This window comes from Campylobacter sp. US33a (genome assembly GCF_004378855.1).
GTDB lineage: Bacteria > Campylobacterota > Campylobacteria > Campylobacterales > Campylobacteraceae > Campylobacter_D.
The window spans coordinates 1-115,343 of sequence record NZ_RYYL01000006.1; the positions used below are offsets into that span (position 1 = coordinate 1).

Annotated in this window: 106 protein-coding genes, 1 tRNA gene and 2 pseudogenes (1 of these 109 running past the window's edge); 76 read left to right on the plus strand and 33 right to left on the minus strand. The window is 29.5% G+C overall.

Going from position 1 to position 115,343, the window contains the following annotated elements; genetic code table 11:
- Both ELQ16_RS05390 and ELQ16_RS05395 read left to right on the plus strand, forming a co-directional pair.
- Nucleotides 1-605, plus strand: a pseudogene (locus tag ELQ16_RS05390) (hypothetical protein); the annotation flags it as partial.
- A 790-nt stretch (nucleotides 606-1,395) separates the two neighbouring features.
- On the plus strand, nucleotides 1,396-2,238 hold the full coding sequence (locus ELQ16_RS05395) for a site-specific integrase (RefSeq protein ID WP_279586255.1): 843 nt from the start codon (nucleotides 1,396-1,398) through the stop codon (nucleotides 2,236-2,238).
- A 28-nt stretch (nucleotides 2,239-2,266) separates the two neighbouring features.
- Here ELQ16_RS05395 and ELQ16_RS05400 read toward each other — a convergent pair whose 3' ends face one another.
- The 3 genes from ELQ16_RS05400 to ELQ16_RS10175 are packed head-to-tail and all read right to left on the minus strand — an operon-like array spanning nucleotide 2,267 to nucleotide 3,476.
- Nucleotides 2,267-2,545, minus strand: coding sequence for a helix-turn-helix domain-containing protein (locus tag ELQ16_RS05400; RefSeq protein ID WP_167333027.1), 279 nt, complete (start codon nucleotides 2,543-2,545; stop codon nucleotides 2,267-2,269).
- On the minus strand, nucleotides 2,545-3,234 hold the full coding sequence (locus ELQ16_RS05405) for a hypothetical protein (RefSeq protein ID WP_208335068.1): 690 nt from the start codon (nucleotides 3,232-3,234) through the stop codon (nucleotides 2,545-2,547). Before ELQ16_RS05405 ends, ELQ16_RS05400 begins: the two co-directional genes overlap by 1 nt.
- Nucleotides 3,201-3,476 (minus strand): AAA family ATPase, encoded by a 276-nt coding sequence (locus ELQ16_RS10175; protein ID WP_208335069.1) that lies wholly within the window; start codon nucleotides 3,474-3,476, stop codon nucleotides 3,201-3,203. Before ELQ16_RS10175 ends, ELQ16_RS05405 begins: the two co-directional genes overlap by 34 nt.
- Nucleotides 3,477-3,607: 131 nt before the next feature.
- Between ELQ16_RS10175 and ELQ16_RS05410 the strand changes: the two genes are divergently transcribed.
- From ELQ16_RS05410 to ELQ16_RS05480, 15 genes are all read left to right on the plus strand, one after another.
- Entirely contained in the window at nucleotides 3,608-4,297 is a 690-nt protein-coding gene (locus ELQ16_RS05410; RefSeq protein WP_134238547.1) for a helix-turn-helix domain-containing protein, read from the plus strand.
- A gap of 871 nt (nucleotides 4,298-5,168) precedes the next feature.
- Nucleotides 5,169-5,852, plus strand: a complete 684-nt coding sequence (locus tag ELQ16_RS05415; protein WP_134238548.1) for a VWA domain-containing protein — start codon at nucleotides 5,169-5,171, stop codon at nucleotides 5,850-5,852.
- Between the two features lie 14 nt (nucleotides 5,853-5,866).
- The gene (locus ELQ16_RS05420) at nucleotides 5,867-6,136 is read left to right on the plus strand and encodes a WXG100 family type VII secretion target (protein ID WP_134238549.1); all 270 of its coding nucleotides are present in this window, start codon (nucleotides 5,867-5,869) and stop codon (nucleotides 6,134-6,136) included.
- The gene (locus ELQ16_RS05425; RefSeq protein ID WP_134238550.1) at nucleotides 6,136-7,104 is read left to right on the plus strand and encodes an HNH endonuclease; all 969 of its coding nucleotides are present in this window, start codon (nucleotides 6,136-6,138) and stop codon (nucleotides 7,102-7,104) included. The genes ELQ16_RS05420 and ELQ16_RS05425 overlap by 1 nt, the downstream gene beginning before the upstream one ends.
- Before the next feature lie 2 nt (nucleotides 7,105-7,106).
- Nucleotides 7,107-7,493, plus strand: a complete 387-nt coding sequence (locus ELQ16_RS05430; RefSeq protein WP_134238551.1) for an SMI1/KNR4 family protein — start codon at nucleotides 7,107-7,109, stop codon at nucleotides 7,491-7,493.
- Nucleotides 7,471-7,701, plus strand: coding sequence for a hypothetical protein (locus tag ELQ16_RS05435; protein ID WP_134238552.1), 231 nt, complete (start codon nucleotides 7,471-7,473; stop codon nucleotides 7,699-7,701). Before ELQ16_RS05430 ends, ELQ16_RS05435 begins: the two co-directional genes overlap by 23 nt.
- Nucleotides 7,695-10,130: an FtsK/SpoIIIE domain-containing protein gene (locus tag ELQ16_RS05440; protein ID WP_134238553.1), complete on the plus strand. Its 2,436-nt coding sequence runs from the start codon at nucleotides 7,695-7,697 to the stop codon at nucleotides 10,128-10,130. Before ELQ16_RS05435 ends, ELQ16_RS05440 begins: the two co-directional genes overlap by 7 nt.
- 1 nt (nucleotide 10,131) lies before the next feature.
- Nucleotides 10,132-10,512 (plus strand): hypothetical protein, encoded by a 381-nt coding sequence (locus tag ELQ16_RS05445; RefSeq protein WP_134238554.1) that lies wholly within the window; start codon nucleotides 10,132-10,134, stop codon nucleotides 10,510-10,512.
- Nucleotides 10,509-11,180 (plus strand): PP2C family serine/threonine-protein phosphatase, encoded by a 672-nt coding sequence (locus ELQ16_RS05450; protein ID WP_243832599.1) that lies wholly within the window; start codon nucleotides 10,509-10,511, stop codon nucleotides 11,178-11,180. The genes ELQ16_RS05445 and ELQ16_RS05450 overlap by 4 nt, the downstream gene beginning before the upstream one ends.
- Complete coding sequence (locus ELQ16_RS05455) at nucleotides 11,180-12,529, plus strand: protein kinase domain-containing protein (protein ID WP_134238556.1); 1,350 nt, start codon at nucleotides 11,180-11,182, stop codon at nucleotides 12,527-12,529. Before ELQ16_RS05450 ends, ELQ16_RS05455 begins: the two co-directional genes overlap by 1 nt.
- A complete protein-coding gene (locus tag ELQ16_RS05460) occupies nucleotides 12,519-15,779 on the plus strand; it encodes an AAA domain-containing protein (RefSeq protein ID WP_134238557.1) in 3,261 nt (1,086 codons plus the stop codon). Before ELQ16_RS05455 ends, ELQ16_RS05460 begins: the two co-directional genes overlap by 11 nt.
- On the plus strand, nucleotides 15,776-17,518 hold the full coding sequence (locus tag ELQ16_RS05465) for a hypothetical protein (protein WP_134238558.1): 1,743 nt from the start codon (nucleotides 15,776-15,778) through the stop codon (nucleotides 17,516-17,518). Before ELQ16_RS05460 ends, ELQ16_RS05465 begins: the two co-directional genes overlap by 4 nt.
- An 11-nt stretch (nucleotides 17,519-17,529) precedes the next feature.
- A complete protein-coding gene (locus tag ELQ16_RS05470) occupies nucleotides 17,530-19,830 on the plus strand; it encodes a translation initiation factor IF-2 (RefSeq protein ID WP_134238559.1) in 2,301 nt (766 codons plus the stop codon).
- 1 nt (nucleotide 19,831) lies between these two features.
- Entirely contained in the window at nucleotides 19,832-23,122 is a 3,291-nt protein-coding gene (locus ELQ16_RS05475) for a DUF2357 domain-containing protein (protein ID WP_134238560.1), read from the plus strand.
- Entirely contained in the window at nucleotides 23,112-24,863 is a 1,752-nt protein-coding gene (locus tag ELQ16_RS05480) for a DUF1887 family protein (protein WP_208335070.1), read from the plus strand. Before ELQ16_RS05475 ends, ELQ16_RS05480 begins: the two co-directional genes overlap by 11 nt.
- Nucleotides 24,864-26,525: 1,662 nt before the next feature.
- Here the strand turns inward: ELQ16_RS05480 and ELQ16_RS05485 are convergent.
- A complete protein-coding gene (locus ELQ16_RS05485; protein ID WP_134238562.1) occupies nucleotides 26,526-26,948 on the minus strand; it encodes a hypothetical protein in 423 nt (140 codons plus the stop codon).
- A gap of 697 nt (nucleotides 26,949-27,645) precedes the next feature.
- Between ELQ16_RS05485 and relB the strand changes: the two genes are divergently transcribed.
- From relB to ELQ16_RS05500, 3 genes are all read left to right on the plus strand, one after another.
- The gene (relB, locus tag ELQ16_RS05490) at nucleotides 27,646-27,864 is read left to right on the plus strand and encodes a type II toxin-antitoxin system RelB family antitoxin (protein WP_134238563.1); all 219 of its coding nucleotides are present in this window, start codon (nucleotides 27,646-27,648) and stop codon (nucleotides 27,862-27,864) included.
- A 90-nt stretch (nucleotides 27,865-27,954) separates the two neighbouring features.
- On the plus strand, nucleotides 27,955-28,131 hold the full coding sequence (locus ELQ16_RS10545; RefSeq protein WP_407919964.1) for a type II toxin-antitoxin system RelE family toxin: 177 nt from the start codon (nucleotides 27,955-27,957) through the stop codon (nucleotides 28,129-28,131).
- A gap of 1,082 nt (nucleotides 28,132-29,213) precedes the next feature.
- Nucleotides 29,214-29,411, plus strand: a complete 198-nt coding sequence (locus ELQ16_RS05500; RefSeq protein WP_134238564.1) for a hypothetical protein — start codon at nucleotides 29,214-29,216, stop codon at nucleotides 29,409-29,411.
- A 103-nt stretch (nucleotides 29,412-29,514) separates the two neighbouring features.
- Here the strand turns inward: ELQ16_RS05500 and ELQ16_RS05505 are convergent, their stop codons facing one another.
- The 3 genes from ELQ16_RS05505 to ELQ16_RS05510 are packed head-to-tail and all read right to left on the minus strand — an operon-like array spanning nucleotide 29,515 to nucleotide 31,250.
- Nucleotides 29,515-29,967 (minus strand): RloB domain-containing protein, encoded by a 453-nt coding sequence (locus tag ELQ16_RS05505; protein WP_208335075.1) that lies wholly within the window; start codon nucleotides 29,965-29,967, stop codon nucleotides 29,515-29,517.
- Between the two features lie 16 nt (nucleotides 29,968-29,983).
- Nucleotides 29,984-30,115, minus strand: coding sequence for a hypothetical protein (locus ELQ16_RS10400; protein WP_279586256.1), 132 nt, complete (start codon nucleotides 30,113-30,115; stop codon nucleotides 29,984-29,986).
- Nucleotides 30,108-31,250 carry an ATP/GTP-binding protein gene (locus ELQ16_RS05510; protein ID WP_134238565.1) on the minus strand — a complete coding sequence of 381 codons (1,143 nt, stop codon included), beginning with the start codon at nucleotides 31,248-31,250 and terminating at the stop codon, nucleotides 30,108-30,110. Before ELQ16_RS05510 ends, ELQ16_RS10400 begins: the two co-directional genes overlap by 8 nt.
- 556 nt (nucleotides 31,251-31,806) lie before the next feature.
- Between ELQ16_RS05510 and ELQ16_RS05515 the strand changes: the two genes are divergently transcribed.
- The 3 genes from ELQ16_RS05515 to drt3b are packed head-to-tail and all read left to right on the plus strand — an operon-like array spanning nucleotide 31,807 to nucleotide 40,322.
- Nucleotides 31,807-36,576 (plus strand): type ISP restriction/modification enzyme, encoded by a 4,770-nt coding sequence (locus ELQ16_RS05515; RefSeq protein ID WP_134238566.1) that lies wholly within the window; start codon nucleotides 31,807-31,809, stop codon nucleotides 36,574-36,576.
- Entirely contained in the window at nucleotides 36,548-37,945 is a 1,398-nt protein-coding gene (gene drt3a / locus ELQ16_RS05520) for an antiviral reverse transcriptase Drt3a (RefSeq protein ID WP_134238567.1), read from the plus strand. Before ELQ16_RS05515 ends, drt3a begins: the two co-directional genes overlap by 29 nt.
- A gap of 1 nt (nucleotide 37,946) precedes the next feature.
- A complete protein-coding gene (gene drt3b, locus ELQ16_RS05525) occupies nucleotides 37,947-40,322 on the plus strand; it encodes an antiviral reverse transcriptase Drt3b (RefSeq protein ID WP_134238568.1) in 2,376 nt (791 codons plus the stop codon).
- 1,808 nt (nucleotides 40,323-42,130) lie between these two features.
- On the opposite strand, the gene ELQ16_RS05530 is transcribed toward drt3b, so the two are convergent.
- Nucleotides 42,131-42,217, minus strand: a tRNA-Leu gene (locus tag ELQ16_RS05530).
- Nucleotides 42,218-42,360: 143 nt separating this feature from the next.
- On the opposite strand from ELQ16_RS05530, the gene flgL reads away from it, so the two are divergent.
- From flgL to ELQ16_RS05630, 21 genes and pseudogenes are all read left to right on the plus strand, one after another.
- Nucleotides 42,361-44,622: a flagellar hook-associated protein FlgL gene (flgL, locus tag ELQ16_RS05535; RefSeq protein WP_134238569.1), complete on the plus strand. Its 2,262-nt coding sequence runs from the start codon at nucleotides 42,361-42,363 to the stop codon at nucleotides 44,620-44,622.
- Nucleotides 44,623-45,463: 841 nt separating this feature from the next.
- A pseudogene (locus ELQ16_RS05540) lies at nucleotides 45,464-47,377 on the plus strand (DNA translocase FtsK); the annotation flags it as partial.
- Nucleotides 47,378-47,447: 70 nt separating this feature from the next.
- Nucleotides 47,448-48,296 carry a signal peptidase I gene (gene lepB / locus ELQ16_RS05545; protein WP_134238571.1) on the plus strand — a complete coding sequence of 283 codons (849 nt, stop codon included), beginning with the start codon at nucleotides 47,448-47,450 and terminating at the stop codon, nucleotides 48,294-48,296.
- A gap of 3 nt (nucleotides 48,297-48,299) precedes the next feature.
- Nucleotides 48,300-49,487 carry an MFS transporter gene (locus tag ELQ16_RS05550; RefSeq protein ID WP_134238572.1) on the plus strand — a complete coding sequence of 396 codons (1,188 nt, stop codon included), beginning with the start codon at nucleotides 48,300-48,302 and terminating at the stop codon, nucleotides 49,485-49,487.
- Between the two features lie 186 nt (nucleotides 49,488-49,673).
- Nucleotides 49,674-50,969 carry a UDP-N-acetylmuramate--L-alanine ligase gene (murC, locus tag ELQ16_RS05555; RefSeq protein WP_134238573.1) on the plus strand — a complete coding sequence of 432 codons (1,296 nt, stop codon included), beginning with the start codon at nucleotides 49,674-49,676 and terminating at the stop codon, nucleotides 50,967-50,969.
- Nucleotides 50,970-50,989: 20 nt separating this feature from the next.
- A complete protein-coding gene (locus ELQ16_RS05560; protein ID WP_134238574.1) occupies nucleotides 50,990-53,188 on the plus strand; it encodes an endonuclease MutS2 in 2,199 nt (732 codons plus the stop codon).
- Nucleotides 53,189-53,205: 17 nt separating this feature from the next.
- Nucleotides 53,206-54,330 carry an N-6 DNA methylase gene (locus ELQ16_RS10405; protein WP_279586257.1) on the plus strand — a complete coding sequence of 375 codons (1,125 nt, stop codon included), beginning with the start codon at nucleotides 53,206-53,208 and terminating at the stop codon, nucleotides 54,328-54,330.
- Nucleotides 54,321-55,139, plus strand: coding sequence for a class I SAM-dependent DNA methyltransferase (locus ELQ16_RS10290; RefSeq protein ID WP_279586258.1), 819 nt, complete (start codon nucleotides 54,321-54,323; stop codon nucleotides 55,137-55,139). The genes ELQ16_RS10405 and ELQ16_RS10290 overlap by 10 nt, the downstream gene beginning before the upstream one ends.
- Nucleotides 55,129-55,662, plus strand: a complete 534-nt coding sequence (locus tag ELQ16_RS05570; protein WP_166739661.1) for a restriction endonuclease subunit S — start codon at nucleotides 55,129-55,131, stop codon at nucleotides 55,660-55,662. The genes ELQ16_RS10290 and ELQ16_RS05570 overlap by 11 nt, the downstream gene beginning before the upstream one ends.
- A 46-nt stretch (nucleotides 55,663-55,708) precedes the next feature.
- Complete coding sequence (locus ELQ16_RS05575) at nucleotides 55,709-56,803, plus strand: restriction endonuclease subunit S (RefSeq protein WP_134238576.1); 1,095 nt, start codon at nucleotides 55,709-55,711, stop codon at nucleotides 56,801-56,803.
- Nucleotides 56,804-56,857: 54 nt separating this feature from the next.
- On the plus strand, nucleotides 56,858-57,559 hold the full coding sequence (locus ELQ16_RS05580) for an NAD-dependent deacetylase (protein WP_134238577.1): 702 nt from the start codon (nucleotides 56,858-56,860) through the stop codon (nucleotides 57,557-57,559).
- On the plus strand, nucleotides 57,552-58,151 hold the full coding sequence (locus ELQ16_RS05585; protein WP_134238578.1) for a LysE family transporter: 600 nt from the start codon (nucleotides 57,552-57,554) through the stop codon (nucleotides 58,149-58,151). Before ELQ16_RS05580 ends, ELQ16_RS05585 begins: the two co-directional genes overlap by 8 nt.
- Before the next feature lie 3 nt (nucleotides 58,152-58,154).
- The gene (gene dapE, locus ELQ16_RS05590; RefSeq protein ID WP_134238579.1) at nucleotides 58,155-59,252 is read left to right on the plus strand and encodes a succinyl-diaminopimelate desuccinylase; all 1,098 of its coding nucleotides are present in this window, start codon (nucleotides 58,155-58,157) and stop codon (nucleotides 59,250-59,252) included.
- Nucleotides 59,253-59,261: 9 nt separating this feature from the next.
- Complete coding sequence (gene thiS, locus ELQ16_RS05595; RefSeq protein WP_134238580.1) at nucleotides 59,262-59,453, plus strand: sulfur carrier protein ThiS; 192 nt, start codon at nucleotides 59,262-59,264, stop codon at nucleotides 59,451-59,453.
- Complete coding sequence (gene thiF, locus ELQ16_RS05600) at nucleotides 59,450-60,253, plus strand: thiamine biosynthesis protein ThiF (RefSeq protein ID WP_134238581.1); 804 nt, start codon at nucleotides 59,450-59,452, stop codon at nucleotides 60,251-60,253. The genes thiS and thiF overlap by 4 nt, the downstream gene beginning before the upstream one ends.
- A gap of 3 nt (nucleotides 60,254-60,256) precedes the next feature.
- Complete coding sequence (locus ELQ16_RS05605; RefSeq protein WP_134238582.1) at nucleotides 60,257-61,033, plus strand: thiazole synthase; 777 nt, start codon at nucleotides 60,257-60,259, stop codon at nucleotides 61,031-61,033.
- Between the two features lie 2 nt (nucleotides 61,034-61,035).
- Entirely contained in the window at nucleotides 61,036-62,181 is a 1,146-nt protein-coding gene (gene thiH / locus ELQ16_RS05610) for a 2-iminoacetate synthase ThiH (RefSeq protein ID WP_134238583.1), read from the plus strand.
- Nucleotides 62,171-62,776: a thiamine phosphate synthase gene (locus tag ELQ16_RS05615; RefSeq protein WP_134238697.1), complete on the plus strand. Its 606-nt coding sequence runs from the start codon at nucleotides 62,171-62,173 to the stop codon at nucleotides 62,774-62,776. The genes thiH and ELQ16_RS05615 overlap by 11 nt, the downstream gene beginning before the upstream one ends.
- A complete protein-coding gene (locus ELQ16_RS05620) occupies nucleotides 62,773-63,663 on the plus strand; it encodes an AraC family transcriptional regulator (protein ID WP_134238584.1) in 891 nt (296 codons plus the stop codon). Before ELQ16_RS05615 ends, ELQ16_RS05620 begins: the two co-directional genes overlap by 4 nt.
- Nucleotides 63,664-63,723: 60 nt before the next feature.
- Nucleotides 63,724-64,575, plus strand: coding sequence for a YncE family protein (locus ELQ16_RS05625; protein WP_134238585.1), 852 nt, complete (start codon nucleotides 63,724-63,726; stop codon nucleotides 64,573-64,575).
- Between the two features lie 7 nt (nucleotides 64,576-64,582).
- A complete protein-coding gene (locus ELQ16_RS05630; RefSeq protein WP_134238586.1) occupies nucleotides 64,583-65,749 on the plus strand; it encodes an MFS transporter in 1,167 nt (388 codons plus the stop codon).
- On the opposite strand, the gene ELQ16_RS05635 is transcribed toward ELQ16_RS05630, so the two are convergent.
- On the minus strand, nucleotides 65,746-67,530 hold the full coding sequence (locus tag ELQ16_RS05635) for an aminopeptidase P family protein (RefSeq protein ID WP_134238587.1): 1,785 nt from the start codon (nucleotides 67,528-67,530) through the stop codon (nucleotides 65,746-65,748). The two genes, ELQ16_RS05630 and ELQ16_RS05635, sit on opposite strands and share 4 nt — an antisense overlap.
- A 68-nt stretch (nucleotides 67,531-67,598) precedes the next feature.
- Here ELQ16_RS05635 and ELQ16_RS05640 point away from each other — a divergent pair, with 68 nt between their 5' ends.
- Complete coding sequence (locus ELQ16_RS05640) at nucleotides 67,599-68,252, plus strand: hypothetical protein (RefSeq protein WP_134238588.1); 654 nt, start codon at nucleotides 67,599-67,601, stop codon at nucleotides 68,250-68,252.
- Here ELQ16_RS05640 and ELQ16_RS05645 read toward each other — a convergent pair whose 3' ends face one another.
- The 3 genes from ELQ16_RS05645 to ribE are packed head-to-tail and all read right to left on the minus strand — an operon-like array spanning nucleotide 68,253 to nucleotide 69,724.
- Nucleotides 68,253-68,459: a hypothetical protein gene (locus ELQ16_RS05645; RefSeq protein ID WP_134238589.1), complete on the minus strand. Its 207-nt coding sequence runs from the start codon at nucleotides 68,457-68,459 to the stop codon at nucleotides 68,253-68,255.
- A 3-nt stretch (nucleotides 68,460-68,462) separates the two neighbouring features.
- A complete protein-coding gene (locus ELQ16_RS05650; protein ID WP_134238590.1) occupies nucleotides 68,463-69,143 on the minus strand; it encodes a polyphenol oxidase family protein in 681 nt (226 codons plus the stop codon).
- On the minus strand, nucleotides 69,107-69,724 hold the full coding sequence (gene ribE / locus ELQ16_RS05655) for a riboflavin synthase (RefSeq protein ID WP_134238591.1): 618 nt from the start codon (nucleotides 69,722-69,724) through the stop codon (nucleotides 69,107-69,109). Before ribE ends, ELQ16_RS05650 begins: the two co-directional genes overlap by 37 nt.
- Before the next feature lie 117 nt (nucleotides 69,725-69,841).
- Here ribE and mnmG point away from each other — a divergent pair, with 117 nt between their 5' ends.
- The 13 genes from mnmG (at nucleotide 69,842) to argS (ending at nucleotide 83,402) form a co-directional block, all read left to right on the plus strand.
- Nucleotides 69,842-71,701 (plus strand): tRNA uridine-5-carboxymethylaminomethyl(34) synthesis enzyme MnmG, encoded by a 1,860-nt coding sequence (gene mnmG, locus ELQ16_RS05660; protein WP_134238592.1) that lies wholly within the window; start codon nucleotides 69,842-69,844, stop codon nucleotides 71,699-71,701.
- A complete protein-coding gene (locus ELQ16_RS05665) occupies nucleotides 71,702-72,991 on the plus strand; it encodes an arsenic transporter (RefSeq protein WP_134238593.1) in 1,290 nt (429 codons plus the stop codon).
- A 149-nt stretch (nucleotides 72,992-73,140) separates the two neighbouring features.
- A complete protein-coding gene (gene petA, locus ELQ16_RS05670; protein WP_134238594.1) occupies nucleotides 73,141-73,644 on the plus strand; it encodes a ubiquinol-cytochrome c reductase iron-sulfur subunit in 504 nt (167 codons plus the stop codon).
- 1 nt (nucleotide 73,645) lies between these two features.
- The gene (locus tag ELQ16_RS05675; protein WP_134238595.1) at nucleotides 73,646-74,896 is read left to right on the plus strand and encodes a cytochrome bc complex cytochrome b subunit; all 1,251 of its coding nucleotides are present in this window, start codon (nucleotides 73,646-73,648) and stop codon (nucleotides 74,894-74,896) included.
- Entirely contained in the window at nucleotides 74,893-76,026 is a 1,134-nt protein-coding gene (locus ELQ16_RS05680; protein ID WP_134238596.1) for a c-type cytochrome, read from the plus strand. Before ELQ16_RS05675 ends, ELQ16_RS05680 begins: the two co-directional genes overlap by 4 nt.
- 160 nt (nucleotides 76,027-76,186) lie before the next feature.
- Nucleotides 76,187-76,975 (plus strand): 30S ribosomal protein S2, encoded by a 789-nt coding sequence (gene rpsB, locus ELQ16_RS05685; RefSeq protein WP_134238597.1) that lies wholly within the window; start codon nucleotides 76,187-76,189, stop codon nucleotides 76,973-76,975.
- Entirely contained in the window at nucleotides 76,975-78,054 is a 1,080-nt protein-coding gene (gene tsf, locus ELQ16_RS05690; protein ID WP_134238598.1) for a translation elongation factor Ts, read from the plus strand. The genes rpsB and tsf overlap by 1 nt, the downstream gene beginning before the upstream one ends.
- Nucleotides 78,054-78,689, plus strand: coding sequence for an ABC transporter ATP-binding protein (locus ELQ16_RS05695; RefSeq protein WP_134238599.1), 636 nt, complete (start codon nucleotides 78,054-78,056; stop codon nucleotides 78,687-78,689). The genes tsf and ELQ16_RS05695 overlap by 1 nt, the downstream gene beginning before the upstream one ends.
- Nucleotides 78,676-79,443 (plus strand): flagellar biosynthetic protein FliR, encoded by a 768-nt coding sequence (gene fliR, locus ELQ16_RS05700; protein WP_134238600.1) that lies wholly within the window; start codon nucleotides 78,676-78,678, stop codon nucleotides 79,441-79,443. Before ELQ16_RS05695 ends, fliR begins: the two co-directional genes overlap by 14 nt.
- Before the next feature lie 58 nt (nucleotides 79,444-79,501).
- Entirely contained in the window at nucleotides 79,502-80,941 is a 1,440-nt protein-coding gene (locus ELQ16_RS05705; protein ID WP_134238601.1) for a hypothetical protein, read from the plus strand.
- Entirely contained in the window at nucleotides 80,938-81,555 is a 618-nt protein-coding gene (gene gmk, locus ELQ16_RS05710; RefSeq protein ID WP_134238602.1) for a guanylate kinase, read from the plus strand. Before ELQ16_RS05705 ends, gmk begins: the two co-directional genes overlap by 4 nt.
- A 1-nt stretch (nucleotide 81,556) precedes the next feature.
- A complete protein-coding gene (locus tag ELQ16_RS05715; protein ID WP_134238603.1) occupies nucleotides 81,557-81,799 on the plus strand; it encodes a twin-arginine translocase TatA/TatE family subunit in 243 nt (80 codons plus the stop codon).
- Between the two features lie 10 nt (nucleotides 81,800-81,809).
- A complete protein-coding gene (argS, locus tag ELQ16_RS05720; protein WP_134238604.1) occupies nucleotides 81,810-83,402 on the plus strand; it encodes an arginine--tRNA ligase in 1,593 nt (530 codons plus the stop codon).
- A gap of 35 nt (nucleotides 83,403-83,437) precedes the next feature.
- Here the strand turns inward: argS and ELQ16_RS05725 are convergent, their stop codons facing one another.
- The 6 genes from ELQ16_RS05725 to ELQ16_RS05750 all read right to left on the minus strand — a co-directional run bounded on the left by ELQ16_RS05725 (nucleotide 83,438) and on the right by ELQ16_RS05750 (nucleotide 87,007).
- A complete protein-coding gene (locus ELQ16_RS05725) occupies nucleotides 83,438-83,704 on the minus strand; it encodes a zf-TFIIB domain-containing protein (protein WP_134238605.1) in 267 nt (88 codons plus the stop codon).
- A 60-nt stretch (nucleotides 83,705-83,764) separates the two neighbouring features.
- On the minus strand, nucleotides 83,765-84,271 hold the full coding sequence (locus tag ELQ16_RS05730; protein ID WP_134238606.1) for a threonine/serine exporter family protein: 507 nt from the start codon (nucleotides 84,269-84,271) through the stop codon (nucleotides 83,765-83,767).
- Nucleotides 84,268-85,047 carry a threonine/serine exporter ThrE family protein gene (locus tag ELQ16_RS05735; protein WP_134238607.1) on the minus strand — a complete coding sequence of 260 codons (780 nt, stop codon included), beginning with the start codon at nucleotides 85,045-85,047 and terminating at the stop codon, nucleotides 84,268-84,270. The genes ELQ16_RS05730 and ELQ16_RS05735 overlap by 4 nt, the downstream gene beginning before the upstream one ends.
- Nucleotides 85,044-85,652 carry a DedA family protein gene (locus tag ELQ16_RS05740; protein ID WP_134238608.1) on the minus strand — a complete coding sequence of 203 codons (609 nt, stop codon included), beginning with the start codon at nucleotides 85,650-85,652 and terminating at the stop codon, nucleotides 85,044-85,046. The genes ELQ16_RS05735 and ELQ16_RS05740 overlap by 4 nt, the downstream gene beginning before the upstream one ends.
- A gap of 157 nt (nucleotides 85,653-85,809) precedes the next feature.
- Nucleotides 85,810-86,292: a peptidylprolyl isomerase gene (locus tag ELQ16_RS05745; RefSeq protein ID WP_134238609.1), complete on the minus strand. Its 483-nt coding sequence runs from the start codon at nucleotides 86,290-86,292 to the stop codon at nucleotides 85,810-85,812.
- Between the two features lie 10 nt (nucleotides 86,293-86,302).
- Nucleotides 86,303-87,007: a YebC/PmpR family DNA-binding transcriptional regulator gene (locus tag ELQ16_RS05750; RefSeq protein ID WP_134238610.1), complete on the minus strand. Its 705-nt coding sequence runs from the start codon at nucleotides 87,005-87,007 to the stop codon at nucleotides 86,303-86,305.
- Nucleotides 87,008-87,126: 119 nt separating this feature from the next.
- Between ELQ16_RS05750 and ELQ16_RS05755 the strand changes: the two genes are divergently transcribed.
- A complete protein-coding gene (locus tag ELQ16_RS05755) occupies nucleotides 87,127-87,462 on the plus strand; it encodes a multidrug efflux SMR transporter (RefSeq protein WP_134238611.1) in 336 nt (111 codons plus the stop codon).
- A gap of 2 nt (nucleotides 87,463-87,464) precedes the next feature.
- A complete protein-coding gene (locus ELQ16_RS05760; RefSeq protein ID WP_407919965.1) occupies nucleotides 87,465-87,788 on the plus strand; it encodes a DMT family transporter in 324 nt (107 codons plus the stop codon).
- A 35-nt stretch (nucleotides 87,789-87,823) separates the two neighbouring features.
- Here the strand turns inward: ELQ16_RS05760 and ELQ16_RS05765 are convergent, their stop codons facing one another.
- The 5 genes from ELQ16_RS05765 to ileS form a co-directional block, all read right to left on the minus strand.
- On the minus strand, nucleotides 87,824-88,612 hold the full coding sequence (locus ELQ16_RS05765) for a carbon-nitrogen hydrolase family protein (protein ID WP_134238612.1): 789 nt from the start codon (nucleotides 88,610-88,612) through the stop codon (nucleotides 87,824-87,826).
- Nucleotides 88,605-88,778 (minus strand): exodeoxyribonuclease VII small subunit, encoded by a 174-nt coding sequence (gene xseB / locus ELQ16_RS05770; protein WP_134238613.1) that lies wholly within the window; start codon nucleotides 88,776-88,778, stop codon nucleotides 88,605-88,607. The genes ELQ16_RS05765 and xseB overlap by 8 nt, the downstream gene beginning before the upstream one ends.
- Entirely contained in the window at nucleotides 88,775-90,232 is a 1,458-nt protein-coding gene (gene guaB, locus ELQ16_RS05775) for an IMP dehydrogenase (RefSeq protein ID WP_134238614.1), read from the minus strand. Before guaB ends, xseB begins: the two co-directional genes overlap by 4 nt.
- Before the next feature lie 9 nt (nucleotides 90,233-90,241).
- The gene (gene gatA / locus ELQ16_RS05780) at nucleotides 90,242-91,609 is read right to left on the minus strand and encodes an Asp-tRNA(Asn)/Glu-tRNA(Gln) amidotransferase subunit GatA (protein WP_134238615.1); all 1,368 of its coding nucleotides are present in this window, start codon (nucleotides 91,607-91,609) and stop codon (nucleotides 90,242-90,244) included.
- 99 nt (nucleotides 91,610-91,708) lie between these two features.
- Complete coding sequence (ileS, locus tag ELQ16_RS05785) at nucleotides 91,709-94,465, minus strand: isoleucine--tRNA ligase (RefSeq protein ID WP_134238616.1); 2,757 nt, start codon at nucleotides 94,463-94,465, stop codon at nucleotides 91,709-91,711.
- Between the two features lie 97 nt (nucleotides 94,466-94,562).
- Between ileS and ELQ16_RS05790 the strand changes: the two genes are divergently transcribed.
- Nucleotides 94,563-95,651: a CinA family protein gene (locus ELQ16_RS05790; RefSeq protein ID WP_134238617.1), complete on the plus strand. Its 1,089-nt coding sequence runs from the start codon at nucleotides 94,563-94,565 to the stop codon at nucleotides 95,649-95,651.
- Here ELQ16_RS05790 and tpx read toward each other — a convergent pair.
- The gene (gene tpx / locus ELQ16_RS05795; protein ID WP_134238618.1) at nucleotides 95,648-96,175 is read right to left on the minus strand and encodes a thiol peroxidase; all 528 of its coding nucleotides are present in this window, start codon (nucleotides 96,173-96,175) and stop codon (nucleotides 95,648-95,650) included. The genes ELQ16_RS05790 and tpx overlap by 4 nt on opposite strands.
- A gap of 75 nt (nucleotides 96,176-96,250) precedes the next feature.
- Nucleotides 96,251-96,994: a flagellar type III secretion system pore protein FliP gene (gene fliP / locus ELQ16_RS05800; protein WP_134238619.1), complete on the minus strand. Its 744-nt coding sequence runs from the start codon at nucleotides 96,992-96,994 to the stop codon at nucleotides 96,251-96,253.
- 133 nt (nucleotides 96,995-97,127) lie between these two features.
- Between fliP and glmU the strand changes: the two genes are divergently transcribed.
- From glmU to truA, 7 genes are read left to right on the plus strand one after another with little or no spacing between them, the layout of a single operon-like run.
- Nucleotides 97,128-98,417: a bifunctional UDP-N-acetylglucosamine diphosphorylase/glucosamine-1-phosphate N-acetyltransferase GlmU gene (glmU, locus tag ELQ16_RS05805; protein ID WP_134238620.1), complete on the plus strand. Its 1,290-nt coding sequence runs from the start codon at nucleotides 97,128-97,130 to the stop codon at nucleotides 98,415-98,417.
- Nucleotides 98,414-99,571, plus strand: coding sequence for a bifunctional phosphopantothenoylcysteine decarboxylase/phosphopantothenate--cysteine ligase CoaBC (gene coaBC / locus ELQ16_RS05810; protein ID WP_134238621.1), 1,158 nt, complete (start codon nucleotides 98,414-98,416; stop codon nucleotides 99,569-99,571). The genes glmU and coaBC overlap by 4 nt, the downstream gene beginning before the upstream one ends.
- Nucleotides 99,571-100,188, plus strand: a complete 618-nt coding sequence (locus ELQ16_RS05815; protein WP_134238622.1) for a hypothetical protein — start codon at nucleotides 99,571-99,573, stop codon at nucleotides 100,186-100,188. Before coaBC ends, ELQ16_RS05815 begins: the two co-directional genes overlap by 1 nt.
- 2 nt (nucleotides 100,189-100,190) lie before the next feature.
- On the plus strand, nucleotides 100,191-100,859 hold the full coding sequence (uppS, locus tag ELQ16_RS05820; protein ID WP_134238623.1) for a polyprenyl diphosphate synthase: 669 nt from the start codon (nucleotides 100,191-100,193) through the stop codon (nucleotides 100,857-100,859).
- The gene (locus ELQ16_RS05825; RefSeq protein WP_134238699.1) at nucleotides 100,859-101,635 is read left to right on the plus strand and encodes an A24 family peptidase; all 777 of its coding nucleotides are present in this window, start codon (nucleotides 100,859-100,861) and stop codon (nucleotides 101,633-101,635) included. Before uppS ends, ELQ16_RS05825 begins: the two co-directional genes overlap by 1 nt.
- A complete protein-coding gene (locus ELQ16_RS05830; protein ID WP_134238624.1) occupies nucleotides 101,635-102,660 on the plus strand; it encodes an LptF/LptG family permease in 1,026 nt (341 codons plus the stop codon). The genes ELQ16_RS05825 and ELQ16_RS05830 overlap by 1 nt, the downstream gene beginning before the upstream one ends.
- Entirely contained in the window at nucleotides 102,660-103,382 is a 723-nt protein-coding gene (gene truA, locus ELQ16_RS05835; protein ID WP_134238625.1) for a tRNA pseudouridine(38-40) synthase TruA, read from the plus strand. Before ELQ16_RS05830 ends, truA begins: the two co-directional genes overlap by 1 nt.
- Here truA and queA read toward each other — a convergent pair.
- The 4 genes from queA to ELQ16_RS05855 are packed head-to-tail and all read right to left on the minus strand — an operon-like array spanning nucleotide 103,379 to nucleotide 106,166.
- Complete coding sequence (gene queA / locus ELQ16_RS05840) at nucleotides 103,379-104,404, minus strand: tRNA preQ1(34) S-adenosylmethionine ribosyltransferase-isomerase QueA (protein WP_134238700.1); 1,026 nt, start codon at nucleotides 104,402-104,404, stop codon at nucleotides 103,379-103,381. The two genes, truA and queA, sit on opposite strands and share 4 nt — an antisense overlap.
- A complete protein-coding gene (gene tatC / locus ELQ16_RS05845) occupies nucleotides 104,397-105,137 on the minus strand; it encodes a twin-arginine translocase subunit TatC (protein ID WP_134238626.1) in 741 nt (246 codons plus the stop codon). The genes queA and tatC overlap by 8 nt, the downstream gene beginning before the upstream one ends.
- Nucleotides 105,130-105,486: a Sec-independent protein translocase protein TatB gene (tatB, locus tag ELQ16_RS05850; protein WP_134238627.1), complete on the minus strand. Its 357-nt coding sequence runs from the start codon at nucleotides 105,484-105,486 to the stop codon at nucleotides 105,130-105,132. The genes tatC and tatB overlap by 8 nt, the downstream gene beginning before the upstream one ends.
- A 59-nt stretch (nucleotides 105,487-105,545) precedes the next feature.
- Nucleotides 105,546-106,166, minus strand: a complete 621-nt coding sequence (locus ELQ16_RS05855) for a trimeric intracellular cation channel family protein (protein WP_134238628.1) — start codon at nucleotides 106,164-106,166, stop codon at nucleotides 105,546-105,548.
- A gap of 113 nt (nucleotides 106,167-106,279) precedes the next feature.
- Between ELQ16_RS05855 and ELQ16_RS05860 the strand changes: the two genes are divergently transcribed.
- The 5 genes from ELQ16_RS05860 (at nucleotide 106,280) to ELQ16_RS05880 (ending at nucleotide 110,039) form a co-directional block, all read left to right on the plus strand.
- On the plus strand, nucleotides 106,280-106,879 hold the full coding sequence (locus tag ELQ16_RS05860; RefSeq protein WP_134238629.1) for a Crp/Fnr family transcriptional regulator: 600 nt from the start codon (nucleotides 106,280-106,282) through the stop codon (nucleotides 106,877-106,879).
- Between the two features lie 58 nt (nucleotides 106,880-106,937).
- A complete protein-coding gene (locus tag ELQ16_RS05865) occupies nucleotides 106,938-107,585 on the plus strand; it encodes an amino acid ABC transporter permease (RefSeq protein WP_134238630.1) in 648 nt (215 codons plus the stop codon).
- Nucleotides 107,578-108,246, plus strand: a complete 669-nt coding sequence (locus ELQ16_RS05870) for an amino acid ABC transporter permease (protein WP_134238631.1) — start codon at nucleotides 107,578-107,580, stop codon at nucleotides 108,244-108,246. The genes ELQ16_RS05865 and ELQ16_RS05870 overlap by 8 nt, the downstream gene beginning before the upstream one ends.
- A gap of 1 nt (nucleotide 108,247) precedes the next feature.
- Complete coding sequence (locus tag ELQ16_RS05875; RefSeq protein ID WP_134238632.1) at nucleotides 108,248-108,985, plus strand: amino acid ABC transporter ATP-binding protein; 738 nt, start codon at nucleotides 108,248-108,250, stop codon at nucleotides 108,983-108,985.
- 175 nt (nucleotides 108,986-109,160) lie between these two features.
- Entirely contained in the window at nucleotides 109,161-110,039 is an 879-nt protein-coding gene (locus tag ELQ16_RS05880) for a cysteine ABC transporter substrate-binding protein (RefSeq protein ID WP_134238633.1), read from the plus strand.
- Between the two features lie 23 nt (nucleotides 110,040-110,062).
- Here ELQ16_RS05880 and ELQ16_RS05885 read toward each other — a convergent pair whose 3' ends face one another.
- Entirely contained in the window at nucleotides 110,063-111,331 is a 1,269-nt protein-coding gene (locus tag ELQ16_RS05885; RefSeq protein ID WP_134238634.1) for a M20/M25/M40 family metallo-hydrolase, read from the minus strand.
- Nucleotides 111,332-111,378: 47 nt separating this feature from the next.
- Here ELQ16_RS05885 and ELQ16_RS05890 point away from each other — a divergent pair, with 47 nt between their 5' ends.
- Together ELQ16_RS05890 and ELQ16_RS05895 are read left to right on the plus strand one after the other, a co-directional pair.
- On the plus strand, nucleotides 111,379-111,912 hold the full coding sequence (locus ELQ16_RS05890; RefSeq protein ID WP_134238635.1) for a thermonuclease family protein: 534 nt from the start codon (nucleotides 111,379-111,381) through the stop codon (nucleotides 111,910-111,912).
- Nucleotide 111,913: 1 nt separating this feature from the next.
- Nucleotides 111,914-112,093 carry a hypothetical protein gene (locus tag ELQ16_RS05895; RefSeq protein ID WP_134238636.1) on the plus strand — a complete coding sequence of 60 codons (180 nt, stop codon included), beginning with the start codon at nucleotides 111,914-111,916 and terminating at the stop codon, nucleotides 112,091-112,093.
- Here ELQ16_RS05895 and ELQ16_RS05900 read toward each other — a convergent pair.
- Together ELQ16_RS05900 and cmoB are read right to left on the minus strand one after the other, a co-directional pair.
- Nucleotides 112,080-112,649, minus strand: a complete 570-nt coding sequence (locus ELQ16_RS05900) for a hypothetical protein (RefSeq protein WP_134238637.1) — start codon at nucleotides 112,647-112,649, stop codon at nucleotides 112,080-112,082. The genes ELQ16_RS05895 and ELQ16_RS05900 overlap by 14 nt on opposite strands.
- A 1-nt stretch (nucleotide 112,650) precedes the next feature.
- Nucleotides 112,651-113,520, minus strand: a complete 870-nt coding sequence (cmoB, locus tag ELQ16_RS05905) for a tRNA 5-methoxyuridine(34)/uridine 5-oxyacetic acid(34) synthase CmoB (RefSeq protein ID WP_134238638.1) — start codon at nucleotides 113,518-113,520, stop codon at nucleotides 112,651-112,653.
- Between the two features lie 158 nt (nucleotides 113,521-113,678).
- Between cmoB and gltS the strand changes: the two genes are divergently transcribed.
- The gene (gltS, locus tag ELQ16_RS05910; protein WP_134238639.1) at nucleotides 113,679-114,947 is read left to right on the plus strand and encodes a sodium/glutamate symporter; all 1,269 of its coding nucleotides are present in this window, start codon (nucleotides 113,679-113,681) and stop codon (nucleotides 114,945-114,947) included.
- 138 nt (nucleotides 114,948-115,085) lie between these two features.
- On the opposite strand, the gene nth is transcribed toward gltS, so the two are convergent.
- Nucleotides 115,086-115,343, minus strand: partial view of an endonuclease III gene (gene nth / locus ELQ16_RS05915; protein WP_134238640.1) — the 3' portion only. 369 nt of this gene lie beyond the right edge of the window; the window shows 258 of its 627 coding nt (coding positions 370-627); the start codon falls outside the window, past its right edge; the stop codon is at nucleotides 115,086-115,088.

Sequence of the window (115,343 nt, forward strand, 5' to 3'; positions counted from 1 at the left end):
ATGATTCTTATGCATATAGAGATTTAACAGATGGCATACACAAAAACCCTCTTAAAGCTCAAATGCTAAAAGACTTTTCTAAAAATCCTCCTTATGATGAATTTGGTATGTTACCTTTTCTAGATGAACTTATAGGGGTGGATTGGGTGATAGATCCAAATAGGTATCGATTTGCAGAAGACGAAAAAGGAAGAGTTAATGATGCTCTAAAAGATGATGTTGAAAAAGGAACACTCAAAGATCCAAGAGATATAGATTCCACTCCAGAGAGTAGATTGGAATTTGAATATGAATTAGATGCTTATAGAAATGGAATGAAAACTAGATTTGATGGAGATAATCCAAATCATTGGAGTAAAGAGCAAGTAGAGAGATTTAATGATACTTTGATTTTATGTGCCAAACTCGCAGCCCTAACTCCTCCTCAAGGCTATACTAATGCACCTTATTATTACTCTCCCGAAAGATTAGAGTTTATTTACAAAAATCATAATTTAGATAGGCTTCTTGATCCAAGAATCCCTGCTATACATAGATATAATTTCCCGAAAGAACTTAGAGCTAAAATTTTAAAATTTGGTGAAGATAGGGGTATTAGAGATTGATTTATAAATCAATCTTTGGGATGAGAGGGATATTAAAGATTAAGCATTATAGATTAGTTACAGAATTAATTCTAATGGTTTGTCTTTTTATGTCTAAATAGCTAAAATTCTAAACAAAACCATAGCTTTTTTTACTATTATTTTTTTATTGCCTGTGAGATTAAAGCAGATAAATAAAATTATTGTATATTTTATCGGTAGTCTTTAAATAGCCCTTGTTTAAGAATAGTAATTGAAATGGTGCCCAAGGTCGGACTCGAACCGACACAAGGTTGCCCTTACCAGATTTTGAGCCTAATGCGTTTTATTATCATATTTTATCAAAGTATTGAAAAATAGGTGTTTTGTTGTTTAAGTTTATCTTAAAAATAGTATTATTTTATACCATTTTGAGAAAAAAACCGCTACCAAAACCGCTACCACTAAAATCCATTTGAGATACCATTTTTAGTATATTTTTAATTTTATATTATGTAAAAAATAATAAAATTTTCTGCGTAAATTAAAAGCAAAAAAGGAATATCTTGAAAAATCTAGTAAAAATAAAAGAATACAAGGGTATATATTTTATAGACAAAGATAAGAAATTGGAGGATATAAAAGAAATTAGCTTAGTAGAATTATAAAGAAGATTAACTATACCATACGAATTAGCTATAAGATATTATGAAGGAAAAAAATCAAGTTATGAGATATTTCCTATTTTAAATAACACCCAGACTCTTAAAAAGAATTGTGAGTTAATTGCCTTGCAAAGAAATTTAAAATTAAAGAACCTAAACTAAATGAAGTGTTTGAAGAATGGATTAGTATGCGAAAAAATACTATTTCTAAAAAACATTATGAGGTAACCATATTTTCATATAATGCATATATAAAAGATGTTATAGGAAACATCAAAATAAAACAAGTCAAATTAAAAGATATGCAAAATATTGTCAATAAAATGATTGATCAAGGCAAATCTCCAAGAACAACAAAAACAATAAAAGATATACTTTCTCTAGTATTTGAATTTGCTATTAAAAATGATTATATAGAAAAAAATATAGCAAGAGAAATAGAGATACAAAAATTTGATAACAAAAGATATTTTACTATTGATGATGAGGATAGAAATGCTCTTTATAAAGCTATTATTAATTATGAAAATTTAATGATAAGAGCCATGTTTATATTTCTTTTACATGGAAGAAGAAAAAGTGAAGTTCTTACATTAAAATGGGACAATATTGACTTTGCTAATAAAATTTATTTTTTACCTTCAAACCAAAACAAATCAAGGAAAAACTTACAATTTCCGTTAAGTTCTTTACAAATAGAAACTTTAAAAAACATCGGAGTAAAAAATAAAGGATATATTTTTATCAAAGAAGATGGAAACCCTTATAAAGATATAAGATGGCATTGGGATAAAATAAATCAAAAATTAAAAACTCCTATTAGATTGCATGACTTAAGACATTTAATAGGATATATAGATATTAATATGGGTATATCTTTAGAAGCCATTGGAGAAACATTAGGACATTCAAGCATAGGAGTTACAAAAAGATATGCAAATATTAAAAATGAAACTATTAATAATACTCTAAATACTATTTTTAGTAATTTTAAAACTGAAAAACATTAATTTACAATGGTTTTTTAGTTAAGTGTGATTAAAATTTTAAACTATTTTTAGAGCTATTAAGTTTTAAATATTCATCAAGATCATCTTTTTTAAAAACAAGTTTTTTGCCAATTTTACAAAAAGGAACTTTTCCTAAATTACAATCCTTGTAAAGTTTTGAAGTGCTTATTTTTAAATAATTTGAAGCCTGTTGTACATTTAAATTTTCATCAGTTTTATTTTTAATTAATTCATTTTCTTTTAAAATTTTTTTAAAAATATCTTCAAGATCACTAGCTTTGCAAATTACTATATTATCCATATCCATTATTTTTCCTCATTTTTATTTTTTCTAAGATAATAATAAATAGAATTATTGTCACAAGATTCTTGTTTCATACACCATTTTCCTTTTTTTGCATATTCTTGCAAAAGTTTTCTTGCCTTTTCACGACCAACATATCTTTTGCAATTTCTTAAGACCAATTTAATCAATTCACTTTGATTAATTTTGCCCATTTTTAAAATTTCTAATGTTGTCTTAATAAATTCTAATTCATAGCAACTAAGTTCTGCTTCGTTAAATTCAATCTCTTCTGTTATTCTTAAATTTTTAACTCTAAAAGCTCTATTTTTAAAAAGAGGGTATCGTCCCATTTTCTCATACATTAGTAAAATAGACTCTTTTTCTTTGCTATAAACACATCTAATAGTATAATCAGAATAATCTATAATTTGCTGAGAATCAGCAAAAACTCCATTTTTGTTCAAATGATGTATAAAAAGCACAGTCCCACCTTTTTTTCGAATTATTTTCTCTTTTGAAAATAAATAATTTGGATCAATAAATCTTCCTATTTTTCTAGTGACACAATTTAAAGAATCAACAATTATAAATACCTTAAAAGTATCTTGCATACTCAAAATCTCATCGTATATTTTTTCAAGATAAATATATTTTTCATTACAACAAGTAAGATCAGCTACATAAAAACGATTTTCATACAGATCAAGCATTTCCTTAAAACCGTATTTTTGAGATTTGCAATACCCATGTCCGCATTAATATAAAATACTCTGGCATGGTTATTTTTTTCTAAAATTATTTTACACAAGTATAAAGAAATAGTTGTTTTTCCACTACCACTAGCACCATATAAAACACCTATAGACTCGCTAGGTATAGTAGAATTTAGCAACCACTCATCCTCATTTGAACTAAAATCACTTTTTTGTATAAATATTGTATTTAATAACATCATGTCTCTTTTATAATTTATTATGATATAATATATCATATTTTATTATTAAATTTCAATTAAGTGATAAAAAGATAATTTATATCATATTAAGTAATATTATTTTAAAATTATAAAAATGGAGTTGTAAAATGTTTGGAAGAAATCTAAAAAAAATAAGAAAAGCAAGTGGTTTAACTCAATTAGAACTATCAAAAATGCTAAATACAACACAAAGAACGATTAGTCTTTGGGAAACAGGAAATTTTGAGCCACCGCTTAATACAATTTTGCTTTTGTGTGATATTTTTAAAGTTACCCCAAATGATTTATTACTAGAGGGGTGCTATGATGATGATAATGAATATCTTGCACATCATATTGTAAGATTAACAAAAGAACTTAATTGCAGAACTTATACAAAAAGATTATTTAATCATATTTTACGTAGACTAGAGTTAGAAAAACTTACATCACATCTGCAAAAATTTAAAGGTGATTCTTTTGCTAAAAAATTAGCTCATTCTTGGACTGGGAAAGGTGAAAGAATGTTCTTGGTTTTTTATTATTTTATTGAATATTTAGAAAAACATAATATTAACGAAAACAATATTGATAAAAATCTTTTTTTGAAACTCTTAAATGATTTTAATCTATCTAAAGATAATACAAATACCATTCATTGTTTTATTTTAAAAGAAAAAGATAAGAGAAATCTTATAGAATGGGTTGAAAAAGAAATGCAAGAATTTGAAATAAAAGTTTTGGTGGCGATGTTAAAAGATGAAATTAAGACACTGATTAAAAAAGAAATAAATATGCTGAATAAATTACTAGTGTAGTATATTTTATAGCTTTGATTATAAGTTAATATGTAATTATTTCTATCGCTATTATATATCATATGATTGCAAGAAAAAAGGGGAGGGTGTAATTATCGCACTATGCAGGTGTAGATTCTAATGTAAATTCAAATGGATTGTTCGGATAAACAAAATACAATTATCATGATCCAAGAGGTGTTATGACTGATCACAATAAAGCTATAGATGATTTAAATTCTAGAATAAATGGCTTTAATTGAACAAGAAATGCACCTAATGATGCTAAATCAGAAGAATTATCTAGTGGAATTCAAAAAGTAGCAAGTGCAACTGAATTTAAAACAGGAACTGTTCTTGATGAAAGAAATAATAAGATTGATTATGCTAGTGTACAAAAAAGATATTAAAGATGAAAAAGATAGGAGTAGGGAATTAAGAGGTTTTTTAAATGGGGATAAAAATATGTGCATTCTCTCATAGCTTTTTGTATTTCTTTTTGGGGTAATTTTACCATAGTATTTTTCTTTTTTTATTGTTTAAATTTATTTGATTGTTATATTTTTCTGATGTAATAATTTAAAAAAATTAATTAGGATTTGTTAATGTATATTTTTACTAGTTTTTTAAAATATTTAATGAACATTATTGTTTAATTTATTATTACATGTATTTTATTATTTGTATTTTTAAACTTTAAAAGCTATATATATTAATCAGCAAATAAAATTATCTTTAATATGTATACTATTTTGTGATATTTTATTATATAAATATTTTTCACATATTCTTAACAAAAATAAAGACGGTAAATGCTTCTAAAATGTTTTTAAGAAAATGCAAAGTATAATAAATGATGTAAAATTAAACATAAAATTTCTAGGAGTATTAGATGTTTGATCCCTCCAAATTTGCCGTTAACTCCCCAAAATCCATTCCAGTGTTATTGTTACTTGATGTAAGTGCTTCCATGACAGAGTTTTGCGGAAATAATGATAATATACGCAAAATAAAAGCTCTAAATAACGCCTTAATAGAAATGATAGAGGGATTTAGGAAAGCCCAAACATTAGAGACTTTTATTAAAGTCGGTATTATTACTTTTGGTAGCAATGTATCTCTACATACACCACTTACTCCTATTGGTGATTTATCAGAGTTGCCATTATTATTTGCTGATGGCATGACGCCACTTGGTGGTGCTTTATCTATGGCAAAGGAAATAGTGGAAGACAAAAGTATTTTTTTGAGCAAAGATTACCGTCCTGTTATTATACTCTTAAGCGATGGGGAGCCAAATGATGAATGGGAAAGCCCTTTGCAACAATTTATAGGTAATGGACGAAGCTCTAAATGCGATCGTTTAGCAATAGCTTTTGGAAAAGATGCAAATAAAAATATGTTAAAGTATTTTATCGATGGATGTGAAAATGATTTGTTCTATGCTGAGGATGCATCTGCATTATATAAAGTATTTAAAAAAATTACTATGTCAGTTAGCACAAGGGTAACACAAAAAGATAAAAATCAGGTTTTCAAAATCGATGTAAATTTGGATGATCCAACTACTTATTAATGGAGGAATAAACTATGGCAATGGTACATAATAACCCGGATTCAATGGAAAGATTTGCTAATGACTTGAGACGATTTATTGATGAAATACAAAATGCTTTAAATTCGTTAAATGGTGCTTATGTTGCGCTTGGTGAAGATTGGCAAGATAATAAAAGAGTTGAGTTTGATGAAAATATGATAGGAATTTCTCATTCTATCAGTAGATTTAGCAATTATGCTGACGAATCCATTCATTACATTTTACGTAAAGCGACTGAATTGAGACAATATCAAGGTAGCTGATGGTATCCGTAAAAGATGTGTCAGCCTTACATGACACTTGTGTTAGGGCGGATGGTATAGTACAAGATATACACGAAGGCAGTAAAACACTTAAAAATACAATGCAAAACGTTACGAAAGCTAAACTTACCGCAGAGGAAATGCATTCCACTGCTTTGGTTGCTGATGCTATAACAAAAGTAGTTACTTTGAAAGCAGAGGTTGCAACATTAACAGCTGGATTACCTCAAACCGCCGGAGCACTTGCTGTTGCGCAGATACAATTACAAACAGCTTTAGAGAATTTAACCTTAATGGAACAAAGACTTTCTTTAGTATGTGAATTAAATAGTGAATTTATGATATTTTGCGAAGAAAATGTAGACAAGCTTGATATTTATATAGAGCATTTTAGTAGCATAGTGAATTTATTAAATGCTAGGATAAATCACGCTGTAGATGCTTTAGAGATCTATCTTTTTGATGCTAATATTAGACAAGACCATATTGAATTTATGAGGCAAAAATCACAATATTTTGAATACCAAAAGATGCTCTATACTATGAATAAGACAGGTATAAAGGATGTGGAGGATGCATATATAGAAAAGTTAAATGCCAAAAAAAATACTTTTATCACATCGAAAAATGCAAGCGAATTGGATGTAAAAATAAGCAAATATAATATGCCAGAATTTGAAGCTAACTTTGAGACAAAAGTTGCTATAAGTGATTTCAATAAAGAGCGATACGTTCATGATAAAATGGCTAACATGCGTTTAAAAGAAGCAATTACAAAGAATGATAGCCTGAAAAATAAATTTAGTCCAAGACAATTAGAACAAATAGAAAATGGTATAACACCTGATGGATATACATGGCATCACGATGGCAATCCACCACCCGGTCGTTTGCAGTTAGTAGACACTTCTTTACATAATGCTGTACGACATACAGGTGGATATAGTTTGTGGTGTGAGAGAGAATAAAGATGAGATTTTTGTTTGTAGAGCATTTTGAAATAAAAGATATATCAGATCTAAAACTAAAGCAGGAGATAATTGATTTTTTAATCAAAAATAACGCTGGGACCCCTAAAAATAGAGAGTTGCGTATCGATGGAAAAATATATATTTTTAATAATGTTTTAAATTTCAATCCAAATTCAAAATATGAAAATGTAAGAGATTATATAAAGAATTTAAAAGATATACTTGATAACGAGATACCTTTTGGCAGGGATGGCTTTGGTAATATTTATTTGGTAGATTTAAACTTGTGTTTAGTTAGATTCTATGAACATGAAAGTGGCAATAAAATCGAACTATTGCCATTTAATTCTTTTATAAAGTTGTTTGGGGTGGATGATGATATTTGAAGCAATTTTAAGCAATATTTATTCTCTAAATAATACATTTAATGACAATGTTAATGATGAATTTGGTGCAGATATACTTACAAATGAGATGGCGGATATGATACGAATAGGTACGGAATTATGTGAGACTGAAGCAAATATTTATAACAAAATCAGGGAAGTGGATTCCAGATTGCAAGAAATTCAATCTATGAGACCATTATGTTAAATATATTAGCAAAAATTAATGTTTTGATACGAAGCTATGAATTTAATAAGGAGTTAATAAATAGTGAAGGTGCAGATACAAAAAGACTAAAGAACATAAAGAAAAGATTTGATGAGCAAGCAAAGCAACTCTTTGATGATTTAAGCAAAGCAATCAAAAAAGAGCGTGGCAAGCAAGAACATTTTTCTAATATCACCTTGCGTAAAAATGGAATATTTGAAAAATATATTTTGCTAGGGCAAAATACAATTAATTGTAAAGAAATTGAATTATCTGACAATAAAATTCCTGTCCGCCATAATTTTTTATTTCCCAAAGGATTTTTTAGTAGCGATTTTGAAATTAGTGAGTATTTTACCACACTTTTATTGCTGAGATTACTAAGTATTACGCCGCTTAATAAATTACAACTTATTTTAATTGATACGAATAGCCTGGGGAAACGATTTAGGCGTTTAAGACTTATTCTAAATAATGATTTTGTTTATAATCAACGTATTTTAACCTACTCAAAAGAAATCACACAGGCACTTAGGGAGTTGGCTGATTATATGGAGAGCGTGTTGCAAAATCAATTAGCAAATTATGAGAGTTGGGAAGAATTTAATGAATATAACCCTAAGACTTTATTGCCACTGAAAGTGCTAGTTATCTTTGGCTTTGATGATGAATTTAATAATGAATCTACATTATATCTAAACCGCATTGTAAAATTTGGTATTGAATGTGGAATATTACCTATTGTTATAGGGCGTTGTGAGATAGAAGACGAAAGAGACAAAAACAAAGGGGAGCTGATTAATCAGTTAAAAGAGCTAAGCGATATTAAAATGTTTCTTGATAGCACCTATGATGGCCTAGAATCATTACACCTTGCTCCTCACAGAGAAAAATTACCAAGCGAACGGGATTTAAATAAATTTTTAGAATCTATAAACTCATTTTACAGAGAAGATTCACAAATCAAATACGATATTAGCGACTTATTAAATGAAAATGAATTTTGGAATAAAAAAAGTATAAATGGTGTTAAAATTCCCATAGCAAAGGATATGAATGAAAAAGTTATTTATTTTGAAATAGGAGCGATTGATTCAGAACATCACACATTAATAGGTGGTAGGAGTGGTAGTGGTAAATCAAATTTGCTTCACGCAATGATCATCTCATTGTGCTTTTACTATCCACCAGATGAGCTAGAGCTATTTTTACTGGATTATAAAGAAGGTGTGGAATTTAATATTTATACAAATCCTGTGCTTAATCACGCTTCGTTAGTGGCTACTCATAGTGATATACAATATGGTGTTAGCTTTTTAGAATATATTATTGAGGTAAAAAACAAAAGAGCAGATTTGTTTAAAAAAGCAGGTGTGAAAGACTTCAAAGAATACAGAGAAAAAACAAGGGAAAATCTCGCGAGGATGCTCATTATTATAGATGAATTCCAAGTGTTATTAAGCGATAAAAAAGCAATGTATATTCAAAAGCTTTTTGTAGAAATTCTGCGTAAAGGTAGAAGCTATGGGATACATTTGATTTTAAGCACACAAAGTTTGCGTGGAATGCAGGTAGATATAAACGAGATGAAAGGACAAATAGGCAATAGAATGGCTTTAGTGATGGGACTAGAAGATTCACATAATATACTAAATAGCAATAATGATGCGGCTGCAAATCTAAAAGGTAAGCCTTATGGTGTCTTTAACTTTTGTGCGGGAGTAAAAGAGGAGAATATCTTAGTCCGTATCCCTTTTGCTAGTGAGTCTGCATTAAAACAAGAGTTAGAAAAAATGGTTGCGAAAAACCAAAAAAATAATAATAAAGTCTATGATGGTGACAAAGAAATTTATATGCCACAAACCTTTAATAATCAACCCCACATTTTAACATTTGGCGTAATTAATAATTATGCTGAAGATAATTTGGAGATAAATCTAAATCGTGGGCGACATATCGCAATATGTACGAGAGAGAAAAAGTGTGATATGCTAAGAGTAGTCGCGCAAAATTTAAAAGATAGAAATGTGTATTTTGTAAAAAATTTAGAATTCTTTAAAGATTTAGATAATATACAAAATAATAGTTTTGTTGTGATCGAAAAGTATGATGATATAAAAGATTTTATACTGTCTGCGTATGAGTGTAACATGAATGAAAATACGAGGAACTTTAAAGCGTTTATGGAACAAAGTGAGAGTAAAAATATTTCTATAATATTATTTATAGAGAAAGTTCAAGTATTGAATGGTAATAAAATATATGATTTTATAGATCATTTTATAGCTTTAAATGCTGGAGCCGGTGTGAAGCATATATTAAAAGATGAAGGTGCTTTATCTATCGCACTTGATGCTTGGTATCATAAGGAGTTTTATTATAATAAATGCTATGGAGACATAGTAGAATTTAAACCTTTTAGGTGCTAAAATGCTTAATGTATATATTGATAATAGTGGCTCTATGTACGAGATGGATAAAATTGAGGTGGCTAAATATGTGGCATATGCTATTTCAAATGCTACTTTTTATCTCTTAAATGGTAATCAAATAAGATTAGATTTTATAGCTTTAGATAATGATAATAATCTATGCATTGAGGCAGAGGGGAGAAAGATTTTGCTTAGCGATGGATTATTTAATTGTGATGAAAAAAAATTTGACATAGCACTTGCTATAGGGCTTGATGCAGATATTGAAGCATTAAAAAAGATGGCAGATACAGTTTATACAATAGATAATATTATGTCGTTTTTAGACTCCGTAAATATGAATTTATCAACTGATGATGAGGATAACTCTTGGGAATGATGTTTAATGGCTTTGGTATAAGCGTCAAAGGCAAAAATAAGATTTTAAATCAAGATTATTGTTTATTACGTCATTTCAAAAATGCATGTCTAATGGTTGTGTGTGATGGGTTGGGCTCTAAGAAATTTTCACATATAGGGGCTAAATATTTAGCAAAAAGTCTTACTACCATATTAAGAAAAAAGCAATTTGATTTTGATGACTTGGTTAACAGCGAATCTATATTACTTAATCTTTGGCAAAAATATATTAACAAGCAAGGTTTAAACATAAAGGATTGTTCGACTACGCTTTTGTGTGCGATAATAAGCGAAAAATACGCATATTTTGGTAGAGTTGGTGATGGTATGATTGTAGTTTTTGCTGATACGACATATATTCTAGAAGATAATGGCGAGTTTAGCAATGTTACTACACCTTTTGGTTCTCAAAAAATGAAATGGTTGCAACTAGATTCATCTAATATTAAAGCTATAGGTTTATGTAGTGATGGCATTAGTGAAATCATAGATTCGCAACATACAAAAACATTTTTTAGTGAGTATATAAGCGAATATAAAAGAATGGATTCACACACAAGAAGAACAGAAATAAGAGCTTGGTTAAATAATTTTAATAATAAAGGTTTCTGTGATGATAAAAGTATCGTAGTGGCTTGGAGAATGTGATGAAAGTGCGAAATAAAAAAACACGAGACAAAACAGTGTTAGATATAAATAAATATCAGCATATCTACAATGAGGAAAAAGATTTATTAGGAGAGGGTGGACAAGGTGCTGTGTATAGGACAAGAGATGGTGACACAGCATTAAAAATAGACAATGGAAGCGAATCGTTAGAGGATTTTCAAGCCAAAATGGAGCGACTTATTTATAAGCCATTCTTACATTTAGATATTATCACCCCTCTTGTTTTACTTAAAGAACAAAAGGGCTATGTTATGAAGCTTTTAGATAATTTTAAGCCACTTATAACTCTTACTCCCAACGGTGTGAAACCAGATGATTTTAGAGAGGAGGAAATACCATTCTTTTTACAAGAAATGTTTAAATCCAACCGCATTTGGGCGTGTAAAATCACTCACTATAAAAATACCGGTGGACTTAGAATGCGTTTATTCATCCTAAAACACATAGCTTGTATCTTAAGCGATCTACACTTAAAAGGGATGGTGTATTGTGATTTATCGCCTAATAATATTTTTATAAGCGATAGTCAAATGCCATTAATAAAATTTATAGACGCAGATAACATAGAATATCAAAGCAAAGTTAAAAGTAGCGTTTATACCCCTAATTATGAAATACCAGAAATCGATAAAGGCGGTAATAACTCAGTGTATAGTGATATTTACGCCTTTGGTATTTTGGCTTTTTATCTTCTTAGTATGGTGTATCCATTTGTTAAAAATGAGAGTGATTGGGATAGTGATAATAATCAATCTAAAAAGATATGGGAAGAAGACTGGATAGACAGTGAGCACTTTAGCAGTGAATACACTGAAGGATTAAGAGGGATTTTAAGCATAGAGCCATTAAAAGATTTATTTAGTGCGACTTTTGAAGAAGCCAAATTAACACCACACAAAAGACCTATTATGCCATTATGGATAAAAGCGATAGAAAATGCACTCAATGATACACTTAAATGTCCTAAATGTGAAATGAGCTATTATGATAGCTATGTTGAAAGCTGTCCATATTGTGGTGAAGTTAAGCCCTTAAGAGTAATGATTGAAGCCAAAAAGGCAAGATTTGTACATGAGTTAGATTCACAAGTGGAAGTGCCTTTAAGTTTAATAGAAGCAATACAACTAAGTGGCAACACACAAGAGACACTATTTTCCATAAAAAAAGACAAAAATAACGTGATTATAGAAAAGAAATGTGACAAAAAAATGAGAATTAGCGATAGAGAGATTTTTAGGCAATATAAACGACCTATTGACGAATTTCATTATGTAACAATAGAAGTGGATGCTTACAGTATGACACTAAGGATAGGCAATGAAATTTGATGGGATAAAAACCGATAGAACGTTTATAAAACAAGTAGAGATAGATAACGATAAAGTAAAAGTAGAATTATTAGGAATCTTACATAGCGTGGATTCTATGGAGCTTGATGGAGTAAATGAAACAATAAAGTTCAGATACATAGACACATACAACGAAATAGAGTTAGAGTTTAAACGAAGCTCCAATGCAATAGTAAAAGTATTAAAAGTAAAAAATAAAATAGCAACCATCAAAATCATTATCTTTGCTATGCAATTAAGATGTATTTATGAAAAATTGTATATTAAACTAGATGAGAGGCTATTAAACAAACAATTGAAAGAAAATGATTTCTTAATCACAATTAATGCGCAAAATTATATCGCCGTTGCTAGTGGCAATAATGCAAAAGACACATTATTTTTATACGAGTCACAAAAGATTCAGAATGATATAAATAAATTACAACGAACCATAGAAAAAGATATAGAAAATAAAGTAGAGTTAGAACAAAAAATACAAGACTTAGAACACCAGAAACAAAATATACAAGTTGATGAGATTGCTTTTACATTATTAAGTGATACTAAACAATTAGCTATAGAACGATTAAATATGACAGACGATAGGATCATTTATAAAGCTACGAAACTTATGGAAAAAACACAAAAAGAGATAGCAGGGCTACGATTAATAAGGCTAAAAGAGCCGTTTGAGTTTAAAGATGGTAGTGTAAGGGCTAGTATAAAAGATGCGCTAGAAGATGGTGATTTGGTTTCTACTTATTTGGATATTTGGGATAAATATGCAATAAAAGAAGGAGATTTTTTACTAAAAAAAGCAAGAGATATAGGCGAGATAGAAATAAAAGAAGCAGATAGATTTAGGTTAAAAGTGGAGATTGATTTAAGAGGCAAGATGAGCGAGAATGATTTTATATGTATTATGGAAAATACACCACCATATCTCGAGAATAAAGAAATAGATTTTAAAACTTATATACAAGAAAACATCACGCAAGAAAAGCTGAAGGGAAAAAATGAATCTAATAAAATACAGACATATAAAATAGAGAGAATAACAAGTGAAAGTATAGAACTAGAAAAGCAAGACAACATGAATTTAGAAGATTTAAAAGGTAAGAAATTTAGCTTGAGTATTTTTGGCGACTTTGTAGCGTTGAAGAGAAAATATAAAGCAAGACAGAGAATGTTAGAAGGAAAAAGCGCCAATCCTATACTACCCATGATTTTTGCAAGTGAAGTGAGTGAAAATCTAAAACAAATACTAAATGAACAGCAAAAAAATACCTATCCACCATTAAGTGATAGTGTTGAACAAAAGATTTTTAAGACTAAGCCTACCGAAAATCAAATAGAAGCTATTAGGATGGCTATAAACACAAAAGATATAGCTATTATACAAGGACCGCCAGGCACAGGAAAAACCACTATACTAAATGCCATCATAGAAAGACTAAATGAGTTAATCGATATGGATTTGAATAAAAGGGGTAGTATTTTTATAGGTGGATTTCAACATACCGCAGTAGAAAATTTGATACAAAGGATGAATTTGAATGGAATCCCTACGCCAAAGTATGGCAAAAAAACAAATGAAATAGATAGTTTAGAGAATTATGATTATATAATGGAATGGAGTAGAAAAATAGCAAATAATATCATTGTTAAAGAAGATTCAAAATCTATTAAGGAATTTAAAGAATTGGCTGCAAATTATTGCAAAAGACCAAACCAAAGCAAACAAAAAGAAATTTTACAAAAAATTATTAACACAAAAGAATTAAAATTAAAAGAATGTAGAGATATAGCTAGATATTTATTAGATATAAATAACACAAACAAAATAGAGAATGATCTATCACTTATTTATGCTATCAGAAGTAATGAGTTGAGTTTTCAGGATGATGGTATTGATAGAAATTATGATTTGCTTGAAAGTGAATTTAGGGAGTTGTTAACAGATAAGGAAAAACAGATTCTCAAAAATAAATTTTTTTGCCAGGACTTAATAAAATTAAAAAATGATTTGATTAGGCGATTTACCCCTAAACCCAAGTTCGAAAAAGAAAAACCCAATAGCGAAGTATTGGATTTGATAGAAAAAGTAATAAACGTGTTTAATAATTTAAGCATAGAATCTAGAATTAATGTTGTTTTGGCAGAATTTAAACAAAAATTACAGAGCAATCCCTTTGCACTAAAGAATATGTTGAAAGATTATAGCATAGCTTTTAGTGCAACTATTGGACAAAGCTCAGGCAAGGAGGTTTTAGATGCAAAAGGTGTACAAGAAAACAATGAACAATATAGCTATGATACGGTTATTATTGATGAAGCCGCTATGGTTAATCCGCTAGATTTGTTTTTGGTTTTAGTTTTAGCAAAACATCGCATTATTCTCGTTGGTGATCACAGACAATTACCACATATGTTTCATGAACAGGTTTTAAAAGAGATGGAAGATGACACGAAAGAAGGTGATAGTATCGAATCTGAGTTGCTCAAAGAAAGTATGTTTGGTTTTTTAAAAGTAAGAGCTCAAGAGCTAGAGAAGATAGATGGGGTTAAGCGATTTATCACACTCAACAATCAATTCAGAACACATCCACTTTTAGGACATTTGGTAAGCAATATATTTTATAAAGAGCATAATGAAGGATATGAATCTCCACGCCCAGAAAGTGATTTTAGCCACAAACTCAAAGACATTGAAGATATTCCAGCAGTATGGATCAATTTATCAAAAGATATGGGTATAGATTCTAAAAACGGTACAAGTAGAATGCGAAAATGTGAAATTGATATGATAGAATCTAAACTTGTAGAATATATGAGCAGCGAAGCGGGGTCAGGATTAAGCTATGGAATTATTAGTTTTTATAGGGCTCAAACTGATGCAATTAAGGATAGAATAGAAAAGTTGAAACAAAATTTAAATTCTATCACGATAAAAGAAGCATTGGAAAAAGTTAAAATCGGTTCAGTAGATCAGTTCCAGGGTAATGAATTTGATATTGTTTTTCTATCGACTGTGCGTAGTGGAAATATTAATAATAATCTATCGCCGCAAAAAGCTTTTGGCTTTTTGGCAGTACCAAATAGACTATGTGTTGCTATGAGTAGACAAAAAAAATGTCTCATCGCAGTAGGAGATATGGCATATTTTAAAAGCAATTTAGCTAAGCAATATGTTAGGGGGATGTATGAATTTGCCTCACTTTGTGAAACTAAGGGGCGTGTATTATGAAAATTTTAAGCCGTGAGAATCATAGACAAGGGGGCAAACATGTATTGATCCCTTGCTATCTATATGAAATAGTTGCAAACAAATCTTATGATGGTAATAATATTTTAGAAGAAGCGGTAGCAAAAATCATAGAAATAGATCCATATTACAACAACAATATAGAAAAACTAGCGGAAATCTTGGGGCTAAAGAATAATAATGATATAGATTACAGGGCATTATTAAAATTAGTTCTCAATAAAATTAACAACCCAACAACACAAGAATTACGAGAAGAAATTGTGCAATACCAAATTTATCAGGAGAGAATAAGCGGTGAAGTATTGAACATTGTAACACAAGATGTGGATCGGTTTATTGAATCTAGTGGTGGCAATAAAAGTAAAAATGAGATTTTATTTGAAAGAGATGGAAAAAATTTTAAAGCAAGGGTTATATATCCACCTATATCTAGTGGTATATCTATACCCACACTAGATCAAGTGTTTAAGGCAGTTGCTATGCACAATAAAAATAATGATTTTAAAATAAGCGAAAATTTAGATCTGGAAATACCAAAACATAAGGAAGGGATCTATTTGCATTGTCAAATAGTATTAGATGAAAATCGTAAATTTAATATAACAAATGGGTTTAATGCAGCTTCTAGTTTGCAGCTAGAGAGTATATTAAATAATCATTGTGGAGATTTATTAAAAAACTTAAGAGCAGAAAATCATATAGATGAAAAGCAAGAGAATAATTACAAACAAAATTATGGGGATTTAAGAGATGTGGTAGCTTATAATTTACAGAGATTTGCTAAAGAGAATAAATGTCAATATCTATATAATGCTTATGAAAAATATTTTGCATATTTGGTGCAAAAAAATGACTATACAATGTATATCTCTCTAAACAAACCTGAATTCATAAAAGATTGTGCAGAGCAAATGGGCTTTACAATCAATCAAACGAGATTATTATTTATAAATGACAATGGAGATAATCTAAAATCATATTTAGCAAAATTATTATTTCATAAAGATGCAACATTAAACAGATTTACTAAAAAGCCTGAGTTTTTAAATCTTTTATTTATGTTGCACAATGACAGAAATACAGCCTTGCATGGTGGAGGTATAGAGAAGAATAATAAGCCAATGGATATAAAAGAACTTAATATATTAAAAGAGCTTTTGGAATCTATAAGCAATATCAATACAGAAGAAGGCAAAGAAACGAGATCGCATAATGGCATGATTTTATTAGAGCAAGAAGTACCTAGGAAAGTTTTAAATAGATTAAGCGATGATAATATAGAAGCCTTAGCTGAAACATTTAGGGCTTTAGAAGCATGCAAAGATAATCAAGATCTAAGCCTAGATGTATTCGGTGATATTGCACATGGGCTTTATAAAGTATGTGAAAGTGTAATGCGTCAATACATACAAATACATAAAGCATCTATAAGAGAAATGGATATAGAAAAGACTAGAAAGACGGAATGGTTAAGTAAGGTTGGAGAACATCATATAAAAAAAGCAAAACAGGGTGAAAATGCTACACTCGGAGCATATGCAGTAATATATCTATCTATCAATCAAGATGAGGACTTGCTATATGTAAAGCAACTTTTAGAGTTAAGGGCGCATGCTAATCCTACAATAGAAGATATCAAAAAAACAAGCGTAGATGAGCTGAAAAAGCTACATGAAAACATTATTAACTTTATCGTTAAGATTATTTATCACATTTGAAGGAGATGATTATGGAAAAGCAAGAATTAGAACAAAGAAAACAAGAATTAGAACAAAGAAAACAAGAATTAGAACAAAGAGAAAACGAACTCAGCAAAAGAGAACAAGAGCAAGAAACAAGAAAACAAAAACTAAATGAATTTTCTATTAGATTAAAAGAACAACAAGAAAAGTTAAAAAAAGAGCAAGAAGCCTTAGAGAGCGAAAAAGAAACTTATAAACAAGAGATAGAAGATAAGGTCAATTCGGAGTTTAATGTACGAGTAAATCAGGCAATAGAAAAACAAACACAAGCAATTCAAAAAGAGCAAGAAATCTTACTCAACAAACAGAAAGACTATCACACAAAAGAAATAATACTTAAGGAAAAAGAGCAGGAATTAGAGCTTAAAACGCTAGAAATTGATAATGCTAAAAAAGAGCTAAAAAATACATATGAAGCTAGACTGCAAGAAGAAATAAAAAGGAAAAAAGCAGATTTTGTTAGCAAATTGGATGCTGAATTTAATGAAAAATTTAAAGAAAAAATAGATTCACTAGAGCAAAAAAGAGAACAACTTGCAGAACAAAAAGAACAGATACAAGTAGAGCGAATAAATTTAAATGCAGAGAAAAAAGCATTTGAAGCCAGCAAACAAAAGGAATTTGAGAGATTGCAAGATAAAGTACAAGCAAGAATAGATTCGCTACAAAATAAACTTAAAACTGAACAGGAAGAAAGAGAAAAATTAGAAAATGAATATAAAATATTAAGAGAAAGCTATGGAGAGTATGAACGCTTTAAAGATAGAGATTTAATTAGCGAAAAAAATGAACTTGAACAAGAACGAAAAAGACTAGAAGTGAGATTAAAACAGGTAGAAGACGATAGAGAAGAAAGAATCAATGCGATTCAAGAGCGAGCTAATAAAAAAGAGCAGTTTTATAACAAACAGCTTGATAAAATAGAAGAGTATAATAGACTTGAATCAGAACTCAATATACTCAAGATAGAGTATGACAATCTAAATAAACAACTAAGAGAGCAAGATTATTATAAAAAGAAATATGAAGAAGCGGATGATAGATTAAAGCAATTGCAAAGCCAGTTTATGGGTAAAGAAGAGCAGATAAAACGTGAAGAAGCAATTAAGCAAGATTATGCACTCGAAATACAACTCAATAGCGAAAATAAAAACAAAGAGAATGATGAACTTAAATGGTTAGAGTATATTGAATCTAATATGAAAAAATATGGTGTGGAATATCCACGACGGCTTTTATATGCTTTCCATACCACGCTAAAAACGGCTTCTATGTCACCACTTAGCATCTTAAGCGGTGTAAGTGGTACTGGAAAATCTGAATTACCAAAGCTTTATGCTTATTTTGGTGGGTTTAACTTTTTGAGCGAGGCTGTGCAACCTACTTGGGATAGTCCTGCTTCTATGGTGGGTTTTTATAATACTATTGAGGGCAAATTTGATGCAACAAATCTTTTTAAATTTTTGGTGCAAACTTCTATAAATTCAAAGCAAGAAGATGAAAATGCACCAAATCCTTATGGGCTAAAAGAATCTATGAATCTCATTTTGCTTGATGAGTTAAATTTGGCACATATTGAATTATATTTTGCAGAATTTTTAAGTAAATTTGAAACAAAAAGAGGAAGTAATAATGTAAATTTAGATATACCTATTGGTGCTGGATTAACTATGCCAATAAAACTAGATTCAAATTTATTGTGGGTTGGGGCGATGAATGAAGATGAAACAACAAAGAGTTTAAGCGATAAAGTGCTAGATAGAGCATTTTGTCTTAATTTCCCACGCCCAAAAGAACTAGTTAGTCGTTTAGAGCTAAAAAAACTAAATGATATTTGCGAATTTAAATGGCTACCAAAGACTACCTGGGAAAGCTGGGTTAGTAAAACTCAAAAAAATATTAATTTAACAAAATATAAAGGAATTGCAGAAAAGATTAACGAAAAGCTAGCTAAAGCTCATAGGGCGATAGGGCATAGAGTGTGGCAATCTATGGAAGCTTATATGCTTCATTATCCGCTTATAGATGATAGAGAAAAAGTGTTAAAGATAGCGTTTGAAGATTCAATAGTCCAAAAAATTATGCCAAAACTAAGAGGTATGGAGTTGCATGGTGAGGAGAAAAAAGTGCTTGATGAAATTAATGATATTATTCTAAAAGAAGTGCCAAACCTAGAAAAAGATTTTAAATATGCAATGAGTAATCCCTATGGGCAATTTAAATTTAATAGTGCTTACTATTTAGATTCACAAGAGAATGCAAAATCAAAAGAGGATAAAAAGGCATAAAATGAATAATCTCTCTAAGCTTTATAAACCTGAGAATAAAGTACTTTTAGAAACAATAAGTCTTTTAAACTTTGCCATTGGTTTTGATAAAAGCATAGCAAGTTTTAAGGAGAGTGATTTATTTGGTTTTTTAGAGCGAGTGCAGAATTATGATTTTAAAAATTATGATGATTTATTTTATATACTAGATATGTTTGAAGATTCATTTTGGCATATCTCGCAGTACATATCATCACAGATAAGGCGTACGCATGTGGTAATGCCGATATCTAGAGCCAAAGAGCTAGATAGTAAAAGTATAGGATGGATAGCTAGACAAAATGGTATTACTATACAACAAAAACTAGCTCAAGGCAAAGTGCTAGGTGTGAAGCGATATGGTTTTAGAGATAATCCTGAGAATCGTGTATTAAAAATAGTACTGATGCGATTGGTGGCAATAGCTGAATTTCGGGCGTTTGATGAAGGGTTGCGTAATAAAATAGTACAATTTATTAGAAATAATCTCAATGAAGTTAATCATAAAGCGCAAATTACCCCTAATAATATTTTACTACATCACAAGCATTATGCAAAATTTTATAAAATATATAAATGGCTTAATCATTTAGAACATGTAATGAGTGATTTTCAATCTTTTAAAAGGAATGTAAATATTACTAGAGAAAATCTAAAAAAATTTATTGCTTTATCGTTGTTGCATAAAAATACAAATGTAAGAATTTTGCCAAGCGATTTAAGTTATAGTCAAAAAGATTATAGTGTGCACTTTGAAACTAAATGGCTATTAGATTGCGATATAGAGAAATATCTAAATAGTGAGAATGATTTAAAAAGTTTTAAAAATAAATGTTTGAATTTTATAGAAACAAATAATGCATTAAAGCACATTGCGCCACCACCGGATAAAATCAATAGCAGTAAGAGTAAAATATTTATAGATATTTTTAGGCTTTATCCGATGCTTTATGTGAATTCAAAATACATTGCTATGCCATTATTGTTAAAGCAAAAAATTAATAACAAAATAATTAATGCTAATCATACAAAGATAATTGATATGAATAATCCATTTTATACATTAGCAGAAAGTTTATTGTTAAAAAATAGTGAAGTATTTAATGTATTTTTGCGTGATATTAAAGAATTTGTAGGCGAATCTAATATACTTTATTATATTTTACCTGATTATATTAATGTATTTGATTTTAATGATAAGCACAAAAGCATAAGAGCATATTTTAATCAAGCTTTTTTTATTAATAAATCTATTTTAGCAGCTGCTAAAATGTTATTTAATGGAGAATTAAAAGAGAAAGATACATTATTATATTTTCAAAAAAATAATATGGAAGAGATTTATGTGACACCAATTTTAGTGCGGTATAAGGATGAGTTAAAAGAAAGTAAAAGCAAAGGATTATACTTAGAAAAACATCCTAGTAAACAATATAAAAATAACATCAAGAATAAAGATAAAATTGTGCAAAAACTATTAAAAAAGTGTTTACAAAATGGAGTAAAAGCGTTAGTTCAAAATAATATTAAGTATTATAAAAATAATAGAATTTATGATATACCCAAATTACCAAAAGAAGAAGTAAATAATGATATACATGAAGTAAAGCTACTTTATAAAAACTCTCATGATTTATTCAAATCAGATATAAAGATTATACAAGATGATCCAAAAGAAAATTTAGAGTACTATAAAGAGCTAATAGAACAAAAAGAAAATGGTTTTATATTATGGGGGGAAAAATTACCAAAACTGGATATGGGTGTTAGTGATGGTATTAAAGATGAAAAATTTAATTTAGTTAATGATAATGATGAGTTAGATTTTAAAAATGAAATTTGCATAAAAGATCAATTTATTATTCCTGCGAATGCAGAAAAAATAATTGCCCCATTATTCCTAGAAGACAAAAATATAAATTATTCCATGGTTTTAGAATCTGATATGATGCCATTTAAAGAAGAAGTAAGATGTAGATTAACTTTGCAATATAGCTATGATGATGAAAACATTTATACACTTATTTTTAGACCACTTGATGGAAATTTACAACAAATGCAAGCAAAATGGCACAAGGGTGTAATGAAGCAAATACGAAAAGATATGTCTCATATATATCCGCCATATCCACCTATAAAAAGAATCGATGAATTGCAGCACTATCCCAAAAAAGATGGTTCAGGAGAAAATAATTTATTTGAATGGGTGGAAACAAGTATAAAGAATATACAACAATTGACGCCAAAAAAAGTGCAAGCTACTGTTTATAGTATTAAAAAAGACTATTGTTTTGCAAAAGATGTGTTGCGCCATGAAGTAATTTGTTACAAAGATCAATTTATCAATCAAACAGAATGGGAAAATATAAAGGAGGGAGATGGGATATTTTTAATAAAAGAAGAAACTAAAAAAGGATACAAAGGTGAGTTAATATCTACTAGAAACACTCATATACAATTATCTCCAGAAAAAATCAAACAAGCCACAAAGATTTTATATAGTATGCGTTTTCCTATGATTAGCATTTTTAATGGACACTCATTAAGAGCTGATGATATGCCAAATTCTTTTCGCACCAACATCTCTAATTTCATAGAATTTATGGACAATAAAAATATAAATGATGACACATTAAAAAATGAGTTTTTATTGTTTTGTAGCATGATGCATGATTGCTCGCCTATTGGACAATATCTGGTGGATAATTTTAAAGATATTAAAAATCATAGACTGCTAGCATATTCTATAGGTGATGCCAAGCAACCTTGGCAGGAAAAAATACTGCAGTTAGTATTTGAAGATAAATTTATCAAACAAATTCCTATACTTGCTATCAGTCTATGGCGAAGTGAAAATTTGGTATTTGATAAAATACACAACGATAAAATACATACACTAATCAACGAATCGATACAATGGATGAACAACATCAAAACTCCAGTCTATCAACCAAAAGATAGTAAAATATTTTTAGTAACACCGTTATTAGTAAATATACTAGAAGTATTACTATCATTACTACGACTTCGCCAAAAAGGCTTTGATATACTCAACCCTAGTGATAAAAATACCAAAGAATTAATACAAAAATTGATTGAGCTCAATGAATTCATTATGAAAAAGCAAGTCGTACTAAGAAGTTATCTAAACTTGGAAGTAAAAAAGCCCAGCGCTTATGAAAAAATGCCAAACTTAATTTATGCTTTAATTTCGCTAATCAAAGGTGAAAATAGCGATTCAATCAAAATAATAGGAGTAAATGATGGAACTTAAACTTACAATCATTAATCGTGCCGTGCCAGGTAGTGGTAAGACTACAGCTCTAAAAACCATAGAGGATGCCTTAGATGAATACGGTGTAGATACAAAAAGTGATTTTAAGGTTCACTCTACAGATGAATTTTTCATGGTTGGAGATAAATATGTCTTTGACATAGCAAAACTCAACGATTATCATAAAGAGAATTTGGAGAATTTCAAAGAAAGTCTGATAATGGGTGTAAAAATTGTAATTTGTGATAATACAAATTTATTGCCTTGGCAGTGTAAAGCCTATACGGACTTGGCTAGATTGTATGACTACAAGATAGTTTTTTTAAACATAGAACCAAAGAGTTTAGAAGAGCATATGGAAACACAAAAAGTAACAGTGCAAAATCCTTCTGCACATAATGTCTCGCAAGATATTTTGGAGCGTAATATAAAGGATTGGAGAATTTATAATGATTTATTGGATAAAAATACGCCTATAAACCCAATAAGGCATAGACATTATGTATGGGATAGAGAAAATAAATGCAGAAAAGATGTTGGAGTAACAGAGCATTTTGATACTGATTTTGTTATCTCACTCCCATCTTGGTGGGATAAAGAGATTATTAAAAATCGTCTTAGAGAGATTATTAAAAGCATAGGTAAATATGATTGTATCTTTCATACCTGTGGAAATGAAAAAATGCCACTTGTATGGGCATTAAGAGGGTTAAATGCTGAGGATAATACAATGTGTATTCTGATACACGGAAAAGACCATAAAGAAATAATTGGTGTAGCACAAAAGTTTACACAAAATGCTAAAATTTATAATATTGAGGTAGATGTTTTTAATCTCCAAGAAATTAAAAATAGAATAAAGGATTTTATAGAAAAACATAATTTGATGAGTAAAAAGATAGCCTTTAATCTAACAGGAGGAACAAAAATTATGCTTTTGGCTGGATTAAGTGTAGCAACAGAACTGAAAAAGAAAGCATTTTATATAGATACGAATCAGAATCTATATTCATTAAATGACAATATATTAAAAGAAAGGATACGGCCACTATCTAGGGTAAGTGATTTTTTAAAAGCTAATACACAAGGACTAGAAATTATACAAGATACTGATATGAATAAAATAAAAAGTAAGATAGGTGCAACTCGCCTATTATTTGACAATAAAGATAAAATACGTGAGTTATATAAAAGATTGTACGAATATATAGACTTTGAGACATTTAAAAGTAAAAATTTTGATATCCAAATTGATTCTTTGTGTGTTAGTTTGAATAATAAAAATTTGATATTGAAAGATAAACATCAAAGTGTAACTATAAATGGAGATGTGGATGAGCTTGTTGCTTATATTATAGGTGGATGGTTTGAAGAATATGTCTACTTAGAGCTTTTGCCATTGGTTGAACAAGGTATTATTTATGATTTGCAGATAAATACAAAGTTAAGAAATAAAACCCTTGCAAAATATCGACATAGAGATTATCAAGAGTTTGATATATTATTTACAGATGGATATAAACTTTTTGCTATAGAATGTAAAAGTGGCGCCATAAAAGCAGAACATATAGAGAAGTTAAGCCATATTAAACGACAATATGGAGAGCTTGGTGTAATTTGTATTTTGATTGCATTATATATGCCTCACCATCCAACAACTAAAAAGAAAATTAAAGATAGTAATTTCAATGTAGTTAATGACGACTATGCCAAAAATATAGTGAAGTTAATCAGCGGTTAAAGCTTTAAAAAAGAAGCTTTGTTCTTTAGATAAGCTAAATTAAGTCTGCAAATAGATTTAATTTAGCTCATATTTTTCTATAAATAAAGATCTCGTTGTAATATTCATAAGCAACAATTATATAAGTTTTTTGAATTTGTAAATGTCTACAAGCATTTGGAGTAAGGAAATTATAAAGGAATAGTAAGTGGATAATAAAGCTGTAAAATAAGTATTTCCTTATTTATTGTGGATTTTTTTCTTAATATACTAAAAACCTTGATTTTATAGATTATTTAAGATAAAGCTTAGTTATATTTTTACTTTACCTTGCTTGGCGGTTTTACTTTAAATAATTCCAAAAGTTTTTTGCTAGATAATTTTATTGTTAATAAGCATAATGAATTCATTGCAATGATCACTAAAAAACACTCTATGTTATTATTGCAAACTAGAATTCTTGATGCGGCTATAGCGACTATCCAGCATTTAATAAAAATAATAGAATTAATGAAGACATATTCTCTAAAGAAGATTATTGTGATTATGACTTGGTATTATTAACTGTGCAGTTTTAAAAATGAAACCATTGGATTAATGTCTATTTTCTCCAAGGTAGTTACTGATAAAGAAGAGAATATGTTGCCTATTGTATTTAATCAAAACATCAGTAGTTCTCATTCATTCCCACAGAAAACTTAAACAAAAATTGTGCATCACAACCACCTAAATTCTTTTAAATATGTATATTCAAGAGTTTTGTATCGGCACATAAAGATGTTTTTAGCCTCAAAAGAAGTATTGTTTAAGGAATCATTTTTTAAATCTTGAAAGTATAATAAAAATTTTTTCTATAAGTAAAGTTCAAGTTTCATACCTTAATAGTACAGAATGCTGATTGGAGAGTGTATTCAAGAGTCAGTAGAGGTATCCATGAAAATGAAAAATCCGATGCTGTTGTTTTTTATGAAATAAAAAGAAGTGAAAGAAAAATTGTTAGAGTTCAACTGTATTTTAACAACAGAAAAATAAAATACGATTCCGAACATTTACAAGACGATTTTAAATTACTTAAGAATAATCTTTAAAAAATATATGGAAAATTTATTGTGCAAGGTTTCACAATGGATACGAAATTCGCATAAAATTCTATTTTAATAATGAGGGTTTGATTTGTAAATGGTTTGAATAATAAAATACATATTTTTTAATTTGTCAAAAGATTTCAATTTGTGATAATTAAAATCTTTCAAAAGTACTTACTTATTAGATTTAGCAAGAATTTGAAATAAAAGTTTTAGTAGCTATGTTAAAAGATGAAATTAAGACATTGATTAAAAAAGAAATAAATACGCTGAATAAATTACTAGTATAGTATATTTTCATCCAATATTAAACATCCTGCTTCAATTTCAAATTATGCTTCTCAATATGGAGCAGGTAGTAATGTAGGAAAAACACAATAGCAAGTCCTAATGCTTTAAATAAAGAATTTGTGGTAATACTTTACTAAATCATAATCTAAATTAAGAGCAGGTTAATACTAGAGCAACAAATATGAAAAATAGTACTGATATGCCAAATACTAAAGATATCAAAGAAGTTGTCTCTAGTTCTAATATAAATAAAAAAGGTTAAAGGCGAGAAATGGAATATTTTTCCATTTCTTTTAAAATTTAACTTTTAATCTTTATAAAGCCCTTGAGCAAAACTAAGTGGATTAAGAGCGTCGGTTGGATAAGAGTTGCCAGTGTCATTTTTTTTAAAATTTTGATTATATTCATAGTCTTTATAATCACTTAAAGGGGTATTTTTGGATATTTTTAAAACTCCAATAAGCACTAAACAAAAAACAATTGATATAAAAGCAATCATAGACAAAAAAACAATTTCAGAATATGATAACCTATCTATGAATGTTACAAATTTTTCTTTTATTATATTTGTGGTATTCATTGTATCTACCATACTTAACAACAAAGACAAAGCTAAAACAATAGCAACTAATAATGCTGTAATTATCTTTGCATTTAAACTCAAACCTTTTTTTCTTACCACATTTTCCATAATTTCAACCTCTTGTTTTTGATTTTCTAATTTTCCCATATATATATTTATACTTCTTTTAACTCTAAATAAATCATACTTAATTACATTAGCAACAGCACTTAATCTAATTTCCTCATTATCGTGAGCTGCGAAATTTCTAGTATCATTTATTCTTTTTAAATCTTTTTTGTCAAATAAAGATAAGATTTCATCATCAGCACTTTCTTTGATTTTTTTAAAGCTTTCACTGATTTTAATTAGAGAAACAAAAATAAATCTTTGTGCATTTTCATCGTGTAATGTTTTTAATACATTCTCATCTTTGATTTGCTGATAAATTAAATTAATCTCATTTGCAATTTTTTATAATCTTTTTATGTTCTCTAATCTTATTTCATTTGATATTTAAATTCCTTTACATTTAATATTAAAATTATACAAAATTTACAATAAAAATCAAGTTTTTAGTGCTTTTAAATGCCTATTTTATAGTATTTTGCAAGGGTTTTTATATTTTACATTTTTGTCCTTTATAAAGTTTATTTTAAGTGCTTTTTAAGCATATTTTTTACACATAAAAGTCCTTTATATATCCCCCAAATGTCCTTTATAAAGTCTTTTTTATAAGCATTAAATATTGATAATTAGTATTTATTCTGTTTTATAATTTAATTTGTTAATTTTAACTTTAAAATTAATATTGGTAAGTTAAAAATGTGTTATAATGTATTACAAATAATACAAAGGTAAAATCATGAGAACAATATCGTTAAGAATTAGTGATCAAGAAGATATTTTACTAAAAGAATATCTAGCAATTAATAATTTGCAATTATCAAAATTTATAAGAGATACTATTTTAGAAAAAATAGAAGATGGGTTAAATTTAGATGAAAATAAAATTTTAATTTCACTCAAAGAAGCTAAAAAAGATAATATTTATAGCTTTGAAGAAGTATTTAAAAATGTATGAGATAAAATTCTCAAGTAGCGCCAAAAAATCAATTGAAAAACTTGATCAGCAAGTAGCAAGGATTATTAGAGCTGGATTATTAAAAATTTAATAGAATCAGATAATTCAAAAAAATTAGCAAAAGAACTTAAGGGTAATTTAAAAGGTATTTATAGATTTAGAGTGGGTAATTATAGAATGCTTGCTGAAATTAATGATAATGAATTATTTATTTTTGTATTCGAAATAGGGCATCGAAGAGAAATATATAAGAAATTTAAAAAATAAATTTCTCAACTACACATTAAGTCATTTATATCACTATAAAAATAAAAAAAAGGAAAACACTATGGAAAAATTATCCCAAGAAGAAATACAAAAAGCTATGAGAGAATGTGTAGTAAGTTCTTAACGAGGAACAAAAAATACTTGGTGTAAGAAAGGATCTAGACCATATTTTGTTGCAACACCAAGATAATATTTTATTTCTGTTTTATTACTCCCAACTTATAGAGCGTGTTAAGCTAAAACCTAAAGATTAGCTTTTACTTTCGTTAGTGTATTTATCGTTAAAATAATGAGCTACTAAAACCAATGTGCCAAAAATAAGAGTGATAGCACCAATTAAAATAGCTATATTATAACCACCCATTCTCTCTTATTTTCTTTTAAAAAAAGATCAATCTTTAAGAAAGATCGATGATAGTGCAACTATCGCCCATTTGCAAACCATAAAGACTATTTACAAATAATCCTACGCCAATAGATTCTATGAATCTTAAGATTACTTTTGCAGGTATTTTTATAAATAATGCTTTTTAAATTTTTATTTATATTGTTATTTTGCAATAAAAAATAAAAGCTAAAAGATATAAACATGCTTCTAATAATAAAATATCAAAATCAATTATTTTTATCATTATTGGTTTTTTTATCTTTATCAAAGTCATAAAATGTCACAAATATGGCAACTGCTATTGCAAAGGCTAATACAATATATTGTCCCATTTTGTTTTCCCTTTTTTTGTTATATAAATTATTAAATTAATATATTATCTAATCAACTTTAAAAATACAATATTATTTTTTAATTATAATATTTCAAAGATCTATCTTTTATCAACTTTGTATTATATCCATAGTTGTTTTGTTGATATTTTTGATATTTATGAAATCTACAAATTTCTACTAAGAATAGTTTAAATAATATATTTGCAGAAAAAATTGTTTATAAGTTATAAAGTCTATTTTTGATATATTCTTTATATTATTAGCTTAGGATTTTTAATGGGTGTAAGCGAAAATACTTTTGAAATTATCTTAGAAAAATTAAAATAAGCAAAATTAAATAATAAAACAAAAGGATAGATATGTTTAAAAACGAAGAATATATAAAGCAGAGAAAAGCATTATGGATAAAAAGTTTTGAGGCTTTTAAAGATGATGAAGAATTTCACAAAGAACAGTTAGAGTTTGCCGAAGCAGGAATAAATGATGGATTTGAGGAAGATCAATTATATAAATTAAACCAAAATTGCAAAAATAAGACAAAACAAACTTACTCATAAATATTTAAATTGTTTTAGCTAAAAAAACCAATTTTAGATATTATTGATTAATCTGTATATAATCACAATATAAAAAAAGAAGCAGAGTTTTTATAATATTATTTTAAATACCATTATATTGTTCTAGTAATTTTCTAAAATAATATAGATTACTTTGAGTTAGATTATTTAGTGAATTTTTATCAATCTCACACTGATCATTGCAAAAAACAGCGATATTGCAAAAATACTTTTCAGCATTTTCTATACATCCACCTTTATTTAATATTTGAGAATATAAATCGTTAGTAGATGATTTAAAATTCTTACTATCGCTATATCCTAATTTTTTATAAAAATTTGTTTTATTATTTTTACTATTATCTACAAAATGAAATCTAAGCCAATCTTCAAAATCATCAAGAGTAAGAAATAAATGTATATCTTTTGACTTTTTTATATGTTTTATAAGTTTTTCTAAAATTTTTAACTCACTAATATCGCTTTTTGCTCTATCTAGATCCATTACAATAATAAGCTTATCAATATAAGGTGCTTTTTCTATTTTATAAAGAATGTTTTTATATGAATTATTATTTTTTAAATTTTTTTACATCTATTTTAACATTATCATAATTTAGATATTTAAAAAGGGAATTAAAATAATCTTCTTCTGTTTTTACCTTCGCACCAAATCTGTATACTGGGCTTTGTTTTTTATTCATCATAAAGCCCTTTTAAATAATCAATATATGCTTTTTTCTTTTCGCTTCTAATGTCATAATCGTAGTAAGTTCTTATCTTACTCTCTAGGTGTTGATCTTTTTGAATTAAAAATATTTGTTGTGAATTTAAAAAACTAACATCAAATAATAAAACATTATGAGATGAAATAATTAATTGTCCATTATGGTTTTCATCTGTATTAATAAGATTGTTAAATATAAGTATTAGCGCCAAAGTGCTTATTGAAGAATCTAATTCATCAATGAAAACAATTTTTCCTTCCTTGATAATTTGGGTTATTTTATCTGCAAAATATACTATTTTTTTAATACCTTCTGATTCTATTTGATAATTAAATTTCTTTCCATTGCGAACAAAAAAGATTTCGTATATATTCTTTCCATCTTTTTCATACTTTTTAAACTCAAAATCTTTTATAGTTTTATCTAGCAATTGAAAAATTTCCAAAATACTTTCTTTGTGTTCTAAAAAATATTTCTTTTTATTTTCTTCAAATTCAAAATTATATTTTTTTGAATAATTACTATTCATATAAACTTCAATATTGTTTATAAGATTTACAAATATTTCTTTTTGCTCTATTTCAAAATCTTTTAATAAGTAAAATATATTTTCACTAAGATTTCTTGAAAAAAATGACTCTAATAGCTTATTATCTTCTTTACTGTAAATATTAAAAATAGCCTTATCATTCTCAAATTCATATATAATTTTATTATTTTTCAAAAAAGATTCTTTTAGGATATATTTTTTATCAAACTCTATCGAATATGTAAAAATATCTTTATTGTTATTAGATAACTCAATACTTAATTTTATAGAATTTGAATTTTCATTAAAGGCATTGTCTGTTAAATGCTCTCTTAGGGTATGAGAAAAGCCATATTTAATTATATTTAGTAAAATTTTTACGCCTATAAAAAAGTTAGTTTTTCCGCTAGTATTCTTTCCAAAAAAAACTGCTGATTTCATAGGTTTCCCAGCTTGTGATAAATTAAAATTATACTCATATTTTGTATTTTTCAACTTACTTTTTGGCTTTGCTGTAAAATCAACAATTTGTGTTTCTATTCCAAAAGAATATAGACCAGATATTTCTATTTTTCTTAACATAATATTTTCCTTTTGTGTTATTATAAAGCATTGATAGTTAATATAAACATAAAATATGTTTATATTTAAATATATAGTTTTAAAGTCTGTTTTGATATTTTTTATAATATTCACTAAAGAATTAAAGCTATAAAAATGAATTAATAAAAATACATTCTTAATCAAGGTAAAAAATAAACAACTTAGCAAATTTCAATATTACACTTCATAGGCATATAAAATATTCGTATAAAACTAAATCCACAAAAATATATTTGCTCTTAATGATTTAAATGAAACATTCAATAAATATATTTTGAAATATTGTTAAGAATAAAATAAGTTATTATGAAGCCCTTTGAAATTAATATAATAATTATGGCTTCAAAGAAAACTAAAGCATAAAAACTGTATAAGAAGATATCTCTATAAAGAAAACACTACTGATCCCATAAGCTTTCTAGTGGGTATAATATCCATTTATAATTACACAAAATAAAAATACAAAACTTTTATATTTATAAGTTACAAAGTTAATTTTTGATATATTCTTTATATTATTAGCTTAGGAGTTTTAATGAGTGCAAACGAAACTACTTTTGAAATCATCTTAGAAAAATTAAAAAAAGCAAATTTAAACACTAGATCGAAGGGATCTATGTTTGAAAAACTTTCAAAACATCTTTTAAAAGAAAAAGATACAGCAAATATTTATAAAAATATTTATCTTTGGGATGAATGGGATAAAAAAGATGGGCAAGATCGTGGTATAGATCTAATCATTCAAACAAAAGACGATGATTATATTGCAGTTCAATGTAAATTTTATGAAAATTCAAAAGTAGATTTTAAAGATTTAAGTACTTATTTTAGCAAGTTGCAAAGTGGAATAGGGGAGATTAAATTTAGTAAAGGCATTATTATAAGTGCTAGCGATCTCACTCAAAACGCTAAAAAAGAGATGGAGCAAATTTTAAAAAACACACCTATAGAATTGATCACTTTAGAAGATTTTTTAAGCTCAAACATAAGTTGGGATAAATTTGATCCAAATAATTCTTTAGAACTACCAATTACTGCAAAGAAAAAACCAAGAGAACATCAAATACAAGCCATAAATAACACAAAAGAATATTTTGCAAACAAAAATAACACAAGAGGCAAGCTTATCATGGCTTGTGGTACTGGGAAAACTTTTACATCTTTAAAAATTATAGAAGAAATTACTCCTAAAAATTCCATTGTTTTATTTTTAGCTCCTAGTATAGCTTTAGTAGGGCAAACATTTAGAGAATATTGCAAAGAGAAAACTGATGATTTTGTTGCTTCTATTGTATGCTCAGATAGTAAATCAGGTAAAAGCATTGAAGATGATATAGATATTTTAGAATTGCCCATTCCTGCTTCTACTGATACACAAAGCATTAAAAAAGCTTACGATATAGCTAAAAAAGACAACAAAAGATTTATCATCTTTTCTACTTATCAAAGTGTTGAAAAAATCATGCAAGCTCAAAAACAAAACGATCTAGATGAGATTGATCTAATCATTTGTGATGAAGCTCACAGAAGTGTAGGAAATTTATATTCAGGTAAGGAAAAAGATAAACTAAATACTTTTACTCTATGCCATAGTGATGAAAACATCAAAGCAAAAAAAAGAATTTACATGAGTGCTACTCCAAAGATTTACTCTAGTTCTCAAAAAAGCAAAGCTTTGGAAAGTGATAATGAAGTATTTTCTATGGATGATGAAGAAATTTTTGGAGATGAAATTTATAGTATTAATTTTAGAGAAGCAGTTGAAAAAGGCTTACTCACCGATTATAAAGTTATTATTTTAGCTATCAAACAAGAAGGTATTGCAAACATAGCAAATACAGCCATAGCAAAATTAAAAGATGAGAAAAATGTAGATGAAAAATATGTAGATATAGACTTTGTATCTAAAATCATAGGTACGCATAAAGGTTTAGCAAGAAATGATTTAGTTGCTCTTGATGAAAATAACCAAATAGATAATGACTTTTTAGAAGAAATGGATAGTAATATTTCAAGAAGAGTTATAAATTTTTGCAAAAGCATAAGAGATTCTAAAAATATAACCAATTCTTTTAAAATTATTATGCAATGTTATGATGAAGCATTAAAAAAAGATTCTTTTAAAAATCTTGATATAAACATAGATCATGTTGATGGAACTATGAACTCCAATATAAGATTAAATAAACTAAATAATCTCAACTCCCCAAAAGAAAATACTTGTAATATACTAAGCAATGCAAGATGTTTAAGTGAAGGTGTGGATGTACCTGCTTTAGATAGTGTAGTATTTTTTGATGGAAGAAATTCTATGGTAGATATAATCCAATCAGTGGGTAGAGTAATGAGAAAAGCTCCAAATAAAAAAACAGGTTATATCATACTGCCTTTAGCATTAAGTGAGAATGAGCTTTCAAATTTAGATGAGGCTATAAAAAATACCAATTTTTTAAATATATGGAATATCTTAAAAGCCCTAAGAAGTCACGATGATACCTTAGTAGATGAGGCTGTATTTAAAGAAAAGATCAAAATAGCTGTGGCTGATTATGTGGCAGATGAAAGCTCAAATAATACAGATAAAAACTATGAGCCAAGCTTGTTTGATAGCTTTACCTTAAGTGAGCTTGCAAACACGATGTATAATGCCATACCAACTAAACTTGGTGATAAAGGTTATTGGCAAAGCTTTAGTGCAAAAACAGCTAAAATAGTAGAAAAATTAAATATAAGATTAAATGCTATCTTTAAAGATCATCCTGAAATTTTAGAAGAATTTTTAACTTCCTTAAAAGAAAATATTCATCCAAATATCAAAGAAGATGAAGCCATAGATATGATATGCTCTCACATTATAACTAAACCTATATTTGATGTTTTGTTTGATAAGAATATGGATGATAATCCTATAGGAAAAGCTCTTGATAAAGTAAATCAAAAGTTAAATACCTTTGGTTTAGATGATGAAGAAACAAGATCTTTAAAAGCTTTATATAAAAACGTAGAAGAAAATGTAAAATTAGCAAAAAGTCAAAAAAGCAAACAAGAACTCATTAAAAACTTATACGATACCTTCTTTAGATCAGCTTTTAAAAAACAAGCTGAAAAATTAGGCATAGTTTATACTCCTATACAAGTGGTTGATTTTATACTTCATTCTGTTAATGAGCTTTTAAAAAGACATTTTAATACAGATTTTAACGATGAAAATGTAAAAATCTTTGATCCATTCACTGGTACAGGAAGTTTTATCACAAGATTATTAAGTAAAGAAAATGATTTAATTAGTGATGAAAATTTCAAAAACAAATACGAAAAAGCAATTTTTGCTCAAGATATTATTTTGCTTGCTTATTATATAGCGCTTATTAATATCACTCAAACGGGCAATGAAAGAATAAATACTTTAGATAAATTTAAAAATATAGCCTTAGCTGATAGTCTTGATTATCTAGATAAAAAAATACAAGATAATGGTTTATTTGCTTTAGAATTTAAAGATTTAGAAGAAAATAAAAAGATCAAAGACTTAATAGTCAATGAAAAAATCAAAGTTATTATAGGCAATCCTCCTTATTCAGCTGGAGCAAGTAGTGCAAATGATAATAATGCAAACATTTCTCACCCAAATTTAGAAAAACGCATCAAAAACACTTATGGTAAAGAATCAAGTGCAAACTTAGCTAAAAATACTAGAGATACACTAATCCAAGCTTTGCGTATGGCAAGCGATAAAATAGAAGATAATGGCATTATAAGCTTTGTAGTAAATGGAGGCTTTATAGATGCAACAAGTGCTGATGGCTTTAGAAAATGCGTAGCTAAAGAATTTAGTGATATTTATATTTTAAATTTAAGAGGAAATCAAAGAACTTCAGGTGAAACTTCAAGAAAAGAAGGTGGAAAAATATTTGATAGTGGCTCAAGAGCAAGTGTAGCTATAGTATTTTTTATAAAAGATACAAATGCTAAAACAAATAAAATTCACTATTATGATATAGGAGATTATCTAGATAGACAAACTAAGCTTGATAAATTAGAAAATTTTAAAAGTGTATTAAATGTGCCTTTTATAAATATAATCCCAAATGAAAAAGGCGATTGGATCAATCAAAGAGGAGGGGACTTTGATAATTTAATGCCTTTAAAAAGCGATAAAAATGAATATGGAATTTTTGCTATAAATGCCACAGGTATAGCAACAAATCGTGATAGCTGGGCTTATAATTTTTCCAAAGAAAAGCTTGCAAATTCTATGCAAAAATGCATAGCTACTTATAATGAAGACTTAGCTAAATTTGATCATCAAGCATTTTTAGAAAAAAATAAAAATGTTAAAAAATCAGAACTTTATAAAGAGTTAAGAGATGAAGATATAACCATAGATGAAACTAAAATTTCTTGGACTGCTGGTCTGAAACAAAATTTTATAAATAATGAAAAAATTAAAGAATTTAATCAAGAAAATATAAGAATTAGTTTTTATCGTCCCTTTACTAAAGAATATCTTTACTGGGATAAAACTTGGAATGAAAGACAATCTCAATTTTCAAAGTTATTTTCTAAAAATACAGATGAGAATTTGTTGATAAATATCTCACTAAAAAGTTATAATTTTTCAGCTTTAATTTGCAATTTATTAAGTAGCTTAGATTATATAACACACACTCAAGCTTTTCCGCTTTATTTTTACCAAGAAAATGGAAGTAAAGAATACGCTATAAGTGATTTTGCTTTAGATGAATTTAAAAAACAATTAAAAGATGAAACTATAAACAAAGAAGATATATTTTATTATATCTATGCGATATTTCATCATAAAAGTTATTTGGAAAAATATAAATTTGAACTTTCAAAAGAAGCTCCAAGAATACCTATAAGTAAAGATTTTAAAAACTTAAGCATTTTGGGTAAAAAACTAGCCATTTTACATTTAAACTATGAAAATAATGAAATGTTTAAAGAAGTAGAATTTAAAGATGGAGTTTTGGCTGATACAGACAATGATGAGTTTTATAAAGTCACCAAGATGAAAAAACTAGGAAATGATATTTTTTATAATCACAATATCACTATAAAAAATATACCAAATATTGCTTATGAATATAAAATCAATGGCAAAAGTGCGATTGATTGGATTATCGATAGATACCAAATAAGCATAGATAAAAAAAGTTTAATAGAAAATAATCCAAATGATTATCAAGGTGGTAAATATATCTATGAACTTCTTTTAAAAATCATTGATTTATCTATAAAAAGCGTTGATTTGATAGATGAGATTAGTAAAATGGAGTGGGAGTGAAAATGCAAATAAATACAGGTTCTTCATTATGAGTTTAGAAAATGAAATTTTTTCACACATGAAGATTTTCTTTAAAATATATTTTGAAGAAAATAAAAAAGGAAATTATCTTCCTGATAAGTTTAAATGCTTTGGCGAAGTTGAAAATATCGATAAAAAAATTTCAAATCTAAAAAAAGAATTGAAAAAGAATGAAGACAAAAAAGTCAAAGAAGAAATAGGTAATTGTTATAGAAAAAAAATAGAAATTTTAAATAAATTATTTTGTGAAATACAAAATAAAATAGACAGTGAAAAACTAAATATCCACATAGATATTAAGAGTATAAAAGATAAAGATACTTATATTGTAGATACTAAAAATGAAGCTTTATTTTTTGCGTTGAAATTTGCACAAAAAGATATACAAAGATCTTTTAAGGTTAAACAATCTGATAGAAATGCAATAATCGAACAAATAAAATGTTTAATAGATGATGAAATTCCTAAATTTATTATAAGACTTGATATAAAAAATTTTTATGAAACTATACCTCATGATAAGTTAAAAAAAATAATTAAAGAAAATTATATTTTAGAGCCAACATCAAAAAAAATCATTTTTGCTATATTAAAAGAATATAGCAAATTATCCAACAATCAAAATATAGGAATCCCTAGAGGAATAGGGATTAGTGCTTATTTATCTGAACTCTATATGAGAGATTTTGATAAAAAAGTTGATAGTTTAGAAGAAGTTGTATATTATGCAAGATATGTAGATGATATTATAATAATTAGTACTTCGAACATAGAAAACAAAATTGAAAATTTATTAGAAAAAGAAACACAATTATCTTTTCATAATAGCACAAGCCAAAAAAGAAAAGTCATTGATACTTCAAAAAATGGACAGTTACATTTTGATTTTCTTGGATATGCTTTTAAAAAAAAAGAAAAAGAAAAATTATCAATTGGTTTAAGTAAAAATAAAATAAAAAAATATAAAAACAAAATAACCAAGACCATAGAATGTTACAACAAACAAAGTAAGCACAATGAAAAAAATGCTAGAAAAATGCTAGAAAAAAGACTAAAATACTTGACCGGAAACACAGCCTTAAAAGGTGTTAAAAAACATATATATACGGGTGTATTTTACTCAAATAGGTATGTTAACAATATTAGTTGTTTTCAAGGATTAGATGCTTTTTTAAAATACAAAATAAATAAAATAAATCCATATGAAAAATTAAATTTTGATTTAGAAAAGTTAAAAAGCAAAATAATACAAAAATATTCTTTTGTAAAAAATTTCGAAAGCAAAAAGATTTTTCGTTTGAAAAGTAATGATGACTTAAAAAAAATATCTTTGGCATGGAAAAGTTAATATGAAATACAAAAAATACAAAATAAGATACAAAAAAGAAAGAGTTGTTTTATCAGAAATTTTACCTTATGAAGTTCCTTTAATATTTTCAAATAAAAATTTTTATAATTTTTTATTAAAATATAAAATAGAAATAAATAATTATTTTGATAATTCTACAAATATTAAAAAAAGTTGCGAAAAAATACTAAACATACTTTTTATAGATAGAAAATTTGATGATTATACCATACCTTTTCACTTTAAAATTCCACACAAAACAAATGAATATAGAAAATTATCAATCATACATCCAGTACATCAAATCAAAGTTATGAATTTTTATGATACTTACAAACAAGCTATTTTGTATTTTTCAAGTAAAAGTGAATTTTCCATTAGAAGACCTTATAAAGTTGCTAATTTATTTTATAATAAAAATGATTTTACGAATACAAAAAACATAGATGACGAATTAAATAACAGTATAGAAATAAAACATCACAAAGAAAAATATTTTAAAAGTTTTTTTGCTTATAAAAAATATAGTCATATATATATGTTTTACGAATCATATGAGTATCAAAAAAATGAGAAATTATTTAAAAAATTATATAAATTTGACATTAGCAAGTGTTTTGATAGTATATACACACATTCTATCGCTTGGGCTATCTATGACAAAAAAACAATAAAGGATAATTTAAATAAAATTAATAATACATTTGCTGATGAATTTGATAAATTAATGCAAAATATGAATTATAAAGAAACAAATGGTGTCTTAATAGGGCCTGAATTTTCTCGTATCTTTGCTGAATTAATATTGCAAAAAATAGATAAATTAGTTCTAAATAAATTAACAGAAAATAAAATATTACACAAAAAAGACTATGTAATTTTCAGATATGTAGATGATTATTTTCTTTTTTACAATGAAGATGATGTAAAAAATTTGATAATCCAAACTTTTAATAATGAGTTACAAAAATATAAGTTTTATCTAAATGAAACTAAAATGGAAGAATTTACTAAGCCTTTTGTCACCAATATAACAATAGCTAAGAAAAAAATCAAAGATTTATTAAAAGAATTTGATTTCGATAACAACAATAAACACACAATAAGCTCGAAAGAAATGATTATCAATTTTAAAGCAATTTTAAAAGAAAATGAAATTAAATACAATGATATTTTAAATTACACTTTAGCAATCATTGATAAAAAAATAGATTTTATTAAGAAAGATATAAATAAAAATAAATATATAATTTTTGAAAATATTATAGATAATCCTAACAAAATTAACACTGAATTAATTTTAGTAAAAATGAAAAAAAAATTAAATAATATTAAGAAAAATAAAACAAAAGACATACAAAAAGATATTGAAAGTATAATGCAAACTATTGATATTCATATAAAAAAATTAAAAATGAAAAAAGATCTTGAGCATGATACACTTGAAAAAGACTTTATTGAAAGTATTAATAATTGTGAAAAAGATATTGAAGATTTAAAAGCTAGTGCTCATGAATACAAAGAAATCACTGAATATATCAATAGTAGCTTAGATGAACTTAGTATGTTAAAAGATTTTTATGAAATATATATAAATACAAAAGATAGTTTTAAAGAATCGATTAATGAATTTGATGAACTTTTTTCTTTTAATGAAAATGATGAATTTAATAATATAAAATCTTCAATTAAAAATGACTGCTTAAAAATAAAAGATAAACTTTTTGCTCATTTGAAAGAAATGTTAAAATTTGTTTTTTTTATTTATTCAGAATCAGATAAAACTTCTGCTACGGTTAAATTATCTTTAATTCTTGCTAAATTAATTAGCTTTATGAATCATAATTATTTTGATAAATATTTAAAAAACAAACTTTATAAACTTGTTTTTGATGAAATTCATCATTTATTAAAAAGAAATAAAAGCAGAAAATATTCACACAATCAAAATTTATATTTATTAATTAACTTAAAAGAGATAAAAAATTACAAAAAACTTGATTTTAATATTCTAAAAACAATTTTCTTAAGTGAAGAAATGAATTACTTTGATATTGTAATACTATTGTATTATATAGAGAATGATCCTGAATTTAAAGAGATAAAAGAACAAATCAAAGAAAAAATTATTAATAAATATAAAGATTTTAATAACAAAAATACAGAACTAACATTATTGAGTATGGATATTCTTGCTTGTCCTTTTCTTGATAAAGATTTTAAAGTAAAAATTTTAGAAAATTACAAAATTGATGAAAGGGGTTTACAAAACTATATTATAAAATTTTCCATGAAACAAAAATTTTGGTTTGTAAAATGGAAAAACGTTGATATATTAAAGGAGCTCGAAGAAAAGAAATCTTACGAAGTTTACTAATCTTATAGTATAATTCAACATACGCATTCACAGATAAATTTTCAAACACACACATATGCGAAATAAACTAGTCTGTGGTTTATTTTATAAACCTAAGAGATTTACTTTTCTTAGGTTTATTTTGTGATCGATTTGATAAATTATTATTTTTTATAAATTATTGCTATAATGTACTATCGTCACGGCAAATAAGATCCGTTCGAGCTTGTAAAAATTACACAAATAATAACTAAAACACCACTTCCTTGACATAATCTAATAAGACAAGCTCGTAAATCGATTTTAATTATTTAATGCTATTGATTTACTTTATAGTATATTTTTGATTTTAAGCTTATTTTTGTTTATATTTGGTGGTATTTAATTGCAATAAAATCTTTATAATATTTTCAAAGTCTTTAACATCTTCATTTAATAAAGTACCTTCATTTTTAGTTTCTTTAAAGACTCTTAAGACAAATTTGATACAGCCATTTTTTCTGTTAATGTGTCTTGTATCATAAGGATTTTTTAAAGAATATTTAGTGCAATTTACTACTCAAGTGTGAATTATTTTTTCTAATCTATCACTTTTGTTTTGTAAGAGTTTCATCTAGTTTTATCTCATTTTTAGAATTATCAGCGGATACAGTTTTTTTGAAAAATATATTTTTAAACACAGAATAACTTGCCTTTTTTAACAAAAATTTATAATATTTTATCATACAAAAATTACAAAATCATAACATTTTCATTTTTTAAAAAAAACACAGTAAATCTCAAAAAAACACTAAAGGTAACGAAAACATATAATATATACTTACAAAGTAATGTATAGGTGTACGATTATTTTTAACAAAAATGACAAATTTTATAAAAATCTATAAAAAATACACCAAAAATTTATCAAAATATACGAAATATATACTTTTTAGGCTAAAGGTAATGAAAATGACATATCTGCTTAGCATGGAGTAATGATTGTTTTAAAATAGGCTATTTTTTATAAATTTTAACCTATAAAACTCCAAAAATAAAGCTTTAAAACACAGCTTAAAATTTCCATTTTACTAGACTTTTTATCAAAACAAAAAAGGTAAGATTTTTTGAAAAAATTAACTTGGATTTTTTTGGATATTTTTTATAACTTTAAAAAAATGAAGATATATTTTAAGAAAAAATGAGAGTATTTTTAAGCTAGTGATTCAACTAAAATAAATTTCATTTTTATAAAAAATAAAAAAGATAAAATCAGATTAATTTTTATTTTAATATCAATCATGATTACCTCCTTATAAATTAATAAAATATAAAAAGGATCGTAGCTCCAGCTAATCGCTAGCTTAAAAATACTAAGCGATATAATTTTATAATAATTTTAAATTAAAATAATTTTTTTATATTTTTGATAAAAAGATTAAGATAATAAAATAATATTTGCTTAACCCTAAAAGCAAAAAACCGAAAAAGCTGAGAAACCATTATTTTACCAATACTAATAATTATAAAATTTCATATGTTTTAATGGTTTAACTAATTTTTAAGTCTTATGAATAAAATAAATTAATGTATTTAGTTTTATACTGTCTTTTTTTAATAAAAAAAGAAATAGAGAATGAATTAGCAAATTGAATATAAAAAAGTAAAATGTATTTTTTATTTTATTCTTTTTTAAATATTTTTATAAAAGTCAATTTCTTTTTTAGATTATAATGATAAATTATATTATTTTAATATGGAGTGTTAAGAATTAATTTTTGAGAAAAAAACCGCTACCAAAACCGCTCCCTGAGTTTTTTAAAAAATTTAAAAAACACTTTGAAAAGTAATGGTGCCCAAGGTCGGACTCGAACCGACACAAGGTTGCCCTTACCAGATTTTGAGTCTGGCGCGTCTACCAGTTTCACCACTTGGGCATTCAAAAGCAAAATTATAACTTTTTAAAATTAAAAAGGCTTTAAAAAGTTAAAAAATAATTAAAAAAGACGATAATTCTTTTAATATTAATTTTTAGGAACTCTTTTTGCTTGTTTCTATGAATATTTTATAAGGAGCTTTTATGCGCATTACGGATCAATTTACATTCAACAAAACTATTACCAACACTCAAGGTGGTCAGTCTTCTTTATATAAAATTATGCAACAGCTTTCTTCGGGGAGCAAAATTCAAGACTCTTATGAAGATGCAAGTATTTATATAGACAGTTCCAGACTTGAATATGAACTTGCAACTTTAGATCAGATCAGAGAAGCGACTAATTCAGCTATGGAAATGGCAAAAAATACCGATCAGGCTATATCTGATATGATTAAATTGCTTGAACAATTTAAAGTAAAATTAGTCCAAGCTGCAAGTGATGGTAATTCTCAAACTTCAAGGGAGGCTATTGCAAAAGAACTTACTAAAATTAAAGAAAGTATCATAAATTTAGCGAATACAAGCATTAATGGACAATATTTATTTTCTGGAAGTATGACAAATACTAAGCCTTTTGATCCTTGGGGAAATTATTATGGCAATGGTAATAATATGAGTGTGGTTACTGGCTCTGGAACTTCTGGAATTTATAACATTCCTGGTTGGGATTTATTTTTTAAGCCTGATAATGACTATAGCAAACACATTACTACCAATATAGGTTTAACCGATAATCGTTGGGGAGATAAGGATCATCCTGAACAACTAGGTATTTTAAATGGTGAATCCAAATGGTATCAATTTATTGGACAAGATTATGTGAAAGATGGTGGACTTGATCCTGATAAGGATTTTGTCTATGATGATACTCAGCTTGATTTTCCACCATCTTCAATGTTTATACAAGGTGTAAGACCTGATGGAACGAGTTTTAAAGCTACTATTAATATTGATAAAAATTCAGATATTAATTCTGTGTTAGAAAACATAGGGCAACTTTATGGCAATACAGCGGATAATAAAGTCGTAGAAGTTACTTTAAATGATAGCGGGCAAATAGAGATTAAAAATTTAAAAGAGGGCAATAGTTCTTTAGATTTTCATGCAGTGGCTTTAACCCCGCAGTTTGATGATAAAGCGGAGCTTGAAGAAGTTAGAGCAGCCGCAGAAGCTGCTGGCTTAAGTATGGAAGATGTAACCAATATGGTTATGACTGAAGCAGTGCGTGGGGGTAATGCAACTGGTGGTGCTGATCTTAATGATATTCAAAGTCCGGTTACTATTACAATCAATGGTCAGCAGTTTGAAATTGATGTGCATCAAAATGATTTTATAAAAAGTAAGGCTACGGATAATAATGGAAATCCTGCCGATGGTGCAGATTATGATAATATTTATTTCGAGCAAGATGGAAATAAAGTTTTTGGCAATGTCTCGCAGATAAAAAATGGTACAAGTGAGTATGCTACTGATGATACGAAATTAAGTGAAGTTCTTGCCAATGCAGACAAAAGTATGACAGGACAAGTGCTTAATCTTAAAGTAACTTCAAAAGGTGGTAATGAATATGATGTTACTATAGATCTGGAAAATTCAATGGTAAGTTATCCAGATCCTAATAATCCAGGACAAACTATAAGTTTTCCTATTACTCACACGAAAACGGTTGGAAATTCCACCCAAGGAGTGATTACAGGATCAGAAGATATCACTTATAGACAACTTAATGATATCATAGGAATGTTTGCAACAGATAATATGCCAAAAACAAGCATTGCTGTAGCTCCTGATGGAAGTATTTCAGATGCGGATTATCAAACTTTACAAAATGGTATTAATAATTCTAAGGGGCAGGTAGAAGTTGGTTTAGATTATGAAGGTCGTATTACTATCACTGATAAGCTTTCTACAAATACTAATATTAAAATTGCTTTAAGTGATGCAAATTCTAATAAGGGATTTCCACCAGCAGGACAAAGTACTAATGGTTCTGGTTTTGTTTTTAATGCAAATAATTCTTTAGTGATTGATGAGCCAAATGTAGATTTGATTAAAGATCTTGATGATATGATTGATGCGGTTTTAGCGGGAAATATGAGAGCAGATGGTAATAGCGAAGATCCTAGAAATACTGGTATGCAAGGCGGAATCGAAAGGCTTGATCATTTGCTAGATCATTTAAGAAAACAACATACTATAGTGGGCGCTTATACTAATCATTTAGAGCAAACTAATACAAGAGCCACTTTTTTAAGCGTAAATGTACAGACTATAAAGTCTAATGTAATTGATGCAGATTATGTTGAAACTATGATGAATTTAATGCAAACACAAATGGCTTATCAAGCTACCATGAAGGCTTCTACAACCATAGCTCAAATGAGTTTATTAAACTATATGTAATTTTTTGTTATAATAGCTTCTTTTAAAAAAAGGATTTCCAATCAAAAAAGAAGCTATTTTTATCGCAATAAGTTTTGTTATTTTTATTTCAAGTATTTGTGCTTTTTTTGAAGATGCTAACAAAATAATATTATTTTTTGGCTTTTTATCTTTATTCTTTAAAAAATTTTCTTTTTTGTATTATATGGCTTTTTTTGGTTTAAATTATTTTTTTTATAAAAACGATTATAATTTTAAGCAAATTTCAAAATACCACTATTTAGCGTTGGGATTGATTTTTTTCTTCAGTATGATTTTAATCAATTTGTATGATCAAAATTTAGGATATAGCACTTATGTTTATAAAGGCTTTGCATTTGTGCTAGGACGCACTTTGAGTGCATTTTTGGCCTTTTTTGTAATTGTTTTGAGTGTTGTTTTTTTGGCAAAAGATTTTTTAAAAGAACTTTTTGATATTTCTTTTGTTAAAAAAGATTTTATACAAAATGATATAACTTTGCTAAAAGAAAAAGAAGAAAATAAAGAGCCTATAGAAATTCAAACAGAACAGATTCAAGACAAAGATGAAAAATATATCAAAGAAGAAGCGCAAGAAATAAAAATGCAAGAAAATGATAGCGAAGAGCCAAAAAGCATTGTGGAGCAAATTAAAAATACTTCGCAACAGATTCAAGATGGATTTGCTGATTTTGTAAATAAGGCAAGCAAAAATAAAATTTATTATGAAAATATTGCAGAAGAAGAGGAGGAAGCGGTGATTCCGGAAAAATTTTTAAAACACAGAAGCATTGAAGATATCAAAAAGCGTTTAAATGAAACAGATATTAGCAATCTTGATGAACCAAGTTATAAAAGAAAAAATATTCTTTTAAACCCTTTACAAGATAATAAACCTCGTTTTTTTAAAAAACAGCTTGAAAATCAAAATTTAAATGCAAATTCCCAGCCAAGTGTCAGGATTTTGGCTTCAAATTATATGGTGCAAAACTTAAACACTCCAAATTTAAATACAATCACCCAAAAAGATAATCAAGAAAAACAAGAAATTAAAAACAAGGAAATTGATATAGAATTTTATAAACCTAAGCAAAATTTACCTATAGTTGAAGAATTATTAGAAGAAAAAATTCAAGAAGATAAAGAAGAACAAAATTTAAATCAAACTCAAATGCAAGAGCTTATTTTAAATGAAAACGAGCAAGAAATTTTAGAGCAAGAAATCATTTCGAATGAAAATTCAACACAGGTTGCACCTATTGCACCTAAATTTAAAAGTGTGATTTTAAAAGAATTAAGTGGAAATAAAGCTTTATTAAATGAGTTAGAGCAGGGTCAAATGCAAAAACCCAAGGATTTTGAGTTACCAAGTTTGGATTTTTTGGCTTCTCCTTTGCAAAATACTACCGAGATAAACGAAGAAGAAATTGATAAGAAAATTTATGATTTATTGGAAAAATTGCGTCGTTTTAAAATAGGTGGTGATGTTATTAGTACTTATGCGGGTCCTGTTGTGACTACTTTTGAATTTAGACCTGCTGCGGATGTAAAAGTAAGTAGAATTTTAAATTTGCAAGATGACTTAGCTATGGCTTTAAAAGCAGAATCTATACGCATACAAGCACCAATTCCAGGTAAAGATGTGGTAGGCATTGAAGTGCCAAATGCGAAAATTGAAACTATATATTTAAGAGAAATTTTAGAAAGTGAAGTATTTAAAAACGCTAAAAGCCCTTTGACTATAGCTTTGGGTAAGGATATAGTGGGAAATGCTTTTGTAACCGATCTTAAAAAACTTCCGCATTTACTCATTGCAGGAACAACGGGAAGCGGAAAAAGCGTAGGGATAAATTCTATGCTTTTAAGTCTTTTATATCGCAACTCTCCTAAAACTTTGCGTTTGATGATGATAGATCCAAAAATGCTTGAATTTAGCATTTACAATGAAATTCCGCATCTTTTAATCCCCGTTATCACAGATCCTAAAAAAGCGGTTAATGCGCTTTCAAATATGGTTGCTGAAATGGAAAGACGCTATCGCTTGATGGCTGAAGCAAAAACTAAAAACATAGAAAATTACAATGAAAAAATACGAGAATTAGGAGGCGAAGAATTGCCTTTTATTGTTGTCATTATCGATGAGTTAGCGGATTTGATGATGACCGCAGGCAAGGATGTGGAATTTTATATAGGTCGCTTGGCGCAAATGGCAAGGGCGAGTGGAATTCATCTAATTGTAGCTACACAACGCCCTTCAGTTGATGTTGTAACAGGACTTATTAAGGCAAATTTACCAAGTAGAATTTCTTATAAAGTGGGACAAAAAATTGATTCTAAAGTCATCTTGGACGCTATGGGAGCTGAGAGTTTATTAGGAAGAGGGGATTGTCTTTTTACTCCACCAGGAACAAGTAATATAGTGCGTTTACATGCTCCATTTGCTAGCGAGAATGAAATAGAAAAAATTGTTGAGTTTTTAAAATCCCAACAAACAGTGCAATACGATGAGAGTTTTTTAAAAGATGAGCAAAGTAGTGGTATAGGTGCTGATTTATCCGCTTTAAATTCAGATGAAATTGATGAATTATACGAAGATGCTAAACGCGTGATTTTAGAGGATGGTAAAACAAGTATTTCTTATTTGCAACGCCGTTTAAAGATAGGCTATAATAGGGCAGCAAATATCATAGAACAGCTTACTCAAGGCGGTATTTTAAGTGAGCCTGATGCTAAGGGACAAAGAGAAATTTTAATATAATTTCAAATAAATTTATTAGAAAATATTAGCTATAATTGCGTTTTTTGATTTTAATAAAGGAAAGTTTTATATGGAAAAAATAAAAAAAATTTATAAATTTTCTCAGTCTTGGACGGGGACTGTTATTATTGTTTTACTCATTATTTTCTTTTTTATTCAAGCTTTTGTTATTCCGACAGGCTCGATGAAAAATACACTTTTAGTTGGAGATTTTTTATTTGTTAAAAAATTCAGCTATGGGGTGCCAACACCGCATATTCCTTTTTTGGAAATTCCTATATTGCCAGATTTTGATGAAGATGGACATTTAATTAAGGCTCAAGGTCCAAAAAGAGGCGATATAGTTGTGTTTAGAAATCCAAGAAATCCTAAAGAACATTATGTCAAGCGTTGTGTAGCTAAAGGTGGCGATGAAGTTGTGTTTGCTAATAAAACCTTATATATTAGAATGAGTGAAGGTGATGAATATATGAAAGAAAATTATGCCAAAAATCTTGTTTGGATAGAGAATAAGCTTTTTGTAAAAGAACCTTATTCACAAAAAGGAATTCATTATGATGATAGGGTTAATACTGAAGCTACATTTTTAAAACACTTAATAGGCAATGATTTGGCGATGAAACCTGTAATTATTGATGGTTTTGGTGAAGTAGGTTATAGCGGAGGAAATGCTTATTATTATGAAGTAAGCGAGGATGAGTATTTTATGGTGGGCGATAATAGGGATCATTCTTATGATAGTCGTTTTTGGGGAGCAGTGCCTTATAAATTTATTGTTGGAAAACCTTGGTTTGTGTATTTTTCTTGGGATGAGCAAAAACTAGTAAGGTGGGATAGAATAGGGCGTTTTGTGGATACTTTGGAAAATAATGAAAAATTTATTCGTTACCATGAAAGCGATTTAGACGCCTTAGAATAACAAATGAATTCAGTAAATCTTCTCTCTTGGCTGAATTTTTTCATTGCTGATGTTAGAGATGGTTTGGGTCCATTTTTGGGGATTTTTTTAAAAAATCACGGCTTTTTAGAAGGTCAAATCGGACTTATAAATTCTTTGGCTTCTTTTAGTGCTTTGGTATTTGGCTTGCCTTTTGGAATTTTGATAGATAAAACGCTAAAAAAACGCTTTATTGTTGGTTTTTGCATTTTTTTAATTATTATTGCCGTTTCTTTAAATTATTTTTTTGCAAATTTTACTTTTACTTTATTAGCACAAATTGGTATTGCTTTAAGTGGAGCTTTTTTAGGTCCAGCATTTTGTGCTATTACCTTAGGTGTTGTGGGTTTAAATCATTATGCTAAACAAACAGCAAAAAATGAAATTTATAAACATTTTGGAACACTTTTTGGTGCGATTTTAAGCTTTTTTTGTGCGTATTTTTATGGCATTGCTTCTATTTTTATGATTACAGCTTTAATGGGTATAATTTCTTTGTTTTTACTGTCTTTGCTTAAAGAAAAATCCATTAACCATAAAATAGCAAGAGGTGAGTTAAAACATATTAAAAAAGAAAGCTTGCTTAAGTCTTTAATGGATAAAAGAGTGCTTTTGTTGTCTTTTGTAATGTTTTGCTTTCATTTGAGTAATGCTTATATGCTGCCTTTGCTTAGTCAAAGAGCACATAGTATGGGCGTAGATTCAAGCGGTGCTTATGCAGCTTTAACGATAATGATCGCGCAAGGCACTATGATAATAGTGGTGTTTATGTGTTCTAAATTTATCCTTAAAAAACATGATTTTAAAATTTATTTTTATCTGATTTTTATATCTTTACTTGAGCTTATTATAAGAGGTTTTGTAGCGGCTAATTTTACTCATATTGTGGCTATGGTTTTTGTGCAAATTTTAGATGGCATTGGTGCGGGTATTACGGGAGTGATTTTGCCTATTATGGTGGCTAAAATTTTATTGGGTAGTGGTCATGTGAATGCAGGATTTTCTTTGGTGCTTATAAGCGGTGGCGTAGGAGGAGCTTTAAGTGCCATGATAGCTGGATTTATCGCCCAGAATTATAGTTTTTTCTATGCTTATGTTTTTCTTGCTTTTATAGCGTTCATTGGTTTGTTGTTTTGGACTTTAAGTTTTAGGTGGTTTTATCTAGGAAAATAAAATTAAGGAGTAAAAATACTTTTTGTAAATATGATAATATAATTACAACTTGGATGGAGAAAGTATCACTGAGTTTAGGAAAAATAATGCTAAATTTATAAAGCTTTAAGAGCTTTTTTATATTTTAGTTTTAGTAAAAAAATGCTAAAATTTAGCCTTTAAATTTTGATAATATTTGAGGCAAAAATGCAAAAAATTCATTTCATAGGCATAGGTGGTATAGGAATTTCCGCACTAGCAAGATTTTTAAAAGAAAAAGGTTTTTTAATAAGCGGAAGCGATCTAAAAGAAAGTAAAATCACCAAAGATTTGCAAAATGAAGGTGTAGAAGTAAAAATCCCGCATCATAAAGATAATATTTTAGGTAAGGATTTAGTGATTTATTCCGCAGCAATTAAAGAAGAAAACCCCGAATTCAAACATGCCAAAGAACTTGGTATAAAATGCCTTTCAAGAAAAGAGGCTTTGCCACTCATCTTAGAAGATAAATGCGTTTTTGCGGTTGCTGGAGCACATGGGAAAAGCACGACTTCAAGCATTTTAGCATCTTTAATCCCTGATGCGTCGGTGATTATTGGAGCGATTTTAAAAGAATTTGGGTCTAATATGATCTATAAAGAAAGCAAAAATTTAATCTTTGAAGCCGATGAGAGTGATAGTTCTTTTTTAAATTCAAATCCACATCTAGCTATTGTTACAAACGCAGAAGCAGAGCATTTAGATCATTATGGTAATGAAGTTTGCAGACTTCACAAGGCTTATGATGATTTTTTGGATTTAGCTAAAATTCGCGTGATTAACGTAGAAGATGAGTATTTAAGGGAATATAAGCAAGAAGCTACTCGGCTTTATCCTAGCAAAGACATTAAAAATTGCACCATGTGTATAGAAAATTTCAAGCCATATACAAGTTTTGAGCTTAAAAATTTAGGCAGATTTAGTGTTTTTGGTATGGGAGAGCATGTAGCAATCGACGCAGCTTTAGCGATTTTAGCAGCGCTTAATTATGAAAATATAGAAAATATCAGAAAAAGATTAAAAAATTATCAAGGCATTAAAAAGCGTTTTGATATTTTGCACGCTGATGAAACTTTAGCTCTCATTGATGATTATGGTCATCATCCAACCGAGATAAAAGCTACTTTAAAAGCTGCAAAAGAATATGCAAGATTAGCGGGGTATTCTAAAATCACAGCTATTTTTGAGCCTCATCGCTATACGCGTTTAGTGGCAAATTTAAATGAATTTGCAAAGGCTTTTGAAGGAGTCGATGAGCTTGTAATTTTGCCTGTATATAGTGCAGGAGAAGAAAAAATCGAGCTTGATTTAAAAGCAGTTTTTCCTAAGGCTTTATTTGCAGAAGATATTAAAAGAGAGGGAAAATTTTTAGTTGCTTCAAAGGGACAAGTTTTTGATAAAGGGCTTATCATTGGCTTTGGTGCAGGAGATATTAGTAATAAATTAAGACAAAATGGCGAATGAAAAAATAGTAAAGATAATCAATGAGAGAAGAATTAATTTCAAAGCTTGATTTAAATAGCTTTTTAGATGAATTTAAAGCCCTTCTTGCAAGAGATAAAGATATATTTTTACAAGGTGACTCTCATCTTCATTTTAAACGTATTAACGAGCTTTGCGAGGTGGAGTTTCCAAACCCACCTGAGCTTTTAAATTTAGATAAGGCTTTGGTACATTTAAGCAAACAGGGCATTTTGCACTTAGATGAAATTTTTGAATTTGTAAAAATTTTTCGTTATTTTGAAAAACTTAAAAAGCTAAAATTTGGTAGCAATTTAAATTCATGGCTTGAAAAAATCGAATTTGTAAATGGAATTTTAGAGCTTTGTGAAAAATTTGATGAAAAAGGTGAGTTAAAAGAAAGTCTAGATGAAAGACTTATAAATATAAACACGGCTTTAAGGCTTAAAAATGAAGCAGTGGTAGCAGAGTTTAAAAAGTATTGCTATACAAAGTCCTTAATGCCTTATTTAATTGATACGCAAATTCATCTTATAAATAATCTTGAAGCCTTGCTTGTAAGGGGTGGATTTAATCACGCTATAAAAGCAAAAATTATTGGCAGAAGTAGTGGCGGTGGCTTTTATATAGTACCTTTGAGCGTTGAAAATTTGCAAAGCGAAATAGAAAAATTAAAAAATCAAAAAGAAGAAATTTATTATGAATATGCTAAAAATTTTTCTGCTTTTTTGGCTAAAAATTTGCTTTTTTTGAAATTTATTAATAATGCTTTTGATTTATTTGATCATTATAGTGCCAGAGTAATGCTTGCTAAAAGAAAAGATTATGAATTTGTCATGTGTGAAAATAGCGATAAAATCGTGCTAAAAAATTTCGCTCATCCAGCTTTAAAAAATCCAAAAAGTGTAAGTTTAGATTTTAGCAAACAAGTTTTAATCATCACAGGCGTAAATGCAGGCGGAAAATCCATGCTTTTAAAATCCTTGCTAAGTGCAGCTTTTTTAGCCAAACATCTTTTACCGATGAAAATCAAAGCAGATGAAAGTAAAATTGGTGCTTTTAAGGAATTTGATGCTATCATTGAAGATCCGCAGAATGTAAAAAACGATATCTCTACTTTTGCAGGAAGAATGTTGCATTTTTCAAATCTTTTTTCTAAGAAGAATTTACTTTTAGGTATCGATGAAATAGAGCTTGGGACAGATTTTGAAGAAGCGGCTTGTTTGTATAGTGTGATGATTTCAAAACTTATTGAAAACAAGCTTAAAATCATCATCACAACACACCATAAACGCCTTGCCATGCTTTTGGCAAAAAACGAGCAAGTCGAACTCATCGCTGCTTTGTATGATGAGGAATTTTCAAGGCCAAAATATGAGTTTTTAAAAGGAACTATAGGAAAATCTTATGCTTTTGAGACGGCTTTGCGTTATCAAATTCCACCAAATTTAGTTAGTGAAGCAAAAAAACTTTATGGCGAAGATAAAGAAAATTTAGAAGAGCTTGTCGGAAAAAATATCAATCTTGAATTGGAACTTAAAGCCAAACTTCAGAGCGTGGAGAAAAAAGAACAAAAAGTCGATGAAATTTTACTTTCTTTAAAAGATCAAAAAGAAAAAAACGAGCAAGAATTCCGCAATAATTTAAGAAATTTAGAGCTTAAATTCCACAAAGCCATAGAAGAGGCTAAAAAAGGCATAAATTTAAAAGATACTAAGGAAAAACAAAGAAGCTTAAATAAAGCCAATGAGCTTAAAAAAGAGATCATTTTGCCAAGTATGGAGCAAAATGAAGAATTACGCGTGGGAGACTTTGTAAAATATGAAAAAATTAAAGGCAAAATTGTAGGTATTTCAAAAAATGACGCCATGGTTGAAAGTGATGGGATAAGGCTTCGCGTGCCTTTAAAACTTCTTAAAAAAAGTGGCGCAATGCCAAAAGAAGTAGCAAAAACAAGTATAAGTGTAAGTAGGCCAAGTAATTTAAGTGTGAGTTTGGATTTGCATGGGCTTAGAAGCGATGAGGCTATCTCTAGGCTTGATAAATTCATTTCTGATGCTTTGATAGCTGGATTTGATGAGGTTTTAGTCTATCATGGCATAGGCACAGGAAAACTCGCCTTTGCGGTAAAGGAGTTTTTAAAAACGCATAAAAGTGTAAAAAGTTTTAGCGACGCTCCTATAAATCAAGGCGGTTTTGGTGCCAAGGTGGTAAGATTGTAAGGAAATGGAGATTTGTAATGGCAAAAAAAGAAGCACAAACAGACTTATGGGTATATGAACTTTTAAAAGAAGCAAATATTAATTTAGTTTATCAAGGTTCTGATGTTAAAGAATTAAATGAAGCTTTAAGCACTGCATCTAAAAAAGGAACAAATAAACAAGGATATCCTGAATATTGCGGTGTGATAAAAGATTTTGTAATTGTGATTGAAAATAAGGCGGATGTGAGTAAGCATATAAAAATGAATGATAAAAATTTCATCTCACAAGAGCAAAAAGACATAGAAAATTATGCACTCAATGGTGCTTTATGGTATGCAAAGCAAATTATTAAAAATCAAAATACCTATAAAAAAGTTTTTGCAATCGCTGTAAGCGGGGATAGAAAAAAGCATAAAATCACCCCTTTATTTGTGGATAATGGAGCGTTGATAAAAGAGCCTTTAGAAGACATTGAAACTTTTATGCTTTTAAATGAGAAAAATATAGAAGAATATTATAAAAGAGAGGTCTTAAAAGAAGAATCTAGCAAACAAAAAACAAAAGAAGAGATTGAAAAAATTGCTATTACTTTACACGAAGATTTAAGAAATTATGGGGCTTTGGATGATAGAAATAAGCCTTTAGTTGTAGCAGGGATTTTACTTGCACTTGATGAAATGAGAGCTAAAAATTTAGATTTAAGCTATCTTAATAATGATGAAGTTGATACAGATGGAAGTAAAATTTATGATCTTATTAAATCAAATCTTAAGCGTTCTCATCTTGCACCACAAATAAAATTTGATAAAGTTTTGACACAATTTTCTGTGATTAAAGATACTAAAAAGATTAATGAGCTTTGTGAAATTACTGACAAAAAAGGTTTGAAAATCAACTGCACTCCTTTAAAACATTATGCAAAATTTATTAAAGAAAATATTTTTGATTCTATTCATACTATAAAGAATTCTGATGATTACTTAGGAATATTTTATAGTGAGTTTATGCGCTTTAGCGGTGGCGATGGGCAGACTTTGGGTATTGTGCTTACGCCTACACATATTACAGAATTATTTTGTGATTTAGTAGATTTAAAAGCTAGTGATAAAGTGCTTGATCCTTGTTGTGGAACAGGTGGATTTTTGATTATATGCTCTTAAGAGCGAAAAATGAAAGACAGAAAGAAGATATTAAGAAAAATCAGCTTTTTGGCTTTGAATTGCAATCTTTTATGTTTGCTGTTGCTACTGCAAATATGGTTTTAAGGGGAGATGGTAAGAGTAATTTGTATGATGAAGATTTTTTAAAGCAAATTCCTTTAAAACTCCAAGAAGATTTTATGGCAAATATTGGCTTTATGAATCCCCCTTATTCTCAAGGTAAAATTGATAAAAACTTAACTGAAATTGCATTTAGCGAACATCTTTTAAATTCTATTTTAAAAGGTGGAAAAGTTGTTGTTATCGTGCCACAATCTGCTATGACGGGTAAAAGCAAAGAAGAAAAAGCTATTAAGGCAAATATTTTAAAGCAACATACTTTAGAGGGTGTAATCACTTTAAATAAAAATACTTTCTATGGTGTAGAGACTAATCCTTGTATAGCCGTTTTTACTGCAGGAATACCTCATGATAAAGATAAGATTTGCAAATTTATCAATTTTGAAGATGATGGTTATGAAGTGCAAAAACATAAAGGTCTGGTTGAAACCATACATGCCAAAGACAAAAAAGCATATTTATTAAAGGTTTGGCGTGATGAGTTAGAAGCACCAAGTAAATTTTGTGTTAAAACCACGATAGAGACAGATGATGAGTGGTTGCATAGTTTTTATTATTTTAATGATGAGATTCCAACGCATGAAGAATTTGAAAAAACAATGGCAGATTATCTTACTTTTGAATTTAATATGATAACACATGGTAGAGGCTATTTGTTTGGTTTAGAGGATGAAAAAGATGCAAAATGATTTAGCTAGTGTAGAGTGGAGAGAATTTAAGATTAGTGAGATTTTTAGAAATTATCATGGAAAGAGATTGATTGAAAAGCAAAGAACTAAAGGAAAAGTCCCATTGCTTACAGCTGGAGAAAGCAATAATGGAATCGCTTCTTTTATAGGCAACAAAGCTGTAAGTTATGAGAATTTCATTTCTATAGATATGTTTGGAAACTCTTTTTATCATCCTTATGAAGCGTGCGGAGATGATAATATATATTTTTTCTTAAATAAAGAAATATCTAAATATGTAAAAATATTTTTTGTTTGTTGTATTAATAGACAAAAAAGTAAATATTCATATGGCAAGCAATTTAGGCAAAAAAATGCTGATAATTGTAAGATTATGCTTCCCATAGACTCTAAAGGTAATCCAAATTGGCAGTTTATGGAAAATTATATGAAAAATATAGAACAAAAATATATTACAAATATTTTAGATTATTACAATAAGAAATTAGCTAATAATCGGGGGGGGGATTACCACTACTTATAGTAATCACTCCGTTAGAGATAGAGGCATTTTCATTGAGGATGGCCTCATGAAAATTGCAAATGAAAACTTAAAATTAGAAAGCATAAGGTGGAAAGAATTTAAGTTAGAGCAAGTTTTTACTGAAATTAAAAGAGGAAAAAGATTAATTGAAAAAGATAGAAAAAAAGGTAATATACCTTATTATTCTGCGAGTAAGGAAAATAATGGTTTAACGGATTTAATCGCAAATCCACTTTTTATAGAAAAAGATAAAATTATTATAACTACATTTTGCGATTGTTATTATGTTGAAGGTGTTTTTACCGCTAGTGATGAGATTACAATATTTGGCAATAATGAGTTAAATAAATATAGTGGCTTGTTTGTGGCCAATATCATAAAAAATAATGCCTCTAAATTTGCGTTTGGTTACAAAGCTTTTACCGAAAGACTAAAGAGGCAAATTATACAACTTCCACAGGATGAAAATAATTTCCCAAATTGGCATTTTATGGAATCTTATATGAAAGCTATAGAAAAAGAGCATTTAGAAAAAATTACTACTTATTATAATGCAAAACTTGCTGAAGCTGATAGCGGGGGGGGGGGATTTGATTTAGATGAATATAAAGATTTCATTAAACAAGGTAAATCAAAGAGTATTCAATGGAAAGAATTTTATTTTGCTGATATTTTTAAAGAAATCAAGCGAGGAAAAAGGTTGATTAAAGATGATCAGATTCAGGGTAAAACCCCTTATGTTTCTTCAAGTGCTTTTAATAATGGTGTGGATAATTTTATAGATAATTATGAAAATGTAAGAAAATTTAGTGATTGCATCTCTTTAGCAAATAGTGGAAGTGTTGGCAGTGCGTTTTTTCACTCTTATGAATTTATTGCAAGCGATCATGTTACGCAACTCATACAACCTAAATTTAGTAAATATATTTATTTATTTTTACTTCCAATTATTGCTCGCTTAAGTGAAAAATATAGTTTCAATCGTGAAATTAACGATAAAAGGATTAAAAGAGAAAAATTATTGCTTCCTATGGATACTAAGGGCAATCCAAATTGGCAATTTATGGAAAATTATACAAGAAATATAGAGTATAAAAAAATAAGCAATGCTGTGGATTACTATCAGAAAAAGATTAAATAGCAATTATTTCTTAAAGCATTTTATGTTAAACTTTGAAAAATTCAAGGCTTAACAATGAAAAATATAATGATATTAAGTGGAGCAGGGCTTAGTGCTCCAAGCGGACTTAAAACTTTTAGAGACAATGATGGACTTTGGGAAGAATACGATGTAATGGAGGTTTGTTCTGCGACAGGCTTTAGAAAAAATCCTAAAAAAGTGCTTGATTTTTATGATGAAAGAAGAGTGCAATTAAAAGCTGTAAAGCCCAATCACGCTCATTTTAAAATAGCCGAGCTTAAAGAAAAACTAGGTAAAAATCTCTTTGTTGTTACACAAAATGTCGATGATTTACTAGAGCGTGCAGGATGTAAGGATGTAGTGCATTTACATGGTTTTTTGCCTGAACTTCGCTGTTTAAAATGTGAAAATATTTTTAATATAGGCTATGAAAAAATTGCAGATAAAAAATGCCCTAAATGTAAAAGCGAGAATTTAAGGCACAATATAGTGATGTTTGAAGAGCAAGCTCCTGCTTATGCTATGCTTTATTCTTTGCTCAATCAAACTTCAATGTTTATCAGTATAGGCACGAGTGGAGCGGTTTTGCCGGTGGGACATTATGCGTCGATGTGCGAAAAAAGTATTTTAAATATTTATGAAAAAGATGCGAATTTGGCTTCTTATTTTGATAAAGTTTATATAGAAGATGTTGTAAGTGCGATCGATAAGATTGAGCAGGATATAGAAAATTTTATGGAAAGTGTAAATGTTTGAGTCTTTATTAAATGGTATTATTTTAGGACTTGGTGTATGTGTTCCTTTTGGACCTGTGAATATTTTAATCTTAACTTATGCTTTAACTTCTTTTAAAAATGCTTTTAGCGTAGGGCTTGGAGCTATGTTAGCAGATGTGATTTATCTTTTGCTTTTAAATTTTGGAATTTTGAAATTTTTAAATAATGAATTTTTTTTAAAAATTCTTGCCGTATTTGGTTTTTGTTTTTTAAGCTATATAGCCTTTTTGACCCTAAAAGCTAAAGCTAAAAATTTGGAATTGCGTGGCAAAAGTGTTAAAGAAAATATAGGAAAAAGTTTTTTCAAAGGTTTGATGTTAAATATCACAAATCCTTATATTATAGGATTTTGGCTTAGTGTGGCAACTTTATCTGCCAGTAATGCTTATCCTTTAGCAATGGCTTTTGGTTTGATATTTATCATTTTTATATGGGTATTTTCGTTATCTTTTTTTGTAGGAAAGTATAGTTATTTATTTAGTGCAAAAGTTATTTTCCTAATCAATGTGGTTTCGGCTATAATTATAGAATATTTTGCACTCAATTTATTATATAGAACTTTTATAGGATGAAAAATGAATGCTAAGGAATTTTTAATAGAACTTTTAAAATTTAAATCAATCACTCCAAATGATGATGGAGCTTTGAATTTTATCGCTTTGGAATTAAATGACTTTGAGGCTTTTTTTATTGATAAAGAAGGCGTTAAAAATCTTTTGCTGACTAAGAAATTTAGAGATGAAGGTGAGCATTTAGCATTTGGTGGGCATGTAGATGTAGTGCCTGCGGGAGAAGGTTGGGGTAGTGATCCTTTTATCCCTTTAGAAAAAGATGGATATATTTATGCAAGAGGCGCGCAAGATATGAAAAGTGGCGTGGCTGCTTTTGTGGATGCGGTAAAAAATGTTAATTTTTCGGGTGCGAGATTAAGCCTTATTTTAACAAGCGACGAAGAAGGTGAAGCAAAATACGGCACAAAAGAGGTTTTAGAGTGGATGAAAGAGCAAAATATCTTGCCTGATTATGCTGTGGTGGCTGAGCCAACTTGCGTGAGTAAAATTGGCGATAGTTTAAAAATTGGGCGTCGCGGCTCTATTAATGGCAAACTTTTAATCCGTGGAAAGCAAGGACATGTGGCTTACCCTGAAAAATGCATCAATCCTGTGCATGATTTTGCTTCTGCTTTGAAATTTTTAGCAGATTTTGATCTTGATCCAGGCGATGAGCTTTTTTCTCCTTCGAAGATAGTAATCACTGATATTAGAGGTGGAATAGAAGTTTGCAATGTCACACCAAATGATTTAAGATTGATGTTTAATGTTAGAAATTCTCCGCAAACAAGCTTAGAAGATGTGAAAAATTATGTGGAAAAAATTTGCGAAGGCTTAAATTACGAACTAGAATTAAAGCAAAGCTCAGAAGCTTTTTTAACAGATAAAGAGAGCAAAATCGTTCAAAAACTTAATCACAGTATACAAAAGATTACTCGCGAAGTCCCAGAGTTAAATACCAAAGGTGGTACAAGCGATGCAAGATATTTTGCACAGTATGGCGTAAAGGTTGTAGAATTTGGCGTTTGTAATGATAGAATTCATGCCATTGATGAAAGGGTTAGTGTAGAAGAATTTGAAAAACTCTGCCTTGTTTTTAGAGATTTGATAGAGAATTTTTAAAGGTTTAGAATGATAATTAATGGAGAAAAACTTGAATTTAAAGAGCTTAAATTTACAGATTTTTTAAAGCAAAAAGGTTTTAAAATAGAATTTATTGCTTTAGAATTGAATGGTGAAATTATCCCGAAAAGTGAATTTGATAGTTTGATTTTAAAAGAAAATGATAGAGCTGAAATTGTAAGCTTCGTAGGTGGTGGTTGATGAGAATCAAATTTAACGGCAAAATGCTTGATACGGATTTTACCAATACTTTGGATTTTTTTGAAAGTGTGAGCAAAAATGATAATGATGTATGGATAGTCAATGGTTTTGCAACAAAGGAAAAAATAGAATTAAGCGAAGATGATGAGCTTTTTTGTATAGAAAGAAATACTTTACCGCCATTTGATGCACTAGATGCAATGATGAGAGCAAGACACACCCCAAAACTTCATGATAAACTTAAAAAAGCAAGCGTGGCAGTTTGTGGATTAGGTGGGTTAGGATCTCATATAGCTATAAATTTAGCAAGAAGCGGAGTAGGGCTTTTAAAACTTATTGATTTTGATGTGGTTGAACCTAGCAATCTTAACCGTCAAGCTTACCGTGTGAGCGATTTGGGCAAATTTAAAACCGAAGCCTTAAAAGAACAAATTAGCGAAATAAATCCTTACATCAGCACTCAAATTTGCACTCTAAAAATTGATGAAGAAAATTTGGCTTATTTATTTAAAGATATAGATATAGTTTGTGAAGCATTTGATAGCGCACAAGCAAAAGCTATGATGGCACAAAATTTTCACAAATTTTATAAAGATACGATTTTAATCTGTGCTTCAGGACTTGCAGGATATGGCGATAGCAACAGCATACAAACGAGAAAAATCGCAAAAAATTTCTATGTGTGCGGGGATTTAGTAAGTGGCGCTAAGGTAGGAAATGGCCTTTTAGCGCCGCGGGTAAATATTTGTGCAGGGCATCAAAGCAATCTTGTTTTGGAGCTTTTGGTAAATAAGGAGTAAAAAATGCAAGAAAATTTAAAAAATGATAAATTAAAAATAGGAAAATATGAATTTAACTCAAGATTTATTTTAGGATCAGGTAAATATTCTTTAGAGCTTATAAAATCAGCTATAGAAGAAGCCAAAGCAGAGATCATAACTTTAGCTTTGCGTCGTGCAAATACAGGGGAAATTGAAAATATATTAGACTATATCCCAAAAAGCGTGACTCTTTTGCCCAATACTTCAGGAGCTAGAAATGCAGATGAAGCCTTACGCATTGCTAGGCTTTCAAGGGAGCTTGGTTGTGGTGAGCTTATAAAGATAGAAGTTATAGGCGATAGCAAATATTTGCTACCGGATAATTATGAGACAATTAAGGCTTGCGAGCTTTTAGCAAAAGATGGATTTACACCTTTGCCTTATATGCATGCTGATCTTTATGCAGCTAGAGCTATGCGTGATGCTGGAGCAGCAGCTATTATGCCTTTAGCAGCACCCATTGGGAGCAATAAAGGTTTGTGTGCTAAGGAGTTTATACAAATTTTGCTTAATGAGATTGATTTACCTATCATTGTAGATGCAGGTATTGGAAACCCTGCACAAGCTTGTGAGGCTATGCAAATGGGAGTAAGTGCAGTGATGGCAAATACAGCTATAGCTGAAGCAAAAGACATTGCTTTAATGGCTAAGGCATTTTCTTTGGCAATTAAGGCTGGCAGAGCAGGGTATTTAGCGGGTTTAGCAAGTGTTGGCGAAGCTAAGGCTAGTTCTCCGCTTACTGGCTTTTTAAGGGATTAAGTATGCAAGATTATATGCAGTATTTACCCCATATGCAAGAGATAAAAAGCGATATTTTGACTAAAGTTTTAAATGAAGCTCAAAATTATGATGAGAGTAAGTTTGATGTTAAAGATGTTAAAAATGCTTTAAATTCCGCGCATTTAAGTATAGAAAATTTAAAAGCTTTGCTTTCAAGTGTAGCAGAAGAATTTATTGAAGAAATAGCTTTTAAATCAGCCCAAATGAAGCGAAAATATTTTGGAAATTCCATTTCGCTTTTTACTCCGCTTTATTTGTCAAATTATTGTAATTCTAAATGCGTATATTGTGGTTTTCAAAAAGGAAATAAAATTGCAAGAGCAAAGCTTGATGAGAGTGAAATTCATGAGGAAATGAAAGCAATCGCTAAAAGTGGTTTGCAAGAAATTTTAATGCTAACGGGCGAAGGCAGGGAATTTGCAAGTGTGGAATATATCGCTAAAGCTTGCAAGATAGCTAGGGAATATTTTAAGGTTGTAGGCGTTGAAATTTATCCTATGAATGAAGATGAGTATAGGATTTTGCATAAAAATGGTTGTGATTATGTGACGATTTTTCAAGAAACTTATAATCCTTTAAAATATTCTAAAATCCATTTAGGTGGAGAAAAACGCATTTTTCCTTATCGTTTTAACGCTCAAGAAAGAGCATTAAGAGCAGGGATGCGTGGAGTAGCATTTGGGGCACTTTTAGGCATTGATGATTTTAGAAAAGATGCGCTTGCTACCGCACTTCACGCATATTTTTTACAACAAAATTATGCGCACGCTGAAATTTCAATTTCGGTACCTCGTTTAAGACCGATTATTAATAATGCTAAAATCAACCCAAAAGATGTGAGCGAAAAACGCCTTTTACAAGTACTTTGTGCTTATAGGCTTTTTTTGCCTTTTGCTGGTATTACTATTTCAAGTCGCGAAAGGATAGGCTTTAGAGATGAGGTTATAAAGCTTGGAGCGACTAAAATGAGCGCGGGAGTGAGCGTAGGTATAGGTGAGCATAAAGGCGAGAAAAAAGGCGATGAGCAATTTGAAATTTCAGATGATAGAAGCGTAGAGGAAATTTTAACTATGCTTAAAAGATCAAATTTGCAAGCTGTAATGAGTGACAGTATCTATGTGGGATAAAAAAATTATTGCTATAAGCGATAGAAAATGTGTTCAAAAGGATTTTTTAAAACAGATCGAAAAGCTTGCAAAGGCCAGAGTAGATGCTATCGTTTTAAGGGAAAAAGATTTGAGCGAATTTGAGTATTTTGATTTAGCAAAAGAAGTTTTGGCCATTTGTGCAAAACATAAAACAACTTGTTTTTTGCATTTTTTTGATAGAGAGTGTTTAAAGCTTGGACACCGCTTTTTTCATGCGCCGCTAGATCTTTTAAGAAAAGATCCAAAGCTTAGCAAATATTTCCATGTAATAGGCACTTCAGTGCATAGCAAAGAAGAGCTTTTAGAGGCAATGAATTATGGGGTAAATTACGCTTTTGTGGGGCATATTTTTGAGAGTTCTTGTAAAGTAAATTTAGCTCCCAAGGGGCTTGATTTTTTAAAGTCTTTACTAGAATTTAGCAAAATTCCCCTTTATGCTATAGGTGGGATAAATGCACAAAATATCGAAAAATTTAAAGATTTGAATGTAGCAGGTGTTTGTATGCGTGAAATTTTAATGCGCGAAATTGATCTTAAAAATTACCTTTTAGAGTGTAGACAAAACTTGCAATGAGCGAAATTCTTTCTTTGCCGCGAGATTTAAAGCAACTAAAAGGTGTAAATTATAGAAATTTTAAGTCTTGCACTTTTGCAAAATACACACAAACAAATACTTCGCATTCCTCTTTTGTCAATGTAGAAAGTCATCTTTTAACCTTTGTTCGCAAGGGGTATAAAATTTTACATACCGCATCTAAAGATTATAGGATAGATTCTTATGAGACTTTATTTTTAAAAGCAGGGAATTATACTTTAAGTAATGTGGGGCTTAGTAGTGGAGTTTATGAGGCTTATTTATTTTTCTTTGACAATGCGTTTTTAATTGAACTTATTTATAAATATAAAGATTTTTTTAAGCTGGAGCAAAAGATGCAAGATTATGAAATTTTTTGGGTAAAAAACGATAAGATTTTACAAGGAATTTTAGAAAGCTTCACGCCGCACTTTGAAGAAAATACGCAAATTTTAGATCCTATTGTGAGTTTGAAATTTGAAGAGATTTTTTTACATTTACTTTTGAATAAAAATACTTATTTTATCAGCTTTTTGGCAGGAATTTTAAAAGAATTTCGTCTTGATCTTTCTTTGCTTTTTGAATATTGTGGTAGAGAATTTTTAAGTGTAAATGAAATGGCTGATTTTGCAAAATTAGATTTGGCTACTTTTTCTAAGGAATTTAAAAAATGTTTTGGGCAAAGTCCTAAAAAATGGTTAGATGAAAAAAGATTGCAAAAGGCAAAATTTTTGCTTGAATTTTCTAAAAAAAATGTGAATGAAGTAGCAAATGAGTGTGCTTTTTCTTCAGTGGCTTGGTTTATTGAAAGATTTAAAGAGCGATACGGAAAAAGTCCAAAACAATATCAAAAATCAAAAAACTTGTATTTTTTATCAAAAAACTGATACGCTTTTTTCTTTTTTCTTTTTATAATGTTTCAAAAATTTATTATAAAAGGAAAGAAAATGAAAAAATACATTTTAAGCTTAACACTTGGTGCAGCTTTGCTTGGTGCAAGTGAATTGAAATATCAAGAATTTGACGGCTTTAAAAGTCCTGAGAGTATTTTTGTGGATAAAAATTTTGTTTATGTGTCAAATGTGGGTGAAAAACTTGAACCTTTGGCGAAAGATAATGATGGTTTTATTTCAAAACTTGATAAAAATGGCAAGGTGCTTGAGTATAAATTTTTAAGCAATTTAAATGCACCAAAAGGTATGATGGAGCTTAATAATACCCTTTATGTAGTAGATATTGATGTGTTGCGTGGTTTTGATTTAAAAAGCAAAAAAGAAATTTTTAATCTCCCTATAAAAGGTGCAATTTTTCTAAATGATATTGAAAAATTAGATGATAATACGCTTGTAGTGAGTGATACTGGTACAGGGCTTATTTTAAAAGTTGATTTAAAAGAAAAATCATATGATGAACTTTTAAAACTTGATTTAGCCAAATTTGGCGGACCAAATGGGCTTTATTTAGATAATAAAAATAATAAGCTTTTTATAGCAGGTTATCATCCCAATGGTTTGAGTGGAGGTGTTGTAATGAGCTATGATTTAGCCAAAAAAGAGCTTAGTATAGTTAAAAATGAAAAAGAATCTTATGATGGCATTGTGCCTTATAATGATGCTTTGCTTGTAAGCTCTTGGGGTGAAAATTTAAATGGGCTTGTTTATAGTTTAGAAAATGGCAAAACTACAAAGCTTGAACTTCCTTCTATGAAAGGTTCTGCGGATATGTTTATTGAAGGCGATATTTTATGGATTCCTAAGATGGTAGAAGGTAAAATACTCAAAGTAAAACTTCAAAACTAAGGCTTTTATGGCTTCCTTTAAAAAGATTTTTTGGATCAATGTTGCTATTGTTATCATTGTAGCTTTTAATCTTAGGGCTCCCATTACTGCAGTGGGGCCTATCATTGATAATATTAAAAACACATATGATTTAAACTCCACTCTTGCAGGGGTACTCACAAGTCTTCCTTTGATAGCTTTTGGAAGTATTTCTTTTATTGTGGGTTATTTTTCTCCTATTCGTGCAATTGTTTTTGGGATTTTTTTGATCTTTATAGGTGAAATTATCCGCTCTTATTTTGGCGTGTATGGGTTGTTTGTGGGGATGCTAGCAATTGGCTGTGGTATAGCAATTGCTAATGTTTTACTTCCTAGCTTTATCAAAGAAAAATTTCCTAAAAAAATGGCAAGTATGATGGGAATTTATAGTCTTGTTTTAAGTATTTCTTCTATTGTTGGTATTGCTTTGGCTATACCTTTGTTAAATGTTTTAGATTTAAAATTATCGATGCTATTTTGGGTGATTTTTGCGTTTTTGGCTTTGATGATTTATTATCCACAAGCTAAAAATGGTAGAATTTTTCGTGTTAAGAAAAAAGAAGCTAAAAAAATCAATCTTTTTGCCAATTCAACCACTTGGAAAATCACTTTTTTCTTTGGTCTACAAGCTTTTTTGGCTTATGCTTTATTTTTTTGGTATATTCAAATTCTTATCGAAAAAGATATTTCAAAAAGCTTTGCGACAAATATTATGCTATTTTGCCAACTCATTGCTTTGCCAGTAGCACTTTTTGGACCTTTGCTTTTAGGTAAAATTAAAGCAAAATTTCATAGTTTATATATAGCAATTTTATGTGCGATGTATGTATTATCTTTTGGAATTTTGCTTTGTTTTAATGATATAAAAATGCTTATTTTGGCCGCATTTATCATGGGTTTTCCTTGGGGAGGTGTTTTTGGAATTTCTCTTTTATTTATTGCACAAAAAAGTGCTAATGCAAAAATTGCTGCCAAGCTTTCTGCTTTATCTCAAGGTTTTGGTTATTTAATTGCAGCTTTAGGACAGTGGATTATAGGCTTTTTTCATGATGAATTTGAGAATTTTCAAATTTCTCTTATTTTGCTCATCATAGTTTCTATTTTGCTTAATATTTTTGCATATTTAGCCTATAAAAGCAAAGTAATAGCTAATTAAATTTCTTGTGTTTTTCTTTTTAGCCATCGTGAAACTTTAGTATTTAAATAAGGGCTTAATTTTTGATATACTTCTTGATGATAAGAATTAAGCCATTGTTTTTCTTTTTCATCTAATAAATTTACATCAATGCAATTTCTTTCAAATGGACAAAGTGTAAGTGTTTTAAAATATAAAAATTCACCAAAATTTGTTTCTTTGGGATTTTCTATCTTGCAATTTAATACCAAATTTTCAAGCCTTATGCCCCATTGGTTATTTCTATAAATTCCAGGCTCTATAGAGGTGATCATTCCAATTTTTGCTTTATTTTTATCATTGATAGTAGCAGAATAAGAAAGACTTTGCGGACCTTCATGAACATTTAAAAAATAACCCACCCCATGACCTGTACCGTGTGCGAAATCTAATTGTTCTTTCCATAATATAGATCTTGTAATGCTATCAAGCAAAGGCATAGCTATGTCTTTTGGAAACACAGCACTTGCGATATTAATATGTGCTTTTAAAACAAGCGTGTAATCTTTGATTTGTTCAGCCGTGACTTTTCCCACTGGAATAACTCGAGTGATATCGGTAGTGCCATTTTTATATTGTGCTCCAGAGTCTATAAGTAAAAGTCCATTTCCTTCAATATAGGAAAAATTTGATTGCGTAGCCTTGTAATGAGGTAGGGCGGAATTGGCATTAAACCCTGCAATAGTAGCAAAACTGTTACTAATATATAAAGGATTTCTTGCTCGGAATTCTGTAATTTTTATATCGATATCTAATTCGCTTAGTTTTTCTTTTTTGTTTAATTTTTCTTCAAGCCATGCAAAAAAATAACACAATGCTATACCATCTTGCAACATTGCTTGTTCTATGTTTGCAATTTCTTTTGAATTTTTGCAAGCTTTAAGTATAGTGCTAGGCAGAGTGTGGTTTAAAATTTCCACACTTTGATCAATATCTTGCATTAGCAAAGCAGTCATTTTTGTTTCATCTATTAATAAATTAGTATTCTTAAGCGTTTTTAAATGGGTGTGAATTTCTTCGTAATTTTTAAGTGTAATGAAATCTTTAGCAAGTTTATTTTTAAGATTAAAGTCAATTTTTTCTAAATCAGTAAATAATAAAATTTCATTTTGGTTTAAAAATAAATAAGCATAAAATACGGGATTAAATTCTATATCATTTCCTCTTAAATTCGTAATCCAAGCTATATCATCAAGACTAGAAATAAGATGATTTTGTGCTTTAATTTTTTTCATTTTTTCGCGTACGAGATTGATTTTCTCTAAACGCGTAGGATAAGCAAAATTTTCTTCGTGTTCGTAGATGGGATTTTTAGAAAGCAAAGGACGATTTTGCCAAAAAGAGGAAATGAAGTCTTTGTGTTTTAAACAAATATTATTTTGAGAATTTAATTCTTGCTTTAAAGATAAAGGTAAAAGTGTAAAATCAGTAGCTAGAGTCAATTTTTGTTTAAAATTTAAGGTTTGTAGCCATTTTAAGAAATGATTATTTTGATCTTGTTTTTGTAAGGTAATTGTGCTTCCTTCGAGTTCTTTTTGAGCTTGAAGGAAGTATCTTCCATCTGTCCATAAGAAAGCTTGATTTTGAGTAATTACAAGTATTCCCGCTGATCCGTTAAAACCACTCATAAAAACACGAATTTTATAAAAATCAGGTATATATTCATTCAAGTGTGGATCTGTGCTTAAAATAAGATAAATATCAATATCTTCTTTTTGCATCATATGACGCAGGATTTGGAGTCTTGTTTGATAAATATTCATAGTTTTCCTTAAATTTTTAAAAAGATTAAAAATTTATAATATAATTTTCAAAACTAAAGGCAAATACAATGAAAGATTTACAATTAAAATCCAAACAAATTAAATTAAGCAAAGAAGATGATATACAAGTGCAGAATTTTTCAGCCAAAGGGGAAGAATTTGATTCCAATGAAGCTCAAATTAGAGCCAGTGGAGTTAAAATTAATGCGGGTAAAATTAGTATTAATGGTGGGGTTATAAAAGCTGGAAAGATAAGCATGCAAAGTGGAGGAGAAATAAAAATTTCTAATGCCAATATTAATGCACAAAAAATCGATTTAGAAGCCAAAAAACTTGATTTGAAAGATGAAAATAATTCTATTGATACGGGTTTAAATGGAGAAATAAATTTAAAAGCACAAGAGGCTTTAATTAATGCAAATAGCATTACAAGCAAAAAGCTTAATATTGATGTTAATGAAGGTAGCTTGTATCAAGATATCAAAGATTATGAAAACAAGGTAAATACACTACAAGGGTTAAATTATCAAATGAATAAAAATACAAATTTTAAAAGATATGTAAATGTATCGCAAGGTTTAAATTCTTTTGAAAATTATTTACCTTTAGAGGAAAATTTTGATATTGTTGTTCGTGATGAAGAAGAGCTAAATTCCAAATTTTATGAAGATGAGGATGGTTTTTTAAAAACAAGTGGGCTAAATATTATAAAGAAAAAATAATTATTTATTGCTTAGCAACGCCTTTTCTTTGGCCTTGATGAGTTCATTAAGACTTTGGATGATTTTTTGCTTATTTTTGTTTTTTATGGGTTTTAATGGAGTATTGACAAGCTGGGCCAGTAAATTTTCATTTAATAAATCAGGATCTGAAAATTCTCTTGCTTTTTGTATGATTTGTAAAACCCTTAAATCTTTTTTTTCATACATTAACTATCCTTTTAATGCTATAACACTTACAAAGCGTTTTGGGGTTTGATTTTTTCTGTAAGAAAAAAATCTTTCATCGCTAAAGGTGCAAATATTACAGTCTATTATATTTTTTATACCTAAATTTTGAGCTTGCTTTTTAACCAAACTTTTTAAATCTAATTTTTTATCTTGTAAAAATTTTTTAAAATGATTTTTGGCGTATTGTAAAACTTCTCCATTAATTTCATAATTTTTTCCACAAATTCCAGGACCGATGATTAAAATAAAATCATCAGAACTAATATCTTTATTTTGTTTTTTTATGCTTTGCAAAGCCACTTTTAAAATATTATCAAAACTACCTTGTCGCCCTGAATGCAAAGCTGCGATAATGCCGCTTTTATGCCATAATAATAAAGGCAAACAATCAGCACTTAAAACACATAGTGCTGTATTTTTTTGAGAGCTAACGAGTCCGTCACAAGTAAAATTTGCATGATTTATATCAGGATAAAACATAACTTTATTGGAATGAATTTGGTTCATAAAAACACATTTTTCTATAAATACTGCGTGTTCACTAAATAGATTTTCATCTAAAATTTTATCTTTAAAAACACTAAAATCCTCCCCAAAAGCACAAAATGCACTCATTTGCTCATTTTCTAGTAAAGGTAGGTAATTCTTTCTACTTCCTGCCATGAGAGTTCCTTGTTGTTTTGTTTGTAATCTAAGATATTTGCAATATAGCGAGCAAGTAAATCGCTTTCTATATTGATTTTTCTTCCTATGGCGTAATCTTTAAAAAGCGTTTCTTGAAAAGTGATAGGAATGATGGTAAGTCTAATTGAATCTTCAAAAATTTCATTGATAGTAAGACTTACTCCATCAATACCTATGCTGCCTTTTGGAGCCATTAAGCGCATAGCATTTTTAGGAAGCTTAATGAAAAAATCAACCCCATTTTCATTTTTATAAATTTTTGCAAGTTCTCCAATAAAATCAATATGTCCTTGCATCAAATGTCCATCAATTCTATCGCCGTATTTTAGAGCCGGTTCAATATGCACAAAGTCTTTTAAATTTTCTATAGCAAGATGAGTTCTACTCTCTTTAGAAAGCTCCACATCAAAACCTTTTGCAAAAATTTTAATTACACTTAAACAAGCGCCATTTATCGCTATACTATCACCTAAATTAGGCTTATATTTGGCCTCTAAAGAAAGAATATTATTTTGATAAGATTTGACTTTAGCGATTTCTCTGATTAATCCATTAAACATAATTTTCCTAGCTTTTTACTTGTAATTATACTCGAAATTTGCATAATTTTAAGTACTTTATTTCAAAAAATATTATATAATTCTATCCTTTTTTTAAAGCAAAATAAAGGCAAAATGATGTTTGATATTATTGTTATAGGTGGTGGGCACGCAGGGATTGAAGCAAGCGGAGTTGCTGCAAGAATGGGTAAAAAAACTTTGCTTTTAACTACTCTTATAGAGCAAATCGGTGCTGCAAGTTGTAATCCTGCTATAGGCGGACTTGCAAAAGGGCATTTGGTAAAAGAAATTGATGCTATGGGCGGTTTGATGGGTGAAATCACCGATATAGCAGGCATACAATTTCGCGTTTTAAATGAAAGCAAAGGCGTTGCGGTGCGTGGAAGTAGGGCACAAATTGATATGGATAAATACCGCATTGTCGCTAGAAACAAGCTTTTAAAACTACCAAATTTAGAAATTTCACAAGAACAAGTGTTAGAGCTTATTTTTGAAAAAGATTGCGTTATAGGCGTTAGAACAAATTTAAAAAATGAATATTTGGCAAAAAAAATTATTTTAACCACTGGCACTTTTTTAAACGGACTTATTCATATAGGAGAAAATAAACTCACCGCAGGTCGTGTAGGTGAACTTGCCTCTGTAAATTTGGGCGAAAATTTGCTAGGCACAAATTTAAAAATGGGAAGGTTGAAAACTGGAACTTGCCCAAGAGTAGATGCAAAAAGTATTGATTTTAGTGTTTTAGAAATTCAATATGGCGATGAAAAGCCAAAACCTTTCAGCTTTAGAACTAAAGATTTTAATCCCACTCAACTTCCTTGTTATATCGCAAGAACAAATTTAAACACTCATGAAATTATTAAAAACAATTTTTATCGAGCTCCGCTTTTTACAGGACAGATTGAAGGTGTAGGTCCAAGGTATTGCCCTTCTATAGAAGACAAAATTAATCGCTTTGGAGATAAAGAAAGCCATCATCTTTTTATTGAACCTCAAACCATTGATGCGACAGAATATTATATCAATGGCTTTTCAACTTCTTTGCCTTATGAGGTGCAAAAAGAAATGCTTGCTTCGGTAAGAGGTTTTGAAAATGCTAAAATTACACGATTTGGTTATGCGATAGAATATGATTATATAGAGCCAACTGAGCTTTATCACACTTTAGAAACTAAAAAGATAAAAAATCTTTATTGTGCAGGGCAAATTAATGGTACCACAGGTTATGAAGAAGCTGCAGTACAAGGTTTTATGGCAGGGGTTAATGCGGTTTTGGCTTTGGAGGATAAAGAGCCTTTTATTTTGCGTAGAGATGAAGCTTATATTGGGGTTTTGATTGATGATTTGGTGATTAAAGGTACAAAAGAACCTTATAGAATGTTTACTTCAAGAGCTGAATTTAGACTGCTTTTAAGAGAAGAGAATGCCATCATTAGGCTTGGAAAATATGGTAAAGAATTTGGGCTTTTGGATGAAAATTCTTCTAATTTTATAGAAAATATTCGCCTTAATACTGAAAAAGGTTTGAGATTGCTTCTTGAAAAAGAATTGACGCCAAATAACGAAAATAACGCATTTTTAGTAAATATAGGAGAAGAAAAAATCACCTCCATAGTCACTTTGCAAAAAATCGTTGCAAGAGCGAGCTTTGATATAGAAAAATTAAAAAAATTAGATTTAATTTTTGAAAATATGGACGAATATTCTTTAAAAGAAATTTTAAATGAGGCGAAGTATTATCATTATGTTGCTATGCAAAAGGCTCAAGTTGAAAAAATGAAGGATTTAATGAATTTAAAGATTCCAAAAGATTTTGATTTTAAGAGTGTGAGTGGGCTGAGTAATGAAGTAGTGGAAAAACTTGAAAAACATCAGCCTTTAACACTTTTTGCAGCTAGTGAGATTAGCGGAATCACTCCCGCAGCTTTAGATATTTTGCAAATTTATATCAAAATGCAAAAGAAAAAAGCTTAAATGCTTGCTTGGATAATTTTTTTAAGCACTTTAATTTTGCTTTTTTGGCGTCCGTGGAATTTACCTATTTGGTCTATTTCCATTTTGGGCGCTTTTGTGGCTTTTGTTTTAGGTATTGTGAATTTTAATGATGCATATTTTGTATTTAATATGATTTGGGATAGCTCTTTATCACTTATTGGGCTGATTATTTTATCTTTTAGTCTTGAAGTATTAGGATTTTTTGACAAAATTGCTTTTGCAATCTTGCAAAGTTCTAAAAAAGATCAAGTGGGGCAAAAATACACTCTTATTACTTATAAATTTATGATTTTTATCATATTTTTTACTGGATTTTTGGCTACTTTTTTTGCTAATGATGGAGCAATTTTGATTATTACTCCTATTATTTTGGCTCTTTTTTCTAATTTTAATTTTGAAAATGAAAAGGACAAATTTACACTCATTACTTTTTTACTCATTGCGTCTTTTGCTTGTGATTTTTTATCCAACACCTTAGTTATCTCAAACCTTACCAATATTATCACTGCAAATTATTTTAAACTTAGCTTTTTAAATTTCGCCTTTTCAATGTTAACGCCTAATGTGTTTGCTTGCATTGTTTATGTTGTTTTAAGTCTTATTATAGCTAAGATTTTTTTACCTAAAGAGCTTGAATTTGAAGTAAAAAAAATGCCAAATATTTCACAAAAAACTTTCATCTTTTGTTTTATATTTTTAACTTTTTTTGTTTTGGCTTTTTTTGTAGGAGAGTTTTTAAAATTACCCATTAGTGTATTTTCTTTAGGTGGGGCTTTGGTTTTTTTATTTATTTTTAGAGAAAAGATTTTAAATTTTTCTATGTTAAGAAATGCCCCTTGGGGAGTTTTAATTTTTAGTTTTGGTTTATATGTGGTTGTTTATGCTTTGCATAAAGAAGGTTTGAGTGAAAATTTCGTTTTTTTATTAAAATGGCTTCAAAATTATGAAAATTATAATACTTTCGCTTTAGGCTTTATTTCCGCTTTTGGCTCAGCAATTTTTAATAATCTTCCCATGGTAATGATAGGGGATTTAGCTTTAAAAGAATATTTTAATAATGAAATAAATTATACCTTAATTTATACTCATCTTTTGGGGTGCAACATAGGTGCAAAACTCACCCCTATAGGTTCTTTGGCTACTTTGCTTTGGTTGGGAGTTTTATCTAAGCAAGGGGTGAAAATTAGCATTAAAACTTATTTTAAATTCAGCATCATTCTAAGTCTTCCTGTTTTGTTTTCCGCTATTTTAGGGCTTTTATTGATATAAAATCTTATTTTAATGGTTTTATTTTTTCGCTAAATTCATTAAAATAATATTTTGCAAATTATTCATAATATTTAGCAAAAGAAAAAATTTATTTTTTTCACGCTACAATGCTAAGCTTTGTTAGAAATAAAATCAATGAAAGGAAATTAATGGCTACATCTGAGAGTAGACGAAGTTTTATGGGGCTTGCCTTTGGAGGCGTAGCTGCTGTTGGCGGTGTTTTTTCTCTTGTTGCGATGAAAAAGACTTGGGATCCGCTTCCAAGTGTTAAAGCTGCTGGATTTACAACGGTAGATTTATCGAGTATGCAAGAAGGAGAATTAAGAACAATAGAATGGCGTAAAAAGCCTATTTTTATCTTAAAAAAAGATGCTAATATGGCAAAAGATGAAAAGCGTGATGTTGTGATAGATAACTCTGCTTATACTGTTGTTATAGGGCTTTGTACTCATTTAGGTTGCATTCCTGCATATGTACCGAGTGAGCAATTATTTAAATGTGCCTGTCATGGTGGCGAATTTGACACAAGCGGTAAAAATGTTTTCGGACCTCCTCCAAGACCTCTTGATATTCCACCGTTTAAGATCGATGGAACTAAACTTGTTTTAGGTGAAGAGGGTCCTGAATATCAAAAAATGATAGCGGAGGCATAATATGGCGCAAATTAGAAAAGCTACAGGGATAGTTGATTGGCTAGATCAAAGACTTGCAGTGCATAAATTGCTTGATGTACTAATGGTAAAATACTGGATACCAAAGCAAATTAATTTTTTATGGGCTATGGGAGTTATTTTAACCACACTTTTTACAGTGCTTTTTGTTACAGGACTTTTACTTGTAATGTATTATAAGCCTGATACTGCACTTGCTTTTGATAGTGTCAATAAGACCATCATGCAAGAGGTGGAATACGGCTGGCTTTGGCGTCATATGCACGGTGTGGCTGCTTCTGTGATTTTCTTAATCATCTATATCCATATGCTAACAGGAATTTATTACGGTTCTTATAAAAAAGGTCGTGAGATGATTTGGATCAGCGGAATGCTTTTATTTGTGGTGTTTTCAGCTGAAGCTTTCAGTGGTTATATGCTTCCTTGGGGACAGATGAGTTATTGGGCTGCTCAAGTTATCACTAATCTTTTTGGTGGAATTCCATTTATTGGAGATGCTTTGGTTGTGTGGATTAGAGGGGATTATGCAGTTTCTGATCCAACTTTAACAAGATTTTTTATGCTCCATGTATGCTTGTTACCTATCGTAATTATAGGTATTATTGTATTCCATTTTTATTCTTTAAGAATTCCACATGTAAATAATGAAATTGCAGAAGAATTAGACTTTGATTTGGAAGCTGAAAAATATATGTCAGGCGATACAAAAAATTCAAAAGTAATTCCTTTTTGGCCTGCATTTTTAGCAAAAGATTTTATGTATATTAGTCTTTTTATGATTTTCTTCTTCTATTTGGTATGTTTTAAATTTAACTTTGCTATGGATCCAATTAATTTTGATCCAGCTGATGCACTTAAAACTCCAGCGCACATTTATCCTGAATGGTATTTCTTATGGAGTTATGAAGTATTAAGAGGATTTTTCTTTGATATTGGAGGCATTAAAGCTTTTGATATAGGTTTGGCTGCTTTTGGTATAGCTCAAGTGATTTTCTTCTTGTTGCCTTGGCTTGATAGAAGTGATGTGGTAAAACCAGCTCATGAAAGACCTTTATTTTTTATTTGGTTTTGGGTTTTATTGATTGATTTGATCGTTTTAACTATTTATGGAAAATTACCTCCAACAGGAGTTAATGCTTGGGTAGGTTTTGCCGCTTCGTTAGTATTTTTGTTATTATTGCTTGTGGTATTGCCTGTGATTACAATTTTAGAAAGAAAAGGAGCTAAATCATGAGAGAGCTAAAAATATTTTTAGTTGTAGTCGTTTTTACTGCCCTTGTTTATTGGGGAGTTGAGCCTTATGCACATTCTGTAATGAAACCTCATGTTGCTCCTGCAAATTTTGATTTTCAGCAAGAAGATCTTGGTTTTGCCAACTCTATAGTGGCTACAAAACAAGCTGAATTAGAACTTGCAAAAGCTGAAAACAATGAAAGTAAAATTGAAACAGCTCAAAAGGCCTTAGATCTTGCAAATGAAAATTTGCAAAAAAACCAAGCTTTATGGGATAAAGTTTCTAAAATGGATTTTTCAAAAGCAGATGCAAGTAAAGGTGCTGAATTTTTCTCAAGCAATTGTATAGCTTGTCATGGCTTAGAAGCTGCGGGTATTGCACCGACTATTCCTGATTCTTCTATCTATGGAGTTTTACCTCCTGATTTAAGTGGGGCAGGTTTGCTTTATGATGAAAAATTCTTAGCAGCTTTAATTATGAATCCATCGTTAGCGTTAAAAGTTGATCATAAATTTGGTGATGCTTTCATTATGACGGCTTACAATGTGGATGTTTCAGGAGAAAGCGAAGAGGTTACTGATGCAAATATTATTAATGTAATTGCCTATTTAAAAGAAGTAGCTACGCAGCATAAGGCTGATTTAGAGCAAAAAACAAAAGCAGAACTTGAAGCAAAGTATGCTAAAATTGAAGGTATAAGTGAGAAGCAAAAAACGGCATTAATAGAAAAAGATTTGGTGTTTGCTAAGGAAAAGAATACCTTTATTGAAGCTTGTGGGCGTTGTCATAGTATGAAATACGATGGACTTGTTGCTGCTTCAAATAGTAATGATTTGAAGGGCTATTTGGGTTCTATTCCACCAGATTTATCTATGATGATAAGATCAAGAGGAGAAGAATATTTGAATAACTTCCTTAACAATACTCAAAAATTACTTCCAGGTACTGCAATGCCTAGGGTAGGGCTTAATGAAGCAAGTCAAAAAGAAATTCTTGCTTATATGGAAAAAATAGGTGATAGCAAAAAAGAAGAAAGAGAAAGCACTGGTTTATATATTATGCTATTTTTCGTGATTTTAAGTATATTTGCTATTGCTTGGAAACGCTCCGTTTGGTCTAAACTTCATTAAAAATTTTTAAGCCATCTTTTTAAAGATGGCTCTCTTCCTAAGAAAAAACTAAAATAATTTTTGATATAATCTTGGCTTTAATTCACACGCATCAATCCTTTTTAGCTTGTATAAATTAAGGGATGCGGAGGAATAAAGCTAATTTTATAAGGAGAAACTCATGGTTAGTATGAGAGATTTATTGGAATGTGGTGTGCACTTTGGACACCAAACAAGACGCTGGAATCCAAAAATGAAAAAATTTATTTTTGGTGAGAGAAAAGGTATTTATGTAATTGATTTGCAAAAAACCTTAAGATATTTTAGATATACATATAATATTGTTCGTGATGCTGCAGCAGAAGGTAAAACTATACTTTTTGTTGGAACTAAAAAACAAGCAGGTGGGGCGATTAAAGAATATGCCGAAAAATGCGGTATGCCTTATGTAAATCACAGATGGTTAGGCGGTATGATGACAAATTTTGGAACAATTCGCCAGTCAATTAGAAAATTAGAAGTTATAGAAAAAATGGAAGAAGATGGAAGTATTAAACTTCTAACTAAAAAAGAAGCTTTAATGCTTACTAGAAAAAAAGAAAAACTATTAGCTTATCTTGGTGGAATTCGTCATATGAAAACCCAACCAGATATGATTTTTGTTATTGATACAGTGAAAGAAAAAATTGCAGTTCAAGAAGCAAACAGGCTTAAAATTCCTGTGGTAGCTCCACTTGATACAAATTGCGATCCTGATCTTGTAACTTATCCAATTCCTGGAAATGATGATGCAATTAGATCGGTTCAACTTTTTTGCCAAGAAATGGCTGAAGCCATCAATGAAGGGAAAGCTTTAAGGGATCAAGATGGAGAAGCTTTAGCCGATGAAAAAGAAATTACTGATGAAGAAAAACAAGAAGTGTTAGATGAGGCAATGAGCGAAGAGGATTTTGAAGGAGAGCAAGAATAATGGCTGAAATTTCTGCACAAATGGTAAAAGAGCTCCGTGAAAACACAGGGGCAGGGATGATGGATTGTAAAAATGCTTTAAAAGAAACCAGTGGAGATTTTGAAAAAGCAATTCAACTTTTAAGAGAAAAAGGTTTGGGTAAAGCCGCTAAAAAGGCCGATAGACTTGCTGCTGAAGGCTTAGTGAGTGTAAAAGTAAGCGATGATTTTAAAAGCGCAACAGTGAGTGAGATTAATTCAGAAACTGACTTTGTTGCTAAAAACGAACAATTTATTGCTTTAACAAAAGATACGACAGCACATATTCAGAGCAATAGCCTACAAAATATTGAAGAGCTCCATTCTAGTACAATTAATGGAGTTAAATTTGAAGAATATCTTAAAAGTCAAATTGCTACTATCGGCGAAAATTTAGTTGTAAGAAGATTTGCTACATTAAAAGCTGGAAATAATGGAGTAGTAAATGGCTATATTCACACTAACGGGCGTGTAGGTGTTATTATTGCAGCAGCTTGTGATAGTCAAGCTATGGTGGAAAAATCGGCTGATTTTTTAAAACAAATTTGTATGCATATAGCTGCGATGAAACCAAGTTATTTAAGTTATAAAGAACTTGATATGGATTTTGTTCAAAATGAATATAAAGCTCTAGTTGCAGAGCTTGAAAAAGAAAATGAAGAAAGACGAAGACTTAAAGATCCTAATAAACCTGAACATAAAATTCCTAAATTTGCAAGTCGTAAACAACTTACTGATGAGATTTTAAAACAAGCCGAAGAGGATATTAAGGCAGAATTGAAAGCACAAAATAAGCCAGAGAAAATTTGGCAAAATATTATCCCAGGAAAATTAAACAGCTTTATTGCTGATAATTCTCAACTTGATAGCAGGCTCACTTTAATGGGACAATTTTATGTAATGGATGACAAAAAAACCGTTGAACAAGTTATTGCTGAAAAAGAAAAAGAATTTGGCGGTAAATTAGAAATTGTTGAATTTATCCGTTTCGAAGTAGGCGAAGGATTAGAGAAAAAAACAGAAGATTTTGCTGCTGAAGTTGCTGCGCAAATGGTTAAATGATGGAATTATTAAAAGCGGAGAATTTAAATCATGGGTTTGAATATCCGCTTTTTAATTCTTTAAATTTAACTTTAAATTCTAAAGATTGTATTTCAATACAAGGTAGTAGTGGTTGCGGTAAATCTACGCTTTTACATATTTTATCTTCTTTACTTCAACCAAATTCTGGAAAAGTTTTTTACAAAGAACAAGACTTATATGCTTTAGATGAAAATTCAAGACTAAAAATTCGCCGTTATGATTTTGGTATTATTTTTCAAACACATTATCTTTTTAGAGGTTTTTCTGCTTTAGAAAATATAGAGCTTGCAAGTGTCTTGTCTGAAAATGAGTTAGATAACGAAATTTTAAAAAAGCTTGGCATTGATTCATTATTGGATCAAAAAGTTGGTAAGTTAAGTGGAGGACAACAGCAACGAGTTAGTATTGCAAGGGTTTTATGCAAAAAGCCAAAGATTATTTTTGCGGATGAAGCAACTGGGAATTTGGATTTTGCTAATGCTAAAAATGTATTAGAAATTTTAATTTCCTATGTTAAAAATAATGATGCTGCTTTATTTTTTGTTACCCATGATACCAAATTAGCAAATTTTTGTGATAAAACTTATATTTTAAATTCTAATGGAATTTGTTAATTACCTAGGCGATAAAAATGTAGCAACTTTTATGCTATTATTTGCAAGACTTAGTGGCATTATAGTTTTTTTTCCTTTTTTTTCACATAATAATATTCCTTTGGTGATTAAAACCACTTTTGTCTTATTTTTAACCATGTATTTGTTTCCTAATGCCCGATTGGATAATGCTAATTTAAATTCTTTTTTTGTGTTGCAACTTTTAAGTGAGCTTATTTTTGGTATGATAGCCGGACTTATGCTTCAGCTTATTTTTGCTATTATTCAAATGGCAGGAGAGCAAATTTCCTTTACTATGGGTTTTACTATGGCAAGTGTAATTGATCCAGCATCAGGTATGAGTATGCCTATAACTTCTCAGATTTTAAATTTACTTGCTTTACTTGTATTTGTAGCATTTGATGGACATCATCTGATTTTATTATTTATGAATTATTCTTTGGATTATATTGTGCTTGGTGGATTTTATCCCCATGAAAATTTACTCCATTATCTTAATATGGGAATGCTCAGTGTATTTTCATTGGGTTTTTCTATAGCCTTTCCTATTTTGGCCATTTCTTTGCTAGCAGATGTTATTTTTGGTTTATTGATGAAAACTATGCCACAGTTTAATTTACTGGTTGTAGGTTTTCCTATTAAGATTACTTTGTCTTTTGTTGTATTAATTGCAATTTTAACAGTAATGATGCAATATTTTAAAGAACTTATTTTAAAAGTTTTTTCAAATATGCAAACTCTATTTTTTGTATAAGCATTCACTAATTTAAAATATTCTACAATTATGGAATTGTTACCGAAGGATTAATTTTATGAAAATGCTACTTTTAAATAACAGCCCTGTTGTATCTAGGTTGATTGGACTTAGTGCAAAAAAAATGTCGTATGAACTTGATGAGAAAGAAGATTGTGAACAGATTGAAGATTATGATATAGTTGTTATTGATGGCGATATGTTGGTTGATTTTAATGAGCTTAAGCAAAAAAATCAAAAACTTATAGTTTTAACAAATCGCGATCAGGTATTGGATTCTAGTATTCAAACTTTAAAAAAGCCTTTTTTGCCAACAGATTTCATAAAGCTTGTAAATGAAATGCAGGATAATCAAAAAGATGATATAGAAAAGTTGCTACAAAACGATGATAAAAATCCTTATGATGATATAGTGTTAAATTTAGACGAATTGCATTTAGAAGATGATGCAGAACAAGAAAATGAAGAGCCAGTGCAGGATTTGCAAGTCAGCGAAGATGATTTGGATGCGTTAAATTTAGATGAAAAGCAAGGGCAAAGTCAGGTTTTAAATGAAACTTTAAATGAACAAGATTTAATTTTAGATGAAAAACAAGACGAAGCTTTAGAGCAAGATGAAGTTAAAGAAGACGATTTAGATCAAAGTGATTTAGAAAAAGAAGAAAATTTAAATCAAGATAAAGTTTTAGAAGAAGAACTTTCTTTGAACGAAGAGCAAGCAAATGAAGAATTAGAGCGAAATTTAGATGAAGACAATAAAGAAGAGCGAAATAAAAATTTAGATCCTATTTTAGCAGAGGATGAAAATCAAAATGAAAATATACCTTCCGTTTTAGATGAAGATTTAGAATTTGATGAGTTAGATGATGTAAATTTGGATGAAAAAATAGAAAATGACTTGCCTTTAGAGCAAGATAAAATTTTAGATGAAGAAGAATTAAATAAAGCTTTGGAAAATCTACAAGAAGAGCAAGAAGCGCTTGATGGGCAAGAGCAAACTCCAGAAGTCTTTGAGGAAAATAATGAGGAAAATAAACCTTTAGAGGATATGTATGAAAAATTATCACAAGACGCACAGTTTATTGGTGAAGAGGATAAAGAACCAAAACACGATGAAGAAGAATTTGAACCTATTGTAATAGAAAATATTAGCGATAATGAAAATTTAAATTATGAAGATAAAAGTCCGCAAGATCAAATTAAAGAAGAATTAGCTGCTTTAAGTGCTATGGATGAAAAAGATTTCCAAGAAATAAAAATTGAAGAAAAACAAAATGAACTAGATTCATTAAAAGAAGAAGATATACAAATTGCTTTAGGTGAGAGTATAGAAAACAAACAAACTTCTAAGGAGCAAAGTGAAGAGATTGTAGGGGAATTAACCCAAAGCATTGCAGGGGCAATTACTTCAAGCATTAAAGATGATGCCTTGAAAGCAGCTTTAAAGGGAATGAAGATGAATATTAATATAAATATAAATTTTGAGGATAAAGATTGAAATCTTTTATTTTATTAGTTTCTGGGCCAAGTGGAGCTGGCAAGTCAACTTTATTAAAAAAATTATTTCAAGATTTTAAAGATGAAATTTATTTTTCAGTTTCAAGCACCACAAGATCTCCAAGAGCAGGGGAGATTAATGGCGTTCATTATTATTTTGTTTCGGAGCAAGAATTTAAGCAAGGTATTGAAAACAATGAATTTTTAGAATGGGCAAATGTGCATGGTTGTTACTATGGAACCTCGTTTTGTTATATAAATGAGGCTTTAAAACAAGGTAAAATAGTCATTCTTGATATTGATGTGCAGGGTTTTCATCTTATTAAAGATAAATTAAAAGAAAAATTAGTATCAATTTTTATAACAACACAAAATAAAAATGAATTAAAACAAAGACTTATTAAGCGAAATACTGATACAATAGAAATTCTTGAAAAGAGACTTTGCAACGCTAAAGATGAAATGCAGCATTTGTCAAGTTATGATTATGTCATTATCAATAAAGATTTGCAAGAGAGTTATAATTGTCTAAAGGCTATTTACGAGTCTCAAAAGTGCAAAACAAAAAATAATGATTTAGAAAATATTTTAATTCAATGGAATAAAGGAGAATAAAATGGGTTTAGGTTCAATAGGGCCAGGACAATGGCTGATTATTTTATTAATTATCGTTTTACTTTTTGGAGCAAAGAAAATTCCAGAACTTGCTAAAGGTCTTGGAAAGGGCATTAAAACATTTAAGAGTGAAATGAATTCAGAAGAAGAAGTGGCAAAAAATACACAAAAAATCGAAGAAAAACAAGAAGCAAATAGTGTTAATTCGGATGCAGATTTAACTAATTCAAATAAAAAAGTTTAAGGTTTTTAACTTGAAAGATTTGGTTTTTGAAGAAATTAAAAAAGTATTGAATCAAGATTTTGTTTTGGAAAATCCTAAAGATAAGAATTTAGCGCATTTTGCTACTCCACTTGCATTTTCTTTAGCAAAAGAACGCAAAATGTCACCACATTTAATTGCTTCAGAATTGGCTATTCAATTTAAAAATCATCCATGTTTTGAAAAAGTTGAAGCACTAAATGGTTATTTAAATTTCAGACTTTCAAAAGTTTTTTTAAATAATCTTAGCACTAAAGCCTTAAATGATCCACAAAATTTTACAAAAGGAAAAGAAAAAAATACAAGTTTTTTACTTGAATATGTCAGCGCCAATCCTACAGGGCCTTTACATATTGGTCACGCAAGGGGGGCTGTTTTTGGTGATGTTTTAACAAGACTTGCTAGACATTTGGGTTATAAATTTGATACAGAGTATTATGTTAATGATGCAGGAAATCAAATCTATCTTTTGGGCTTGTCTATCTTTTTGGCTGTTAAAGAACATTGCTTTAACGAAAATGTAGTTTATCCACAAGAATACTATAAAGGCGAATATATTGTTGATTTAGCAAAAAATGCTTTTGAGAAATTTGACAAAAGCTTTTTTACTGAAGAGCATATAGAAGATTTGGCCGCATGGGCAAAAGATGAAATGTTAGCACTTATAAAAGATAATCTTTCAAAGGCAAATATTTATATAGATAGCTATGCAAGTGAAAAATCGTATTATAACAAACTTCAAGAAACCCTAGAAGCTTTAAAAGCACATAAAGGTACCTATGAAAATGATGGTAAAATTTGGCTTGCATCTTCACAAAAGGGAGATGAAAAGGATAGGGTTATCATACGCGAGGATGGACGAGGAACTTATTTGGCTGCAGATATTGTTTATCATAGAGATAAAATGAGTCGTGCTTATGATAAGTGTATTAATATCTGGGGTGCTGATCATCACGGCTATATTGCTAGAATGAAAGCTGCAATGGAATTTTTGGGATTTGATAGTAGAAATTTAGAAATTATCTTAGCACAAATGGTTTCTTTACTCAAAAATGGTGAGCCTTATAAAATGAGTAAAAGAGCTGGAAATTTCATTTTAATGAGTGATATTTTGGAAGAAATAGGTAGTGATGCATTAAGATTTATTTTTGTAAGCAAAAAATGTGATACCCATTTAGAATTTGATGTGGATACTTTAAAAAAAGAGGATAACACTAATCCAATTTTTTATATTAATTATGCTCATGCAAGAATTCATCAAGTTTTTGTCAAAGCTCAAAAAGAAATAAATCAGATTATTAACGCAGATTTATCAAGCTTAAATGATGATGGAATAAATTTGCTTTTTGAAAGTCTAAATTTAGAATCTGTTCTGCGTGATGCTTTTGAAAATAGAGCTTTGCAAAAAATTACTGATTATTTGAAAAATTTAGCTTCAATATTTCATAAATTCTATAATGAAAATAAAGTTATCGGCAGCGAGAATGAAGATGATTTATTAAAGCTTTTTGCGATAGTAGCACTTAGTATTAAAACTGCTTTAAACATCCTTGGTATAGAAGCTAAGAATAAAATGGAAAATTAATTTTAGCAAAAGTTTAGACTTTTGCTAAATATAAATTAAAAGTCAAAAATTTCGCTTATCCAGCTTTCTTTTTTCTTCTTTTTGTAATAACCATCATCGTGATAATTACCGCGTCCTTGATAAAGATTTTGCTGGTAATTTTGAGAAGGCTGTTGATAAGAATTAGCACTAGAACTTCTTTCTATAATTTTATCAAGTTCTCCACGATCAAGCCAAACACCGCGACATTTTGGGCAATAATCAATTTCAACACCATTTCTATCACTCATCATTAAATCCACATTACATACAGGGCAAAGCATTTTAAATCCTTTAAAAATTAATTAAAGTTTATATTTTATTTTTTTAAGGTAAATGTGGTATTATTTTTTTAAAAATTTAGCATTTCGAGTCATCATAAAACTTTGCTCAAAAAAGATTAATAAGGTCATAGAAACGCCTACTGCTAGAGCTAAAGTAACCGAAAGAGTGAGAAAAAAATAATTAAAAAAATTAACCAAATAACTTGTTTGAAGCACCATATCTTCACTTCTAATAAAAGAAATTAAATATAAAATTGCTCGATAGGCATAAATTCCTGGTATCATGGGAAGTAAAGCAGGAAAGGCTATAATTTCAGCAGGAGTTTTAAAAATTTTTGCCAAAAGCATACCTAAACATCCTACAACAAAAGATGCCAAAAATGTGGCTATAGCAAGTGTTTGAAAGTGGAAAAATTCTAAAAGCATAAAACGAAATCCATGCCCTATGGCTGCTAAAATTGCAGATAAAAATAAAGTTTTTAAAGGTGGATTGCAAGCATAAGCAAAACCAAATCCAGCGACGGCCGCAAAAAACATATCTAATGCAATAAGGCTTAAATCACTCATTGTAAAATTCCAAATTTTGAAATGCTTAAGGTTATATAAATACCGGCTCCTATGCAAGTTATAAGTATGGCAACGCTAATGAAACGGCTCAAACCCATTAAAATATGATCTTTCAAAATATCTATGACCGAGTTAATAAAAAACACCCCAGGTATAAGATATAAAATACTAGATCCTAAAGCAGCTTCTGGAGTTTGCGTTAAATTTAAATCTAAAGCAAAAGCTACAAGTAAAGATGATAAAAAAGAACAAATGATGTATTGAATTCGTAAGTCAATTTGTATTTTTGTGAAAAAATATCTTAAATTAATACCCACAAAAGTAGCAAAAAATACAAAAATCATTGCCCAAATATCTCCTTCAAAAAGCCTACAAAAAGCAGCATTGGCTAAAGAGGATAAAAATAAGCTAGAAATAAAATGATATCTTTTTTTATGCAATAATTTTTCAAAATACTCCCTTGCAATTTCAAGTTTATAAGAATGATCAAAAATATTCCAGCTTAAAGCACTAAGATCTGAAATTAAGCTAAAATTAATTGCTGAGTATTTATTAGGAATAATGTAAGTTCGTATGTTTGCTTTGTTTTCTATATCAAAAATATTAATAGAGGTATGATGAAAGAAAAAATTTAAATTAAGCTCGTATCCATAAGCCTTAGCTATCCTGCTTGCACACCTTGCAACTCTTGAAGTGTAAGTTCCAGCGGCTATCATCGCACTAGTATAATCAATGATAAAATTGGTTAAATCTTGAATTTCTGGCTTTTGCGTCATTGTTTTTCTTTGCTGAAGGGTTTTTTGATTTTTATGTATATTATGCTTGCAATGATGATAAAAATAACAATTGCAATAAGAATTTGGTGTAAATAAATTTTAATTAATTCTTCATTTTCTCCTATAAAATATCCCAAAAATGCCAAAATACTTACCCAAATTCCACTCCCTAATGCTGTAAAAACAATAAAATTTAAGAGTTTCATTTTAACTAGGCCTGCTGGCATGGATATGTATTGACGAATTCCGGGCAAAAGACGGCAAGTGAAGGTTGAAAATTCTCCATGTTTATTAAAAAAAGCTTCAAATTTTGCAAATTTCGCTTCTGTTATACCAAAATATTTTCCCCATTTCAAAACAAAATTTTTACCCCAAAAAAAACAAATATAGTAATTAATTAAAGCCCCAAGTACCGAACCAAAAATACCGCAAATTATACTAAGAGCTAAATTCAATTCTCCCTTATGAGCCAAATATCCCGCTGGTATCATTACCACTTCGCTAGGAAAAGGAATAAAACAGCTTTCTAAAGTCATTAGTACAATAATACCCATGTAACCCCAAGAGCTTGCTATATCGATAATAAAATTAATAGTTTCTTGCATTTTTAAACCTTAATTTTTATAATTTTATTCAAAAATATATGGTTTTAAAAAATTCTCTTGAAGTTAAATAAAACCCTATTCACTAAATACTAAATGATTATATCAAAATAAGATTGCAAGGATTTGTTTCTTGCAATCTTTTCATTTTCTAATAAATTTAGATTTTTTCAAGAATTTTAATATTGATGATTTTATCTTCTTGTCTTATAGAATCTAACACTTCTAAACTTTGTGTATCTTTTTCATCAATTTGTCCAAAAACAGTATGAATTCCATCTAAATGAGGTTGTGCACTATGGCAAATAAAAAACTGCGATCCTCCAGTATCACGTCCCGCGTGTGCCATAGATAAAGTACCTCTTTGGTGTTTATGAGTTTGATTATGGCACTCGCACATGATTTCATATCCAGGGCCGCCTATGCCATTACCATAAGGGCAACCGCCTTGTATCACAAAATTTGGGATTACACGGTGAAATTTTAAATCTTTATAAAAACCTGAACTGGCTAAATTTGCAAAATTGCACACAGTTTGTGGAGCTTCATCACCAAAAAGTTTAAGCTTCATTGAACCTTTTTCGGTTTCTATGATAGCAAATTTGTATTTTTTTACATCACGAGTATCGATTTCTTTTAACATAATTTTTCCTTTAATCTATATTTGTATAAACAGCTTGAACATCATCATCATCATCTAACTTGTCGATTAATTTCTCAATATCTACAAGTTGCTCCTCGCTAAAGCTTATAGGATTATTTGGAAGATATTCAAGTCCTGCTTTTTTGATAATCAAACCTTTAGCTTCAATAGCTGCGTTTAAATCTCCAAAAGCAGTATAATCACCTATAACGAGCAATTCTTCATCTTGTTCTAATTCCTCAAGCCCTGCATCGATTAAATCAAGTTCCAATTCTTCTAAATCACCATCAAATTTTTCGAGGTGAAAAACCGCTTTTCTAGCAAACATAAAGCCAAGTGAGCCATTTTGCAAAACTTCTCCGCCATTTTTACTAAAAATAGCCTTCACATTTGCAACGGTGCGTGTAGGATTGTCTGTCATGCACTCAACTATTATCAAAGCTCCATGCGCGGCTTTTCCTTCATAATGAATGTTTTTAATATCCGCACTATCTTTGCCGCTAGCTCTTTTTATCGCTGCGTCTATATTGTCTTTTGGCATATTGTTTGCTTTAGCAGTAGCTATGGCTGTGCGAAGTTTTGGATTCATATCAGGATCAATCCCACCTTCTTTAGCAGCCACCTGTATAGCCTTTGCAAGTTTAGGAAAAAGCTTACTCATCTTATCCCATCTAGCTTCTTTAGAAGCGCGTCGGTACTCAAACGCTCGTCCCATAAATTTTCCTTTATTTTTTTATAATCAAAGATAAAAGTATAGACTAAAAAGCCTAAATTTGCGTTAAAGCAAAAGAATATTTTGTGTTATAATGGTGCGAAATTTTTGGAGTAGTTGAAATGCTTTTAAAAACTAAAATGATTGCTTGGATATTTTTATTAGGTGCTATTGTAGCTGAAGTTATAGGAACAAGTTTTTTAAAAAATGAAAATCAATTTATAGCTTATGGTGCGATGGCTTTTTTTATTGCTTTATCGTATTATCTTATGGGGCTTGCAATTAAAAAAATTCAAGTAGGGATTGCTTATGCGGTATGGGAGCTTTTGGGGGTTGTGCTGATACTTTTAATTTCTTTTGTGTTTTTTAATGAAAGCTTAACAACAACTCAAATTATAGGTATTGTATTATCCATTATAGGCATTTTAATGATTAATATAGGGGAGGTTAAAGAATGAGTATGCTTATTTATTTATCATTTATTATTTTATCGGCCTTTTTGGATATTTTTGCAAATTTATTACTTAAAAAATCAGATGGTTTTAAGCATAAAATTTGGGGATTAGGAGCGATAATTTTAGCAATTTTAGCTTTTGTTATGCTTTCTTTTTCTTTAAAATTTGATATACCTTTAAGTGTGGCTTATTCGACTTGGGGTGCTGTGGGTATCATAGGAACTTGTTTGGGTGGGTGGATTTTTTATAAAGAAAAATTAAATAAAATTGGCATCACAGGAATTGGAGTTGTTTTATGTGCTGTAGTGCTTTTAAATTTAGAGCATTAAAATTTTATAAATTAAATTGCTAGATATCTAGCAATTTAATTAGCATCTATTTTTTTAAGAATTTTATCAAAAACCCAAAGTTTTCTTGCCTCATCGGCTTTTTGGGGATTGATGATTAACATCGCTTCTTCATTTCCAAGACGATCTTCAATTTCGCCAAAGGCATTAATAAACATCGTATCGCCGTAAAATTTCCATTCCTCGTTATTTTTTAAATTACCTATTCGATTTACTCTTAAAATACTTGTTGAATTTAAAAAAGCCCTTGTTTTTAAAAGCTCTTGCCATCTTTGTGTGCTTTGAAAAGTGCTTGCAGTAGGGATTATAACAAGATCAATTTTTTTTGCCATCACTTGTTGCCAAAATATATCAAAATGCGCTTCAAAACCAAACATTAAAGCGCACTTAAGCCCATCATGCGTAAAATTAAAAAGTTTTATTTCTTTTGTTTTATTGCCAAAAAATTTTTCTTCATTCCAATGAGAGTAAGGCATTAAAATTTGCTGTTCATAATTTTTTACACTACTAGGCGATACTTTTAAACAAAGTTTTTTGTAAATTTTGCTTTCAACGCTTATAAAAGGAGCTATGATTTCAAGCTCATATTTTTGAGATAGGCGTAAAAGACTTTCTTTTTTGGTTTCGCTTTGTTCTTTAATCATACTTTTTGGCATAGATAAAAGCTCGATAAAAAAGCTATTTAGAACATATTCGCCTAAAACAACAAGGTTTGCATTATTGTCTTTGCAAGCTTTAAGATAGTACTCAAGTCTTGATTCGCTTAAAGCCAAAGTGGGTAATTGTAAGGCAGCTATTTTAGTCATTTTGCGGCTCGATTTCTAGTTTAGCTTTTTCAAGCATTTTTCTAGCTTCATTAATGCTTTGAAGTCCTTTTTTGTAAATTTTGACACTTTCTTCAAGGCTTAAATTTTGATCATTTAATTTTTCTAAAATTTCATTGGCCAATTGCAATTTTTCTTCGAAGCTCATTGATTATTAACCTTGTAATTTGGTGCCTCATGTGTTATTGTCACATCGTGTACATGGCTTTCTTTGAGTCCTGCGCTTGTGATTTCTACAAATTCTGCTTTTTCTTTAAAAATTTCAATGTTGGCAGCTCCCACATAGCCCATAGAAGATCTTAGACCGCCTAAAAGTTGATGAATAACGCTTTTTATACTTCCCACATAAGGTACACGCCCTTCAATGCCTTCTGGGACAAGTTTATCTTGCGCTGTGCCTTCTTGGAAATAACGATCCGAGCTTCCTTTTTGCATAGCTCCAAGAGATCCCATACCACGGTAAGATTTGTATTGTCTTCCTTGATAGGTAAAAAGCTCTCCTGGACTCTCATCAGTTCCAGCTAAAAGTGAGCCTATCATTACTGAGCTTGCTCCAGCTGCAATGGCTTTTGCAATATCGCCTGAATACTTAATCCCGCCATCAGCAATGACTGGAACATTGTATTTTTTAGCCTCGATAGCGCACTCATCAATAGCCGAAATTTGAGGTACGCCTACACCTGAGACAATGCGAGTGGTGCAAATACTTCCTGGTCCAATGCCTACTTTTACCGCATCAACCCCAGCCTCGCAAAGTGCTTTTGTGGCTGCAGCTGTAGCAACATTACCAGCTATTAAATCTAAGTTTGGATATTTTTCTTTTATGGCTTTTATTGTGTCAATAATTCCTTTAGAGTGTCCGTGTGCTGAGTCAAGCACTACTGCATCAACCCCAGCCTCCACCAATGCATCAACACGATTCATCTGTCCTACTCCAATAGCTGCTGCAACGCGGAGTCTGCCAAAATTATCTTTATTGGCATTTGGATATTCTTTGCGTTTTTTAAGATCTTTAATAGTGATAAGACCTTCTAAATGTCCTTCATGATCAACAATAGGGAGTTTTTCTACTTTATTAGTGCTAAAAATTTTCTCCGCATCATCTAAAGTGCAGCCTTTTGGAGCTGTAATTAAAGGAGTCTTTGTCATCACATTTTCAACCAAAGTTTCAAAATCGCTTTCAAATCTTAAGTCACGATTGGTTAAAATTCCTATTAATTTTCTATTTTCATCTACTACAGGAACGCCAGAAATTCGGTATTCTGCCATTAATTCCAAAGCTTCATAAACACTCGCTTTTGGTCCTATGAAAATAGGATCTATAATGACTCCGCTTTCGCTTTTTTTTACTCTTTTTACCTCTCGTACTTGGGCAGCAATGTCCATATTTTTATGAATAACACCCATTCCTCCAAGTCTAGCCATCATAATGGCAGCTCTGTGTTCGGTTACTGTATCCATTGCAGCTGAAATCAGAGGAATATTTAGCGTGATATTTTTTGTTAATTTACTCTTAATGTCAACTTGTTTAGGTAAAACTTCTGAATAAGCAGGTACTAAAAGCACATCTTCAAATGTTAAAGCGCGTTTGAGTATTTTCATTTTTTATCCTTATTTGTTATTTTTAATAATTTTTTCTAAGCTTAAAGCCCCATCAAGCAAGGTTTGTTCATCATAGGCTTTACAGATAAGCTGAGCTGAAATATTAAGTCCTTCTTTGTCTTTGCCTACAGGAATGCTAATACCGCCAAGTCCAGCCAAATTTAAAGAAATAGTATAAATGTCTTCTAAATATTCCTCAATAGGACTTTTTTTGGCATTAAATTCAAAAGCTGTTGTAGGAGTCACTGGCATAAAAATTAAATCGCAATCTTTTAAAATTTCTTCATATTTTGCTTTAATTAAAGCTCTAGCTTTTTGTGCTTTAATATAATAAGCATCATAATAACCACTACTTAAAACAAAGGTTCCAAGTAAAATTCTTCTCTTAACCTCTTCACCAAAACCTTCACTACGAGAATTAATATACATATCTTTTAAATTATGAAAATCTTCACTTCTTCTTCCATATCTTACCCCATCATAGCGACTTAAATTTGCACTTGCTTCAGCTGTGGCGATAATATAATAAGCTGCAATGTCAAATTTAGAATCGGGCATTTGTCTATAAATAATTTCATGTCCATTTGCTTTTAGCATATCAATACTTTTTAAAAGAGTATTTTTAACTTCTTCACTTGCATTGTTAATATAATTTTCAATCACAGTAATTCTTAATTTTTTTTCAGCATTTAGTTTTGAAGCAGTTTTAATAAATTCTATATTTGCACTCGTGCTATCCATTGGATCATATCCTGCAATAGCATCATAAAGAATTGCTGCATCTTCAACATTTTGCGTTAAAACTCCAATCTGATCCAAACTTGATGAATAAGAGGCGAGCCCATATCTACTTATCCTTCCATAACTAGGTTTAAAACCGACACAACCGCAAAAAGCTGCAGGCTGACGCACGGAACCACCTGTATCTGAACCTAAACTTGCTAAGGCTAAGCCACCAGCAACTGCAGCAGCGCTACCACCGCTTGAGCCACCTGGAACACGATTGAAATTTGTAGGATTTAAGGTTTTGCCATAAAATGAAGTCACACTTGAACTTCCCATAGCAAATTCATCCATATTGGTGCGTCCATAAGGAGAAAAACCGTTGTTTTTTAAATTTACTATAGCACTTGCGTCATAAGGAGCGACATAACCTTGTAAAATTTTACTCGCACAAGTTAATTCCCAACCTTTGACGCTAATATTATCTTTTATTGCTATTGGAATACCTTTACCACCATCACTTAAATCTTTAGCTAAAAATTGTTCTATATAAGCACCGATTTTTTGCTCTTTTTTAGCTTTTTCATTGAGCTCTTTTTTTAAATTTTCAAGCTCGCTTTGAGACAGTTTTAAAGCTTCTTTGAGAGTTATCATCTTTTATCTTCCTTTGTTTTGATTAAAATAATTGCTAAAACAACCATAAAAAATACCGCAATAATAGTACCCAAAATTAAACTGTTTGGAATTTGAGTGCTAAACATTTAAAACCTTAGCACATCTGTTGCAAAGTTTTTCCTCATCAACACTTTGAAATTTCCAACATCTTGGGCATTTGCAAGCCTTAGATTTTGTAATTTTAAAAACATGATTATCTAGTTTAAATTCGCACAAACTTTCATCATCATCTATATCTTTTACTTCGCTTACCATAAACCAATCGGCTATTTCTAAAGAATCAAGCTCTAGTAGTTTTTTAGAGGAGCATTGCAAATTTAATTCTAATGTAGATTTGATAATTTTATCTTTTTTTAACGCATCAATTTGCTCGAAAAATTTTTCCCTTGCGCTAAGTAAAAACTCATCTTCAATGTTAAAATCAAAAGAAAAATCTTGGGTATAAATTAAATCAAAAACATCATTTGCATCGCCCTTGATTAAAATATTTGCATGTTCTAAAGCCTCATCTACCGTATAGCTAAGACTTGGAGCGAGCAAAAACAATAAATGTTTAGCAATTAAAGCCATTGCAACTTGTGCGCTTTGTCTGCGAATATCAAGTTTATCTTCACAATAAAGCCTGTCTTTACTGATATCAAGATAAATTCCACTCAAATGAGCACTTAAAAAATTCAGCAATAAATTAAAACCTTTAGAAAATTCATAATTATCAAAAGAATTTTTAACATTTTTAAATACAATACTCGCTTTACTTAAGATCCATTTGTCTATAAAAGAAAATTCTTTAATCTCAAGACTTTGCAAATCATTGGTATTGGCAAGTAAAAATCTGATAGTGTTTCTGATCTTTCGGTATTGCTCGCTGACTTGTTTTAAAATATTGTCCGAAATTTTTAAATCAGTAGAATAATCACTTAAAAGTATCCACAGTCTTAAAATTTCTACTCCATAGGTTTTTGCTACATACTCAGGTGGGATAACATTACCTAAAGATTTAGACATTTTTTGCCCTTTTTCATCTGTAGTAAAACCATGCGTTAAAATGCTTTCATATGGAGCCATTTCGTTAATAGCAGTACCTACAAGCAAAGAGCTTTGAAACCAACCGCGATGCTGATCGCTTCCTTCTAGATACATATTCGCTCTTTTTTCTCCTGCATCATAATTTCCGCTATTTAAAACTGCATTGGCTGTGCTTCCGCTGTCAAACCAAACATCTAAAATATCATAAACTTTTTCTAAATCTTGTGCTTTATGCTTAAAATTTTGTGGCAATAAATCTTTAATATCAAATTCCCACCAAGCATCAGCGCCATTTTTTTCAAAAATTTGAGCCACAAATTCTAGCACTTCATCATCTAAAAGCACTTCTTTGGTATTTTTATCTCTAAAAAAGGCTATAGGCGTTCCCCAATCTCTTTGTCTTGAAATACACCAATCTGGGCGATTTTCAACCATTGAGCCTATTCTTTTGATACCATTTTGTGGATAAAATTTAGTTTTGAGAATTTGCTCTTTTGCACATTCTCTTAAGGTTTTACCGTTTAATTTTGGCTCATCCATAAGAATAAACCATTGTTTAGTTGCCCTATAAATCACAGGTTTATGCGTTCTCCAACAAAAAGGGTAAGAGTGGATAAATTTAGAGCTTTGTAGTAATTTTTTTCCTAAAAGTTCTAAAATTTTTTCATTGGCTTTAAAAATATGAAGACCTATAAATTCATCCACTAAATTTGGTGGCAAAAGACCTTTATTTCTTAAAGTTTCATCATAACAACCACCATCATCAACAGGCATTAAAACTTCAAGATTGTATTTTAAACTAGCATAATAATCATCTTCTCCATGCCCTGGAGCAGTATGAACAAGTCCGCTTCCGCCGTCCATTAAAACATGTTCGCCCATTATAAGTAAAGACCTGCGTGAGTTAAGCGGGTTGATGGCTTGGAGTTTTTCAAATTTTTTTGCATTGAATTCTTTTTGAATTTCTCCTTTTGTTAAGCCTTTATTCACCATGCTTTCAAGTAGGGGTTTAGCAAAGATGAGTCCTTCGCTTGTGATTACATAGTTTTCATTAGGGTTTAAAGCAATAGCAACATTTGCCACCAAAGTCCAAGGTGTAGTTGTCCAAATCACAGCACTAGCTTTTTCAACACCTAATTTTTCACAAGAATTTTCATCCAAAGCAAAAGATACGAAAATCGAATAATCCTCTTTATCTGCGTATTCAACTTCAGCTTCTGCTAGGGCTGATTTTGCTGCCCAGCTCCAAAAAACAGGCTTAGATCTCTCTTTTAAAAGTCCCTTTTTTGCGATTTTGCAAAGCGTTCTGTAAATAGCTGCTTCAAATTCAAATTTCATAGTCAAATAAGGCTTATCCCAATCAGCTATAATGCCAAGATTTTTAAATTCTTCTCTTTGGATATTTACAAATTCATCTGCGTGTTTTCTGCATTCTTGACGAATTTCTTTTTTGCTCATATTTTTCTTTTTTTCTCCAAGTTTTACTTCTACTTGTTGTTCTATAGGAAGTCCATGACAGTCCCAACCTGGAGTGAAGCGAATTTTTTCGCCGTTAAAATAATGCGTTTTAATAATCGTTTCTTTTAAAATTTTATTTAAAGCATGACCTATATGAATGTGTCCGTTAGCATAAGGAGGGCCATCGTGAAGCGTGAATGAACGCGAGGTGTTTTGATTTTTGCTTTTCATTTTTTCATAAGCATAGTTGTTTTCAAACCATTTTTTAAAGCGTTTAGGCTCAAATTCTGCTAAATTTGCACGCATAGCAAAAGTAGTATTTGGTAAAAGTAAAGTGTCTTTATAATCCATCGAAGTAACCTTAGAAAAAAATAAATAGCCAATTTTACTTAAAATAGCTTTAATTTTAACTTTTTTTTCATTATAATTTTAAGAAAAAAGGAAAAAAATGAAACATTTACTTTTTGTTGTTGGATATGAGCTTTTCATTAATAAAAATTATATGCAATATCTCTATAGAATTTACGAAAAAAAATTTCAAGAACTTAGTGAAATTAAATTTTTAAACAAAAACGACAAAAATCTACCTTTTTTGCTTGAAAAATTCTCTAAAGAATATAATTATATTACTATTTTCTCAGAAGCGCAGTATTATAGCATTTGTGCAAAAATCATTGCAACGCTAAATGATGATAGTTTGGTATTCAAAGATGAAATTTTAGCACCGACAAATTCCATTAGTGTCTCTGGGAGCTTTTTAACTAAGATAAATCATTGTCAAATCAATCTTTTAAAAATCAAAACAAACGAAAAGCCACCAGAGCTTTTGGGAGAATTTGAATGCGATTTTAAGTTTTTTTGTTTAAATGATACTGATGAGGATAGTGCGAAACTTCTACTTCAAACTTTTACAAAAACTTATGATATCATCATTCAAACAAGTGCAATTTTAGATAATCTTATTTTAATTAAAGCCATAAGTAAAAATTATGGACATTTTGAAGCATTTTTTAATAGTGTAAGACAATTATTTAAAAATAAATTTATTCCCTATAAAAATCCTATTGAATTTATAGTTGCTAAATTGCTTGAAAAAAAATTAAAAATTTCTTTTGCGGAGAGTTGTACCGCTGGACTTTGTTCCGCAACTTTAGCTGGAATAAATGGGATAAGTGAAATCTTTGAAGGTTCTTTGGTTGTATATTCTAATCGCCTGAAAGAAAAATGGCTTGGGGTGGATAGCGAAATTTTAAAAGATGGCGGAGAATACAGTAAAGCTTGCGTATTTTTTATGCTAAAAGGGGCTTTAAAAACTACTCAAGCAGATTTTGTTTTGGCAATTAGCGGAGTAGCAGGAGAGCAAGATGATAAAGGTATAAAAGCTGGTAAAATTTTTATTGGTGCCATGGATAAAGAAGGGAAATTTATAGAAGAAGAAATTTTATTACAAGGAGATAGGAATTTTGTAAGAGATCAGGCTGTTTTAAAAGCTTTTATAATGCTTTTAAAACTAAGACCTGATGTTTTTGCAATTTAGTGGCAAGATCCGCAACAACAAGATGATTTAGAAGAAAAGAATTCATCTAAAGCTTCGATATTTGGCATATTAGTGATTTCATCTACAAGCTCTTTATAAACAACTTGTCCTTTTTTTACTACGAAAATAGCTCTTGCAAGCAAACCAGTTAAAGGACCTTCGTTAATTAAAACGCCATATTTTTCACCAAATTCTTTAGAAACAAAATCACTAGCAGTGATGATATTTTCTATATTTTCAACGCTGCAAAATCTTCCCATTGCAAAAGGTAAATCCATGCTTACAACAATAACTTCAGCATTTGGATAAGAGGCAATTTTTTTATTAAATTCTCTAGCTTCATTTGCGCAAACTGGAGTATCAAGGCTTGGAACACTTAGGATGATTTGCGTTTTTTCACTATCTGCAATTTTTACATCGCTTAAATCTTTTGCTTTTAAAACAAGCTGAGGAGCTTTATCACCAACTTTAACTTCATTTCCTTTCAAACTAACTTCATTTCCCTTAAAATGAACTTTACTCATAATATTTTCCTCTCTTTTTTGTTAAATAATTTAGGAAAAGGTATTATAGGATAAAGTTTTTAATTTTTGGTAAAACTAAAATATATAACTCTCCACAAGTTTTTGAATGAGTAAATTCCATCCATCAACCAAAACAAAAATTAAAAGTTTAAAAGGCAAGGATATCATTACAGGAGGTAGCATCATCATACCCATAGACATTAAAACAGAGCTTACTATCATATCAATAACCAAAAAGGGCAGATAAATTAAAAAACCTATTTCAAAAGCTGTCTTTAGCTCACTTATCATAAAAGCAGGAACAACGATGGTTAAAGGAACATCATCGACATTTTGAGGATTAGGCAAATTCCTTATGCGGTAAAATAAAGCCAGATCTTTTTCTCTTGTATTATTTAGCATAAAATCTTTAAAAGGTTTTACTCCTTTTGCAAAAGCTTCTTCATAGCCAATTTGCTCTGCCAAATAAGGTTTTACTCCTTCATTGTAAGATTTTGTTGCTACAGGCTCCATGATAAAAAAAGTTAAAACAAGAGCCAAGGTTATCAAGATAGTGTTTGGCGGCATAGTTTGTGTCCCCATAGCTTGACGCAAAAATGAAAATACTACAACAAGTCTTAAAAATGAAGTCATTACAAAAATGATACTAGGTGCTAAAGCCAATATAGTTAAAACAATAATTATATTTAATGTAGTAACAAGCTGATTTGGAGTGTTTGGCGCACTAAGACTTAAATTTACTGTTGGAATGGTTGCTTCAGCAGCGAGGAGAATGTTAAAAAATGCACTAAAAAACAAAAGTATTAAAAATTTTTTCAAAAATAAACCTTAAATTTAAAAATAAAGCTTAATTTTAACTTTTGCTGACTAAAAAATAGTTTAACTTTGGATTTAAATTTAACTTTAAAATGCTAAAATTAAACCCAAAAATTATCCACAAAGGTATTTTATAATGAAAACTTCCATTTTGATTTTAGCAGCAGGGCTTGGCACTAGAATGAAATCCGAAAAACCAAAAGTATTACAAGAGCTTTGCCAAAAGAGTATGATTTTGCATATTTTAGAGAAAGCATTTAATATAAGTGATGATGTAAGTGTGGTTTTATCACACCAAAAAGAACGCATAGAAAAGCAAATTTTAGAACATTTTCCTAAGACTAAGATTTTGGAGCAAGATTTAGTAAATTTCCCTGGCACAGCAGGGGCTTTAAAAAATTTCAATGCTAAAAATGAAAGGGTTTTGATCCTTTGCGGGGATATGCCTTTGGTTGAAAGTGAGAGTTTGCAAAATTTACTTGAGTGTGATGGGGATTTAAATTTAGCCGTTTTTAAAGCAAAAGATGCAAAAAGCTATGGTAGAGTGATTATAAAGAATGAGGAAGTGGAAAAAATCGTTGAATTTAAAGATGCAAACGAAGAAGAGAAAAAAGTAGATGTTTGCAATGCTGGTGTGTATGTGTTTAACTCGCAACTTTTAAAAGAAATTTTACCTTTGATTGATAATAAAAATGTCGCAAAAGAGTATTATTTAACCGATGCCATTTCTTTGGCAAAAAAACGAGGTGCAAAAATCAAAGCCGTTTTTGTGGATGAAGATGAATTTATGGGGATAAATGACAAATTTGAGCTAAGTATAGCACAAAATTTAATGCAAGAAAAAATCAAAAAACACTGGATGAAGCAAGGTGTGATTTTTCATTTACCACAAAGCACTTATATAGGTTTAGATGTGGAATTTAGTGGCGAATGTGAAGTGTATGAAAATGTGCGTATAGAAGGCAAAAGTAAAATCATTAATTCTATCATTAAAAGCTCAAGTGTGATTGAAAATAGTATAGTGGAAAATTCAGATATAGGGCCAATGGCACATTTAAGACCAAATTGCGAGATAAAAGATACGCATATAGGAAATTTCGTAGAATGCAAAAATGCTAAATTAAATGCGGTAAAAGCAGGGCATTTAAGTTATTTAGGTGATTGTGAGATAGATAGTGGGACTAATATAGGTTGCGGTACTATAACTTGCAATTATGATGGAGTTAAAAAACACAAAACCATCATAGGAAAAAATGTTTTCGTGGGTTCTGATACGCAATTTATCGCTCCTGTAAAAATAGAAGATGATGTGATAATCGCTGCTGGAAGCTCTGTTACAAGTGATGTTGAAAGCGGTTCACTTTTTATCAATCGTGCCGAAAAAAGAATTATAAAAGATTATTATTATAAGAAATTTCAAAAATGAAAAAAACTATACTTTTGGCGATTAGTGGTAGCATAGCCTTTTATAAAACTTATGAGCTTATTTCTTTGTTTAAAAAAGAAGGTTTTAGAGTGAAAGTTTTACTTTCAAATGGACTTTTAAAATTTGCTTCTAAAATGAGTTTTGAAGCTTTGGCTGATGAAGTTTTGTGTGAAGAAAATGAAAGCTGGAAAAACTCTAACAATCACATTACTTTTAGTAAAGATGCGGATTTAATTCTTTTTGCACCTGCAAGTGTAAATTCTATAAACAAACTAGCCTTAGGCATAGCGGATAATCTTTTCATTCAAACGCTAATCGCCACGAATAAACCACTCGTCATTGCTCCAGCTGCAAATACTAATATGTATCATCATTTTAGCACACAAAATTCGCTAAATTTGCTAAAAAATAACAAGGCTTTAATCATAGAACCTATTTGTAAAGTTTTAGCTTGTAAAGATGAAGGTATAGGAGCTTTAGCAGAGATTAAAGATATTTTTAATATCACTAAAAGAGAGCTTTTAAAAGAGGAATTTTGGTGTGAAAAAAGCATTTTAATCACAGGCGGTGGCACAAAAGAAAAAATCGATGATGTGCGTTGTGTGAGTAATTTTTCTAGTGGAAAAATGGCAAAGGCTATTGCAGATGCTTTTTATTTTTTAGGAGCTAAAGTAACGCTTTTAAGCTCGATTGATTTTGATGCGCCTTATGAGATTTTAAAATTTGAAAGTTCTTTTGATTTAAAAGAATTATTAAATCAAAATTTAGAAAAAGATTATTTGATTATGACGGCTGCGGTAAGTGATTTTGTGCCTGAGTTTAAAAAAGGTAAAATCAAAAAAAATGAGTATTTAGATGGCTTAACTTTGCATTTAAGCTTAAATGAAGATTTACTCAAAAACCTTGAGTTTAAAGGTAAAAAAATAGGATTTAAAATGGAATTTGATCCTAAAAATGCCTTAGAAAATGCTAAAAAATCCTTAAGCGAAAAAAAGCTTGATATGGTATGTCTTAATATTTTAGATGAGAAAAATCATTTTGGTAGCGATTTAAATGAAATTCATTTTATAACTGCTGGTGAAAATAAAAAAAGTGGCTTAAAAAGCAAAGAAGAGTTAGCATATGTTTTAGCAAAGCGCTTAAAAGGACTTTGATGGGTCTTATAAATTCAACTTTACCCATATACATTAAAGTACTTGAAAAATCAGGATACAACAACTATACTTTACTCTTAAATCATAAAAAAATTCAAACAAAAAGTTTAATAGATCTTGATGAGCAAAGTGAGTATTTAGCGGAGCTTTATACCACGAAAGAGGGGATTTTGCAGTTTAAAAATTTATATAAAAAGCCAGAAATTTCTTATTTTGCACAAGGGCTTGATTTGATCGTAAGGCTTTTGGAATATGATTTGGATTTTAAAAATTATATTTTAGAGCAGCTGATAAATTGCAACGAAAAGCAAGATTTTTTAGTCTATAAAGAGATGCTTTTTGCAAGTCTTGAAGGCATTTATCATATACCTTTTATTTATGAGGATAAAAAATGTTTATTTCAACTCAAATTCAATGAAGAAAAATGTGAACTTTATTTATATTTTAGTGTATTTGGTGCATTAAAAATTATATTTAACGAGCAAAATATGCAAATTTTTTCGCCCTTTGCAAAAGTGCAAATATTTTTAAGTCAATATTTAGAAAAAGAAGTTATACAAGAACAAAAAATTAATGCTTTATTTGTATTTAAAAAATTATTAGATTTTAAAGGATAAAAATGAATGAGTTAAAACACCTTGCGGTCGTAATGGATGGTAATAGGCGTTGGGCTAAGGCCAAGGGATTTTTAGCTAAGCTTGGATATTCTCAAGGAGTTAAAACTATGCAAAAGCTGATGGAAGCTTGCGTAGAGGAAGGAATTTCAAATTTAAGCCTTTTTGCTTTTAGTACTGAAAATTGGAATAGACCGCAAGATGAGATTGATTTTATTTTTGAACTTTTGGATCGTTGTTTGGATGAAGCTTTGGAAAAATTTGAAAAAAATAATGTGCGCTTAAGAGCAATTGGAGATTTAACCCGTTTAAATTCTAAAATTCGCCAAAAAATAGCCCTTGTAGAAGAAAAAACCAAGCATTGTGATTTGCTTTGTGTGAATTTGGCTATTAGTTATGGGGCAAGAGATGAGATTATCCGTGCGGCTCGTAAAGTAGTGGAAAAAGGTTTGGAATTAAATGAAGAAAATTTAAGTGCAAATTTGGACTTACCTTTGGATGTGGATTTAATGCTTCGAGTGGGGAATGCTAAAAGGCTTTCAAATTTCTTGCTTTGGCAAAGCTCTTATGCAGAAATTTATTTTAGCGAGACTTTGTTTCCAGGACTTACGAAAAGAGAATTTAAAAAAATCATTAAAGAATTTAGAAAAAGAGAAAGAACTTTTGGTAAATGATTTTCTTTTTTCTTTTTTTATGTGGGCTTTGTTTGGGTTCTTTTGTAATGACGAGCGTAGATCGTTTTGTGAAGAAAAAGGATTTTTTTACAAAAAGATCTTATTGTTTTTCTTGCAAAAAACAACTTAAATTTTATGAGCTTATACCTTTATTTTCATATCTATTTTTACACACTCGTTGTCTTGATTGTAAAAGTAAAATAAGTTTTTTGTATCCTTTAGTTGAAATTTTAAGTGCTTTTTTATTGATTTTTGCTTATGTTTTTAGTGGGAATTTATATGAATTTTTGTTTTTGGGACTTTATTTATTAGGCTTTTTGGCACTTTCTTTGATTGATTATAAACTAAAAGCTGTGCCTGAAATTTTATTATGGTTTGTGTTTATTTGTGCCGGGTTTTTTGCTTTTAAAGAAGAAGAGATAATCAATTTATTTTTATTCGAAGATTTTAAAGAGGGTTTTTTACTTTGTTCGCTTGTGTTTTGCGGAGTGATTTTTTTCCTCAAAAGTTTTGTAAGTTGTTTGATAAATTACAAAAAACAAGGAGAAATTTTAGAAAGCTTGGGTGAAGCAGATGTAATTATTATTGCAAGTATGGGCGGAATTTTGGGTTTTAATTTTGGTATAATAAGCATTTTTTTGGCTTGTATATTAAGTTTGCCATTTTTTTTAATTTTAAAATTTAAAAAATGTAAAGATCAAAGTCTTGCAATGTTTCCATTTTTAAACATTGCTTTTATTTTGGTGTTTGCTTGTAAAATGATAGGAAATTTTTAATGAAAATCGTATATAAATATCTTTTTAATCAATTTTTAAGCACTAAACTTTCGTTATTTTTTATACTTTTTACCATTATTTCTATGGTATTTTTTATACAAATTGCCAGGATTACTTCAAGCATAGAAATTAGCTTTTTAGATCTTTTAAAGCTTTATTCTTTTATGATACCTAGAATTTTGATTTTCACACTTCCTATAGCTTTTTTTATAGCATTAGCCTTGTCTTTATATAGACTTTCAAAAGAAAATGAAAGCATAGTTATTTTTACTCTAGGAATGACACCTAATTTAATTGCTAAATTTTTCTTAAAAATTGCCTTTTTAATCAGCACATGTATGTTAGCGGTTGCGCTTATTTTTATACCTATAGCCTTTGAGCTTCAAGATAATTTTGTGGATTATAAAAAAACTCAAGTCAATTTCAATTATAAAAGTGGTGAATTTGGACAAAAATTCTTAGATTGGATGATTTTTATTGAAAAACAAGAAAATGATCTTTATAAAAATGTTGTAATGTATTATCCTAAAAAAGATGAATTGGAAAAAGAACGATTGATCTTGGCCACAGAAGCAAGATTAGAACGAAAAGATGATGCAATGAGTTTGAAATTATTAAGTGGTAGAGCTTATATTTTTGACAAAAATGAAACTTTATATTTGGGAGAATTTAAAGATTTAAGCATTAATACCCTTATTAAAACTCCAAATTTAAATATTAAAAGCTTTTATGAATATTGGTTGGATTTAAATCACAATGATAAAAGAGCAAAAGAATTTGTAATTTATACTTTAATTTCTTTATTTCCATTTGCAAGCACCTTATTTGCTCTTTCTTTCGGTATTGTTACTTATCGTTATGACAAAGGTTATATTTATCTTGGAATTTTTGCTGTAATTTGTTTATATTTTGGTGCATTGAGTATTTTCTACAAACCTCCAATATTGGCAGTTGGTAGTATTTTCCTTTTATTCTTTATAAGTTCTTGGCTCTGTTTTAAAAAAATTATAGCCAATAAATACTGATGAAATTAAAGCTTATTTTATCTTACGATGGATCGCGTTTTAATGGCTCTGCTAGTCAAAGTCATAAAAATAGCGTTCAAGATAATCTTCATGATGCTCTAAAGCATCTTGGAATTTTTAAAAAGCCCTTATTTGCTTCTAGGACAGATAAGGGGGTTCATGCAAGCAGAGCAGTGGCATGTATAGAATGTGGCGAACATTTTAAAGATTTATTGTTTTTAAAAAAGCAAATTAATAAATTCGCAAAACCTTTTATTTATATTAGATATATTGAAAGGGTAAAAGATGATTTTGAAGTGCGTTTTGATGTTAAATCCAGAGAATATCGTTATATTTTTAATCATAGCGAATTTAACCCCTTGCAAAGTTCTTATTGTCATTTTTATCCCAAAATTGATATAAAAAAGGTTAATGAAATTTTGATGCTTTTTGAAGGAGTGCATGATTTTTCCTTTTTTCAAAAGCTTGGTGGTTCAAATAAAACAAGCATTAGAGAAATATTTGATGCAAAAGCTTATGCTTATAAAAACTATACTATATTTCATTTTAAAGCCAATGGTTTTTTAAGATCTCAAATCAGACTAATCGTAGCAGCGGTTTTAAAAGTTTTAGAAGGAAAAATGAGTATTTTAGAGCTTAAAGAGCAAATTGATGCAAAAAAAATTCATTCAAGAATGCTAGCTCCAGCATCTGGCTTATATTTAAGCAAAATTTCATACTAGAGAATCAACATGGCATCACCATAAGAATAAAATCTATAATTATTCTTAATCGCCTCTTGATAAATTTGCATGGTTTTTTCTCTACCTATAAAAGCGGCTACAAGCATTATTAGTGTTGATTTTGGTAAATGGAAATTTGTTAGAAGATAATTTTGTCTAATGGGTAAATTATAAGGGTGCAAAAACAAATCACAAAAACCATTTTGAATTTGGGTTCTAGCAAAGTATTCTACGCATCTTGTAACCGTTGTGCCTACACCGAGTAAGGGAATATTGCTTTGTATAAGTTTAGCCGTTTCTTCACCAATATCAAAATACTCAGAATGCATTTTATGATCCTCTAAATTTTCACATTCCACGCTTTTAAAAGTTCCAGCACCCACATGCAAGGTAAGATAATGCAAATTATGATTTTGTGCTAGTTTTTCTATCATTTCTTTAGAAAAATGCAAACTTGCCGTTGGAGCTGCTACTGCGCCTTCATTTCTAGCAAAAATACTTTGATAATCACTTATATCGCTATTCTCATCTGATCTTTTAATATAAGGAGGTAGGGGAATGTGGCCTATGTTTTCTAAAATTTGATAAAGCTCTAAAGTATTTAATAAGTGATCATTTTGCCAAAATTCAACCCTTCTTACTCCATCATTAAAAAGTTCTAAAACTTTTGCTTTTAAATTTAAATCAAAATGCAATTCTTCACCTATTTTTACTTTGCCACGAATTTGAGCTAAAAAGGTGAAATTAACGCTAGGTTGATGTAAAAAAAGTTCTATTTTTGCTCCACTTGTTTTATATCCAAAAATTCTAGCTTTAATTACTTTAGTATCATTAAAAACGATAGCGCAAGGAGGTAATAAACTTGATAATTCTTTAAAATGAGTGTGCATGATTTTATCTTCATTTTTTATATACACCAAAAGCTTGGCATTTTCTTTTGGATTTATAGGATAGGTAGCAATATGTTTTTTATCAAGCACATAATCATAGCTCGATAAAAGCAAATCTTTTGGATCATTCATCGGCATTTTCATCTTTTTTGGCAGGATTAATTTTTTTGGCGATTAAAATCGAAAAACCATATAAAGCACACAAGGGTCCTGCCATTAAAAATTGAGAGATAATATCAGGTGGAGTCATCAAAGCAGAAAAAATAAAAATAATCAAAACAGCCACTCTAAAATGTCTGGTTAAAAAAGCATCATCAATTAGCCCTAATTTAGCAAAGAAAAAAGTAAGCACAGGCATTTCAAAAGCTAAGCCAAATGCAATAACTAATTTAATAAAAAACCCTATATAAGGCCCTGAAGTGATAACAGGTTTAAAATTTTGCATTTGCACACCAAAATCTACTAAAAATTTAAAAGCCATAGGAATGGCAATAAAATAACAAAAACAAGCTCCTAGCAAAAACATTAGCGTAGCAAAAAATACAAAAGGTATAACTAGGCGTTTTTCACTATCATAAAGCCCTGGTGCGACAAATTTCCAAAATTGCCAAAAAACTATAGGTGAAGAAAAGACAAAGGCTGCAAAAAAGGATACTTTCATCGCGGTAAATAAAGGTTCTTGTATTTCTATGAAATTAATCTGCTTAGCCGAATCTGGCAGAATGGCAATCACGGGCTTATACATAATACCTAAAATTTGTTGATTAAAATAAAAACAAACAAAAAACATTACAAAAATACAAGAGACACTAATAAAAAGTCTTTTTCTAAGTTCGGTTAAATGAGGTTTTAACTCTTCAAACATTTTCTTTTTCCATTAAGGTTGATTTGGCATTTGTATCATTTTTTTCAGGCTTATTGGCTGAGTTTGCATTATGATCTAAAATCTCTTTTTTTAATTCATCAAATTCTTCAAAACTTAGTTTTTTTCTTATATTTTCATTGGTTTGAGTGAATTCATCTTTATATTTTTGAGCTTCTGATTTTAATTCATTGATATGAATTTCTTTTTCTATAGCATTTTTAGCATCATCAATATTTTTTTTGATGGCTTTAAAAATTTTTACAAATTGCGCTATGGTGCTTGGTAGTTTTTCTGGACCCAAAACCAAAATAGCAACAATTAAAATAATAATAATCTCGCCCATACTCATTTTTAGCCTTTAAAATAAAAAGTAATATTCTACTATGAATATACTTAAAATTTATTGGCTTATTCTTTTTTTTCCTCATAAGAAAATACAGGCAAGGACCATTGATATTTTATTGCCAAAAGTCTTGCTGTAACTCCTATTATAAGAGTAATAATGGTGCAAAATAAAGTATTAATTTCAAACCATACAATTAAAGTATAATAAATTACTCCTGCAATAATCGCAATACCTGCATAAATTTCTTTTTGAAACACTAAAGGAATTCGCATACATAAAATATCCCTTAAAATTCCACCAAATACACCTGTTATAACAGCAGCACTAACTGCGATAATAAAACCATAATTTTCTTCTATGGCAATTTGCGCTCCTAAAATACTAAACACCACAAGACCTATGGCATCAAGAGTCAAAAATAAACTTTCAAGCCTAGTAACTATGCGTGGGATTTTTGTTGCGAGTAAAGCACAAAAACAAACCAAAACAATATATTCAGGATGCTTTACCCAAGTAAGAGGATAATGCCCCAAAAGTACATCGCGGATACTTCCACCCCCAATAGCCGTAACAAGTGCTATGAAAATCACACCAAACAAATCCATCTTATGTCTGCCTGCAGCTAATGCTCCACTCATTCCTTCTGCAGCAATGCCTATAATATACAAAATACTCAATAACATTAATTTTCTTTAACTTAAATTTTTAAAACTATAATGAAAAATTCTTATAATTTTAATTAATATTTTTATTTCTTTGCTAATATTTTTACAAATTACTTAAATAAAGGAATGTCGTGCAAGATTATTTAAAGCTTTTGGAGTCAATTTCTCAAAAAGAAAAATATTTAAAACACAATATGCTGTTTTTTGAAGGCGAAGAGGCTAAGAATTTTTATGTTTTGCTTAAAGGAAAAATTAGAGTTTATAAAAGCACAATGGATTTTAAAGAAATCACTTTGCATTATTTTTCACCCATTAGTTTCATAGCCGAAATGCCAGCATATAAAGGGATAAAATATCCAGCCAGTGCGATTTGCGAAGAGGAAAGTGAGGTTTTAAAAATCAATTTTGAACAATTTAAAACTTTATGTCTTAAAGATGGAAATTTTAGCCTAATAATGATACTTTCTTTATTTGAAAAAATCAAAATACTTGAAAATCAAATTCTATCAAATTCCTTAAGTCTTAAAATAAAACTCGCAAGATATCTTATAGAAAATGAAACCAAACTTCCATTCATCACACAACGCCAAATTGCTACGGATTTAAACACTTGCAATGAAACCCTATCAAGGTTGTTAAAAAATTTTAAAAATTTAGAAATTTTGCAAACTTCAAAAGGTAAAGTTAAGCTTATTGATAAAGAAAAAATAGCAAAATTTGCTTGGAATTAATTCATTTTTTTAAGACAATTTTGCTACAATTTAGGAATTTAAAAATTTGTGGATTCTTATGGATTATTTATTTATTGAAAAATTCAGCCCTGTTTTTGCTAATTGTGCTTGGATTACCATAAAATTAGCTTGTTTGGGTATACTATTTTCTTTTCTTATTGGAATTTTATGCGTGTTAGTTTCATATTTTAAACTTAAACTTATAAATACAATTTGTAGAATTTATATAGAATTTTCAAGAAATACACCTTTGATTATCCAACTTTTCTTTTTATATTTTGCTTTCCCTAAAATAGGTATTTATATGGATAGCTTTACTTGTGCTGTTGTAGGACTTAGTTTCTTAGGGGGTTCTTATATAGCCGAAAGTCTAAGAGCAGGCATTGAAGCGGTTAAAAAACAGCAATTTGAAGCAGGACTTTCTTTGGGACTTAGTCCTTTGCAAAATTTTCGTTTTATTATCTTGCCGCAAGCATTAAGCATTGCTATGCCAAGTATTAGCGCAAATATTATTTTTTTATTTAAAGAAACTTCGGTTGTAAGTATAGTGGCTTTGAGTGATTTGGTATATTTAATGACAGATTTAAATAGTAAATATTATAAAACCGATGAACTTTTGTTTATGCTTTTTATGAGCTATTTAATCATTCTTTTGCCTTTATCTTTATTTTTATCTTTTGTGGAAAAAAGGTTTACTGATGCTTGATTTAATACAAGAAATTTTTAATTACAGCACTATTATGAGACTTTTGGGTGGATTATGGCTGACTTTGGAAATTTCTTTTATTAGCATTGCAATTTCTATTTTAGGCGGTTTATTTTTTGGAATTTTAATGAGTCTTAAAAAGCGCTATATTTATTTTTTATGTCGCTTTTGTCTCGAATTTGTGCGCGTGATGCCTTTGATTGTTTGGCTTTTTGTAGTGTATTTTGGTTTGGCAAGATGGCTTGGTGTGGATATTAATGCTTTTATGGCAACTGTGATTGTTTTTAGCATTTGGGGTGTGTTTGAGATGATGGATTTGGTAAGATCGGCCTTGCAAAGCATTCCTAAGCATCAATACGAATCTGCTAGTTCGCTAGGGCTTAGCAAGCCAAATGTTTTTATCTTTGTAATCATTCCGCAAATTTTAAGACGCTTAACACCTATGAGTATGAATTTATTTACAAGAATGATTAAAAGCACCACTTTTGCTTATTTTATAGGGGTTATAGAGCTTTTTAAAGTTGCACAGCAAATCATAGAATTACACCGCAATGAAATTGTTGCACCTTTTTTGGTTTTTGGTTTGGTGTTTTTTATTTATTTTATTATTTGTTATTTTATTACACTTTATTCGAAATATTTAGAGAGAAAATGGAGTTAAAATGAGTATATTAAAAATCGAACATTTACATAAATTTTACGATAAAAATCATGTTTTAAAAGATATTAATTTAGAAGTGAAGCAAAAAGAGGTGGTTGTGATTTTAGGACCTAGTGGTTGTGGAAAATCTACGCTTTTAAGATGCATTAATGGCTTAGAAGAAATCGCAGATGGAGCTATTTATATTGACGATAAAAAAATCACAAAAGATTTTAAAGAATGGACAAAAATTCGTCAAAAAGTAGGAATGGTTTTTCAATCTTATGAATTGTTTGATCATTTAAGCGTGGAAGATAATATACTTTTAGGTCCATTAAAGGTACAAAAAAGAAAAAAAGAAGAAGTTTTAGAGGAAGCAAAATATTGGCTTGATAGAGTGGGGCTTTTACATAAAATCAAAGCCTATCCTAAAGAATTAAGCGGAGGGCAAAAGCAAAGAATTGCCATAGTAAGAAGCCTTTGTATGAATCCTGAAATCATGCTTTTTGACGAAGTTACTGCAGCACTTGATCCTGAAATTGTCCGTGAGGTTTTGGATGTAATTTTAAATTTAGCAAAAGAGGGTATGACTATGCTAATAGTCACTCATGAAATGGGTTTTGCAAGAGCGGTTGCTGATAGAATTGTCTTTATGGATAATGGAGTTATAGTTGAACAAAATACTCCGGATGTTTTCTTCACTCAGCCCCAAAGCGAAAGAGCAAGGAAGTTTTTAAATTTATTCAGTTATCATCAGTGATTTTATAAATTTTTGTTAAAAATTTATTTTTTGTAACATAAAAACAAAAATATACTTAAAATATATTTGGAATAAAATAAATATTTATATTAAAAAATTATAATACCTATTTTACAAAACTTGTTTTTGTAAAAAAATAAAAATTAGGTTTTTAAAACCAAAGAAAGGCAAAGCGATGAAAAAAATAGTTTTATCTATTTTGGGTATTTTTGTTGCAGTAATGTTGGCTGCTTGCTCTGGAAATTCTGTTAAAAAAGAAGATTCAAATGCAACCGATTCAAATACCACTACTTCAAGTAGTGGCACTCTTGAAAAAATCAAACAAAATGGAGTCATTAGAATTGGTGTTTTTGGCGATAAGCCTCCTTTTGGTTACATAGATGCTAAAGGTGTAAATCAAGGCTATGATGTGTATTTTGCAAAACGCATAGCAAAAGAACTTTTTGGCGATGAAAATAAAGTAGAATTTGTATTGGTTGAAGCTGCAAATAGGGTTGAGTTTTTAAAATCAGACAAAGTGGATGTAATTTTAGCAAATTTCACAAAAACTCCGCAAAGAGCTGAACAAGTAGATTTTGCTGCACCTTATATGAAAGTTGCATTGGGAGTAGTTGTACCAAGTGATTCTAATCTTAGTAGTGTTGAAGAATTAAAAGATAAAACCTTAATTCTTAATAAAGGAACCACGGCAGATATTTATTTTTACGAAAATTATCCAGACATTAAAACTTTGAAATTTGATCAAAATACCGAAACTTTTGCGGCTTTAATAGATGGAAGAGGAGAAGCTTTAAGTCATGATAATACCTTGCTTTTTGCATGGGTTAAAGAAAATCCTAATTTCAAAGTAGCTATTAAAGAATTAGGAAATCAAGATGTTATTGCGCCTGCTGTTAAAAAAGGTAATGATGATTTAAGAATTTTTATTGATGAACTAATTGTAAAATTAGCTGAGGAGCAATTTTTTCATAAAGCTTATGAAGAAACTTTAAAAGTTCATTTTTCCGATGATATTAAGGCTGAAGATATAGTTATAGAAGGCGGAAAATTTTGATTTTATGCCACTTTAAAGTGGCATTATTGATTGTTTTTTATAATTTCAAAAACTACTTTACTTATTTTTTCAACTGATTTTATTTCGCATCTTTCATCTGTTGAATGAGGATTATAAATATTCGGACCTATAGAACAGCAAAGCAAATCTCTTCCATTTTCTAAAATTCCGCATTCTAATCCTGCATGTATGGCTGAAATTTTAACATCTGGAACTTCTTTTGATAAAGCCTTATGAACTTCATCGCTAAATTCATTTTTAATTCCTTCCCAAGGTGGGTAAAAATTAAAACTCTCACATTTATAGCCAAAAGCCTTAAAAAATTCCAAAGTTTCAAATTCGATTTGCTTTAATTCCTCTAAAACATTAGAACGCGCGAAAAGCTCGATAATAACTTGATTTTCTTGCATTTTTATAGTAGAAAGATTGATGCTAGTTTGTGCAATTTTTAATTCCTCATTATAAGCCCTAAGACCTTGAGAAAAAGCATTGATACTAGAAAGAATTTCTTGTGTTTGCAGGCATTTTTTAAATTTTTGTTTTCCTAAAAATTTACATTTTATCCATTCATTATCTTCAAGTTTTGTTGTAGAATACACCAAAGCCTTAGCGTATTTTGGGATAGAATTTATCCTTTCTCCACCATTAAACTCGATTAGCTCTGCTTGATTTTTTGTAATAAAACTCGCCATTTCTTTAATGGAACTTTTGGAATTTTTAATAATATCAATGCCTGAATGTCCGCCCTTAAATCCAAAGGCTTCAAGCTCATACACATTACCTTCATACTCTTTAAATTTAAGATCTAAAACCGCTTTTATGTCCACACCACCTGCGCAACCTATGATGATATCTTTTTCACTCTCGTGATCTAAATTGAGTAATTTTTTAGCTCTAAATTCAAACTTACAAGCATTAGCACCTAGCAAACCTACTTCTTCATCATTGGTAAATAAACATTCAAGATGATCAAAATTTGCCATTGCACTCATCATAATCGCCACACCAATGCCATTATCTGCGCCCAAAGATGAGTTTTTAGCCCGCAAATAACCTTGCTCTTCATAAAGTTCGATATAGGGTGCTTCACCCATACAAACCATATCATAATGACTTTGCAAGCAAATTTTTGGTTCACCTTTAATGCAGTGTATGTTTCCAGCTTCGTCGATATCAACCATGAATTTTTTATCTCTAGCATACTCTTTTAAAAAATTCTTTAAATGTTGGGTTTGAAAACTACAATGCGGAATTGCTGATAAATTTTTAAAATTTTTTAATACATTTTGCATTATCATTCCTTTGTTAAAATTATTTTTATTATATTTTAGGGAAATAAATGAGATATAAATATTCTAAATTTTTAAATTTAAGGCAAATTGCCAGTGATCCAAAAAAAATATTATTGGTTTTATTGTTTATAGGACTTGCAATTTTTGCAAATTCCTTTGTCTTACCCAAACAAAGTTTTGAAGCAAGGGTTATAAAAGTAGTAGATGGTGATACAATTGAGGTTGTAAAAAATAATAAAAATTATCGTGTAAGATTTTATGGTATTGATGCTCCAGAAAGCAAGCAAAAATTTGGTAGTAATTCGAGAGATTTTTTAGCTTCTTTGATATTGGGAAAAAATGTAACTTTAATCCAAAAAGATATCGATAAATATGATAGAATTTTAGCCATAGTGAAGTTAAATGACAAAGATATTAATCAAGCTATGGTTGAAAACGGTTATGCTTGGGCGTATGATTATTATACTGAAATTTATCTTCCTTATGAAAAAAATGCCAGAACGAAAAAATTAGGACTTTGGAAAGATAAAAACCCAATAGAACCTTATAAATGGCGAAAGATGAATAAATTCGGAGATTAAAATGCAAAAATATTTTCTAATGTTGGTATTTTTAATATTTAGCGGTTGTTATATTAATGAAAGAGGAATTTCAAATCGTTTTTATAGCGATTGCAAGGAATTTTATGATGCAAGTGGAACTTATCATAAAGAGTGTCCGGAAAATTGGGTGGATTTACCTTTAACTCCTAAGGAGTTTTAAAAGTATTATTTGCGGTATTACTAGATGGATTTAAATTTGCATTTGGATTGCTTTCTTCATTTTTAATATTGTTGTTTGTTGGTGGTCTTTTAAGTTTAAAGATATGTTCTTCAGTAACCACGACTTGCATATTTGCTTCAAAAATTTTAATTTCTTTAACATGCCCTAGGACCTTAACTTCTCTTTTTTTAGAACTCTCATCAAATAAAGCATGAGCTTCTAATTCTAAAACATCACCTAATTTTAAAGGAGCATAAAAAAAAGTTTTCGAGCTTATAAGCAAAGAAAATTCTTTATTTACAGCTGCTTGAGCTACATAATTAGCCGCCGCAAATACAAAAGCACTGTGTATGAGTCCATGATCATCTACTACCATTTCAGGTGTGGTAATAAGCACTGATTTGGCATGATTTTTTGACAATTCTGAGATAAAGCCAGATAAAGAATTATTAATTTCAGGACAAGTAAAAAGCTCTGATTTGATACGACTCACATCTTCTTGGGATACATATTCTTCTAGTTGTGCATATTCTTCAAAATTGTTATTTTTTAGCATTTTATACCTTTAATTTAACATAAACACGCTTTGGTGCTTCATAGCCTTCGCAAGTTAATTTAGCATTATTAGGATCTAAAAAATTTTCCAAAGAATATGAGTCAATCCACTCTGTTTTCCTTTGCTCTGTTAAATCCGTTGTTTTTTTAGCTAAAATTTCAAAACCTGAGAAACCAGCTCGTTCGCACCAATTTCTTAAACCCAATATCGACGGAATGAAAAAAATATTTGGTATTTTTGAATAAGTTTTTTTTGGAATTAAAGCAATCTCTCTTTCGTCATCAATATACATAGTGTCTAAAAACACCACGCCATCTTTATTTAAGCTCTGTTTGAGTTGTTTGAGCATTTTTATAGGATCGCTGCGATGATAAATCACTCCCAAACAAAAAATCACATCAAATTTACACTCATAAGTAGGCAAATCTTCAACACCTAAAAGTTCATATTGTATATTTTTTTTAGCTAAGGCATTGATGAGTTCAAACTGCAGACAGTATTTTATAGAAGGATCAAAACCTATAATTTTTTTAGGATTAAATTCAAGCATTTTAAACATATAATATCCATTATTACATCCCACATCGGCAACGATTTTATTTTCAATTTCATTCATAAAAGGTTTTAAAATATTAAATTTAATAAAACTTTGCCACTCTGTATCAATGAAAAGTTCATTAATTTTAAAAGGCCCCTTACGCCATGGTTTTAAATTTAAAGCCAAATCGCAAAAATCATTTTCATTTAATTTTTTACATTTTAATTCTATGCTATCTTTTATAAAAAATTCACTGTGTAAATTTAACTCACGAAGTTCTTGAATTTTTTTAAAAATAGGGTGATTTTGTAATTGTTTTTCTAAATCATTCATCTTGCGCCTTTTTATATTTTTAAAATGTTACTAAATTTGGCATAAATTTTTCTTTTGGTAGCATTTTAAAAGACAATAAAAACACTTTTCAGTAATTTTAAATTCACATACGGTTATAATAAAAACTTGTTTAGACAATTACAAAACAAGGAGAAAAAATGGAAAATTCACAATTAACCATTTATAATTTTGATTTTTACTCCACTTTGGTTGCTATGGTTATAGTGCTATTGGTTGGGGTTTTTATCATCAAAAGAAGTAAATTCTTGCAAGAATACAATATCCCAGAGCCTGTGGTGGGAGGTGTTATAGCAGCAATTTTACTTTTAATGCTTTATAGCTGGGGGGGCGTGCAAATTAAATTTGACAACTCGCTCAAAGACCCTTTAATGCTCGCATTTTTTTCTAGCATAGGTTTATTGGCTGATTTTGCGTCTTTAAAAAAAGGCGGGATAAAACTTGTGGTTTTCTTAGTCATCATTACAGGTTTATTGCTCTTGCAAAATGGTATAGGTATTGGCGTTGCAACTGCTATGGGGGAAAATCCTCTCATTGGACTTTTAGGCGGTTCTATAACCATGAGTGGTGGACATGGAACAGGAGGTGCTTGGGCTGAAACTTTCATCAAAGATTATAATTTTGCTGCAGCAACTGAAGTAGCCATGGCTAGTGCGACTTTTGGACTTATTGCAGGAGGTATCATTGGTGGACCAGTGGCTAGATATTTGATTAAAAAATATAAACTTAAAACCCCTGGAACTGAAGTTAAAGATGAAAACGATGCGATTTTAAATTTTGAAAAACCACATCAAGAAAGACTTATCACTCAATCATCGTTTGTAGAGTCTTTGGCTTTGATTGCTTTTTGTTTATTGATCGGCGTTTTTCTTGCTGATTATTTAAATCCAAAAATCACCATTTTACTTAAAAATGCTTTCTCTCTTAGTGAAACTTTCAAATTTAATCTCCCAACCTTTGTGTATTGTTTATTTACGGGAGTTGTTTTAAGAAATATTCTTTCTTTAACAAGAATTCATCAAGTTTTTGACAGAGAAGTTTCAGTGCTTGGCAATGTAAGCCTTAGTCTTTTCTTGGCTTTTGCTTTAATGACAGTTAATCTAATCGAGCTTATTTCGCTTGCACTTCCTATACTTACAATTTTATTCTTCCAAGTTGTAACAATGGTGCTTTATGCGATTTTTATTACTTTTAGATTTTGTGGAAAAGATTATGATGCAGCGGTGCTTGCGGCAGGACATTGTGGTTTTGGACTAGGAGCGACACCAACAGCTATGGTGAATATGCAAACCGTTACCAATCACTATGGAATGAGCCATGTGGCTTTCATTATCGTGCCTTTATGTGGTGCATTTTTTATTGATATTATCAATGCTATAGTAATTCAAGTTTTTGTTGGATTTTTATAGTTAATTTACTCAAGCTAGTTTTTAACTAGCTTGAAACTCATTTGTAAATATAATTTAAATTTTTACACAAAAGTTAATAATATAAAAATAATAAAACCAAATTTTATACTTTTTTGTTTATTTTAAATTTAAAATTTTTTAAAGGATTTTATCCTTACTCGTACATAAGTGACTTAAAAAACACTTTTCACATAAAGGATTTTTTGCTTTGCAAGTATAACGCCCAAAAAGTACCATAGCTTGATGAAGATAGTTAAGATTATCTTTAAAAATACGCGTTAAATCTTCTTCGGTTGCTTCAGGAGTTTTTGCTTTGCTTAAATTTAATCTATGTGAAACTCTAAAAACATGAGTATCTACAGCCATACAATTTGCTCCGCACCATTCAATCAAAAC

What these genes read in the sequence shown, in the direction of transcription:
- ELQ16_RS05400 (WP_167333027.1), bottom strand. Translation starts at nt 2,545, where the DNA reads ATGGATATGGATAATATAGTAATTTGCAAAGCTAGTGATCTTGAAGAT.
- ELQ16_RS05405 (WP_208335068.1), bottom strand. Translation starts at nt 3,234, where the DNA reads ATGCTTGATCTGTATGAAAATCGTTTTTATGTAGCTGATCTTACTTGT.
- ELQ16_RS10175 (WP_208335069.1), bottom strand. Translation starts at nt 3,476, where the DNA reads ATGTTATTAAATACAATATTTATACAAAAAAGTGATTTTAGTTCAAAT.
- ELQ16_RS05410 (WP_134238547.1), top strand. Translation starts at nt 3,608, where the DNA reads ATGTTTGGAAGAAATCTAAAAAAAATAAGAAAAGCAAGTGGTTTAACT.
- ELQ16_RS05415 (WP_134238548.1), top strand. Translation starts at nt 5,169, where the DNA reads ATGTTTGATCCCTCCAAATTTGCCGTTAACTCCCCAAAATCCATTCCA.
- ELQ16_RS05420 (WP_134238549.1), top strand. Translation starts at nt 5,867, where the DNA reads ATGGCAATGGTACATAATAACCCGGATTCAATGGAAAGATTTGCTAAT.
- ELQ16_RS05425 (WP_134238550.1), top strand. Translation starts at nt 6,136, where the DNA reads ATGGTATCCGTAAAAGATGTGTCAGCCTTACATGACACTTGTGTTAGG.
- ELQ16_RS05430 (WP_134238551.1), top strand. Translation starts at nt 7,107, where the DNA reads ATGAGATTTTTGTTTGTAGAGCATTTTGAAATAAAAGATATATCAGAT.
- ELQ16_RS05440 (WP_134238553.1), top strand. Translation starts at nt 7,695, where the DNA reads ATGTTAAATATATTAGCAAAAATTAATGTTTTGATACGAAGCTATGAA.
- ELQ16_RS05445 (WP_134238554.1), top strand. Translation starts at nt 10,132, where the DNA reads ATGCTTAATGTATATATTGATAATAGTGGCTCTATGTACGAGATGGAT.
- ELQ16_RS05450 (WP_243832599.1), top strand. Translation starts at nt 10,509, where the DNA reads ATGATGTTTAATGGCTTTGGTATAAGCGTCAAAGGCAAAAATAAGATT.
- ELQ16_RS05455 (WP_134238556.1), top strand. Translation starts at nt 11,180, where the DNA reads ATGAAAGTGCGAAATAAAAAAACACGAGACAAAACAGTGTTAGATATA.
- ELQ16_RS05460 (WP_134238557.1), top strand. Translation starts at nt 12,519, where the DNA reads ATGAAATTTGATGGGATAAAAACCGATAGAACGTTTATAAAACAAGTA.
- ELQ16_RS05465 (WP_134238558.1), top strand. Translation starts at nt 15,776, where the DNA reads ATGAAAATTTTAAGCCGTGAGAATCATAGACAAGGGGGCAAACATGTA.
- ELQ16_RS05470 (WP_134238559.1), top strand. Translation starts at nt 17,530, where the DNA reads ATGGAAAAGCAAGAATTAGAACAAAGAAAACAAGAATTAGAACAAAGA.
- ELQ16_RS05475 (WP_134238560.1), top strand. Translation starts at nt 19,832, where the DNA reads ATGAATAATCTCTCTAAGCTTTATAAACCTGAGAATAAAGTACTTTTA.
- ELQ16_RS05480 (WP_208335070.1), top strand. Translation starts at nt 23,112, where the DNA reads ATGGAACTTAAACTTACAATCATTAATCGTGCCGTGCCAGGTAGTGGT.
- ELQ16_RS05485 (WP_134238562.1), bottom strand. Translation starts at nt 26,948, where the DNA reads ATGGGAAAATTAGAAAATCAAAAACAAGAGGTTGAAATTATGGAAAAT.
- relB (WP_134238563.1), top strand. Translation starts at nt 27,646, where the DNA reads ATGAGAACAATATCGTTAAGAATTAGTGATCAAGAAGATATTTTACTA.
- ELQ16_RS05500 (WP_134238564.1), top strand. Translation starts at nt 29,214, where the DNA reads ATGTTTAAAAACGAAGAATATATAAAGCAGAGAAAAGCATTATGGATA.
- ELQ16_RS10400 (WP_279586256.1), bottom strand. Translation starts at nt 30,115, where the DNA reads ATGAATAAAAAACAAAGCCCAGTATACAGATTTGGTGCGAAGGTAAAA.
- ELQ16_RS05510 (WP_134238565.1), bottom strand. Translation starts at nt 31,250, where the DNA reads ATGTTAAGAAAAATAGAAATATCTGGTCTATATTCTTTTGGAATAGAA.
- ELQ16_RS05515 (WP_134238566.1), top strand. Translation starts at nt 31,807, where the DNA reads ATGAGTGCAAACGAAACTACTTTTGAAATCATCTTAGAAAAATTAAAA.
- drt3a (WP_134238567.1), top strand. Translation starts at nt 36,548, where the DNA reads ATGAGATTAGTAAAATGGAGTGGGAGTGAAAATGCAAATAAATACAGG.
- drt3b (WP_134238568.1), top strand. Translation starts at nt 37,947, where the DNA reads ATGAAATACAAAAAATACAAAATAAGATACAAAAAAGAAAGAGTTGTT.
- flgL (WP_134238569.1), top strand. Translation starts at nt 42,361, where the DNA reads ATGCGCATTACGGATCAATTTACATTCAACAAAACTATTACCAACACT.
- lepB (WP_134238571.1), top strand. Translation starts at nt 47,448, where the DNA reads ATGGAAAAAATAAAAAAAATTTATAAATTTTCTCAGTCTTGGACGGGG.
- ELQ16_RS05550 (WP_134238572.1), top strand. Translation starts at nt 48,300, where the DNA reads ATGAATTCAGTAAATCTTCTCTCTTGGCTGAATTTTTTCATTGCTGAT.
- murC (WP_134238573.1), top strand. Translation starts at nt 49,674, where the DNA reads ATGCAAAAAATTCATTTCATAGGCATAGGTGGTATAGGAATTTCCGCA.
- ELQ16_RS05560 (WP_134238574.1), top strand. Translation starts at nt 50,990, where the DNA reads ATGAGAGAAGAATTAATTTCAAAGCTTGATTTAAATAGCTTTTTAGAT.
- ELQ16_RS10405 (WP_279586257.1), top strand. Translation starts at nt 53,206, where the DNA reads ATGGCAAAAAAAGAAGCACAAACAGACTTATGGGTATATGAACTTTTA.
- ELQ16_RS10290 (WP_279586258.1), top strand. Translation starts at nt 54,321, where the DNA reads ATGCTCTTAAGAGCGAAAAATGAAAGACAGAAAGAAGATATTAAGAAA.
- ELQ16_RS05570 (WP_166739661.1), top strand. Translation starts at nt 55,129, where the DNA reads ATGCAAAATGATTTAGCTAGTGTAGAGTGGAGAGAATTTAAGATTAGT.
- ELQ16_RS05575 (WP_134238576.1), top strand. Translation starts at nt 55,709, where the DNA reads ATGAAAATTGCAAATGAAAACTTAAAATTAGAAAGCATAAGGTGGAAA.
- ELQ16_RS05580 (WP_134238577.1), top strand. Translation starts at nt 56,858, where the DNA reads ATGAAAAATATAATGATATTAAGTGGAGCAGGGCTTAGTGCTCCAAGC.
- ELQ16_RS05585 (WP_134238578.1), top strand. Translation starts at nt 57,552, where the DNA reads ATGTTTGAGTCTTTATTAAATGGTATTATTTTAGGACTTGGTGTATGT.
- dapE (WP_134238579.1), top strand. Translation starts at nt 58,155, where the DNA reads ATGAATGCTAAGGAATTTTTAATAGAACTTTTAAAATTTAAATCAATC.
- thiS (WP_134238580.1), top strand. Translation starts at nt 59,262, where the DNA reads ATGATAATTAATGGAGAAAAACTTGAATTTAAAGAGCTTAAATTTACA.
- ELQ16_RS05605 (WP_134238582.1), top strand. Translation starts at nt 60,257, where the DNA reads ATGCAAGAAAATTTAAAAAATGATAAATTAAAAATAGGAAAATATGAA.
- thiH (WP_134238583.1), top strand. Translation starts at nt 61,036, where the DNA reads ATGCAAGATTATATGCAGTATTTACCCCATATGCAAGAGATAAAAAGC.
- ELQ16_RS05615 (WP_134238697.1), top strand. Translation starts at nt 62,171, where the DNA reads ATGTGGGATAAAAAAATTATTGCTATAAGCGATAGAAAATGTGTTCAA.
- ELQ16_RS05620 (WP_134238584.1), top strand. Translation starts at nt 62,773, where the DNA reads ATGAGCGAAATTCTTTCTTTGCCGCGAGATTTAAAGCAACTAAAAGGT.
- ELQ16_RS05625 (WP_134238585.1), top strand. Translation starts at nt 63,724, where the DNA reads ATGAAAAAATACATTTTAAGCTTAACACTTGGTGCAGCTTTGCTTGGT.
- ELQ16_RS05630 (WP_134238586.1), top strand. Translation starts at nt 64,583, where the DNA reads ATGGCTTCCTTTAAAAAGATTTTTTGGATCAATGTTGCTATTGTTATC.
- ELQ16_RS05635 (WP_134238587.1), bottom strand. Translation starts at nt 67,530, where the DNA reads ATGAATATTTATCAAACAAGACTCCAAATCCTGCGTCATATGATGCAA.
- ELQ16_RS05640 (WP_134238588.1), top strand. Translation starts at nt 67,599, where the DNA reads ATGAAAGATTTACAATTAAAATCCAAACAAATTAAATTAAGCAAAGAA.
- ELQ16_RS05645 (WP_134238589.1), bottom strand. Translation starts at nt 68,459, where the DNA reads ATGTATGAAAAAAAAGATTTAAGGGTTTTACAAATCATACAAAAAGCA.
- ELQ16_RS05650 (WP_134238590.1), bottom strand. Translation starts at nt 69,143, where the DNA reads ATGGCAGGAAGTAGAAAGAATTACCTACCTTTACTAGAAAATGAGCAA.
- ribE (WP_134238591.1), bottom strand. Translation starts at nt 69,724, where the DNA reads ATGTTTAATGGATTAATCAGAGAAATCGCTAAAGTCAAATCTTATCAA.
- mnmG (WP_134238592.1), top strand. Translation starts at nt 69,842, where the DNA reads ATGTTTGATATTATTGTTATAGGTGGTGGGCACGCAGGGATTGAAGCA.
- ELQ16_RS05665 (WP_134238593.1), top strand. Translation starts at nt 71,702, where the DNA reads ATGCTTGCTTGGATAATTTTTTTAAGCACTTTAATTTTGCTTTTTTGG.
- petA (WP_134238594.1), top strand. Translation starts at nt 73,141, where the DNA reads ATGGCTACATCTGAGAGTAGACGAAGTTTTATGGGGCTTGCCTTTGGA.
- ELQ16_RS05675 (WP_134238595.1), top strand. Translation starts at nt 73,646, where the DNA reads ATGGCGCAAATTAGAAAAGCTACAGGGATAGTTGATTGGCTAGATCAA.
- ELQ16_RS05680 (WP_134238596.1), top strand. Translation starts at nt 74,893, where the DNA reads ATGAGAGAGCTAAAAATATTTTTAGTTGTAGTCGTTTTTACTGCCCTT.
- rpsB (WP_134238597.1), top strand. Translation starts at nt 76,187, where the DNA reads ATGGTTAGTATGAGAGATTTATTGGAATGTGGTGTGCACTTTGGACAC.
- tsf (WP_134238598.1), top strand. Translation starts at nt 76,975, where the DNA reads ATGGCTGAAATTTCTGCACAAATGGTAAAAGAGCTCCGTGAAAACACA.
- ELQ16_RS05695 (WP_134238599.1), top strand. Translation starts at nt 78,054, where the DNA reads ATGGAATTATTAAAAGCGGAGAATTTAAATCATGGGTTTGAATATCCG.
- fliR (WP_134238600.1), top strand. Translation starts at nt 78,676, where the DNA reads ATGGAATTTGTTAATTACCTAGGCGATAAAAATGTAGCAACTTTTATG.
- ELQ16_RS05705 (WP_134238601.1), top strand. Translation starts at nt 79,502, where the DNA reads ATGAAAATGCTACTTTTAAATAACAGCCCTGTTGTATCTAGGTTGATT.
- ELQ16_RS05715 (WP_134238603.1), top strand. Translation starts at nt 81,557, where the DNA reads ATGGGTTTAGGTTCAATAGGGCCAGGACAATGGCTGATTATTTTATTA.
- ELQ16_RS05725 (WP_134238605.1), bottom strand. Translation starts at nt 83,704, where the DNA reads ATGCTTTGCCCTGTATGTAATGTGGATTTAATGATGAGTGATAGAAAT.
- ELQ16_RS05730 (WP_134238606.1), bottom strand. Translation starts at nt 84,271, where the DNA reads ATGAGTGATTTAAGCCTTATTGCATTAGATATGTTTTTTGCGGCCGTC.
- ELQ16_RS05735 (WP_134238607.1), bottom strand. Translation starts at nt 85,047, where the DNA reads ATGACGCAAAAGCCAGAAATTCAAGATTTAACCAATTTTATCATTGAT.
- ELQ16_RS05740 (WP_134238608.1), bottom strand. Translation starts at nt 85,652, where the DNA reads ATGCAAGAAACTATTAATTTTATTATCGATATAGCAAGCTCTTGGGGT.
- ELQ16_RS05745 (WP_134238609.1), bottom strand. Translation starts at nt 86,292, where the DNA reads ATGTTAAAAGAAATCGATACTCGTGATGTAAAAAAATACAAATTTGCT.
- ELQ16_RS05750 (WP_134238610.1), bottom strand. Translation starts at nt 87,007, where the DNA reads ATGGGACGAGCGTTTGAGTACCGACGCGCTTCTAAAGAAGCTAGATGG.
- ELQ16_RS05755 (WP_134238611.1), top strand. Translation starts at nt 87,127, where the DNA reads ATGCTTTTAAAAACTAAAATGATTGCTTGGATATTTTTATTAGGTGCT.
- ELQ16_RS05760 (WP_407919965.1), top strand. Translation starts at nt 87,465, where the DNA reads ATGCTTATTTATTTATCATTTATTATTTTATCGGCCTTTTTGGATATT.
- ELQ16_RS05765 (WP_134238612.1), bottom strand. Translation starts at nt 88,612, where the DNA reads ATGACTAAAATAGCTGCCTTACAATTACCCACTTTGGCTTTAAGCGAA.
- xseB (WP_134238613.1), bottom strand. Translation starts at nt 88,778, where the DNA reads ATGAGCTTCGAAGAAAAATTGCAATTGGCCAATGAAATTTTAGAAAAA.
- guaB (WP_134238614.1), bottom strand. Translation starts at nt 90,232, where the DNA reads ATGAAAATACTCAAACGCGCTTTAACATTTGAAGATGTGCTTTTAGTA.
- gatA (WP_134238615.1), bottom strand. Translation starts at nt 91,609, where the DNA reads ATGATAACTCTCAAAGAAGCTTTAAAACTGTCTCAAAGCGAGCTTGAA.
- ileS (WP_134238616.1), bottom strand. Translation starts at nt 94,465, where the DNA reads ATGGATTATAAAGACACTTTACTTTTACCAAATACTACTTTTGCTATG.
- ELQ16_RS05790 (WP_134238617.1), top strand. Translation starts at nt 94,563, where the DNA reads ATGAAACATTTACTTTTTGTTGTTGGATATGAGCTTTTCATTAATAAA.
- tpx (WP_134238618.1), bottom strand. Translation starts at nt 96,175, where the DNA reads ATGAGTAAAGTTCATTTTAAGGGAAATGAAGTTAGTTTGAAAGGAAAT.
- glmU (WP_134238620.1), top strand. Translation starts at nt 97,128, where the DNA reads ATGAAAACTTCCATTTTGATTTTAGCAGCAGGGCTTGGCACTAGAATG.
- coaBC (WP_134238621.1), top strand. Translation starts at nt 98,414, where the DNA reads ATGAAAAAAACTATACTTTTGGCGATTAGTGGTAGCATAGCCTTTTAT.
- ELQ16_RS05815 (WP_134238622.1), top strand. Translation starts at nt 99,571, where the DNA reads ATGGGTCTTATAAATTCAACTTTACCCATATACATTAAAGTACTTGAA.
- uppS (WP_134238623.1), top strand. Translation starts at nt 100,191, where the DNA reads ATGAATGAGTTAAAACACCTTGCGGTCGTAATGGATGGTAATAGGCGT.
- ELQ16_RS05830 (WP_134238624.1), top strand. Translation starts at nt 101,635, where the DNA reads ATGAAAATCGTATATAAATATCTTTTTAATCAATTTTTAAGCACTAAA.
- truA (WP_134238625.1), top strand. Translation starts at nt 102,660, where the DNA reads ATGAAATTAAAGCTTATTTTATCTTACGATGGATCGCGTTTTAATGGC.
- queA (WP_134238700.1), bottom strand. Translation starts at nt 104,404, where the DNA reads ATGAATGATCCAAAAGATTTGCTTTTATCGAGCTATGATTATGTGCTT.
- tatC (WP_134238626.1), bottom strand. Translation starts at nt 105,137, where the DNA reads ATGTTTGAAGAGTTAAAACCTCATTTAACCGAACTTAGAAAAAGACTT.
- tatB (WP_134238627.1), bottom strand. Translation starts at nt 105,486, where the DNA reads ATGAGTATGGGCGAGATTATTATTATTTTAATTGTTGCTATTTTGGTT.
- ELQ16_RS05855 (WP_134238628.1), bottom strand. Translation starts at nt 106,166, where the DNA reads ATGTTATTGAGTATTTTGTATATTATAGGCATTGCTGCAGAAGGAATG.
- ELQ16_RS05865 (WP_134238630.1), top strand. Translation starts at nt 106,938, where the DNA reads ATGGATTATTTATTTATTGAAAAATTCAGCCCTGTTTTTGCTAATTGT.
- ELQ16_RS05870 (WP_134238631.1), top strand. Translation starts at nt 107,578, where the DNA reads ATGCTTGATTTAATACAAGAAATTTTTAATTACAGCACTATTATGAGA.
- ELQ16_RS05875 (WP_134238632.1), top strand. Translation starts at nt 108,248, where the DNA reads ATGAGTATATTAAAAATCGAACATTTACATAAATTTTACGATAAAAAT.
- ELQ16_RS05880 (WP_134238633.1), top strand. Translation starts at nt 109,161, where the DNA reads ATGAAAAAAATAGTTTTATCTATTTTGGGTATTTTTGTTGCAGTAATG.
- ELQ16_RS05885 (WP_134238634.1), bottom strand. Translation starts at nt 111,331, where the DNA reads ATGCAAAATGTATTAAAAAATTTTAAAAATTTATCAGCAATTCCGCAT.
- ELQ16_RS05890 (WP_134238635.1), top strand. Translation starts at nt 111,379, where the DNA reads ATGAGATATAAATATTCTAAATTTTTAAATTTAAGGCAAATTGCCAGT.
- ELQ16_RS05895 (WP_134238636.1), top strand. Translation starts at nt 111,914, where the DNA reads ATGCAAAAATATTTTCTAATGTTGGTATTTTTAATATTTAGCGGTTGT.
- ELQ16_RS05900 (WP_134238637.1), bottom strand. Translation starts at nt 112,649, where the DNA reads ATGCTAAAAAATAACAATTTTGAAGAATATGCACAACTAGAAGAATAT.
- cmoB (WP_134238638.1), bottom strand. Translation starts at nt 113,520, where the DNA reads ATGAATGATTTAGAAAAACAATTACAAAATCACCCTATTTTTAAAAAA.
- gltS (WP_134238639.1), top strand. Translation starts at nt 113,679, where the DNA reads ATGGAAAATTCACAATTAACCATTTATAATTTTGATTTTTACTCCACT.